Source organism: Geomonas diazotrophica, from assembly GCF_018919385.1.
Classification (GTDB): domain Bacteria; phylum Desulfobacterota; class Desulfuromonadia; order Geobacterales; family Geobacteraceae; genus Geomonas; species Geomonas diazotrophica.
In genome coordinates this window covers 1-92,828 of sequence record NZ_JAHLMF010000018.1, presented here as the reverse complement: position 1 = coordinate 92,828, position 92,828 = coordinate 1, and the positions used below count along the sequence as shown (strand labels likewise).

76 protein-coding genes, 1 rRNA gene, 2 pseudogenes and 1 riboswitch are annotated in these 92,828 nt (G+C 61.5%); of the genes and pseudogenes, 51 read left to right on the top strand and 28 right to left on the bottom strand.

Annotated features, from left to right (window positions below; all coding sequences use genetic code 11):
* The 5 genes from rrf to KOM00_RS18410 form a co-directional block, all read left to right on the top strand.
* Positions 1 to 114 (top strand): 5S ribosomal RNA (gene rrf, locus KOM00_RS18430); the annotation flags it as partial.
* Positions 115 to 410: 296 nt separating this feature from the next.
* Entirely contained in the window at positions 411 to 2,102 is a 1,692-nt protein-coding gene (locus KOM00_RS18425; RefSeq protein WP_216500467.1) for a methyl-accepting chemotaxis protein, read from the top strand.
* A 217-nt stretch (positions 2,103 to 2,319) separates the two neighbouring features.
* Positions 2,320 to 3,813, top strand: coding sequence for a DUF3943 domain-containing protein (locus KOM00_RS18420; protein WP_236027062.1), 1,494 nt, complete (start codon positions 2,320 to 2,322; stop codon positions 3,811 to 3,813).
* Between the two features lie 42 nt (positions 3,814 to 3,855).
* Complete coding sequence (locus tag KOM00_RS18415) at positions 3,856 to 4,662, top strand: M48 family metallopeptidase (RefSeq protein WP_216500461.1); 807 nt, start codon at positions 3,856 to 3,858, stop codon at positions 4,660 to 4,662.
* An 84-nt stretch (positions 4,663 to 4,746) separates the two neighbouring features.
* Positions 4,747 to 6,201, top strand: coding sequence for an aminoacyl-histidine dipeptidase (locus tag KOM00_RS18410; RefSeq protein ID WP_216500459.1), 1,455 nt, complete (start codon positions 4,747 to 4,749; stop codon positions 6,199 to 6,201).
* A 3-nt stretch (positions 6,202 to 6,204) separates the two neighbouring features.
* Here the strand turns inward: KOM00_RS18410 and KOM00_RS18405 are convergent, their stop codons facing one another.
* Positions 6,205 to 6,447, bottom strand: coding sequence for a hypothetical protein (locus KOM00_RS18405; protein WP_216500457.1), 243 nt, complete (start codon positions 6,445 to 6,447; stop codon positions 6,205 to 6,207).
* Positions 6,448 to 6,553: 106 nt separating this feature from the next.
* Positions 6,554 to 8,230, bottom strand: a complete 1,677-nt coding sequence (locus KOM00_RS18400; protein WP_216500454.1) for a B12-binding domain-containing radical SAM protein — start codon at positions 8,228 to 8,230, stop codon at positions 6,554 to 6,556.
* 332 nt (positions 8,231 to 8,562) lie between these two features.
* On the opposite strand from KOM00_RS18400, the gene KOM00_RS18395 reads away from it, so the two are divergent.
* On the top strand, positions 8,563 to 9,903 hold the full coding sequence (locus KOM00_RS18395) for a radical SAM protein (RefSeq protein WP_216500452.1): 1,341 nt from the start codon (positions 8,563 to 8,565) through the stop codon (positions 9,901 to 9,903).
* Positions 9,904 to 10,178: 275 nt separating this feature from the next.
* Here KOM00_RS18395 and KOM00_RS18390 read toward each other — a convergent pair whose 3' ends face one another.
* Genes KOM00_RS18390 through proC form a run of 3 tightly spaced genes read right to left on the bottom strand, consistent with a single transcriptional unit; the run spans position 10,179 to position 11,760 of the window.
* Positions 10,179 to 10,682, bottom strand: a complete 504-nt coding sequence (locus KOM00_RS18390) for a thioredoxin fold domain-containing protein (protein ID WP_216500451.1) — start codon at positions 10,680 to 10,682, stop codon at positions 10,179 to 10,181.
* A 2-nt stretch (positions 10,683 to 10,684) separates the two neighbouring features.
* The gene (locus KOM00_RS18385) at positions 10,685 to 10,960 is read right to left on the bottom strand and encodes an acylphosphatase (RefSeq protein ID WP_216500449.1); all 276 of its coding nucleotides are present in this window, start codon (positions 10,958 to 10,960) and stop codon (positions 10,685 to 10,687) included.
* On the bottom strand, positions 10,957 to 11,760 hold the full coding sequence (gene proC / locus KOM00_RS18380) for a pyrroline-5-carboxylate reductase (RefSeq protein ID WP_216500448.1): 804 nt from the start codon (positions 11,758 to 11,760) through the stop codon (positions 10,957 to 10,959). Before proC ends, KOM00_RS18385 begins: the two co-directional genes overlap by 4 nt.
* Positions 11,761 to 11,920: 160 nt before the next feature.
* Between proC and KOM00_RS18375 the strand changes: the two genes are divergently transcribed.
* The 10 genes from KOM00_RS18375 to KOM00_RS18330 all read left to right on the top strand — a co-directional run bounded on the left by KOM00_RS18375 (position 11,921) and on the right by KOM00_RS18330 (position 25,984).
* Positions 11,921 to 13,096: an MFS transporter gene (locus tag KOM00_RS18375; RefSeq protein WP_216500447.1), complete on the top strand. Its 1,176-nt coding sequence runs from the start codon at positions 11,921 to 11,923 to the stop codon at positions 13,094 to 13,096.
* A gap of 903 nt (positions 13,097 to 13,999) precedes the next feature.
* On the top strand, positions 14,000 to 15,328 hold the full coding sequence (locus KOM00_RS18370) for a hypothetical protein (protein WP_216500446.1): 1,329 nt from the start codon (positions 14,000 to 14,002) through the stop codon (positions 15,326 to 15,328).
* On the top strand, positions 15,318 to 15,755 hold the full coding sequence (locus KOM00_RS18365) for a cytochrome C (protein ID WP_216500444.1): 438 nt from the start codon (positions 15,318 to 15,320) through the stop codon (positions 15,753 to 15,755). Before KOM00_RS18370 ends, KOM00_RS18365 begins: the two co-directional genes overlap by 11 nt.
* Positions 15,743 to 16,447: a hypothetical protein gene (locus KOM00_RS18360; protein ID WP_216500442.1), complete on the top strand. Its 705-nt coding sequence runs from the start codon at positions 15,743 to 15,745 to the stop codon at positions 16,445 to 16,447. The genes KOM00_RS18365 and KOM00_RS18360 overlap by 13 nt, the downstream gene beginning before the upstream one ends.
* A 51-nt stretch (positions 16,448 to 16,498) precedes the next feature.
* Positions 16,499 to 17,989: a fibronectin type III domain-containing protein gene (locus KOM00_RS18355; protein WP_216500441.1), complete on the top strand. Its 1,491-nt coding sequence runs from the start codon at positions 16,499 to 16,501 to the stop codon at positions 17,987 to 17,989.
* Between the two features lie 91 nt (positions 17,990 to 18,080).
* Positions 18,081 to 21,161 (top strand): OmcA/MtrC family decaheme c-type cytochrome, encoded by a 3,081-nt coding sequence (locus tag KOM00_RS18350; protein ID WP_216500439.1) that lies wholly within the window; start codon positions 18,081 to 18,083, stop codon positions 21,159 to 21,161.
* Positions 21,162 to 21,291: 130 nt separating this feature from the next.
* A complete protein-coding gene (locus tag KOM00_RS18345) occupies positions 21,292 to 21,912 on the top strand; it encodes a hypothetical protein (RefSeq protein WP_216500437.1) in 621 nt (206 codons plus the stop codon).
* 146 nt (positions 21,913 to 22,058) lie between these two features.
* Entirely contained in the window at positions 22,059 to 22,667 is a 609-nt protein-coding gene (locus KOM00_RS18340) for a hypothetical protein (protein ID WP_216500435.1), read from the top strand.
* Between the two features lie 15 nt (positions 22,668 to 22,682).
* Complete coding sequence (glpK, locus tag KOM00_RS18335) at positions 22,683 to 24,164, top strand: glycerol kinase GlpK (RefSeq protein ID WP_216500433.1); 1,482 nt, start codon at positions 22,683 to 22,685, stop codon at positions 24,162 to 24,164.
* Between the two features lie 206 nt (positions 24,165 to 24,370).
* Positions 24,371 to 25,984, top strand: coding sequence for a glycerol-3-phosphate dehydrogenase/oxidase (locus tag KOM00_RS18330; RefSeq protein ID WP_216500431.1), 1,614 nt, complete (start codon positions 24,371 to 24,373; stop codon positions 25,982 to 25,984).
* A 186-nt stretch (positions 25,985 to 26,170) separates the two neighbouring features.
* Here KOM00_RS18330 and KOM00_RS18325 read toward each other — a convergent pair whose 3' ends face one another.
* The 4 genes from KOM00_RS18325 to KOM00_RS18310 all read right to left on the bottom strand — a co-directional run bounded on the left by KOM00_RS18325 (position 26,171) and on the right by KOM00_RS18310 (position 31,583).
* The gene (locus tag KOM00_RS18325) at positions 26,171 to 27,016 is read right to left on the bottom strand and encodes a cytochrome C (RefSeq protein ID WP_216500430.1); all 846 of its coding nucleotides are present in this window, start codon (positions 27,014 to 27,016) and stop codon (positions 26,171 to 26,173) included.
* Positions 27,004 to 27,438, bottom strand: coding sequence for a cytochrome C (locus KOM00_RS18320; protein ID WP_216500428.1), 435 nt, complete (start codon positions 27,436 to 27,438; stop codon positions 27,004 to 27,006). Before KOM00_RS18320 ends, KOM00_RS18325 begins: the two co-directional genes overlap by 13 nt.
* Positions 27,438 to 28,739, bottom strand: a complete 1,302-nt coding sequence (locus KOM00_RS18315) for a porin family protein (protein WP_216500427.1) — start codon at positions 28,737 to 28,739, stop codon at positions 27,438 to 27,440. The genes KOM00_RS18320 and KOM00_RS18315 overlap by 1 nt, the downstream gene beginning before the upstream one ends.
* Before the next feature lie 102 nt (positions 28,740 to 28,841).
* Entirely contained in the window at positions 28,842 to 31,583 is a 2,742-nt protein-coding gene (locus KOM00_RS18310; RefSeq protein ID WP_216500426.1) for an OmcA/MtrC family decaheme c-type cytochrome, read from the bottom strand.
* 443 nt (positions 31,584 to 32,026) lie between these two features.
* Here KOM00_RS18310 and KOM00_RS18305 point away from each other — a divergent pair, with 443 nt between their 5' ends.
* The gene (locus KOM00_RS18305) at positions 32,027 to 32,242 is read left to right on the top strand and encodes a GSU3473 family protein (protein WP_216500425.1); all 216 of its coding nucleotides are present in this window, start codon (positions 32,027 to 32,029) and stop codon (positions 32,240 to 32,242) included.
* 7 nt (positions 32,243 to 32,249) lie between these two features.
* On the opposite strand, the gene KOM00_RS18300 is transcribed toward KOM00_RS18305, so the two are convergent.
* Complete coding sequence (locus tag KOM00_RS18300; protein WP_216500424.1) at positions 32,250 to 34,529, bottom strand: coiled-coil domain-containing protein; 2,280 nt, start codon at positions 34,527 to 34,529, stop codon at positions 32,250 to 32,252.
* Between the two features lie 63 nt (positions 34,530 to 34,592).
* Positions 34,593 to 34,669, bottom strand: a riboswitch (cyclic di-GMP riboswitch).
* Positions 34,670 to 35,030: 361 nt separating this feature from the next.
* Between KOM00_RS18300 and KOM00_RS18295 the strand changes: the two genes are divergently transcribed.
* Positions 35,031 to 35,237 (top strand): hypothetical protein, encoded by a 207-nt coding sequence (locus KOM00_RS18295; protein WP_216500423.1) that lies wholly within the window; start codon positions 35,031 to 35,033, stop codon positions 35,235 to 35,237.
* A 305-nt stretch (positions 35,238 to 35,542) separates the two neighbouring features.
* Positions 35,543 to 36,235 (top strand): C40 family peptidase, encoded by a 693-nt coding sequence (locus KOM00_RS18290; RefSeq protein ID WP_239027605.1) that lies wholly within the window; start codon positions 35,543 to 35,545, stop codon positions 36,233 to 36,235.
* Between the two features lie 81 nt (positions 36,236 to 36,316).
* On the opposite strand, the gene KOM00_RS18285 is transcribed toward KOM00_RS18290, so the two are convergent.
* The 3 genes from KOM00_RS18285 to KOM00_RS18275 form a co-directional block, all read right to left on the bottom strand.
* Positions 36,317 to 36,871, bottom strand: coding sequence for an NADPH-dependent FMN reductase (locus KOM00_RS18285; protein WP_216500419.1), 555 nt, complete (start codon positions 36,869 to 36,871; stop codon positions 36,317 to 36,319).
* Positions 36,872 to 37,011: 140 nt separating this feature from the next.
* Complete coding sequence (locus KOM00_RS20940; protein WP_216500417.1) at positions 37,012 to 38,133, bottom strand: sensor histidine kinase; 1,122 nt, start codon at positions 38,131 to 38,133, stop codon at positions 37,012 to 37,014.
* Positions 38,134 to 38,305: 172 nt separating this feature from the next.
* Positions 38,306 to 38,647, bottom strand: coding sequence for an MGMT family protein (locus tag KOM00_RS18275; protein WP_216500415.1), 342 nt, complete (start codon positions 38,645 to 38,647; stop codon positions 38,306 to 38,308).
* A gap of 322 nt (positions 38,648 to 38,969) precedes the next feature.
* On the opposite strand from KOM00_RS18275, the gene KOM00_RS18270 reads away from it, so the two are divergent.
* The 6 genes from KOM00_RS18270 to KOM00_RS18245 all read left to right on the top strand — a co-directional run bounded on the left by KOM00_RS18270 (position 38,970) and on the right by KOM00_RS18245 (position 42,285).
* Positions 38,970 to 39,308 carry an ArsR/SmtB family transcription factor gene (locus KOM00_RS18270; RefSeq protein ID WP_216500413.1) on the top strand — a complete coding sequence of 113 codons (339 nt, stop codon included), beginning with the start codon at positions 38,970 to 38,972 and terminating at the stop codon, positions 39,306 to 39,308.
* A gap of 158 nt (positions 39,309 to 39,466) precedes the next feature.
* Positions 39,467 to 40,414 carry a permease gene (locus KOM00_RS18265; protein ID WP_216500411.1) on the top strand — a complete coding sequence of 316 codons (948 nt, stop codon included), beginning with the start codon at positions 39,467 to 39,469 and terminating at the stop codon, positions 40,412 to 40,414.
* A 14-nt stretch (positions 40,415 to 40,428) separates the two neighbouring features.
* The gene (locus KOM00_RS18260) at positions 40,429 to 40,659 is read left to right on the top strand and encodes a thioredoxin family protein (RefSeq protein ID WP_216500410.1); all 231 of its coding nucleotides are present in this window, start codon (positions 40,429 to 40,431) and stop codon (positions 40,657 to 40,659) included.
* A complete protein-coding gene (locus KOM00_RS18255) occupies positions 40,656 to 41,033 on the top strand; it encodes a thioredoxin family protein (RefSeq protein ID WP_216500409.1) in 378 nt (125 codons plus the stop codon). Before KOM00_RS18260 ends, KOM00_RS18255 begins: the two co-directional genes overlap by 4 nt.
* On the top strand, positions 41,030 to 41,716 hold the full coding sequence (locus tag KOM00_RS18250) for a cytochrome c biogenesis CcdA family protein (RefSeq protein ID WP_216500408.1): 687 nt from the start codon (positions 41,030 to 41,032) through the stop codon (positions 41,714 to 41,716). The genes KOM00_RS18255 and KOM00_RS18250 overlap by 4 nt, the downstream gene beginning before the upstream one ends.
* A 158-nt stretch (positions 41,717 to 41,874) precedes the next feature.
* Positions 41,875 to 42,285 (top strand): hypothetical protein, encoded by a 411-nt coding sequence (locus KOM00_RS18245; protein WP_216500407.1) that lies wholly within the window; start codon positions 41,875 to 41,877, stop codon positions 42,283 to 42,285.
* Between the two features lie 334 nt (positions 42,286 to 42,619).
* Here KOM00_RS18245 and KOM00_RS18240 read toward each other — a convergent pair whose 3' ends face one another.
* The 4 genes and pseudogenes from KOM00_RS18240 to KOM00_RS20735 form a co-directional block, all read right to left on the bottom strand.
* Positions 42,620 to 42,871, bottom strand: coding sequence for a hypothetical protein (locus tag KOM00_RS18240; RefSeq protein WP_216500406.1), 252 nt, complete (start codon positions 42,869 to 42,871; stop codon positions 42,620 to 42,622).
* Positions 42,872 to 42,925: 54 nt separating this feature from the next.
* The gene (locus KOM00_RS21155) at positions 42,926 to 43,192 is read right to left on the bottom strand and encodes a ParE family toxin-like protein (RefSeq protein ID WP_456264255.1); all 267 of its coding nucleotides are present in this window, start codon (positions 43,190 to 43,192) and stop codon (positions 42,926 to 42,928) included.
* Positions 43,177 to 43,377 (bottom strand): hypothetical protein, encoded by a 201-nt coding sequence (locus KOM00_RS18235; RefSeq protein WP_216500404.1) that lies wholly within the window; start codon positions 43,375 to 43,377, stop codon positions 43,177 to 43,179. Before KOM00_RS18235 ends, KOM00_RS21155 begins: the two co-directional genes overlap by 16 nt.
* Before the next feature lie 227 nt (positions 43,378 to 43,604).
* Positions 43,605 to 43,895: pseudogene (locus KOM00_RS20735) on the bottom strand (hypothetical protein); the annotation flags it as partial.
* A 586-nt stretch (positions 43,896 to 44,481) separates the two neighbouring features.
* Between KOM00_RS20735 and KOM00_RS18230 the strand changes: the two are divergent.
* A complete protein-coding gene (locus tag KOM00_RS18230) occupies positions 44,482 to 47,385 on the top strand; it encodes a spermine/spermidine synthase domain-containing protein (RefSeq protein WP_216500403.1) in 2,904 nt (967 codons plus the stop codon).
* Between the two features lie 202 nt (positions 47,386 to 47,587).
* A pseudogene (locus KOM00_RS18225) lies at positions 47,588 to 48,226 on the top strand (IS3 family transposase); the annotation flags it as partial.
* A gap of 61 nt (positions 48,227 to 48,287) precedes the next feature.
* Here KOM00_RS18225 and pdxR read toward each other — a convergent pair.
* Positions 48,288 to 49,679, bottom strand: a complete 1,392-nt coding sequence (gene pdxR, locus KOM00_RS18220) for a MocR-like pyridoxine biosynthesis transcription factor PdxR (RefSeq protein ID WP_216500401.1) — start codon at positions 49,677 to 49,679, stop codon at positions 48,288 to 48,290.
* Positions 49,680 to 49,904: 225 nt separating this feature from the next.
* Between pdxR and KOM00_RS18215 the strand changes: the two genes are divergently transcribed.
* Entirely contained in the window at positions 49,905 to 51,086 is a 1,182-nt protein-coding gene (locus tag KOM00_RS18215) for a hypothetical protein (RefSeq protein WP_216500400.1), read from the top strand.
* A 135-nt stretch (positions 51,087 to 51,221) separates the two neighbouring features.
* Here the strand turns inward: KOM00_RS18215 and hpnH are convergent, their stop codons facing one another.
* The 4 genes from hpnH to shc form a co-directional block, all read right to left on the bottom strand.
* Positions 51,222 to 52,220, bottom strand: a complete 999-nt coding sequence (gene hpnH, locus KOM00_RS18210) for an adenosyl-hopene transferase HpnH (protein WP_216500399.1) — start codon at positions 52,218 to 52,220, stop codon at positions 51,222 to 51,224.
* 123 nt (positions 52,221 to 52,343) lie between these two features.
* Complete coding sequence (dxs, locus tag KOM00_RS18205) at positions 52,344 to 54,251, bottom strand: 1-deoxy-D-xylulose-5-phosphate synthase (protein WP_216500398.1); 1,908 nt, start codon at positions 54,249 to 54,251, stop codon at positions 52,344 to 52,346.
* 59 nt (positions 54,252 to 54,310) lie between these two features.
* Entirely contained in the window at positions 54,311 to 55,303 is a 993-nt protein-coding gene (gene hpnA, locus KOM00_RS18200) for a hopanoid-associated sugar epimerase (RefSeq protein ID WP_216500397.1), read from the bottom strand.
* A 9-nt stretch (positions 55,304 to 55,312) separates the two neighbouring features.
* On the bottom strand, positions 55,313 to 57,355 hold the full coding sequence (gene shc, locus KOM00_RS18195) for a squalene--hopene cyclase (RefSeq protein WP_216500396.1): 2,043 nt from the start codon (positions 57,353 to 57,355) through the stop codon (positions 55,313 to 55,315).
* A gap of 232 nt (positions 57,356 to 57,587) precedes the next feature.
* Here shc and KOM00_RS18190 point away from each other — a divergent pair, with 232 nt between their 5' ends.
* The 3 genes from KOM00_RS18190 to hpnI all read left to right on the top strand — a co-directional run bounded on the left by KOM00_RS18190 (position 57,588) and on the right by hpnI (position 62,119).
* Positions 57,588 to 60,236 carry an MMPL family transporter gene (locus KOM00_RS18190; RefSeq protein ID WP_216500395.1) on the top strand — a complete coding sequence of 883 codons (2,649 nt, stop codon included), beginning with the start codon at positions 57,588 to 57,590 and terminating at the stop codon, positions 60,234 to 60,236.
* A gap of 144 nt (positions 60,237 to 60,380) precedes the next feature.
* Entirely contained in the window at positions 60,381 to 60,968 is a 588-nt protein-coding gene (locus KOM00_RS18185) for a class I SAM-dependent methyltransferase (RefSeq protein ID WP_328758764.1), read from the top strand.
* Entirely contained in the window at positions 60,968 to 62,119 is a 1,152-nt protein-coding gene (hpnI, locus tag KOM00_RS18180; RefSeq protein ID WP_216500392.1) for a bacteriohopanetetrol glucosamine biosynthesis glycosyltransferase HpnI, read from the top strand. The genes KOM00_RS18185 and hpnI overlap by 1 nt, the downstream gene beginning before the upstream one ends.
* A 91-nt stretch (positions 62,120 to 62,210) precedes the next feature.
* Here the strand turns inward: hpnI and KOM00_RS18175 are convergent, their stop codons facing one another.
* The 3 genes from KOM00_RS18175 to KOM00_RS18165 form a co-directional block, all read right to left on the bottom strand.
* Positions 62,211 to 62,423 (bottom strand): DUF2905 domain-containing protein, encoded by a 213-nt coding sequence (locus tag KOM00_RS18175; RefSeq protein ID WP_216500391.1) that lies wholly within the window; start codon positions 62,421 to 62,423, stop codon positions 62,211 to 62,213.
* A 238-nt stretch (positions 62,424 to 62,661) separates the two neighbouring features.
* The gene (locus KOM00_RS18170; protein ID WP_216500389.1) at positions 62,662 to 63,192 is read right to left on the bottom strand and encodes an epoxyqueuosine reductase QueH; all 531 of its coding nucleotides are present in this window, start codon (positions 63,190 to 63,192) and stop codon (positions 62,662 to 62,664) included.
* An 8-nt stretch (positions 63,193 to 63,200) separates the two neighbouring features.
* A complete protein-coding gene (locus KOM00_RS18165) occupies positions 63,201 to 65,039 on the bottom strand; it encodes a cytochrome C (protein WP_216500387.1) in 1,839 nt (612 codons plus the stop codon).
* A 244-nt stretch (positions 65,040 to 65,283) separates the two neighbouring features.
* On the opposite strand from KOM00_RS18165, the gene KOM00_RS18160 reads away from it, so the two are divergent.
* From KOM00_RS18160 to KOM00_RS18080, 17 genes are all read left to right on the top strand, one after another.
* A complete protein-coding gene (locus KOM00_RS18160; protein WP_216500385.1) occupies positions 65,284 to 66,588 on the top strand; it encodes a cytochrome C in 1,305 nt (434 codons plus the stop codon).
* A gap of 66 nt (positions 66,589 to 66,654) precedes the next feature.
* Positions 66,655 to 67,014, top strand: a complete 360-nt coding sequence (locus KOM00_RS18155) for a cytochrome C (protein WP_216500383.1) — start codon at positions 66,655 to 66,657, stop codon at positions 67,012 to 67,014.
* A gap of 5 nt (positions 67,015 to 67,019) precedes the next feature.
* Positions 67,020 to 69,224, top strand: a complete 2,205-nt coding sequence (locus tag KOM00_RS18150) for a methyl-accepting chemotaxis protein (RefSeq protein ID WP_216500381.1) — start codon at positions 67,020 to 67,022, stop codon at positions 69,222 to 69,224.
* 187 nt (positions 69,225 to 69,411) lie between these two features.
* Positions 69,412 to 70,218 (top strand): tryptophan synthase subunit alpha, encoded by an 807-nt coding sequence (gene trpA, locus KOM00_RS18145; RefSeq protein WP_216500380.1) that lies wholly within the window; start codon positions 69,412 to 69,414, stop codon positions 70,216 to 70,218.
* Between the two features lie 133 nt (positions 70,219 to 70,351).
* Complete coding sequence (accD, locus tag KOM00_RS18140) at positions 70,352 to 71,203, top strand: acetyl-CoA carboxylase, carboxyltransferase subunit beta (RefSeq protein ID WP_216500378.1); 852 nt, start codon at positions 70,352 to 70,354, stop codon at positions 71,201 to 71,203.
* 196 nt (positions 71,204 to 71,399) lie between these two features.
* Positions 71,400 to 72,026 (top strand): LysE family translocator, encoded by a 627-nt coding sequence (locus tag KOM00_RS18135; RefSeq protein WP_216500376.1) that lies wholly within the window; start codon positions 71,400 to 71,402, stop codon positions 72,024 to 72,026.
* Positions 72,027 to 72,089: 63 nt separating this feature from the next.
* The gene (locus KOM00_RS18130) at positions 72,090 to 73,364 is read left to right on the top strand and encodes a bifunctional folylpolyglutamate synthase/dihydrofolate synthase (protein ID WP_216500374.1); all 1,275 of its coding nucleotides are present in this window, start codon (positions 72,090 to 72,092) and stop codon (positions 73,362 to 73,364) included.
* Between the two features lie 140 nt (positions 73,365 to 73,504).
* Positions 73,505 to 75,634, top strand: coding sequence for an LPS-assembly protein LptD (locus KOM00_RS18125; RefSeq protein ID WP_216500373.1), 2,130 nt, complete (start codon positions 73,505 to 73,507; stop codon positions 75,632 to 75,634).
* 135 nt (positions 75,635 to 75,769) lie between these two features.
* Positions 75,770 to 76,837 carry a dTDP-glucose 4,6-dehydratase gene (rfbB, locus tag KOM00_RS18120; RefSeq protein ID WP_216500372.1) on the top strand — a complete coding sequence of 356 codons (1,068 nt, stop codon included), beginning with the start codon at positions 75,770 to 75,772 and terminating at the stop codon, positions 76,835 to 76,837.
* A 162-nt stretch (positions 76,838 to 76,999) separates the two neighbouring features.
* The gene (gene rfbD, locus KOM00_RS18115) at positions 77,000 to 77,833 is read left to right on the top strand and encodes a dTDP-4-dehydrorhamnose reductase (protein ID WP_216500371.1); all 834 of its coding nucleotides are present in this window, start codon (positions 77,000 to 77,002) and stop codon (positions 77,831 to 77,833) included.
* A gap of 93 nt (positions 77,834 to 77,926) precedes the next feature.
* Positions 77,927 to 78,319, top strand: a complete 393-nt coding sequence (locus KOM00_RS18110) for a phosphomannose isomerase type II C-terminal cupin domain (protein WP_216500370.1) — start codon at positions 77,927 to 77,929, stop codon at positions 78,317 to 78,319.
* Complete coding sequence (locus tag KOM00_RS18105; protein ID WP_216500369.1) at positions 78,320 to 79,471, top strand: Na+/H+ antiporter NhaA; 1,152 nt, start codon at positions 78,320 to 78,322, stop codon at positions 79,469 to 79,471.
* A 62-nt stretch (positions 79,472 to 79,533) separates the two neighbouring features.
* The gene (locus KOM00_RS18100; protein ID WP_216500368.1) at positions 79,534 to 80,607 is read left to right on the top strand and encodes a mannose-1-phosphate guanylyltransferase; all 1,074 of its coding nucleotides are present in this window, start codon (positions 79,534 to 79,536) and stop codon (positions 80,605 to 80,607) included.
* 137 nt (positions 80,608 to 80,744) lie between these two features.
* Positions 80,745 to 82,484, top strand: a complete 1,740-nt coding sequence (locus KOM00_RS18095) for an aldehyde ferredoxin oxidoreductase family protein (RefSeq protein WP_216500367.1) — start codon at positions 80,745 to 80,747, stop codon at positions 82,482 to 82,484.
* Positions 82,485 to 82,547: 63 nt separating this feature from the next.
* Complete coding sequence (locus KOM00_RS18090; RefSeq protein ID WP_216500366.1) at positions 82,548 to 83,726, top strand: class II aldolase/adducin family protein; 1,179 nt, start codon at positions 82,548 to 82,550, stop codon at positions 83,724 to 83,726.
* Between the two features lie 135 nt (positions 83,727 to 83,861).
* On the top strand, positions 83,862 to 85,430 hold the full coding sequence (gene murJ / locus KOM00_RS18085) for a murein biosynthesis integral membrane protein MurJ (protein ID WP_216500364.1): 1,569 nt from the start codon (positions 83,862 to 83,864) through the stop codon (positions 85,428 to 85,430).
* A 123-nt stretch (positions 85,431 to 85,553) separates the two neighbouring features.
* Entirely contained in the window at positions 85,554 to 86,117 is a 564-nt protein-coding gene (locus tag KOM00_RS18080; RefSeq protein ID WP_216500363.1) for a methylated-DNA--[protein]-cysteine S-methyltransferase, read from the top strand.
* Between the two features lie 256 nt (positions 86,118 to 86,373).
* On the opposite strand, the gene mazG is transcribed toward KOM00_RS18080, so the two are convergent.
* The 3 genes from mazG to tgt all read right to left on the bottom strand — a co-directional run bounded on the left by mazG (position 86,374) and on the right by tgt (position 88,849).
* Positions 86,374 to 87,168 carry a nucleoside triphosphate pyrophosphohydrolase gene (gene mazG / locus KOM00_RS18075; RefSeq protein ID WP_216500362.1) on the bottom strand — a complete coding sequence of 265 codons (795 nt, stop codon included), beginning with the start codon at positions 87,166 to 87,168 and terminating at the stop codon, positions 86,374 to 86,376.
* 218 nt (positions 87,169 to 87,386) lie between these two features.
* Entirely contained in the window at positions 87,387 to 87,743 is a 357-nt protein-coding gene (locus KOM00_RS18070; protein WP_239027607.1) for a c-type cytochrome, read from the bottom strand.
* Complete coding sequence (tgt, locus tag KOM00_RS18065; protein ID WP_216500361.1) at positions 87,743 to 88,849, bottom strand: tRNA guanosine(34) transglycosylase Tgt; 1,107 nt, start codon at positions 88,847 to 88,849, stop codon at positions 87,743 to 87,745. Before tgt ends, KOM00_RS18070 begins: the two co-directional genes overlap by 1 nt.
* A 437-nt stretch (positions 88,850 to 89,286) precedes the next feature.
* Between tgt and KOM00_RS18060 the strand changes: the two genes are divergently transcribed.
* Genes KOM00_RS18060 through KOM00_RS18050 form a run of 3 tightly spaced genes read left to right on the top strand, consistent with a single transcriptional unit; the run spans position 89,287 to position 92,615 of the window.
* On the top strand, positions 89,287 to 89,952 hold the full coding sequence (locus KOM00_RS18060; RefSeq protein ID WP_216500360.1) for a succinate dehydrogenase cytochrome b subunit: 666 nt from the start codon (positions 89,287 to 89,289) through the stop codon (positions 89,950 to 89,952).
* Between the two features lie 9 nt (positions 89,953 to 89,961).
* Positions 89,962 to 91,875 (top strand): fumarate reductase/succinate dehydrogenase flavoprotein subunit, encoded by a 1,914-nt coding sequence (locus KOM00_RS18055; protein WP_216500359.1) that lies wholly within the window; start codon positions 89,962 to 89,964, stop codon positions 91,873 to 91,875.
* A complete protein-coding gene (locus KOM00_RS18050) occupies positions 91,875 to 92,615 on the top strand; it encodes a succinate dehydrogenase/fumarate reductase iron-sulfur subunit (protein WP_216500358.1) in 741 nt (246 codons plus the stop codon). The genes KOM00_RS18055 and KOM00_RS18050 overlap by 1 nt, the downstream gene beginning before the upstream one ends.
* The last annotated feature ends 213 nt before the right edge of the window (positions 92,616 to 92,828 follow it).

Sequence of the window (92,828 nt, the reverse complement as noted above, 5' to 3'; positions counted from 1 at the left end):
TGTGGCTATGCCGAGAGGGTCACACCCGTTCCCATCCCGAACACGGAAGTTAAGCCTCTCAGGGCCGATGGTACTGCATTGGAAACGATGTGGGAGAGTAGGTCGCCGCAGGGAATTTAATAGAGAAAGCCCCGTCTGGAAACAGACGGGGCTTTTTCGCGTCCTGAGGCTGGCTTCTACTCTCGCAAGCTCACCCCCCGGCACCGTCCCTCACCCGAACACCCTCTCCCCCTGGTCGCAGTTTGGAATTCCTTTCCCCCTTTTGACGCCACGCTGCACGCGTCCGCAGATATCGGCGTCGCTGCGCAACAGTCATAGATCGGCTCCGTTTGGGGTGATATACCTATTGGATTGACAGTATGTCTATTTTAATGTAGTAATTGGAATATTTATATGCGATCGGGGTCCCTATGTTTTTCAAGAAATACCTTTCTTCACTCCGCAGCACGTACATATTCATGGTCTGCTTCGGCCTGCTTATGGGGCTTGTCTTTCCTTTTTATTCATGGCTATTTTTTGGAGCCAAGGCCTTTGCCCCACTGTACGCCATCGGCTGTCTGGCGGCAGGCTTCATCGTCGGCACTTTCTGCTACCACATCATCAAGGAAGCCCTCAGGCTTTACGTTGAGCAGCAACTGAAGATGCTCGGAAAAATAACCGGTGAAACATCCATCCGGTCGGTGTCTGGAAAGGGCGATGAGCTGCAGCAAGTGATGGAGTGCAACGAGGCCCTGATGAACCGGGTCCTGGTGATGGTGGAAAACGTATCGAAGCTTGCCGCAGACATCTCCAGCCGGCACGGCCGTCTGACCGCCGACTTCAGCAAGACCGTTCACAACAACGAGAAACAGGCTGCCAGGGAACAGGAAACGATCGGCGCTGTGGATGACATGAATGCCTTCTTCAGGGACCTCTTGAAAGAGATCGAGGACATAGCGGTGCGCACCGATGAGCGCGCCTCCATCTCCACTGAAATGAGCGCCGCCACCGACGCCATCGCTCTCAGCATCCAGGAATATTCGGCATCAGTCATGGAAACCTCCGCTTCCATCGAGGAAATGGCCGTCAGCATCAAGGGGACCGCCTCGAATATCGAGGCCCTCACCAATTCTACTGAACAGACCTACAACTCCATCCTCGCCATAGGCAGCTCCACCGTCGACATCCGCGATAACGCACGCCGCACCTCCGACTGCTCGGACAAGGTCCGCGTCCAGGCCGCCGAGGGGATGGAGGCCATGTCGGCTACCATTGCGGCCATGACCGCTATCGAAGAGCACAGCGACCGCTCGGTTGATGCCATCAACAGGTTGTCGCAGCATTCCCTGCGCGTCGGCGAGTTTCTTGATGTCATCAAGGAGGTGGTCGCGCAGACCAACCTTCTCTCCCTCAACGCGTCCATCATCGCTGCCCAGGCGGGAGAGCGGGGCAAGGCCTTTGCCGTGGTTGCCGAAGAGGTTCGCGCCCTCGCCAAGAGAACCTCGGCTTCCACCAACGAGATCGAGGAGCTGGTTGCCAACATCCAGAAGGAGACCGCCGCTGCGGAGACGGCCGCCCGCCTTGGCAAAGACAAGGTTGCCGAAGGTGTAGCGGTTTCCGAGAAGGCCGATGAAGCCCTGCACAGGATCGAGGACAGCGCCGCCGAGGCATCACGCATGGTGCAGCAGATCGCCGCCGCCACGGACGAGCAGGCATCGGGGAGCCAGCTGATAACCGAGGAGGCGGAGAAAAATCTGGCCCGCGTCAAACAGTTCAGCCGCGCCATCCAGGAAGAGGAGACCGGTGCTCAACTCATCGTCCGCAGCCTGGAGCGCATGCGCGCCCTTTCTGCGAAAATAACGAACTCCACCGAGGAGCAGGTCCGCGGCAACCGCCTGTACATGCAGAGCGTGCAGGAAGACAACGACAAGGTGAAGCGGTTGAAGGATACCTGCATGGAGCAGATTGCCATCGGTGACGTGCTGCGCAGCGACGTGGCCGAGGTCGATCGCCTGATCCAAGGGACCGCAGAGGATGCCAAGAAGATGCTCGGGGAAATCGAGACCATCAACGAACTGATAGGATCGATGCACCGGGAGATGGAAACCTTCCGCAAGATGTAACCTGCTCCTTCACCTTACTCTCAAGCCCCGTCGGCGCCACCGGCGGGGTTTTTTGCATTCCGGGGATGGGGTGGGAGAGAGGGAGGCGAGACCTTGACAAAGAAAGGGGGGGGGGTAAATTATAGCCTGTTGATTTGACCGACATTCTGCCTACACCGGTCGGCCAGACATCCCCCAGGTTGGGCGACAAGCGGATGGTTTCCAAGTGGGAGGCGGTATGAGAAGCTTACCGAGGTCCGTTGCCTCCTTCCTGCTTGCGGTGGGCGTCTTGTGCCTTGTTCTGGGCGTGCCCAAACGTTCCCGGGCTGACACTGTTCCCCAGCTTACCGCGGGGAGCGAATCGGCCCAGGTCCTCTCCTGGGAGACGGGCGCGGGGAAAAGCTACCTCGTCCCCGCGGCCGAGATTCCCGCCTTTATCATCCTCTTAAACGGCTTCGACAGGGTCGTGCTGCACGACAAGATGACCGAGGATGGGAAGAGGACCTATGCGACCAACCCCTCCACCTTTTGGCGCCAGCTTACCCAGCAGGACTGGTCCTTCGACCAGGACACCTTCAAGGTCAACCAGTTCGGGCATCCGTACGAAGGGGCCACCATGTACGGCCTGGCCCGGTCCTCGGGGCTGAATTTCTGGCAATCCCTGGTGTACAGCAATGCCGGGAGTTTCCTGTGGGAAATGGCCGGCGAGAATTCGCGTCCCTCGACCAACGACCTGATCACCACAGGCAACGCCGGAACCCTGCTGGGAGAGGCACTGTTCCGGATGGCCGACCTGGTGCTGGAAGAGGGTGGGAAGAAGCCGCCTGTCGGGTACGAAATCGCCGCGGCCGCGATTTCCCCGCCGACGGCGGTGAACCGGGCGCTCTTCGGAAAGCGGTTCGATACGGTGTTTCCGAACCACAGCCCGGCCACACTATGGATGTGCAGGGGCGGCTTCAGCCTCGACGTTCATTCCAAGAACCTCAGCGCACCGGTCAAGGAGCCGAGCAAGGAGGGCATAGGCATCGCCGAATTTTCGATGGAGTACGGGCTCCCCGGGAAACCGGACTACAGCTACCACCGCCCCCTTGACTACTTCAACTTCGAGATTTCGACCAGGGCCAGGAAACACAACCTGGTGGACACCCTCACGGTACGGGGGCTGTTGAAGGGGACCTCGTACCAAGTGGGGAGAGACTATCGCGGCATATGGGGACTCTACGGCAGCTACGACTACATCTCACCCTACCTGTTCAGGGTCTCGAGCACGGCCCTTTCCCTGGGAACCACCGGGCAGTACTGGCTTGCGCCCGGCGTGGCCGCCCAGGGCTCGCTGCTCGGTGGGGTAGGTTTCGGCGCAACGGGTCTCGAATCGGAGGTTGCCGAGGAGCGGGGCTATCATTACGGTGCGACGCCGCAGGTGCTGTTGGCGATGAAATTGCTCTTCGGAGACCGGACAATGGTGGACCTGACCGGACGCTGGTACTATGTAAGCAGCTGGGGGCCTGATCATGACGGCTCGGAGAGTGTATTCAGAGGGCATGGCGGTTTGACTGTTAGAGTTTACGGCAGGCACGCTATAGGCCTGCGATATTCTGAGTCGATACGCGATACGAACTATGCTAACATAGCCAGCAAACATCGGTCGGAAGGTACGATAAGTCTCGTCTATACCTTTGTAAGTGACAGGTACTTTGGCGCAGTTGAATGGAGAGATCCCGCCGGACGTTGATTCCTCCCGTACTGAACGATACGCTGTTTCGGAGGTTCCCTGATGAACTGCCTAAAAAGGCTATTTCTCCCCGTCCTGCTGGGCCTTTCCCTCATCTGCGGCTGTGCCGTCAACAAGTCCTCGGTGGGCGGTTTCAACATGATCTCGGTCTCCGAGGAGAAGGACTTGGGCGACAAGTTCGCGGTGGAGGTGGAGAAGCAGCACAAGGTGGTGCGGGACCCGGAGGTGCAGGCCTACATCGACGGAGTGGGGAGGAAGCTCCTGACCGGGGTGCGCAAGCAGGATTTCCCTTTTACCTTCCAGGTCGTCCAGGATGACAGCGTCAACGCCTTCGCCATCCCGGGAGGCCACACCTACGTCAACACCGGTCTGCTCAAGGCGGCGGCCAGCGAGGCGGAACTCGCGGCGGTCATGGCGCACGAGATGAACCACGTGGTGGCCAGGCATTCGACCCGGCAGATGACGCAGCAGTACGGGTACGGCCTCATCGTCAGCCTGCTGCTGGGGGGGCAGGGGGGCGAGCTTTCCAAGATCGCGGCCGACCTCTTCGGCAAGGCCGGCGGCATGTACTACAGCCGGGAGATGGAGAGCCAGGCCGATTACCTCGGCGTGGAGACCATGTACAAGGCGGGCTACAACCCTCAGGGAATGGTCAGCTTTTTCAGAAAACTCGATGCCGTGGAGGAGAGGCAGCCGGGCAGTATCGCCAAGTATTTCTCGTCTCACCCGGAGACGGTGGACAGGATCAAGGATATCCAGCAGGAAATCTCCAAGCTGCCACCCAAGAGTTGGCTGCCTGACTCGACCCAGGAGTTCGCCAGGGTGAAGGCCAAGGTGAAGAACCTCTAGCCCCTCGCCTGTACCAAGATCATCGAGATACACCTTCATCCCCTGCAAGGACGTTGCAGGGGAATTCTTTATTCGGGAGCCGACATGACTGACGCGATTCGTGGCATGGAACCTCACATCTTTTGGAACTGCTTCGCTGCTATTTCGGCACTGCCCAGGCCGTCGGGACACGAGGAGCGCATCGGCGCGTATATCCTGGAGCGTGCCGGACAACTGGGGCTGGAGCGGGCCAAGGATGACTGCGGCAACATCGTGGTGAAGCTCCCGGCAACGCCGGGGAAGGAGCGGGTGCGCAGCATCTGCCTGCAGTCTCACCTGGACATGGTCTGCGAGAAGAACGCGGACAAGGTGCACGATTTTCTCAAAGACCCCATCGAGCTGGTACGCCAGGGAGAGGTGCTGACCGCAAACGGGACCACCCTCGGCGCCGACAACGGCATCGGCGTGGCCACCTCTCTGGCCGTCATGGAGGACAAGAGCGTGGAGCACGGTCCGCTGGAGCTCCTCTTCACGGTGGAGGAGGAGACCGGGCTGCGCGGGGCGAAGAACCTCAGTCCTCAACTGGTGGCAAGCCGAACCCTCTTGAACCTCGACTCCGAGGAGGAGGGGGCGCTCTATATCGGCTGCGCCGGCGGCAAGGATACCGTGGCGCGGTGGGGCGTGGCCAGGGAAGCCGCTCCTGCCGGTTGGAGCGCGCTCCGACTCGCCGTAAAGGGGCTGAAGGGGGGGCACTCCGGTCTCGAGATCGACAAGGGGCTGGGCAACGCCATCAAGCTCCTGAACAGGGCGCTCGTGCCGCTGGCTGAGCTGGGGGCGAGGCTGGCCACCATCGACGGCGGCAACATGAGAAATGCCATTCCGAGGGAGTGCGGCGCCATCATCTACCTGGCGCCGGAGCAGGCGGCAAGGGCGCAGGCGGTGGTGACGGAGCTCGCGGCGACCTTTCTTGCCGAACTGCCGACGGTCGATCCCGGGGTGAAGCTGGTCCTGGAACGCGCCGAGGAGGGGCCGGCAACGGTAATGGATCTGCAGCTGCAGCGGCAGGTGATGAAGACGATAGCCGCCCTCCCCAGTGGCGTGCAGCGCATGAGCGCCGAGATTGCCGGGCTGGTCGAGACATCCACCAACGTGTCGGTGATCGGCACGGAAAAGGACGCGTTGGTCCTGGTAACGAGCCAGCGCAGCTCCAGCGCTTCGCGGTTGAACGAGGTGGTGGAGACGGTCCAGTCCATCCTGGAGCTGGGTGGCGCCGTGGTCGAGGTGAGCGAGGGGTACCCGGGGTGGCAGCCGAACATCGACTCGCCGATACTGAAGCTGGCGCAAAGGTGCTACCGGGATCTTTACCAGAAGGAACCGGAGGTGAAGGCGATCCACGCCGGGCTGGAATGCGGCATCATCGGAGAGCGCATTCCCGGCATGGACATGGTGTCGTTCGGGCCGAACATGGAGAAGGTGCATTCGCCTGACGAACGGGTCTATATCGAGAGCGTGGCCAGGTACTGGAGGTTCGTGCAAGAGATACTGAAAACCGCGCAGTAGCCGCTACTGCTGCAGGTCGCAGAAGAAACGGACCACCAGGGGGACGATGGCGTTGGTGCCACAGATGGTAACCCTCTGGGTCATCTCCCTGCATTTCTGACCCACGCGGCACCGCAGCGAAATGTCGTGCAGTCCGGCGTTGCACCGGAACACCCGGGGCGTGTCGCCGTCCTTGTTCTCGCCCTGGTAGGCCCCATCCAGCGAGACGCTTCCCCTGCGCTGGCAGCAAACCGTGAAGTATTCCATGGTCTCTCCGCTGCGGCATGGCTTGATTGGAAAACGCTAAGCGTTTAGTATCGCCTGCTGCGCCGAGAGTGCAAGCGGGGGGAGTGCGGCGGAAAGGGAGGCGGGCCTAGAGTACCTGCACCCGGAGTCCGGCACCCAGGGCGGAGCGGTAGACGAAGGTGATCGTGGCGGGCCCTTCGCACCAGGGAGTGCAGCGGTAATCCCTGGCGAAGGTACGGCGGTAATAGCGGACGCGTTCGCCCGGCTTCGACTCCAGGCGCAAGGGCACGCCGGGTTCGCCCTGCTCCTGCCCGCCGGCGAAGAAACTGGGCAGGTTGCCCCCGGGGTAGCCGGTCAGGCAGAAATCGAAGCAGAGCGCGTCGCGCAGGCGCTCCCGTTGTTCCCCGTCGCTCCACTCGGCCACGAAACGCCAAAGGGCATCGAAGAGCGAGGCAAGGGAGAGGGTGTTGGTCAAGAACCCGGCCGAGTCGAAGAACTGCGCCGCCTCGTTGAAGAGCCGTGACAAAGGGCGGTCGGTGGCGAATACCTGCAGCGTCGCAGCGAACCTGCCGCTGTTGTAGACCAGGTCCAGGAGCCGGCTGATGCCTTCGATGCGCCTGATCTCCTCGAAGCTGAGCCAGGGTGTGCGCAGAATCTTGTAGGGGGCGGCCTCCGAGTAGGCGTACCCTTCCTTGCGCGCGATGCCCCGCATGGCCGTCCCCTTCAGGACCTTCAACGGCTCGACCTGGATGTGGTCGGCGTTGAGCGCGAAGAGCCCCTGCACCGAAGCCAGAAATCCTTCAAGGGATTCACCCGGCAGCCCGGCCACCAGGTCGAGATGCACGGTAACCCCCGTCGCAGATTTGAGTCGTTCCACGTTGGCGTACAGCTTTTCGAGACTCGATGTCCTTTCCACCTTGGCCAGCGTCTCCTCACCGCCCGACTGAACCCCTATCTCGAAACGGAACATCCCCGCCGGCACCTGCGCGAGCAGGGCCAGGTTGTCCTCGGTCAGCAGTTCCGCCGCTATCTCGAAATGAAACTTGCTGCCGCGGTTGTGCTCGAGGATGAAGCGCCAGATCTCGTCCGCCCTCCTGGCGTCGTAGTTGAAGGTGCGGTCGGCGAGCTTCACGGTCTGCACCCCGGCTTCCATGAGCAGCAGGAGATCCCCCTTGGTCCTCTCCAGGGAAAAGGAGCGGACGCCGCTCTCGATGGAAGACATGCAAAAGGCGCAGGAGAATGGACAGCCGCGCGAGGTCTCGTAATAGACCAGCGGCTTTCCCAGATCGACGAGCCCGGCCGCAAAGGGGGAGGGGATCCGGTCCAGCTCGGCGAGCGCGAGGCGTTCGGGGTTGGCGATCACCTCCTCGCCCTCGCGGTAGGTGATCCCGGCGATGTCGTCCAGCGGCATGCCCCCGTCCAGGGCCTGGAGCAGTTCGCGGCAGCTTTGCTCCCCCTCGCCGCGCACGATGCAGTCGATGGCGCCGTTGCGCACCATCATGTCGAAGGAGCCGAAGGAGACTTCCGGGCCGCCCAGGACGATGAAGGTGTCGGGTGCAAGCTGCTTCAGATCAGAGGCCAGCTTCAGCGTCAGTTCGGTGTTCCAGATGTAGCAGGAGAACATGACCACGTCTGCACGCTCGGCGTAAAGCTTCGCCAGCAACTGGTCCGGCTGTTCGTTGATCGTCAGCTCCAGGATGCCGCACTCAAGGCCGGGGAGGGTAGCAGATGCCGAGGCGAGATAGGGGAGGGCCAGGGAGGCGTGGACGTACTTGGCATGCAGGGTGGCGAGCAGGATCTTCATGGGCGGGGATTGTAGCCGATTAGAGGAGGCGTTGCCAGAAAAATGGTGGCAGCGGTGCAGCGGCGCCCAGAGCGGTACGGGATGCATCCCTTGCCCGCGCCACGGTTTTTTGTTACTGTAGGCGGCCGCGGAAATAAAACCCAAACCATTGGCCACGGAGAAAATCTGAGGACTTCTGAGAAAGGCACAACCCCGGAGGCTTTTGTTAGTTCAAAGTCTTTGGCTAGTTTCTAACCCTGCTTTTTGCAGTTCTCGGATTGTCTCAGAAGTTCTCGAGCCTCCGCGACGCTACGTCCCGCAAGCTCGTGGCTAACGGTTTTCACAGGATAAACATGAAAGCAAAGAAACTACCGAAACTGCTCTACGCCGACAGCCAGGGCAACATCTACGACCATCCCTATCTCACCATGGCGGGGATGAGCGCCGACGAGGCTGTGTTGCCGGAATCGGTCGAACTGATCCCGCTGCCGGACGACAGCCGCCTGTTCACCATACCCGACACCCCACCCATCGCCTGGGACGAGGACCAGGGAAGCTTCGTGACGCTGAGCCAGGTCAGGGAGGGGCGGCGCAGCATGAAGATCCAGGCCGTTTCCGCCTTCATGGCCCCGGGATACATGCGCACCCTGCTCCCCGCCTGCGACTACAGCAAGAAGAAGGTGCATCTCCCGCTTTGGTCCTACACCGCCGTGGGGTGGGACGAGGAGAGGGAGTGCTTCGTGGTGGCCGCAACCCGCGTGGACGACAACGAGAACTGGCTCCCCAAGAACTACGACGACAGAAAGCTCGATCCGCTGGTGCGGAGCATGCTGGCCGAGTTCCCCAAGAACCGGCTCATAGAGCAGCTGTCCCGCTGCGCCGTCGACTACCACTGCTTTGCCGCCAAGAACCTCTTCTTCCGCAGGTGGGAGGCGCCCATTCCGACCTCGCCGGTCTGCAACTCGCGTTGCCTTGGGTGCATCAGCCTGCAGCCTTCCGACTGCTGCCCGTCCAACCACGAGCGCATCCCCTTCGTCCCGACGCCGGAGGAGATCGTCGAGCTCATGCTGCCGCACCTTTTGCAGGCGCCGGAGCCGATCGTCTCCTACGGGCAGGGGTGCGAGGGGGACCCGATCATGCAGGCGGACACCATCGCCGAGGCGACCCGGAGGCTCAAGGCCGGGACCTCGCGCGGCACGGTCAACTTCAACTCCAACGGCTCCATCCCCGACCGGGTCCGCATGCTCTGCGATGCCGGCATGGACTCCATGCGCTTCTCGATGAATTCGGTGCAGGAAGGGTTCTACAACAGCTACTACCGGCCCAAGGGGTACCGTTTCGCCGACGTGGTCGAATCGGTCCAGGCGGCGAAGCAGAAGGGGCTTTTCACGATGATCAACTACCTGGTCTCCCCGGGGGTCACCGACAGCCCCTCCGAGCTCGAGGCGCTTTTGAAGTTCATCGAGAAGACCGGGGTGGACATGCTGCAGATGAGGAACCTTTCCATCGATCCCGCCTTCTACAACGAGAGAATGGGTGTGCAAAAGCGCGGGGTCGGCATGTACCGGATGTTGCAGGAGGTGAAGAAGGCCTTCCCGCGGATCCAGTACGGCTACTTCAACCGCACCAGGGAGCGGTTCTTCCCGGACGGGTTCGAGAAGGGGTGGCCTATTAAAGGCAAAGGCAAAGGTTGAGGTTGAGGTTGAGGTTGAGGTTGAGGTTGAGGTTGAGGTTGAGGTTGAGGCTGAGGTTGAGGCTGAGGTTGAGGCTGAGGTTGAGGCTGAGGGTTGAGGCTGAGGGTTGAGGCTGAGACTGAGACTGAGACTGAGACTGAGACTGAGACTGAGACTGAGACTGAGACTGAGACTGAGACTGAGACTGAGACTGAGACTGAGACTGAGGCTGAGGCTGGACAGGCTGGAACTGGGGACGGGGCTTTACTTAGCCCCCAGTCCCTAGCCCCAGCCTTTTATTTCAATAGCGGCACCAGCTTGTTCAGGTCGAAGCCCCTGACGACGCTGCCGTAGACCATGAAGATGGGGGTCGCGTTCATGCCGTGCTCTTTCGCGATCTGCTCGTGCTCCTGTTGCAGCGCGACTCCCTCGGGAGTGACCTCCGACAATTTCCACCTGTCGGCCGTGCCGGCCGCCACCTCCAGGTAGGCCTTCTCCTTGTCCTTCGCGGAGAGGATGTACTGCACCTTCCCCTTGGAGGCTGGATGGCTTTTCAGGGGAATAAAGAAGATGTATCGGGTGACATCGCTGCGCTTTTGGAAATAGGCCTCGGCCTTCCTGCAGAAGGGGCAGTCCGGGTCGGTGAACTCTATCACCATGATCTTGCCGTTTCCTACCTTCACCGCCTTGCTGAGGTCGAGGTCCCTGGCGGAGGCTGCCGAGACAAGGACCATCAAAAGGAGGGGCGCGACGAGCCAAAGGCCCAGGCGCCTGAACAAACCGCTGCTTGCTTTACGCATCACTATCCCCTTACCTGAAAACCGGTGAACTCCCCGGTGTATTCTCCCAGCTTTTCATTCAATTCGTCCACCCTGGCCAATTCCGGCCCTCTGCGACACCACTGCACCATCGCCAGTACGTCTGCTTCCTCGCCTTCCAAGCACGCCTCGACGGAGCCGTCGGGGAGGTTGCGGACCCAACCGGTCACGCCGTGCTGCTGTGCGGTGCGGGCGGTGTGGTGACGGAAAGCCACCCCCTGTACCCTTCCCCGCACGATAAGCGTGGCTCTTATTTTCATCTCTCCCCCAGTTCCTTGGAGCGAGCCACGCAGACGTCGACGGCGTTGATAGTGGCGGCGCGGAAGCCGTCGCGATCCAGGGAGTGCATGGCGGCGATGGTGGTTCCCCCCGGGGAGGCCACGTTGCTTTTCAGGACCGCCGGGTGCTCGTGGCTTTCCAAAAGGAGCTTCGCGGTGCCGTAGACGGTCTGGGCGGCCAGGGCGGTGGCGATGTCCCGGGTGAGGCCGTGTTTGACCCCGGCGTCGCTGAGCGCCTCGATGAAGGTGAGCACGTAGGCCGGGCCGCTTCCGGAAACGCCGGTGACGGCGTCGAGCAGTTTCTCGTCCACCACGCAGGTGGTGCCGACCAGGTCGAATATCCTGCGGGCCAGGACCTGGTCGTCTTCGGTTGCGTGGTAACCGCGGGAGATGGCGGAAGCTCCCTGGAGGACCAGGGCCGGCGTGTTGGGCATCACCCGGATCACGCGGGCGCCGGAGCCGAGCATACCCTCGATGGCGGCGCTTTTGACCCCCGCCATGATCGAGATGAAGAGCTTGTCGGTGAGACCGGCGCCGAGCGCGCCGAGCACCTGGGGCGCAACCTGGGGCTTCACCGCGAGGATGATGGTGTCGCTCATGCGGCACAGCTCCGCGTTGTCGGCCAGGACCTGCACGCCGTAGCGCTCGGCAAGCAGGTTGCGGCGCGCCTCGGACGGCTCGGACACGGCGAGTTCCGCCGCCGGCACGCCCCCGGCCAGAAGCCCCTTGATGATCGCCTCCGCCATGTTGCCGCCGCCGATGAAACCAGTTTTCTTGTCCATGTCTTTGCCTCCGTTCCTAAAGGTTTTTGGTTCAAAGATAGGTAATAAATCCGGCCACAAATGTCAATAGAATTGATTTGTTTTAATTATGATTGCATCGGCTGCCGGCCTGTTGTTTCATGCTCCCGTTGGGGTTAGACTGAAACCCTGGAGGTGCGACGTGTTCACAGGCATAACGGGCAACGTGTTCATACTGGGGCTGGTCAGCTTCTTCACCGACGTCTCCAGTGAGATGATATACCCGCTGCTGCCCCTGTTTCTCACCGGCATGCTCGGGGCAGGTCCTGCCTTTCTCGGTGTCATCGAAGGTGTCGCCGAATCAACCGCCTCCCTGCTGAAACTTTTTTCCGGGATAGCTTCGGACCGGGTGCGTCGCAGGAAGCGCCTGGTATTGATGGGGTACTCCCTGTCGGCGCTGATGCGCCCCCTGATAGGGAGCGCGGCCTCACCTCTGGCGGTATTGCTGATACGCACCGGCGATCGGGTCGGCAAGGGTATCCGCACTTCTCCGCGCGACGCGCTCATCGCCGACTCGGTGGACCCGTCGCTGCGCGGCAAGGCCTACGGCTTCCACCGCTCCATGGACCACGCCGGGGCCCTGGTGGGGCCGCTTCTGGCCACCTTCCTGCTCGCCTTTTTCGTGAAGGACCTGCGCCAGCTGTTCTGGCTGGCGGGGATACCCGGGGTGGTGGCCATCCTCCTGATCGCCTGGAAGGTGACCGAGACCGAGCGCACGCCGGAGCCGAAGGCGCGGCTGCAGCTGGCAATGCTGCCGCCGGGGGGGCTCAGGAGATACCTCGTCATCCTGTTCCTCTTCACCCTGGGCAACTCCTCCGATGCCTTTTTGCTGCTCAAGGCCGGCGCCGTCGGCACCCCTTCCTATCGCCTCCCGCTTTTGTGGGCCTTCTTTCATCTGGTCAAGATGCTATCCAACATGCCTTTCGGCGCCCTTTCCGACCGGATCGGCAGGAGGTCGGTGATCGTTGCGGGGTGGTGCGTCTATGCACTCTCCTACCTCGGCTTCGGCGTGGCCCGGAGCGAATGGCAGATCTGGCTCCTCTTCGGCGTGTATGGCCTCTTCTTCGGGCTCACGGAAGGGGTGGAGAAGGCGTTTCTGGTGGACATGGCGCAACCGACGCAGCGGGGGGCCGCCTTTGGCTGGTACAACTTCGCGATCGGCGCGGGCGCCTTGCCCGCGAGCCTCATCTTCGGCGGCATCTGGCAGTACGAGGGGAACGTCGCGCCTTTTCTCTTTGGAGCATCGCTCGCCGGTGTGGCTGCACTCCTGCTTATCATGCTGGTGAGGCCTCAGAAAGACATAGACGATGCTGTATGAAGGACATGAAGCGTGTCACGTCGCGTCATCATTCGTTCTCCTGGTACTGTTCTGCCTTTACCGGACTCACACAAGTTTTCTTCGAACTGTCACTGTCTTAGGAAGATTTACCCTCCAATAGCCATTTTCTCCTAAAGTCTCTTTTCCCCTCGCCGATTAGGCTCAAGTATGTCGCAGTAAAAGTTATCGTTTTGTCAAAAACCCTAATACCTGTGTCAAGGTTTTGAATTTAAGTGGCAAGGCACTCTACGTTGTGAGCTTAGATACGACGCTGCTTCAGTGGTTTATACAGTTGGTAGGGATCCTGCAGAAGCCACAGCCTGCTGCAGTGAGTGAAGTTCTTTCTGCTGCCCCTTTATTGAGGAAACCGTGCCCTCGGTTTTGTAAGCTGCCGTTTAATCGTAGCCGACTCCAGGACCGATGCCGGCCCTGCTGTTCAGATTGAACTTGTCGCTGACGAATATCTGACGTTGCAGTCTCCAGCCATTGAAGTTGTGCCACAGTATCTGTTTTATATTAGCATGTGTTAATTTTTATGGCCGCGGGATGTCACTGAGGCACAGTCACTAGTTAAATATGCTTTGCTGAAATAATTTTTTTTGGGGGCAACTTGCACTGCTGCAAAACTGTTGTAAGTTTAGCGAAGATTCCAACAGTCGAGCACATCCGTACAGACTCTCTGTTAAGTTAAAATTTTCTTAATATAGAATGGCGGCTGATGTGTAAGCACGTCTAAGAAGCATTCCCAGTTTTTCTTTTCGATAATAGACCGGCGGTAAATACAGAATAGATGGTTTCAGGCCTGACACCGCTGGTCCATGTCCGGCCCGGCCCCAGATTACAGTCAACGCAGCAGCGGATTCCTGGATAACGATTCACACTACTGTAAAAGGAGGGGATGTCTTGATAAGCCACGAGAAACGATCAGGACGCGAACAAAGTAGTCTCCTGAAGATTGCGTGGGTGATGCTTGCCGCGTCGTCGGTGACGCTGGCCCAGCCGGTTATGGCTGCGGACTACACCATCACCGGCAGCTCCAACACCTACCTGCGCATGACCCGGACCATCAACAAGGACGATCTCTATCCGCTGTACGAGTACCTGCACTTCTCGGTCACCGCTGCGGAGAAGGATGGCAGCGCCACGTCCCTGCACCTGGGTGCCTGGGGACGCGTCGACCTCGTCGACAAGTCGACCGACCACTACACCGACGGGGACGTCCAGTACGGCTACCTGAGCTACCAGGCGGCGAAGAACAACCTGGTGGTTAACGCCGGGCGCCAGTTCATCACCGAAGGTGTCGCCACCGAGCGGGTGGACGGCCTCTATGCGCGCAGCGACTTCGCTGCAGGCATCACAGCGGCGGCCTTCGTCGGTTCGCCGGTGGTGACGACCCCCAACTACAAGGGGGGGGACTTCATCTACGGCGGGCGGGTGGCCCAGGGCAAGCCCGGCCTCTACTCGGTCGGCGTGAGCGCCCTCAGAAACGAGAGCGACGTTGCGCGCGACCGCGAAGAAGAGGGGATCGACCTTTGGGTGCATCCGGTGAAGCAGGTTGATCTCACCGGTCGTTCCTCCTACAACTCGATCACCGACGGCTGGATGGAGCATGCCTACACCCTTTCCGTCGCCCCCATCGATGCAGTGACCGTCAGTGCGGACTTCTCGAGGATCAACTATCAGGACTACTTCTACAACGTGACCACCACGGCCTTTGCCCTGCAAAACAACGGCGGGCTGCTCGATCCCAGGGAAAAGGTGACTGCGGCCGGCGTCAGCGCCGCCTGGACCCCGGTGAAGAACCTGACCCTCGCGGCCGAGTACAAAAACTACGGTTACGAGATCCTGGGCTCTGCCGATTACGTGGGGGGCAAGGTCGCGTACACCACCGCCGACGCCCTCTCGCTGGGGGCCTCCGGACACCGGATGGATGGTTCCACCGACCGCACCCGCTATTACGACTACCGGCTCTATGCGCTTAAGAAGACGGGCCACACCGAGTTCGGCGTCGACTTCTACAACGTCCTCTTCGATCGCCCCATCGATGGCGTGAAGAGCAGCTACGCACTCACCGGTATCGCGGGTTACGAGGTCACCGAAAAGCTCAAGGTAGGTGGAGACATCGAGTACTCACAGAGCCCTGATTTCGAAAAGGAGTGGAGAGCGCTCGTGAAAGTTGCCTACGCTTTCGATATGAAGTGTGGCGAAAAGGGGGGCAAGAGTGAAAAGTAAAATACTGATTCTGTTGATGATGCCGCTCATGGCCTGCCTGCTCTTTGCCTGTGCCAACACCAAGAGCGGTGCGCTGATCCACCCGGAGGCGGTGACCGGGACGCCCAACTGTACCGAGTGCCACACCGATGCCTACGCGGCCATGAACCACCAAGCCGTCGACTTCTTCAAAAAGCACAGCGTCTTCGCCAGCAACGCCAGAAGGGCCTGTGCTTCCTGCCACGCCGAATCCTTCTGCTCCGACTGCCATGCGCACAAAGAAGAGCTGAAGCCGAACGTGAAGTTCTCCGAGGCGGTGGAAAGGAACCTGCCGCATAGGGGCGACTACATGAGCCAGCACAGGATCGACGGCAAGATCAATCCCGCGTCGTGCGCCAAGTGTCACGGGCGTACCAACAACGAGAGGTGCCTGACATGCCACAAATAACGACAAAAGTTCTGTCTTTTGCGGTACTTGGTGCGCTGGCGCTGGCCCTGTCGGGATGCGGGGACGCGAATCCGCAGGCCACTTTTGACCCTGCCGCCGGCAAGCACCCGGCCAACTGGCTCCCGAGCGCTCACAGCGTGGCGGCCGAGGAAGACATCAACGGCTGCGCCGAGTGTCATGGCGAGGACCTCACCGGTGGCATAGCCAAGGTCTCCTGCATGAAAAACCTGCAGGATCCGCAAAGCGCGGGGTGCCATGCCGGCAGCGCCACGTCCGTGCACCCGGTCCTGTGGGGGCAGGTCGCCTATGCCCTGCACCCGGGCTACATCCAGCAGCAGAAAGCGCTCGACCCGGTCAATAATCCCTTCGGCAGCAAGTCCTGCGCCGTTGCCGAGTGCCACGGCACCGACCTCCTTGGCGGCGCCACCGCCCCGTCCTGCGGCATCAACTGCCACCTGGGCGGGACCGCGACCGCGCCCCAGATCCATGCCTGGGGGGGCATCAGCGCGACCACGCCGGCAGATATTACCGGGCATATCCAGTGGATGGCCAACACGGCGCACCAGATCAACGGTCATTTCAGCTACGCGACCTGCCGCAACGACGTCTGCCATGGCGCCACGCTGCAGGGCGTCTGGTTGAGCGGGCCGGCCTGCACCAAGTGTCACAATGGCGGCCCTCCATTGGAGTAAGTGGCCGGAACCCGTCTTCATAACCTGATCAAAGCAGAAGGAGAACATAACATGTGTATTCCCTGGAAGAGACACATAGCCGCGGCTTTGCTGCTCCTTGTCCTGCCGTTGTTGCTCATCGGTTGCGGTGGGGGCGGTGGCGGTGCCACTAGGATAGTCTCAGGAGTCGCAACCAAGGGGCCGATCGTCGGCGGCCTGGTTTCGGTCTACCGGCTGGCGCTTACCGGCGCCCGCGGCGGCCTGCTCGGGACCGGCGTGACCGGTACCGACGGCAGCTACGCCGTCAGGATCCCCGCCTCGGTTACCGGCCCGATCGTTGTCACCGTTACCGGCCAGCCCGGCGCTACCTACCTGAGCGAGACCACGGGACTGCAAAGGCCTTTCACGGCTGCTGATTCCTTCAGCGCTGCCGTGGACACCGCCAACCCTGCATCGGTCACGGTAAGCCCGCTCACGGAAGCCGCCTTCCAAAAGCTTCCGTCGATTCTGGCCCAGAAGCCGGTGCCCATCACGACCGCACTGCTGCAAAGCGCGGTCCTTGCCGCCAACGCACGCGTGGGCGTCCTTTTCAACGTGACCGACATCCTGGCCCCGCCGGCCGGCAACCCGGCCTACGTGGCGGCACTCACGGTCATAGACCAGATGATCGTTGACTCGCAGGTAATCGGGGCGGTTACCGACACCACCGCCGTGACGACCATAATAAACCAGGCCGTCCTGGACGTGGCCAGCCCGGCCTACGCGACCTTCAAAACCTTGTTCATCAGCGCAGCCAACAGAGTCCTGTCCACGAAGCCGGAGCTGACCAACCTGGTGAACAGCCTGATCCAGACCATCAGCAATCCGCCGGCCGAACCCAACTACAGCGACGTCACGGCGCCCTCGGTGGTCACCGGCCTTACCGCCGTCACCTATGCGCTCGACGCCACCACCAGCGCCGTAGTCCTCAGTTGGAACCCCTCCACCGACAACATCGCCGTGGCCGGGTACAACATCTACCGTGACGGCGTCAAGGTCGGGACCTCTACCACGACGAGCTTCACCGACACCCCGGTGACCTCGAACGTGACCTACTCCTACACCGTCGTGGCCTTCGATGCGGCCGGCAACTTCGCCGCCCCGAGCGCGGCCCTGTCGGTGAAACCGAACCAGGCCTCGTTGAACGTGACCGTGAGCGGCACGCTCTCCGGCGACCTGCTGTCGCATCTCGATATCGCGGCGCCTACCGCTCCGACCAGCCTCACCGCGGTTGCCACTGCAATCACCGGCACCATCAGCTCCGTCGCCCTGAGCTGGACCGCCGCCACCGACAACGTCGGCGTCACCGGCTACGATGTGTACCGCGATGGCGTGAAACTGGCGACCGTGGCCTCGACCACCTACACCGATCCGGCGGTCACGTCGGCAACCACTTATTCCTACACCGTGAAGGCGTTCGATGCGGCAGGCAACCGCTCCGCTTTCAGCACGGCACTTTCGGTAACCCCCAGCCGTCCGTCACTCGGGGTCACCGTCAGCGGCCAGGTGAATACCGGTCCGTAACGGAACAACTATCGGCAAACAAGGGGGGACATCTGAAGTCAGCATTAGAGAAAGAACTCTCGGAGCAGGACACAAACAACAGGAGGAAACTATGATTGGCAGAAACTTAAGGTACCTCGTAGCACTCGTAGTATGCGTGCTGTTGCCTCTCGCAGGCTGCAGCGGAGGGGGATCCACCACCAAGCTCACCAGCAAGGGCACCGAAGTGACCGTCGGCGGTAAAGTCGACGTTGCCAAGGCCGCCGCCAAGACCGCGTTCCTGTCATCTACCTCGGCCAGCGCAGTGAACCACGTCTTCGTCTACAACGCCCAGGATGGCGCCCAGCTCGGGACCGCTACCATCGGCAGCGATGGCAGCTTCTCCGGCCTCACCTTCACCCTGCCGGCCGCCAAGACCGTGCTGGTGTTCAAAGCCGTCGTGGCCCAGGGGACCTTCCGCTCCCTGGTACCGGTCGACTTGAGCAATCCCCCGACTGCCGGCGGGATCAGCGCAAGCAACCCGATCAGCATCGTGATCAGCCAGCAGAGCACCGACATCACGGCCGCGGTATCGGCCATGCTCGGCCTCTCCGGCGTGCTCGGCGACGCCAACCAGACCCTTGCTTCCGTCAACAAGACCTACACCGACTGTGCGACCCAGGTCGTGAACGCAGGCGGCCAGGTTCTCGCTTACACCAGCACCGGTCTTGCGCTCTCCGGTACCGTTTCCAACGCCAACATGCTTCCTGCTGCAGACGCTTCCACCCTGACCGTGGATGACCTGAACAACATCGCGCTTTCCGGCGGCATCACCAGCGCCTTCATCCCCGGCAAGAAACCGATCGTCAACTTCACCGTGACCAACAAGGCCACCGGCAAGGGGATCAAGGGTCTCAGGACCTTCGCCCTGCACGTCGCCAAGCTGGTTCCGGCCAATGCAACCACCGGCGCCAACTCCTACTGGCAGAACTACATCAGCTCCGGCCTGCCGCTGGCCTCCATCCCGGCCTTCGTAAACAGGGGCAGCTCCACCCCGGTGGCACCGACCGTTCCGAGCACCGACGCATCCGACCTGTATGTCAACGGCGTGAAGATCGCCGACGGCTACAAGGTCATCGACCACGGCGACGGCAGCTACACCGTCACCTTCGGCGCCGACATCACCGCCAACACCAACGTCGCCTACGACGCCACCGCCACCCACCGCATCGGCATCTCCGTGCGTTCCGTCGCGGTCCCGGGCGGTTACGCCGGTCCGATCAACCCGGCCACCAACGCAGTGCAGGCAGTGTTCACCACCCCGAACACCACCAACATGTTCTACGACTTCACCCCGAGCACCGCGGTCGCTCTTACCAGCTACGCACGCGACATCGTCGCCACCAGCACCTGCGACAGCTGCCACTACAAGCTCGGCCTTGCCGCCGGCAACATGCTCTCCGGCCACACCGGCTCCAGGGTTGACACCAAGCTCTGCGTCATGTGCCACACCGACCAGTTCGACAGCGGTGAAGGCGAGTTCGTGACCTTCATCCACCGCATCCACATGGGCGAGACCTTCAATGACACCAACTCCTCCTGGACCGTGCCGGCTGAAGGGCTTGTGACCTACGGCGAGCAGACCTACCCGCAGGACATCAGAAACTGCAGGTTCTGCCACAAAGGAACCGACGTCAACGCATGGATGTCCAACCCGAGCCGCAAGGCCTGCGGTTCCTGCCACAACGCCATGACCTGGAGCTCCCACGCGGGCGGCCAGATCGACGATTCCTCCTGCAAGGGCTGCCATGCCAGCGGCAACACCACTATCGAGATTTCCAACGCTCACCTCCCGGTGCAGGCTCCGGATCCGAACGCTCCGGAACTGGGCGGTACCAACACCCACACCTACGCAGGCTACCTCCCGGCCGCTGGCGTCGCTGTACCGGGCGCACCGGTCATCACCTGGGATGTGAAGAGCGTGGCACGCGACACCAACAAGCACCCGACCATCACCTTCCGCTTCAAGAAGGACGGCAACCCGGTTGTCTTCAACACCTACCAGGCCGGCGTCGTGACCGAACTCATGAACGGCTACACCGGTTCCCCGAGCGTCTACTTCGCCTTCGCGGTACCGCAGGACGGCGTCACCGCTCCGGCTGACTTCAACGCCAGCGCAAGCGCCTGGGTCAAGAACGTCTGGAACGGCACCACCGCCACCTCGAGCATGACCGGTCCGGACACCAACGGCTACTACACCATCACCATCAACAACGCCATCGTTCCGGATACGGCGACGATGCTGACCGGTGGTATCGGCTACACCTACGGCCAGAGCACTCCTCCGCTCACCCTGACCGACCTGAGCAGCCTGACCGTTCCGTCCCAGTTCAAGACCGACTGGGCCTTCAACGCGACCACCAAAGTCGGCGGCCTCATCGTGGTAACCCCGAACGTTTGGAAGGTCGGCACCAGCTACACCGGCCGCCGCACCATCGTCAGCAACGCGAAGTGCAACGCCTGCCACGCGGCCCTTGGCATCGCGCCGACCTTCCACTCCGGTCAGAGAAACGATGCACCGACCTGCGTCTTCTGCCACAACGTGAACAAGGTCAACACCCTCGGCTGGTCCGTCAATACCAAGGATTTCGTCCACGCCATCCACGCGGCCGCCAAGCGCAACGTCAAGTTCTCCTGGGAAGTGGCCGCAGGCGATACCTACTGGAAAACCACTTATCCTGGCTACCTGCAGGATTGCGAGCAGTGCCACGTTGCCGGCACCTACGACTTCAGCGCCACCGCTTCTGCCAACGCCGTCACCAGCCTGCTCGCGAGCACCTCGGCGACCGGCACCATGCCGGCTAGCGTACCGGCTATCGTCACCGGCAACGAGACCGTACCGGGTACCTACTACTCCCCGTATGTCACCGCCAACGCCGCCTACGGCTCCGGCTTCAGCTTCACCGCTTCCAGCGGCGCCTATACCGATGCGGCCGGCACCACCCTGGTGGTCTCGCCGATCACCGCGGCCTGCTTCTCCTGCCACGACACCGCCCAGGCGCAGGCGCACATGAAGCAGTTTGGCGGCCTGATCAACCAGGCACGCAGCAACCTGGCAACCACCTCCGAGACCTGCCTGGTCTGCCACGGCACCGCATCGAGCCAGTTGAACGAGCGTGTACCGACCATCAAGGCCGTACACCGCTGGTGGTAAACTGACGCACACCCGAAGGGGGAAGGGAAACCTTCCCCCGACGGATCTTGACAAGCAAAAGGCAACATGATAACCCGGGGGAGGCTCCTCCCCCGGGCTGTTTTCTATCCACTTCCATCCAGGAGATGCTATGAGAGATGTGATTCGGCTGGCTTTATTGACTGTTCTTGTTGCCGCGATCGCGGCATGCAATGGCAAACCGGCGGACCAGCCGGCCCCGAAGGGCCAGGTGGAGCAGAAGGCCGCCAAGGACCCGGCCGGCGACCAAAAGATCGCCGCGGCCTTTATGGAAGGGGTGAAAAGCGGCGACAAGAAGAAGATGTACCAGGCCGCCAACCTGACCCCGGAGCAGGTCAAGTCCTGCCTGGACAAGCTGGTCCATATCAAGCAGAACAAGATGGACGAGGGGCAGCGCAAGGCCTGCGAGGGCGCCCTGAAGGTCTCCGGCGACATCGATTTCTTCGCCGCCAAGATGCAAAAGCTCATCCCCCCCTCCGCCATCGTGAAGGTGGTGCAAACCCAGTCCGTTGCCGCACCGGCGCAGCATCTAGTGCACACCGTGTCGATCACCTACACGGATCACGCCGCCGCGGTCTCGGACAAGACCGGGAAAGCGGTCAAGGAGCTGAGGCTCCCGCTGCAGCAGTTTGACCACCAGCTCGACAAGACGCTGGTGCACGAATTCGCCTTTACCAGTCAGGACTTCGAGAAGATCGCCAGCAGGGACTTCGAAGTGGTTTCCTACTTCTGAAACTGCCCTTCTCGCAACTGGCAAAGGAACAGATCAAACAGACAGAAAGGCCCCGACTCCATCGGGGCCTTTCTTTTTGGCGATGACAAAAAGGGGTGACGTTAAACAAAGAGAAAGTAGTCTCCTTTTTTGCTACACTGTCGCACATGAAAGCTTTGTTGCTGCTCATAGCGCTTTTGTGCATGGATACTGCCGTTGCCGGTGCCGGGGGGCTGGGCGCGCCCACCCTGTCCGATCCCATTGGCACACCGACGCTCTCCGAGCCGGCGGCGACCGCCCGCTTCTTCGACACGGACCGCTTCCTCACCAACGCCGGGCTCAGCTACAGCCCCAGTTACCAGTTGACGCTGGAGCCCGAACTGGGCGTAGGCTACCGGGGGACCGGGCAGGAGCTGCACGGCGGCATCGAGCAGTCGACACATCGCCTGCACGCCCAGGCCGGATGGCGCGTGTCCCTCGCGCAGACCTTCTACCTGTCGGCTGCGGCCAAATTCTCCATGGTTACCGTTGAGAACAGGGGGGTCACGGCGGGAGCAGAGCTCGGGACGCGTCCGGAGGCGGGGTGGCGCACCGGCTACGACTTCATCAACCCTTCGCACGCCCCGCTCAGGTGGACCGGTGAGCTCGGGGTGCATCTCACGCCGCGCACCGACTTCATGCTCTACTACGACCAGGACCCGGTCACGGGGTGGTCCTACGGCGGACAGCACCAGGAGGAGCGGGTCGGCACCAGGTTCATCTTCAGGTTCAAATAAGACAAGGGAGGATGCGTGAGCTACCTGCTATCCATCGACCAGGGGACCACCAGCAGCCGGGCCACCCTGTACGGCAGCGACGGCACCGCGGTTACCACTTTTTCTCAGCCGTTCACCCAGCACTACCCAAACCCCGGTTGGGTGGAGCACGACCCGGAGGAGATCTGGCAGGGGCAGTTGGAGTGCATCCGCAATGCGCTGGCGGCGGCCCCGAGGCTGGCTGCGGTCGCAGGCATCGGGATCACCAACCAGCGCGAGACCACGGTGGTTTGGGAGCGCGCCACCGGAAGGCCCCTGCACCGTGCCATCGTCTGGCAGGACCGGCGCACCGCGGAGTTCACCGAGTCCCTGAAGCGCCAGGGGGGAGAGACGCTGGTCAGGGAGCGGACGGGGCTGTTGCTCGATCCCTACTTCTCTGCCAGCAAGATCGCCTGGATACTCGAGCACGTGGACGGGGCGCGGGGGCGGGCCGAGCGGGGGGAGCTCTGTTTCGGAACCATCGATTCCTGGCTCATCTTCCGGCTGACCGGAGGCAAAAGCCACGTCACCGATGTCTCCAACGCGAGCCGCACCATGCTCTTCAACATCCAGACCCTGGAGTGGGACGAGGAGCTCTTGCGGCTTTTCGAGGTTCCGCGCGCCATGCTTCCCGAGGTGCGCGGAAGCGCGGCTCGCTTCGGGCACACCTCCCCCGAGATCGTCGGCGCTGAGATCCCCATCACCGGCGTCGCGGGCGACCAGCAGGCGGCGCTGTTCGGGCAGGGTTGCTTCGCGCCGGGGATGGCCAAGGCCACCTTCGGCACCGGCGCCTTCGTGGTCATGAACTGCGGCCCCTGCACCGGGAGCGGCGAGGGGGTGCTCTCCACCATCGCCTGGCAGCTCCCGGGAGAGCCGGTGCAGTACGCCCTGGAGGGCTCCATCTTCATCGCCGGCGCCGCGGTGCAGTGGCTGGAGGAGGGGCTCGGGCTGATCGGAGGCCCCGGTGAGGTCGAGGCGCTCGCCCGCAGCGTGGCCGATACCGGCGGGGTCTACTTCGTGCCGGCGCTCTCCGGGCTGGGCACCCCCTACTGGGACCCCTATGCCAGGGGGGTCATCGCCGGTCTCACCCGCGGCAGCGGCAGGGGGCACCTGGCGCGCGCCGCCCTGGAGGCGATCGCCTTCCAGACCGTGGACGCCATCCGCGCCATGGAAAGCGCGAGCGGCATCGACCTGAGGGAACTGCGGGTGGACGGCGGCGCGACGCGCAACGACCTCCTGCTGGAGATCCAGGCCGACCTTCTGGGCGCCCCGGTGCTCAGGCCGCGCTGTACGGAGAGCACCTCGCTGGGGGCCGCGTTCCTGGCCGGGATCGGTGCGGGGGTGCTGGATACGGAGCGGATAGGGAGGCTGTGGGCGCTGGACCGGCGCTTCGACCCGAAGCTTACCCCCGAGCGCCGCGAGGAAATGTGCCGCGGCTGGAAAAAATGCGTGCAACTCGCGCTTGGTTGGGCTAAGTAAGAAAGGCGCATAAGCAAAGGCGTTAAAGACAAAGGCCTTAACGCAAAGACGCCAAGACGCAAAGACGCAGAGTGAAACAGAGACAGGGGAACACCTGGCTCAGACGGTGACATCTCACCAGCAAGAGCCGGACAATGAAGTGATACACCTTGCGACTTTGCGCCTTTGCGGCTTTGCGTGAGCGATTTTGGGTTTGGGAGGCACAAGTGACGGACCGCAACACCAACCTGGAGATACTGAAAAGCGGGCGCACCTTCGACATGCTGGTGATCGGGGGGGGCGCGACGGGGTGCGGCATCGCGGTCGACGCCGCCAGCCGCGGCCTGTCGGTGGCGCTGGTGGAGCGCGGCGACTTCGCCTGCGGCACCAGCAGCAAGAGCACCAAGCTGATCCACGGCGGGGTGCGCTACCTGGAGTCGGCGGTGCTGCACATGGACCGGGTGCAGTTCAACCTGGTGCGCGACGGGCTGCGCGAGCGCAACATCCTCTTGAAGATCGCCCCGCACCTCTGCCACCGGCTCACCCTGGTCACCCCCCTCTACGGGCTGGCCCAGGTCCCCTACGTCTGGGCGGGGCTCAAGCTCTACGACCTCCTGGCGGGGGAGGCGGGGCTCGGCCACAGCCGCTTCGTCGGGCGCGGGGAGATGCTGCGCCGCTTCCCCATGATCCGGGGGGAGGGGTTGAAGGGGGGGGTGCAGTACTACGACGGGCAGTTCAACGACGTGCGCATGAACGTGGCCTTGGCCCAGACCGCCGCCAGGGAAGGCGCGGTTGTCGGCAACTACGTGGAAGTGGTGGCGCTGATGCGGGAGAAGGGAAGGGTGGCCGGAGCCCTGGTGCGGGACCCGCTGGTGGGGGCGTCCTGGCAGATCCGGGCCCGCTGCGTGGTGAACGCCTGCGGTTCCTCCGCGGATATCGTGCGTCGCCTGGACGACCCGACCGCCGCCTCGCTGCTTCGGGTGAGCCGCGGCATCCACATCATCCTGCCGGGTAGCTTCGCTCCGGCGGGGGCAGGCATCATGGTTCCCAAGACCGATGACGGCCGCGTGCTCTTCATCCTCCCCTGGGAGGGGGCCTGCCTGGTGGGGACCACCGATGAGCCGGCCGAGGCGGGCGAGGTGCCGGTCGCTCCGGAGAAGGAGGTCGACTACCTGCTGCGCCACCTGCGGCGCTACTTCAACCTGGGCGCCAAGCCCGCCGACATCACCTCTTCCTGGGCGGGGCTGAGGCCGCTGGTGCATGACCCCTTCACCGCCGACACAGCCGAGCTCGCCCGCGACCATGTCGTCAGCTGTTCCCCGACCGGGCTCATCACCATCGTCGGCGGCAAGTGGACCACCTACCGCAAGATGGCCCTCGACGCGGTGGATTTCGCGGTGAACAACGCGGGGCTGGCCCCGCGGCAACCCTGCCGCACCGACCGGATCGTGCTGCAAGGCGGGGAGCACTTCGGAGAGGAACTGCTCAAGGAACTGGAGCGTAAATACGGCTTCCCTCCCGACGTCACCAAGCACCTGCACCGCTCCTACGGGGACCGCTCCCTGCTCGTGGCCGGGTACTGCCACGGCGCCCTGGGGGGGAGGCTCGTCCAGGGGCACCCCTACCTCAAGGGAGAGGTGCTCTACGCGGTGCAGCACGAGATGGCGCTGCGTGCGCTCGACTTCCTGGAGCGGCGCATCCCCCTGGTCCTGCTGGACCGCAAGGCGGCGCGTGCCGCGGCACCGGAGGTGGTCGAGCTGATGACTGCGGAACTGGGGTGGAACCCCGAGCGGCAGACGCGCGAGCTCGAGGAGGTGGCGGACGCCCTGGCCGTGGCATGACGCCCCGCTTGCATAGGGGGACGGGCGGGGGGGACGCCGCACTTCAGGAAATGACGGCGCCTTCCTCCGGCCCCTGAAGGGACGGTGGGCACCGTTGCCGGCATATGCCGGATGGACCGAAAAAAGAGGGGCTCCTGGCTGTCGTCAGGGGCCCCTCTTTGTCGTTTCTTCCGGCAGCGGAACGTTTTAGAAATGGCAGGCCGCGCAGAGGCGTCCGGTGTTGGTCACCGTGACCTGCGTCCTGCCGGTGGTGAACCCGGTGAAGCCGTTGTAGCCGAACGCCTGGTAGTCGGGCGTGGTCGGCGTCGTGCCCGTGATCCTGGTGCTCCCCACCCCGACGTCGATGGTCGGGGGCGAGCCGTTGCCGTGACAGACGGGGATGATGCACTCGGCCGCGCCGTAGGTCTGAACGTAGGGGGCGTGGGCGGGAAGGATGGTCGGCGCGATGCCGGCCCTCACGGTCAGCCTGGCCGGGAACCAGTCCAGGGGGTGGACGGAGAAGGGGTTCCCCGCGTGGCAGCTCGAGTCGACGACGCCGGGCCGGTCGTCGAAGCAGGACGGTCCCGAGTTGCGCACGCCGCGGTAGTCGGTGCCGTGGCAGACGTCGGTGGCGCAGCTTTGCGTCGCCGCGCGGGCCTGGTCCGGGAAGGTGGTGGCCAGGGCTCCCGTGGTGAGGGAGGCGGGAGCGACGCCGGTGGCGATCACCCTCTGCCTGATCCAGTTGCCGTGCAGCGCATAGTCGCGCCCGTCCCATTCCAACGGGTGCACGTCGACCTCGTTGCCCAGGTGGCAATCGGTGCAGGCGACCTTGGAGATGCCGCCGCTGAAATCCGCGCCGTGGCACGGCCTGCAGTCGTCGAGGTGCCCTATCGCGGCTACCGCATGCCGAGCCGGGAGCCAGTCGCCCGGGTGGGCTCCCTGGTCGGGATCGAAGTTGGCGTGGTTGTTGTTATCCCCGCAGCCGACAAGCGACAGGACCAAAAGGCACCAAAGCATGGCAAGAGCTTGAGCTGGTCTGGTTACTTGTGACATGTTTTGCACCTCTCATTGTTTTGCCGCCCGTGGCATTTCAGGCAGGAAGCGGGGTTGATCCTCCCCTCAACCCTGTGACGGCTGAGGTAGTCGCCCCGGTGAGGCAGCGACAGTTCGGGCCTCTCCTTGTACTTGTCGCTGGGCTTGATCTCTTCCTTGTGCGCGTGGCACCGGACACAGAAGGATTCTTTGTGGCAGGTGCTGCAGGCGTCGCGCTGCTGGGCGGCGTAGATTTTATGCTTCAGGTAGAAGTCCTGGGTCTGGTGGCTGAGCGCCGTCCACTGGTCGGTGTGGCATTCCGCGCACCTGGGAAGCCCCTTGACCTCTTCGGGGTGCACCCGGGCGACGCTGGTGGTGTTGGCGCAGGCGTAAAGGAAGGAGAGCATCACTCCCATCACCGTTAGATAAACTGTCTTTTTCACTATTTCCCCTCCTTTCCAACGCCGAAGGCATAGCTTACCTTGATCAGGCCGCGCAGCTCGTTGTCGAAGTCGGCACTGCGGATGTAGTCGACGTCGGCTGCGACCCTGAGGTTTCGGCTGAAATCATACCCGGCCGCCGCCGCCAGGGAAAAGGTGTTCTCCCGCCCGCCGATGCTCCCGTCGAAGTCGACGTCGAAGAAGTCGAGGGTCAGGTCGGCGGGACCGAGCTTCTGCGTGGCCCAGGCGCGGTACTGGTTGTAGCGCAGGCGGTCGTTGGACCCGTCCATGCGGTGGAAGGAGGCGCCGGCGGCAAGGCCGGTGGTCGTGCTGAACGTGCCGTTGACACCGTAGTAGTCGGCTCCGCCGGCCAGGTCGTACTCGTAGTGGTTGTACTCGGCGGAGAGGGCGATGTTCTTGGTGGCGCTGTAGCCGACGCTCCCTCCTACGTTCCACATCTCCTCCCCGGGGACGATGATGCCGTTGGTGAGGCTGAGAGCGCTGGTGGTGACCTGGTAGAAGTAGTCGTCGTAATGAACGTTCTGCAGCGAGGCGGAGAACCTGAGCGCCTCGGTGGGGGTGACGCTGGCCGTGTAGGCGTGCTCCATCCAGCCGTTACTGAGCGAGTTGTAGGTGGAGCGGCCGGTGATGTCGACCATGCTGATCGGATGCAGCCACAGGTCGATCCCCTCCTCTTCACGGATGCCGTCGCCGCTGACCTCGGTCCGCAGGGCGCTCAAACCGACGGAGTAATACTTGGGGACGGAATGGGCCAGGCGGCCGCCGTAGATGAGGTCGCCGCCGTCGAAGTCGGGCTGGGTGACGGCGGGGTTGCCGACGTAGGCTGCGGCGGTCAGGCCCGCGATCAGGTCGCTTCTCAGGTAGAGGCCATCGATCCGTTCGGTCCCCACCCCCTCGACCACCCACTGCCGCCCAGCGCTGACCGTGAAGTTGCTGCGGTTGGCGCGATAGCTCAGGTAGCCGTACTGGATGTCCCCCTCGGTGCGGTGCTCGAAGCTCCTGTCTCCCAGGTCGACGCGACCCCAGCCGCCGATCTCCAGTGAGATCGCGCCGGGACCTGCGGCGTCGCTGGCCGAGATGTTCAGGTATTCGTAGAGCGGGAACAGGTGATCGCCAAAGACCCCCTCCCTCATGCGCAGGATGGTGGTCGAGTCTCCGTTTATGGCAGTGGCGTTGGCCGTCTGCTGGCTGAAGACGAGCAGCGAAAAGGCCAACAGGAAGCTCCCCACCGTCTTGACTGCGCCGGGGGGCGCTGGTGCCGTTATTTTTTCTTTGATTTTCAAGACATTTCCTCCTTTCTTGGTTCGATCTGGTTACCGGTGGGGAAATGCAGTCGCAAATGAAACCGGGGGCGCTGAGGCCCCCGGCGGGTCAGAAGCTGAATATCACCAGTTCAGGAGCAACTTCACCATGCGCGCAGCCGAGCTCCCCGTGTTGACGCTGGTCGGCACCAGTGCCGGGCGGTTCTGGCCGTGCATGATGATCACATCGGCCACCCTCCCCTGGCCGTGGCACAGCGTGCACTGTTCCGTAGCCGACGGCAGGGTGGAGCGGGCAACCCCCATGTTGGTGTAGGAGGGGCCGGCGAGTGCCGCGCCCAGTTGGGCGCCGTTGGCGTTCATGTGCGCCTTGGCGAGCGGGGTGTCGTGGCAGGCGACGCAGGCCGCGGTTACCGGGGCTACCACCAGGTCCTCGGGGTTGGGCACGGTGGTACGTGCCGCGGTGAGGGTGGCGGTGGTCGGGGTGGCGACCGAAGCGGCGCTCCTGGTCACCTCGGTCGAGGGAAGCACTCTCGGGCGCAGCGCCTCGACCACGTCCGGGGTGTAGCTCTGCTGGGTGATGTGGCAGGCGTCGCAGTTCCCCAGCATGTTCGGGAAGGCGATCTCTTCGCCGGCGATCAGGGTGATGCCGGTGCCCGGGCCGTTACGCACGTCGCGGATCGGGTTGGTGCGGGTATCGCCGGCGTGGATGCCGTGGATCAGGTCCTTGAAGTTGTTCGAGAACTCCGGGAAGGTGAGGGCGTAACCCGGGGTTGCCTTGTTGAAGGCGGGATCCCAGGTGGTCAGGATGCCGAGCTGGATCGGGGTGAAGGCGAAGCCGGCGAGCTTTGCGTCGCTGATGGTGCGGCCCGAGGTGGTCAGGTTCGGGTTGTGGCAGGTCACGCAGACCTGGGTCTGGTAGACGCGCTGGCCGCCGTGGGCCTCGAAGAACTCATGGCAGTTCCTGCACTTGTCCGGGTCGACCACGGTGCGGCGTACCGCGTCGCCGGTCACCGGGATGATGACCGCCTTCGTGTGGCGGCCGGCGATGGAGGGGTCGAAGCCGGTCTGGGTGAAGTAGCTTTGCATGGCCACGGCTCGCATCTGTGCCCCCGCGGGGAACGCCGAGGCGGAGTTGATGGTGGCGGTGTAGACGCCGCTGCTGTCGGGGCCGGTGATGGCGCCGATGGCCGCGTTGTTGGTGTTGAGGAGCGTGGTGATGGAGACGGTGTCAGGCTGTGCCGCCACCTTGCCAAGGTTGTTGTAGTCGGCGGGGACTGCCGTGCCGGTCTCAAACTGCGGCTTGGCGTAGGCCAGGATGAAGCTCGGGCTGCCGGTGAAGCCCGGGAGCGCCGTGGTGAGCCCCGGGGCCGGGGTCGCCAGGGTGATCGGCGTGCCGTTGCCGAGGATGCGGAACTTGATGGTCAGGTTGTTGCTCGAGTCCACGGTGGCGCTGGAGAGCTGGTATTCGAAGCTGGTAAGGCCTGCGGGCGCCGCCGGGTTGAGCGGGCTCACCAGGGCCTGGGCGTGCGATTCGGTGATGGCCGTCGGGGTATGGCACGCGTTGCAGCTCGCGTCGTTCAGGTAGACCGGGTGCGCGGCCCCCGTGGTGTTGGTGCCGGTGGCGAAGTTGATATTGTCGTGGCAGCTGCCGCACGCCTTGCGGTTGGGCATGGTGCGCCAGTTGTCACCCTGCGGGGTGACCGCCAGCTGCTGCGGGGTCTCGGCGCGGTGGCACTTGCGGCACAGTCCGGCGCTTTGCGGGTAGCCGGTCTCGTTGAAGTGGATGCCGGCGTAGTTGTAGCCGGTCTCGGTGAGGTTGCTCCCCATGTGGATCTTGTGGATCAGGGTGACGAACTCGCCCAGGATCTGCACCTCGTCGGTGGAGGGGTCAGCCGTGGTGGTGGCGGCTGTGACGTAGGTGTTCCCGGTGAAGGCGCCGGCGGTCGGTGTCGAGATCGCCCTGCCGTAGGCGCGCTGGCTGGTGTGGCAGAGCACGCAGTAGCGGGTGTCGACTCGGCCGGCATGCGGCGTGGTGATGCCAAGTCCCCACCCCTGCTGGTTCAGGTCGCTGGGGTCGCCAGGGTTGCCGTGGCACTCGTTGCAGTACTTGGTGAGCACGATGTTGCGCTCGGCGGCGCCCGTGGTCGACGAAGTCACCCTGGCGCCGGTGGCCGGGATGAAGTCGTAGACGATGTTGATCGAGTTCTTGTAGATGAGGCTCGGGGTGGTGTTGGGGATGGTGCCGCCGTACTCGACCACCAGGCGGTGGGTGAGGTTCGGGTCGTAGGTGAGGTCGCCCAGGTCGTTTCTGCGGTTGTTGCCGGTGAAGGTCATTGCATTCACCTGGCTCTGGATCAGCTTGATGTCACGGGCGAAGGTGTAGCGGTACTGGCCGTTGCCCAGGTACACCAGGGTCCCTTCCCTGTCCCTGGTCGGCCTGGTGGCGGCGGGTGCCGAGCCGTCGGTGGGGAAGGTGGTCACGATGTAGCTGACCCAGTGGGACGGGGTGCCGTTGCTCGCCGGGACCAGTTTGGCGAGGGTAAAGGCCAGGTTGTTCAACTGCCCCGAGGCGTTTCTCCTGCCGATCCCCTCCACCGGCTGCCCGCTCGCGGTCTTCAGGGTGAAGGTGACCACCGGCGGACTCTGGATGGTGACGCTGTTCACCGCGCTGTTTTGCTGGTCGAAGGTGATGTTGGCCTGCTGATCGGCAGTGGAGGAGCTGAGGTTGGTGAAGACACCGGTGCCTGCAGGGCCCTGTGCGCCTCTGGGGCCCCGGTCCCCTTCGCAGCCGCCCAGCAACAGAGCGGCGGCCGCGGTCGATGCAATCAAGAAGCCGGAAAACCTTTTTAAAAGCTTGTCTTGCATAAATCCTCCTTGTCTCTGGTTGTCGCATGAAGGCTGCTTCTGGATCCGGAATGAAGCCACGGCAGATATGCCCTACAGGGGACTTCGGGGTCGGCGCGATTTATGAGCTGTCGTAGTCCGTCACAATCATGTGAACACCTCCTGATTATTATTAAAGATTTCAAACACAAGGTAGAAACTTAGCAGTTGTTCATGAAATAGCAAGGGCGCTACGCGTTTTTTGACGACGGTTCTTGCTCGGGCACAGGGGACGGTGACGGGCACGCCGCGAGCGGGTCGCCTGCGGCGCTACCGGCGCTCTCTCCCGCCAATAAGCCCTTGAATCGGTGGGGCCCGTGGGATAGAATGCTTTAGGTGGCTGGCATGATTTATGAAGAAAGGGGGTGGGTGTCGAATTCGACGATTCAGGTCAGAAAGGGGAGTACTACCAAACGGAGAACCGCATGGGCGTCACGGTGATTTTTCACAACGGGGAAGAGAAGAAGGTCCCTTCATATATGCTTGATTACCTGATCCGGGAAAAGAAGATCATCGCCTTTCAGAGGTCTTCCGGGTGGGTACAGATCGGGCGTGACCCGATACGGAAGTCGCAGCAGCCTCTCACCAGGGCAGGGGAGAGGTGGAGCGACTTCCTTTTCAAGAGAAAGCAGCAGGCTTGAAGCCGCGTCATTTCGTTTCGGCTAACCTCAAGGCCGGGCACCGCTTGAGGCGATCCCGTCGTTTCGGTCCGGTCGCCTCGAGCGGAACCCGCTCCATCATCAGCCCTACCTCCTCAGCGAAGCTTATGGCACCGCGTACCGTCCTGGCGTAGGAATCGTCGTCCTGGGGCTGACTCTCCGGCAGGTAGACCCTGGTCCGGTGGCTCTTCGTGCCGTAGATGGCGGCGAAAACCCGTTTCCCCTCCCCTTTGCTCAGACAGCAGATGTACCCCTGGCAGCTTTCCTGGCCTCCCGTTCCCTCCGGCGAGAGGTAGGCGTTGTTGATGGACTGGTGCAGTTCCAGGACGTTTTCTGCGGCCGGGCATTCGATGGCGTCGAGGCCGGTTTCCAGCAGGAAGCGGACCGGCGCCGCATCGTCGCCCGCCGAGAAGAAGCCGTCCTGCAGCTCCCCCAGGGGAACGAACGAGGTTTCCTGTCCTCCGAAGGAGTAGTCTCCCGCCGTTTCGGTAGCCGCGGGGATCTCGTCAGCGTCTGCCGCCGTGTCCCACGGATGACCGAGGAGAGGCGGCGCCTGCAAGTCGGCGAACGGAGGGAGAGTGCTTTCCGTGAACGCCGGAAGCGGCTCCAAGGCATCCTGGAGTCCCGGCAGGATCCGGCCCGTGAAGAGTTCCTCGCCCTGGCGGGGCCTGGCGGGCTCATCACCGCGCCCCGGGGGGGGCGCCGACGTGGTCTCCTCCATTGGTTCGGGGGGGGACTGCCGGGCACGCATCCATTCCGGTTCGTGCCCCGACTTTTCGACCCGTGCAGCCTCCTGCCCCTCTTCCAACACGGCGACTCGCTGCAGGGCTGCATCCCTTTCGGCCCCCATCCGCTCAAGCTCCTGTCGCAACCGCGCCGACTCGCCATCGGCTGCGGACAGCTGCAGCTCTTCGCTGGCGGCCAACCGCGCCAGGGCCGCGTCCCTTTCGTCGCCGGCGCGCTCCAGTTCCTGGCGCAGCCGTTCCAGGTCGGCCTCTGCACTCCCCTTCGAACCGTCCTCAGAAGCAAGCCGCTGCAGTGCCGCATCCCTTTCCGACATCACGCCTGCCAGTTCCTTCCGCAGGGAAGCCAGCTCCCCTTCCTGCTTTCTTACGGACGCTTCCAGTGCCTCGATCCGCTGCAGGGCCCGCGCGGCCTCGTCGGAGGTCCTCCCGAGTTCCTGCCTGGTCTCGTCGAGTTGGGTCGCCGCTTCCCGGTGTTGCTGCGTCACCGATCCCACGCCTGCCAACGCCGCGTCACGTTCGGCGCAGAGCTTGGCGATGTCCTGCCGGGCTTGGGCAAGATTTTCCACCATCGCGTCGCGCTCGCGCGATATTTCGGCGTTTCGGTTCGCCGCTGTCTCCAGCTCCAGGGCAAAGCCGTCGGCCTGCTTCTGCAGTTCAGAGATCTCGGTGTCTTTTGCCGCCATGAGCTCGTCGGCCTGCCGCTGCCGGGAAAGGAGCGCGTCCCTTTCCCCGGCAAGTTCCTCCAAGCTCTTCCGCGCGGCCGCAAGTTGGTTTGCCGCCTCGCTCTGTTGCGCCGCGAGCTGTTGCAGCTGCTTCGTCAGGACATCCCGCTCCGTCGCCAGGGTCCGCTGCTCGTGTTGCAACCGCGCCAGGGCGATCCCGAGCTCCGCAGTTTCGGTTCCTTCAGCCGCACGAGCGGCGGCCGGAGAGCCGACCGGGGCATCAGTCGGAGCTTTGGAGGGAGCGGCAGTCGGAGGAGTGGACGGAGCGATGGCGGAAACATGGACGGGAATAGGGACGGGAATAGGGACGGGAACGGCAACGGGAGATGTGATTGCGGCAGGCGCTTCAGGAGCCTCGAGCTCGCTCTTGTGAAGGATGGGGAGGACCGGGGCGCCGGCGAGACCGTGCTTCAGGTTGCCGGTCCCCTTGGTTCCGGGAAGGCGCAGGACCTTGGTGTTGCGTACCACCACCTCGCGCATTGCCGGGCTGTAGCTGAGATCGACCCGCTCCGGCGCGAAACCCATGGCCCTGGCGTAGCTGAGGGCTTTCTCGACTTCCCTGGGATACTCCTGCTCGCTCCTGCCCTTGCCGGGGGTGGTGTAGACGTAGATCCTGTGGTCGTTCACCACCAGCGAGAGGTACACCTTCACCAGGGTCTTCCTTCTGATCGCGCAGAGGTAGGCTTCCATGGTCTCGGAGCGTTTGTCGGAGCTCCGGGTGATGGGGGAAGAGCGGTAGATATCGACGACTTCTGATTCGGATACTTCGATACAGCCGATGGTGCTATCGAGTGCCAGCATGAGACCTCCAGTATCCGCTACTCGGTTACCGAACAAGAAAAGCCGCGTTGCCTAATATGATATTTCGGCAACCCGGCTGTCTTCGTGAGACCCAATGGGCTTTCCGTCCCACCCTCGCGGGTGGTTTAGTATTATCGTGTATCGATCTGTATGAGAGGGCGGCCGGGGTGGACCGGTCGCTATGTCTATGACGTTGAATACATTACACTATTACGGGGGGGTAAAGCAACCGGCATTTGACTGAGAGCAACCTGCCGGCGTCACTCTGGGTGACGGCCTCCCGATAAATAGCAAAGGGACGATTTGCAATTCGCTCGTACGGGGAAGTTGACTTTCATGTGAAGCTGCATAGAATCGTATACAGAAAAAACGGCGGCCGTTTTAATGGGGCCGACGGCAGGTTCTTCGTGCTAAGATAGTTGATATAACGGAGAAAAACCTGCGAACTGGATTTGAAGCTGGAATCTTCATTATTTTGTTGTGGCAGGGCAGGGGGACTTCATGGCGAATATAGAGCACGACAAGAACGGGTTTACCTGTGAGTGCGGCTTGCGTAACGAATACCCCGGTTACGTGCAGGCCCACTGGAGCGTCAGGCTGTCCTATTCCTGCGCTTGTCAAAGACAATACATCCTTTACCGCGGCACGGTGGTGAAGACTTCGCGGGAGTCGTCAGAGATTTCCGACAGCGAAGCCTTCGGCGACTGAACCTTCACCTCCCGTCATCAGCCAAGCCTCTGCATCCATCTCCCTTCCAGCGTGTCACCCTTTCCATCTTGGCTGCCTAATTGCAAGTCACACCACGGCCGTTCCATCTTCGCTGAAAATGCCGCCAAAACCGGCGCTGCTCCGCGCTTGGGGGGCAACGGCAGTGACGGAGCGTTGACTCGCGTCAAAAACGCGCCAGCTGCGGCACCCCTATCTGCCGGGGCTACACCACCGAACCGAGTGAGAAAATGACCATAAATCCTTTGCAGGTAACATCCACCTTGGCGTCGCTCCGTGACGCGTGCGTGGAAAAGAAGATCCCTGCCGCATCCTCAGGGTTCGAGTCGCTGCTGCAGTCAGTCAGTGCAGCGGCCGGCAGGGAGGCGGTTTCTCCCCAGGTTGCAGCCGAAATGCTTCGGATCCAGATGATGCAAAGCACCCTGGCCCTGTCCGTTTCCGGCTCCGGTTCCAACGCCTCTTCCTTCCAGTCGACGCAGTCGTTGCCCGGCGCCCTCGAATTCGGGCTTGGACTCCCCACCGCCTACCGCGGAACCGCGGCCCTGGAGACGGCAGAGGTGGAGGGCGAACCGGTGCCCGCACCCCTTCCACCCATGAGGCCCGCGGCGGCAGCCGAGGTAGAGCAGATCGAGGAAACCGCGGCGCAGTACCTTGGCACCCCTTACCGGTTCGGCGGCGAGGGGGCGGACGGTATCGACTGCTCGAGCTTCGTGCAGCAGGTATTCCACGCCAACCAGATCGACCTGCCGCGAACGGCCCGGGAGCAGATCAACGTCGGCAGCGACGTCCCCCCGGGCGAGTTGCGCAAGGGGGACCTGGTGTTCTTCCAGACCTACGCGGAGTACCCGTCCCACGTCGGGATCTATCTTGGCGACGGCAAGATGATACACGCCTCATCCGGGAAAGGGGAGGTGACCATCTCCGACATGAACAGCGACTATTATCGACCGCGTTATCTCGGCGCCAAGCGCATCATCTGATGGCCTGCTGTGCCGCCTGACGAAAAAGCCCACCGGGGTCTGAGCCGGTGGGCTTTTTTTGTGTAGGTTGCCTGCGGGGTATCATTCGGCGTGGCGCTTCACCCACTGAACGTAGCGGTCCATCCACCCCTGCAGGAATTTGATCGTTTCGGGACTGGTGATGGCGCCTGCCGCATCGAAGAAGCCTTCCTTGACCTGGATGAAGACCTCCGGCTGCCCCATGGTCGGGACGTCGAGGTAGGCCAGGGTGTTGCGCAGGTGCTGCTGGGCCAGTGCGGTGCCGATCTGCCCGATGGAAGCCCCGAGGACCCCGGCGGGTTTCCCGGCCCAGGCGCTGGTGCCGTAGGGGCGCGAGGCATTGTCGAGGGCATTCTTGAGCACCCCGGGCATGGAACGGTTGTACTCGGGCGTGACGAAGATGAGCCCCGTTGCCGCCTTGACCTCGCTTTTCAGGCGCACGACCGACTGTGCCTGGTTGTCATCCTCGTCCTGGTTGTAAAGCGGCAGGTCTCCTATCTCCAGCATCTTGAAAGAGAAGTCGGCAGGCCCGAGCTTTACCAGCGCGTTGGCCAGCTTGCGGTTGATCGAATCGCGGCGCAGGCTCCCCACGATAACGGCTATCTGATACTGACTCATACGCCTCTCCTCCCTTGATAGCGAAATAATCACAGCTATGACTATAGCACTCGATCATTGCTTTGCTATCAGGAGCGGCAATAAGGCCCGAATCAGGCACGATTAGGGGATTCTCGGCGGTTTGAAGGGGGGACGTTCGGTCAGCTTGCAGGTATCAGGAACTTGAACAGGGTTCCCTGCTGTGTGGAGGAGGAGAAGCTGACCTTGCCACCCAGCATCTTCTCGCCGATCAGTTGCATGGAGAAGGTTCCCACGCCGCGGCCCGCCCCTTCCTTGGTACTGAAGCTGCGCTGGAAGATCCGGCACTGGATCTCCTGCGGGATGGCCTTTTCATTCCAGACGCAGAATTGCAAGGCGTCCTGCTCCTGCTCGAACCAAAGCTTCACCTCGCCATGCTCCTCCGTTGCCTCCAGGGCGTTCATGACCATGTTCGACATCACCCGCAATGCTAGTGACTTGTCGGTCTTCACGGTAAGCGACGGGAGCGAGTCGGGGAGCTGCATCGACTTGTCGGCTGCGGCATCGTGCTTGACGAATATCCCTTTGAGCTCGGCCAGCAGTTCGGCAGCGGTCGTGTCATCGTGCGATGGGCGGTACTCGAGGAAATCGTTCTTGAAGAGGCACCTCTGGATCTCCATTTCCTTGTACAGTCTCTGGGCGGCACGATAGATCATGGCGGCCAGCTCGGACTGATTTTCCCGGACCAGGTACTGGCTCGCCCCCAGCAGCCCGGTGAACATGTTGCCCATGTCATGGAAGAAGGTTCTCTCCAGCGCCGCGCGCAGATGCTCCAGGGTTACGTCGTGCAGGAAGAGCAGGATGAAGGTCTGTTCCTCCAGCTTCAAGGCACTGGCACGGACCATTATCGCGTAGTCCGCGACCGCCTCCCCCTTCCGGGTGGTAAGCGAGCAGAGTTCCTCCACCGGCTTACCGTCGGCCAGCACGGAAACCATGGCGATAACGGCCCCGCAGGTGCTGCAGTGCCGCGTAGTCCCGCAGCCGTGCGGCTCGTCAGCGCAGTGGATGCACCCGAGCGCTTCGCCAAGGCGGAGCCCCAGTACCGAACCGGGGTCGTCGACGCCGAGGGTTTTCAGGAAGGAGACGTTGAGGCCGACGACCTGTCGGTGCTCGTCCAGTACCGCTATCAATCCGCCTATCGAGTTCAGCAGTTCGTGGATAATCGGGTTAGTTGCGACTTTGGCGATTTCTTCTTTGAGCTGTTCTTCGGTAGCGTGTTCGGCGGGAGCAAAATAGGTGTCCACAACAGCCTCCAAGGGAAATCCGATAAGAACAAGCTGTCTATGCCAAAGCGATGGTCGGGGGGGAAGGGAAGTTCAATGCGGACTAATTTAATCTTTTTCTACTTCTCATGTCAATTGGTTATTACAAAGGGTTCATGGTCGTTCGTCAGGAAGACGTGTTATCGCGCCACGCTCATACCGATACCGTGTCAAGGAAGGCTTCTTGGGGGCGCCAGCGGTAGAGGTGAAGCGGGATGCGCCCGTGGGAGTCGAAGCGGATTCCCTCGTCCTCCAGCCGCAAGCGCTGCAGTTCATCCGCCTCGCTGCCGCCGGAACGTGGGCTGATCTCTCCCTTGGCGTTGATGACGCGATGCCAGGGGACCGACGGATCGTTGAGGGCGCTCAGCGCGTAGCCCACCTGGCGAGCCCGTCCGGGCAGTCCCGCCAATAGGGCTATCTGCCCGTAGGTCGCGACCTGACCTCGGGGGATCCGGGAGACGGCAGCATAGATGTTTCTATAGGTGGATGAGTTCATCGCATGTCGGCAACGGAGTTTCATAGTCAACCAGAGGGTGAGAAAATGCGCAGGCGGACCGAAAACAGGGTTTCGAGTCGTTCTGAGCGACCGATCAAACGCTGCAGGGGCGTATCTGGCGCAATCGGGCAAGCAGGACGGACTTTACCACGAATCGATGCTGCGGAGCAAAGCGGTTATTGCGGAGCGTGAAGCCGGGCGGACGGCGCCTCTTCCTGGCCATCTTCCCCGACCCGGCTCCCTCCAGGCGCGTTTTCTCAACCAGTAACGCGCCGGCGAGCTTTTATCTTGACATATTCGCCTATCCGGATATATTGCCGGCATGAAAAACACAGTTCAATATTTCAGAGCCTTGGCGGATGAAACCCGCCTCCGCATATTGGCACTCCTTCTGAACTCGGGAGAACTCTGCGTCTGCGACCTCACAGCAACGCTGCAACTTCCGCAATCGACGGTATCCAGGCATCTGTCCTATCTAAAGAACGCAGGATGGGTGAACGACCGCAGGGAAGGGGTCTGGATCTTTTACATGGTCTCCGCGGATAACGACCTTAAGCGGCAACTCGCCGAGGTGCTCAAAGAGCGTTTGGCCGACATCGCCGTCGTAGAGGAAGATATCAGGCGACTCGCCTCCTTTGCCGAAGGCGCTCACTGCGCCTGATTTTTTTTGTCATAGACATCCGTCCATTCGGATGAAAAGAAACGTTCATGGAGTCCCTGCGACGCGATGCGATGAGGGGCCGGGTGGCGAACTGGGTCCCTTCGGCTGCACCGTGGTGCGCCGCCGAACTGATGGACCCGTAGAGAAAGGAAAGCGGGATGCTGAAGGCGTTGGCTGATTATCTGGTTTTCGGGGTTTTCGGGATGGCCCCCGGGAGCCGCCTGGGTGAGGCGCTGGATTTCTTCGTCTACGACACGATGAAGATATTCCTGCTGCTGACCACTATCGTCTATGTCGTGGCGGTGATCCGCTCCTACTTCTCCCCGGAGCGTACCCGGCGCATCCTGTCCCACAAACGCGAGCACGTCGGCAACGTCCTTGCGGCCCTTTTGGGCATAGTCACCCCCTTTTGTTCCTGTTCGGCCGTGCCCCTGTTCATCGGCTTCGTCGAATCCGGCATACCGCTCGGTGTCACCTTTTCCTTTCTCGTCTCCTCTCCGATGGTGAACGAGGTGGCGCTCATCATGCTCTGGGGGCTGTTCGGCTGGAAGATCGCGCTCATCTACATCGGCTCCGGCGTCGCGGTGGCGGTTGTCGCCGGAATGGTTATCGGCAGGCTCCGCATGGAGCGGCACGTCCAGGACTATGTCTGGGAGATCAAGGTCGGGTCGGCGGAGCTTCTGGAACAGACCTTTCGGGAAAAGCTCGAGTACGCCAGCGGCTACACGGTAGGGCTGCTGAAGAAGATCTGGCCCTACGTGATCGTCGGCATCGGCCTTGGAGCCTTCATTCACGGCTACGCCCCTGAGGATCTTCTGGTCCGGTACGCAGGTCGAGACAACCCCCTGGCTGTGCCGATGGCGGTACTCATCGGCGTTCCGCTGTACAGCAACGCGGCGGGGATCATACCTGTGGTCCAAGCCTTGATGGAGAAGGGGCTCCCCATGGGGACGGTGCTTGCTTTCATGATGGCGGTTACGGCCCTTTCCCTTCCTGAGGCCGTCATCTTGAAGAACGTCTTGAAGACAAGGCTTCTCTGCACGTTTTTCGGAATCGTCGCTGCTGCGATCGTGGTCGTAGGTTATATGTTCAACGCAATTTTATAGAAAGGAGAAAGAGCATGAAAATCGAAGTCCTGGGGACCGGATGCGCCAAATGCAAGACCCTGTACGAGAACACCAAGAAGGCGGTAGAGGAGACCGGCACCGCTGCGGAAGTGCTGAAGGTTGAGGATATCCCCACGATCATGAGATACGGGGTCATGAGCACTCCGGCACTGGTCATCGATGGCCAGGTGAAGTTCTCCGGCAAGGTGGCGTCAGTAGTGGAAATCATGGGGATGCTGGCATGAGGCGCCTGCTCTTCGCGGCCACGCTGCTGATCGCCGTTCCTGCCCATGCCGAGCTCCCCTCCGCCTCAGGCGCCGATATCCGCCATGCCCTCGCCTCCGGTAAGCCCACGGTCATCGACCTCGGGGCGCGCACCTGCATCCCCTGCAAAAAGATGGCACCGATCCTGGAGGATCTGGCGGCAAAATACCGCGGGAAGGCCTCGGTGCTGTTCATCGACGTACATGCCGACAACGCCGCCGCCGAAAGGTTCAAGGTCCAGATGATTCCGACGCAGGTATTCTTCGACGCCAAAGGGCGCGAGGTGAAAAGGCATGTCGGTGCACTCGAAAAAGCGGATCTCGTCAGGGAACTGAACGCGCTGGGGGGGCGGTGAGTTTCCTCGACAACGCCGAACAGATCATCGCCGCCTACCCTCTGATCGCCTTCGGGGCGGTCTTTCTGGCCGGTGTGCTGTCCTCGGCCTCGCCGTGCGTGCTGGCGACCATCCCCTTGGTGGTCGGTTTCGTCGGCGGGTACGCCGATGGTGACCGGGGGCGTGCCTTCAGGTACTCTTTGGCTTTTGTGCTGGGGCTGTCGCTGACGTTCACCGCCTTCGGCGCGGCTGCGGGTCTCTTCGGCACCATGTTCGGCACGCTGGGGGGATGGTGGTACGTGGCCGCAGCAGCGGTGGCCGTCACCATGGGGGGGCAGCTCCTCGGGCTGTACGAGTTGAGCTGGTTTTCCGGCCTCGATTACAGGCCGCGTCGGGGAGGGATGCCGGGAGCGTTTATCCTGGGTCTATTCTTCGGTGTGGTTTCATCGCCCTGTGCGACACCGGTCCTGGTGATCCTTCTGACCGTGGTGGCCGCCAAGGGAGAGCTCCTCTATGGCATGGCGCTGCTGTTCACGTATGCCGTCGGTCACTGCCTCCTTATGCTCGTAGCAGGGACTTTCACGGGGTTCGTCGACTCGTTCATAAAGGCGAAGGGGGTTGTCGCTTTTTCCACGTGGACCAAACGTGGAGCGGGGGCGCTGGTTACCGCTGTGGGCATCTTCCTGCTTTTGCAGGCCTTCTAGACCGCCGTTTTCATTGTCGCGACCAAGGATGCTTTATTTTTTTCTCCACCCGGGTTGCGCAGCTTTGTGCGACGCTGTATATATTTGTGCGTGGCGGATAGGTTGGTGGTTGTTAACTTAGCGTGACCCCTTCGCAGACGCGAAGGAAGGAGGTTAAGGTGGCATATCACCGAATATTGCGAAACTATCGGACCATAGGGCCAACGAAGTTTCATGGCCTGAACCAGAGATTCAAAAACTCTCTCTTGGATATAAACAAAATTCCGGCGTGGTTCTGGGCGGCGTATCCCAAACTGCGAGAGGAGTATCTCGAGGCGTCGGACAAATATGCCGTGATTTACCACGAGTCGATGCTGGGGGGCAAACTGGCTATTGCTGAGCGCGAGCGCCTCCAGGAAGAACTCGTCGGGTATCTTGATGAGATCGCCTCTCTGCTGGAAATGGCAGCGGTGCGCAATCCTGAACTCCTTATCCTTTCTGGGTTCGATCTCGCCAAAGAAAGAAGGAGCCGCTCCAGGGCCAAGAAAGCTGCTGCAGCGCACGACGACCAGGACAGTGTCCCTGCTTGATCCCCTCCAAGTTCCGCCACAAGAGCCGCAGTGCAGAAAAGGATGGGGGGACTAAGGTCCCCCCTGACTTTGTTTCCTTCAGACCCTCCGCCTCGAAAGCAGGGTAGTTCGCCCCTGCACATTCCCGTTGCCTGCCTCTGATAGATCACCGAACACGTCGCGTAAGCCACCGGACGCGTCGAGCGAGTCACCGAACGCGTCGAGTGAGTCACCGAACCCGTCGAGCGAGTCACCGAACGCGTCGAGTAAGTCACCGGACGCGTCGAGTGAGTCACCGAACGCGTCGAACGAGTCACCGAACGCGTCGAGTAAGTCACCGAACGCGTCGAGCGAGTCACCGGAACGCGTCGAACGAGTCACCGAACGCGTCGAGTGAGTCACCGAACGCGTCGAGTAAGTCACCGAACGCGTCGAGCGAGTCACCGAACGCGTCGAACGAGTCACCCAACGCGTCGAACGAGTCACCGAACGCGTCGAACGAGTCACCGAACGCATCGAGTGAGTCACCGAACGCGTCGAGTGAGTCACCGGACGCGTCGGGCGAGTTACCGGACGCGTCGAGTAAGTCACCGGACGCATCGAACATCCCACGAGCCTCCCCCCATCGCTCTTCCGTAGATGGACTTACGCGTTTAGGGGCTTAGGAGAGCAGACGGTCGTAATCCTTGTGGGTGCCAATCCAAAACCAGAGCACGCCATCGGCAGTTGAGACTCCCAGGGCTCGGTACCGCAATCCGACGCGGACGGACCAAAAGCGACCAATTTGCTTGAAATGTAAAGAAGGGTGACGGGGGGTGCGCTTTAAAAGAGAGAAGTTTTCATCGGCGAGTTCCCGAACCTCGGACGGCAACTTGGCGTAGCCATCCCAGAAGCCGGGAGAGGTGTGCTGCGTTATAGCGGTTTGCATTTGCCGGAGGCAAATTGAGCTAGTGCTTCATCGGCAAGATGATCAAGTTTTCCCGAAGAAATGTCTGCCTGCAAAGCCCGATCCCACCGTTCGGCCTCGTATTGTGCGAACCATTGGCTGAACTTGCGCAATTCCTTATCCGGAAGGGAGGCAACCTCAGCTTCGAGTTTTTTTAGAGAGAGCATGGCAAGCCTCCTAAAATGATTACTGGCGGTTTCATAGCAGTCAGAGGTTACCATATACTTTCGCAAACCGTCAAACGCCAGGGGGGGACGTTCTTGAGATTTTGAGATTTGATCTGGCGATAGTGCAAATGTCTAAAAATCAGGAATGTCCACCTCTCCCCCCTGCGTCAAAAGATTCAAGAATGCCGACCGACCGGCGGCGCGTGTCAAGGTAGTTGTCGCCTGAATTATGCAACGTTGAGAGTGTTATTTGCTTCGATAGCGGTGTTGGTGACGACCGCCTCGCGTTCTGGAGTGAGCGTCACTGCGGCCACTGGCTCCCAGTCGCGGGTAGAGCGTGACCACCGCCGTGGATTCGCTGCTCTCGTCTGCGTATAGAGCTCATGGCGAGCTCTGAGGATCTCAGCGTCCTCCCCGGCATGGCGCTGAGCTGGCGTTACATGCTTGATCCCACTGTGGTGGTGTTCAAAGTTGTACCAGTAGGTGAATCGCGCTCCCCAGAGCCGCGCTTCCTCCAGATCATTGATGCCGAGCCAATGAAGCATGGCAAGGACTGTGGTAGCCTTCACTGTTGCACCGTTGTCGCCGGGGGGGGGTGCCGGAGGTGGGGTATAGTTGGAGGCTGATCGACATTATGGAATTAAACATTATTTAACTTTAATTTTATTCTTCTGTAATGTCAGTAGTGGTGCAAATTAAAATGTTTTTAAATTTTTGTGGCCTTTAATGGATAGAAAATTATTTTTATATAGTATACGTTTCTTTTTGGAACTGCCCTCCCGATTCGAGGCACTCATGAAGGGCGGTGCGGGAATGCCTCTGGTTTGGCTTCGTAGGGTGAGAGAATGAATTTCTATAGCATAGACTGCAAGTAAAGGCGCTTCCGCTGTAGGCGCCAGAACAAGCTTTCAAGAATGCATTTGATTTAATGAGGGTTCGAATGTGCCTGGCTTGCAAGCCGTCGGAAAATAAATTTTAATATATACAGTATGCTCTTCTGGGAGGCGCATTATTTTAAAATTCAACCTTAGATCAATTTATTTCCTAGTATTTTCATTGTCTGGTTTCTCAGGACTCATTTATGAATCAATCTGGACTCATTATTTGAAGCTGTTTTTGGGGCATGCAGCATATGCTCAGACCTTAGTACTCGCCATCTTCATGGGAGGCATGGCCATTGGCTCGTGGGCCTGCAGTAGATATTCGACAAAATGGAAAAATCTCTTGTTAGGGTATGCTCTTACTGAGGGCATTATAGGTTTTTGCGCATTTATTTTTCATGGTCTATTCACCCGCTCAATAGACATCTCTTACATTCAAATTATTCCGCAGATAGGAACTCCTGCTTTTATAAATGTCTTCAAATGGGGGCTTTCAGCGTTGATGATTCTCCCTCAGTCAGTGTTGCTTGGAATGACTTTTCCCCTGATGAGTTCTGGCATTCTCAGACTTTTTCCAAACAGGCCCGGCAAGACCATAGCCATGCTTTATTTTGCAAACAGTATTGGTGCAGCGGTTGGAGTTTTGGTAAGTGGTTTCATACTAATTAGAGTTGTAGGCTTGCCATGGACTATGGGTATTGCAGGCTTTATCAATATTTCCCTGGCCATAATTGTATGGACTCTTATTTGTAAAATGCCATCAGTTGAGTGTCGCGACAAAGAAGAAATATTAGTTGAGTCCTCACTAAATCAAAACACAAAATTGTATAATTTTTTTCTTGTAGCATCATTTGTGACCGGTGCAGCTTCATTCATATATGAAATTGGTTGGATTAGAATGTTGAGTCTAGTACTTGGGACATCGACCCATGCCTTTGAGCTTATGCTGAGTGCTTTTATTCTCGGCCTGGCATTTGGAGGATTATGGATTCAGAGGTGCATTGATAAAGTTGTAAATCCTGTTATGTATCTCTCTAAAGTACAAGTTGTAATGGGCTTACTTGCTCTTTCAACACTTCTGTTTTACGGAAACACCTTCGAGGTTATGCAGTGGATCGTCAAAACAATTCCCAAGTCTGATAACGGCTATTTACTCTTTAATCTCTCCAGTAGCGTCATTGCTATGGCAATCATGCTTCCTACCACTTTCTGCGCTGGGATGACACTCCCACTTATTACATATGTTTTGATTAAACAGGGATGTGGCGAAAAAAGTATTGGTGCAGTTTATGCCACCAACACGATCGGTGCAATTACTGGAGTCTTTTTCGCAATCCACTTAGGACTACCATTGCTGGGACTTAAGGGGCTGATCACTTGCGGAGCAGGCCTTGACATTGTGTTAGGAATTGCACTGTTCTGGAGTATCGCTAAAGAACTTAAGAACTATCGGCAACCGGCGGTTGTTTCGGTACTCGGCATTAGTGCGATAGCGGCAACTCTATTGTTTGTTCATCTTAATGACTTAAATATGGCGTCAGGTGTTTATCGTTTTGGACAACTACTGAGCAAAGCAGATCATAAAATAATCTATCACAAAGATGGAAAGACCGCTACGGTCAGCATGTTGAGTAGCGGTGATGGTTCATTTGCATTAACAACAAATGGTAAGGCCGATGCGTCAATCATGATGTATAAAGGTCTTGAAGCTACACCTGACGAAACAACGATGATTTTAACTGCAGTCATACCTATGTCATTAAATCCTCAAATCAAAACCGCTGCTTGTATTGGCCTTGGATCAGGACTTACTAGTCAAACACTTCTCTATAATCCAGGGATAATTCAACTCGATACAGTGGAAATCGAAAGAGGGATAATTGATGCTTCAAAACATTTCAGGCCGAGGGTCGAGTTGGTTTACACAGACCCTCGTAGCAAAATTTTTGTGGATGATGCCAAGACTTTCTTCTCAACCTACAACAAAAAATATGACTTAATAGTTTCAGAACCGTCTAATCCTTGGGTAAGTGGCATAGCAGGACTTTTTTCTGAAGAATTCTATCACATAATTAAAAATTACATGAACAAAGATGGATTATTTGTTCAGTGGATACAATTGTATGAAATTAATACTGATCTAATTGCTACTGTCTTGAAGGCTGTCTCAGCCAACTTTTCCGATTTCGCAATTTACTTAACTGATGATCAAAATATGATAATCGTTTCCAAAAAGAATGGGGCGTTACCAGAAATAGACTCAAGTATTTTTAAAATTCCTGCAATAAGTTCGGTTTTACAGAGAGTACATGTAAATGGCGTTCAGGATATAGCCATCAGAAAGATCGGTACAAAAAAGGTCCTTGCCAAAATGCTCGGAACTTACCCCAATCGCCCAAATTCTGATTATTACCCAATACTTGATCAAAATGCTGCACGAACCCGTTTTTTGGGGTTAACTGCCAAGGATTTTACTAGCACCTCTCATATGTGGCTTCCTGTTCTGGAGATGCTCGATGGGCAAAACTTAAAATGGGGAAATACTAATGTAAGCAAATCACCTTACCTATTGGAAAGTAAGTCTGCTGTTACTGCAATGGCTATTAGAGACTTTTTTTTAAAAGGAAGTTTCGATCCAAAATATGGTGAAATTCCAGATGACTTCGTGCGGCAAGCTAAACTAGTGAAAGAACTTTTCAATAATTGTATAGATGAGCAAAATCAGTACATATATGCAGGTAGTCTTTTTGTTACTTCGATAGCGATGATTCCTTATCTAACTCAGAATGAACTGGATTCGATTTGGAAATCTCTCGAAAAAGGTACCTGTACTGCTTCAATTTCACCATCCATTAACAAACTTGTTCATTTATTCAAAGCAATAGGTAAACGTGATTCACTGGCAATGGTAACAACTGCAAAAAAATTGCTTGAAAGTGGCAATTCAATGACCCCAAGTGCTATGAAGTATGTTTTGGCCTCTGCTATGTTGGGATCGGTTTCACGGGGTGATTATGCTACTTCTTCTCAATTCTGGACCAAATACAATAAACAAATTTACGGCAACGCTGAGCCAGACGTGCTGTTCCGATTGCTTAACACTCAGTGTGCAACTAATGATTTATAACATTCGTTTACATGGCCGAAAGTTGCTAATCCTTGACTAGCCAACTGGGACTAGCGTTCGGGGTAGAGAGCAGGAGCGTATTAGGTCTCGTGATGTTCTTGCTGAGAAAGAAGACCATTGGCACATCTGTTGTACTAGTGGGTAGAGGGGTAGAGATGATTCCCCGAAGCGTAGCCAGACCATCATCTAGAACCGATCAAGGCTACGCCGTACGGGCCACAGATGGAACCACAAGCGCGTCTACCGGGTCTATTGTGACCTTAAACTGAACCTGAAGCGCAGGGCGAAGAAACGGCTGCCGAAGCGGATCAAGCAACCTCTTTGGGTACCTCAACAGCCGAACCAGGTATGGTCGGCAGATTTTATGAGCGACACGCTCTACTGCGGGAAAACGTTTCGTACCTTCAATGTCATTGACGATTTCAACCGCGAGTGCCTCAGCGTAGAGATTGACACCTCAATTACCGGAAGGCGACTAATTCGGGTCTTCGAGCGGTTGAGGCAGGAGCGGGGGCTTCCTCACGTTCTACGAACTGACAACGGCCCAGAGTTTTTGAGCGGTGACTTTGTTGCCTGGGCAGAGGCTGCTGGAATGATGATCCACTATATCCAGCCAGGAGAACCGAACCAGAACGCCTACATCGAAAGGTGCAATCGCACCTACCGGGTGGAGATCCTGAGCCTGTACGTTTTCCAGAGCCTCAGCGAGGTCCGGGAGATTACCTACTGGTGGATGAACGACTACAACGAGCTACGCCCGCACGATGCCCTCGGGGATCTGACACCCGTTGATTACATGAATCGCTACACCAGAAACTCTACTTATGAAATGTCTACTTGACGGGGAAGCTTACGCTTTTACTCCAGACTGCTGGAGATGGAAAAGTAGTCTGCCCCCTTTTTCAGCAGATATGGGAGAGCAAGGCAATGCCTCGCTCGATCTCGCTGCCGACCAGTCCACCAAAGCCGAGCACCAGTGTCACCGCTTCCGGATGGCCGGTGGCGTGGAAATCCGAAAACCGGAGCAGCCGAATACCCTTTTGCGCCGCCTTGTCTATGATCTCCGCTTCACTGTAGGGCGTTTCGGGGAGCCTTATGACGACGTGCAGCCCGGCGCCCTGGCCGATGACGACGGCCCGTCTGCCAAAATGGGTCTCGACCGACCGCAGCAGCATGTCGTGCTTCTTTTTATAGACCGTGCGCATGCGCCTGATATGCCGCTCCCAGTGCCCCTGCTCCATGAAACATTCCATGGCTCTCTGCTCAACCAGCGACACCGAGGAGTTGTAGTCCCTGTAGAGCTGGCGGTACCTCGCCAGCAAAGAGTAGGGAAGTACCAGGTAGCTCAAACGGAGTTCGGGGGAGAGTATCTTGGAGAAGGTCCCCGAATAGATGATGTTCCCGGTCGGGCGCAGGCCCTGCAAGGAGGGGATGGGGTTGCCCTGGTAGCGAAGCTCGCTGTCATAGTCGTCTTCAATGATGAACCTGCCACCGGATTCCGCCCATTCTATCAATGCCAGCCGGTTGGCCACCGGCATCACGTAACCCAAGGGGAGCTGGTGCGAAGGGGTGACGTAGGCGATGGTGGCGCTGCCGGCCTTGAGCTGGTCCAATTCGATCCCGCCAATACCGACGGGAACAGGACAGATGGTATAGCCATGGTTCTGGAAGACGGTACGGGGCAGGTGGTAGCCCGGATTCTCAACCGCTACCGTCGTATGCTGCCCTTGCAGCAGGTGCGCGATGATCTCGAGGCCCTGGTGCAGACCGGCGCTGACGATGATCTGGTCCGGGTCACAGGTCACGCCGCGCGATTTCTCCAGATAACTGTGGATGGAGCAGCGTAATCCCCAGCTTCCCTGGAGGTCGCCATAGTGACTGAACTCCCGGCTGTTGCGGCGCAACCCCTCTGTCAGGCATTTTCGCCAGAGTTCGGTGGGAAAACTTTCCGGATCGAGGTGGGCAGGATGGAAATCATAGGCAAAGTGGGACTGGTAGGGCTGAACTAAGTTGTTTTCGCCTTTTTTGCCGGACAGGGAGTGCGGTGCAACCTCATGGTCGAGGGGCGACACGAAATAGCCGCTGCGCGGCCTGCTGTAGATGTATCCCTCGGCATAAAGCTCCTGGTAGGCTCCATCGACCGTGTTGCAACTGGCAGAAAGCTCTACGGCCATCTGCCTCACCGACGGAAGCCTGGTATTTGCAGGCAGCTTGCCTGACAGGATGTGCTCTCTGAGCTGGGTGTAGAGCTGTTTGTACAGCGGCACCGGATCACTGCTATTCAGGATGAACATGCTGCCCCCGTCTCCTCCAAGGTTTGGCTGCGCGTTAAGCAGGATCTGCCCCTCAACGCGACTCGCAGGCCGTCTCTGCATACTCGCATACTATCCAATCTGCTCCCATAAAAAAAACAAAAACTGCAGCTGTGAATGGTTGCACGTTGGGTCTATGCTCCCCTCACTGATATCAGTCCGGAAAGCGCAGCCGGGAAAAACACACAAGCATCGAGAGGGTAACCTATGAAAAGAAGTTTGAGGCTTATGGGCACGGTGTTCACTATGCTTATGTCAATCTCAACCATCGCTCTTGCGGAACCGGTCACCTTTCCCAAGGGGGCTGCAACCCCGTCGGAGACCTGCGGAGAGTGTCACCAGGTGCTCTTTAAGGAATACGCCCTGGGCGTCGGCAGCGATAATCATTCCGCGAATCACTCGATACCCGCGACGGTTTCTCCCGCGGCGACCGCCCATGCCACCTCGAAATTTACGCCGCTTGCCTCCGGCGGATCAGTCGAATGGTGCCGTTCCTGCCATTTTGCCGGGTCTTTCAACATCCCCGGCAAGAATGAGGTCGGGAAACAGATGCCGAACGTGGTGAATGCGGGAGAGATCTCGATCACCTGTGCCACCTGCCACCTAACGCCCGAGGGGAAGGTACGAAGCGTCCGCAATTCGAAAAATGCACCCCATGCCTCGGTTGTCGAGCCTGCTCTGCAAACCTCGGCGGTATGCGCTCACTGTCACGTCGATACAACGAACACCAGGATCGTAGGGGGACAGTACCAGACCTATCTGGAGTGGCGTGACGACTTCCACAAGCCTGGCCTCGGCGCACAAGAGTGCCAGGATTGCCACATGCCTCGTACCTTGCGTAAAGTTGCCGAGGACTCGGATGGTGCTCCTGTCGCAGTCGGGCGGCACCTCTGGACCGGTGGTCACTCCGCGCAGCGCCTGGGCGGTTCGTTGAGCCTCTCGATCATCCAGCGCGACCAGGACAAAGCCATCCTTTCTTTCAGCGTGACGAACATCGGCGCCGGACATTCGGTCCCGACCGGCCCCAATGCCCGCGGCGTGTATCTTTCGGTGGATGTGCTGGATCGTCAGGGAGTGAGTAGGGCCCGGAAAGAATGGCTCTTTGCGCCCAATTTCAGTGGCCGTCCCGACGACAAGGCGTTCCTGGAAGAGGATAAGAAGCTTTCCGGTTATGAGGCGTATGCGCAGACACGAGCTGACGCACAGGGGATGCATGAACCTCCGGTTCGGGCCGGCGAAGAGCGTCTGCTGGACTGGAACCCGTCTTTGGCCCCTGGTTTGTACACCGTCAAGGCCAGGCTGAGGTACACGACCGATCGCTTCAGAACACCCGCAGCCGACGACGAGAAGGAGATGGGAAATGCGGCACTGCTCATAACCAACAAGTAACCGTAGGGCAGGGAACAGACACGCGGGGCGTTCTTCAGATTTCAAGATTTGATGCGCCGTCTGTCGCAAACGTAGAAGGGGCAGCCGTGAGGCTGCCCCTTCCTGTGTTTTACGGGCTGGTTAAAGCTGCTGATCTCAGGTCAGGTTCCACAGGAACATTTCCCACATCTCTTTCCAGCTCTTGCCGATCTCCTCGACGACGCTCGGCTCGAAGCCGCAGTGCATCATGCATTGGGCGCAGCGCGGGTCCTTGCCCACGCCGTACTTGTCCCACTGGGTCTTCTCCATCATCTCGGCGAAACTGCCGTAGTGCTCGTCGGTGATGAGGTAGCAGGGGGCCTTCCAGCCGCGCGGGTTCCGGGTCGGGTTGCCCCACGGGGTGCATTCCAGTTCCTTCTCCCCCTTCAAAAACCTCAGGTACATGGGGGTGGAGAAGAAGCGGTACCGCTTGCTCATCTCGTAAACCGCCTCGAACTTCTTCTGGATCTCGCGCCGCTCCAGGAACAGCTTCTCCCCGACCGCCTCGTAGCCGAATCCGGGGGCTACCAGGAAGCCGTCGACGCCCAGGTCCTTCAGATGCGAGAAGAGCATCTCGATCTCGATCAGGTCGGTTTCCTTGAATATGGTGGTGTTGGTGCAGAGCCGGAAGCCGAGCTGCTTCGCCTTCTTGATGGCGGACATGGCGATCTTGAAGGTGCCGGGGCGCTCCAGGATGCGGTCGTGGGTCTCTTCCATGCCGTCCAGGTGCACGTTGATCACGAAGTTCGGGTGCGGCTTCAGGGTGTCCAGCGCCTTCTCAAGGAGCAGGGCGTTGGTGCAGAGATAGATGTGCTTCCCCCTCTTCAGCACTTCATCGATCAGTTCGAAGATGTGGGGATACAGGAACGGTTCGCCGCCGGTGATGGTGACGACCGGTGCCGGGCACTCGTCCACTGAGTCGAGGCACTCCTTGAGGCTCATCATCTCCTGTATGGTGTCGGCGTACTCCCTGATCCGGCCGCAGCCGGAGCAGGCGAGGTTGCAGAGGTGGGTCGGCTCCAGCATGAGGACCAGGGGGTACTTCTCCTGCTTCTTCATCTTGTTGCCCATGATGTAACGGGTGAGGTCGTAATTCAATCGCATCGGAAAACGCATTGTAGAGGTATCCTTCCGGCTGTTCTTGGGTTGAGGCTGATAAACATGGCTGCGGGACAGGCCGAGGAGATGAAGCCTTCAGCCTGTCCCGCGTCTAGCTGCCTGACTGAAACGAAAATGCTGCTACTTGACTACGGTTAGTTGCGGATGAACGCTGCCGGCACCCTTCAGGAAGGCCTGGCAGGCGGCGGCGATCCCGGCGCCGTCGAGGCCGAGGTCGGTGCGCAGTTGGGCCTGGCTTCCCTGTTCGATGAAGCTGTCGGGGATGCCGATCCGCTTCACCCGTATCCCGGTAAGCCCCGCATCGGCGACCGCTTCCAGGACGGCGCTGCCGAACCCGCCCAGAAGGGCGTTCTCCTCCACGGTGACGACGCAGCCGGTGCGCCCGGCCTCGGAGAGGATCAGCTCGCGGTCCAAAGGCTTCACGAAGCGCGCGTTCACCACGGAGGCGAAGATCCCCTTCTGCTTCAGGAGCGCAGCGGCTTCCAGCGCAGGGTAGACGGTGGAGCCGACGGCGACCAGGGTCAGGTCGGTGCCCTGGACCAGCAGTTCCCCCTTGCCGATCTCGAGCGATTTGAGCTCCTTGTCCATCTCGACTCCGTATCCGGCACCGCGCGGGTAGCGCAGCGAAACGGGGCGGCCGTGATAGATGGCGGTCTTCAGCATGTGCTGCAGCTCGTTCTCGTCCTTGGGGGCCATCACGGTGAGCTCCGGGAGGTGGCGCAGGTACGAGATGTCGAAGGCACCGTGATGGGTCGGGCCGTCGTCGCCTACCAGGCCGGCGCGGTCCAGGGCCAGGGTCACCGGCAGCTTCTGCAGGCAGATGTCGTGGAAGACCTGGTCGTAGGCGCGCTGGGTGAAGGTGGAGTAGATGGCGGCGACCGGGCGGAACCCTTCCACGGCGAGCCCGGCCGCGAAGGTCAGGGCGTGCTGCTCGGCGATGCCGACGTCGAAGAAGCGCTCCGGGAACCGTTCCGCGAACGGGGTGAGGCCGGTGCCGTCGGGCATGGCCGCAGTGATGGCCAGGATCTTCTCGTCCTTCTCCCCGAGCTTCACCAGGGTGTTGCCGAAGACGCTGGTGTAGGAGGGGGGACCCTGCTTGCTCGCGGTGGTGCTGGCGGGCTTGGTGGGGGCCACGCCGTGGAACTTGTCGGGCATGTCCTCGGCCGGTCCGTACCCTTTCCCCTTCTTGGTCATCACGTGCAGCAGGATCGGTCCCTCCAGCCGCTTCACGTTCTCCAGGACGCCCAGGAGGGTGGGGATGTCGTGCCCGGCGATGGGGCCCACGTACTCGAAGCCGAGCGCCTCGAAGAGGGTCCCCGGGGTGAGAAACCCCTTGAGCGAGTTCTCCGCCTTCTTGGCGAAGTGCAGGATGTTGCCGCCGATGGCGGGGATCCCGGCCAGAAGGCCTTCCATTTCCTTTTTCAGGCTGCGGTAGTAGGTGCCGGTCATCTTCCTGGAGATGAAGGAGGAGAGGGCGCCCACGTTCTTCGAGATGGACATCTCGTTGTCGTTTAGGACCACGATCAGGTTCTTCTTCAGGTGCCCGGCCTGGTTGAGCGCCTCCAGCGCCATGCCGCCGGTGAGGGAGCCGTCCCCGATCACCGAGATGACCCGGGCGTTGTCCCCCTTGAGCGCGTGGGCCACGGCGAGGCCGAGCCCCGCCGAGATCGAGGTGGAGGAGTGACCGGCACCGAAGGCGTCGTGGGGGGACTCGGAGCGCTTGGGAAAGCCGCTGATCCCCTTGTAGCAGCGCTGGGTGTGGAAGCTGTCGCGCCGCCCGGTGAGGATCTTGTGGGTGTAGGCCTGGTGGCCGACGTCCCAGACGATGTTGTCCTTTGGGGAGTCGAAACAGTAATGCAGCGCGATGCTGAGCTCGACCACACCCAGGTTGGAGGCCAGGTGTCCGCCGGTCTTCGCCACCGTATCCATGAGGAAGCCGCGCACCTCGTCAGCGAGCAGCACCAGCTCCTCGGCATCCAGCTTCTTCAGGTCGTCGGGACCGTTTATCTTGCTGAGCAATGTGTACATGGATCTCCTTGAGAACCCGTAACGATTAAAGAACAGGGGGCTGCTGGGAAAACGTTGGGCTAACGGTTTTGGGCATAGCCGTTGTCCTTGAACCACTTCACCGCGCGCTCCAGTGCGTCTTCCACGGGAGTCTGCGGCAGCCCGAGCTCGGCCTGGGCCTTGCCGGAATCGAAATACATGAACTTCTTCGCCATCTGCACCCCCGCCAGCGGGATGAGCGGCTCGCGACCGGTGACGACGGAGAGCGCGTGGTTCGCGTAGGCCGCCATGAGAACCGGGTAGTAGGGGAGCTTCACCCGCGGCGCCTTGAGCCCTGTGAGCGCCGAGAGCATCTCGAAGATCTGCGCCATGGTCAGGTTGCGGTTCCCGAGGATGTACTTCTCCCCGACCCTTCCCTTTTGGGCCGCCAGCAGGTGCCCGCGCGCGCACGCCTCGACGTCGATCAGGTTCAAACCGGTGTCGAGATAGGCGGGCATCTTGCCGTTCAAGAAGTCGACGATGATCTTCCCGGTCGGGGTCGGCTTCACGTCCATCGGTCCGACCGGGGTCGACGGGTTCACGATCACCAGCGGCAGCCCCTTGTCCAGGTACGACTCGGCGGCACGCTCGGCCAGGAACTTGCTCTTCTTGTAATCCCCGACCATGTCGCCGAAGTCGACCGGAGTCTCCTCGTTGCCGGGTGTGCCGTCGCCCGGGTTCCCCAGTGTTCCCACGCTGCTTGTGTAGACCACCTTGCCGACGCCGGCGGCGAGGGCCGCCGAAAGCATGTTGCGGGTACCGAGCACGTTGGCGTCGTACATCGCCTGGGGCGTCCGGGTCCAGAGCCGGTAGTCCGCCGCGGCGTGGAACAGGGCATCGCACCCCGACAGCGCCCTGACCAGCGGCTGGCGCTCGGAGAGATCACCCTCGTGGAGCTCCAGGTCGAGACCCGCCAGGTTGCGCCGGTCCGAGCCGGGACGCACCAGCACGCGCACCCGCCAACCTTCCTTCAATAGCTCGCGTACGATGCTCGCGCCTATGAAACCGGTAGCCCCGGTGACGAACGCCTTCATACCCGCCCGCTACTCCGCGCCGCCGGTGAGGGTGCGGTAGGTCCCCAGCGCCATGAGCGGGAAACAGTTGCGGTAGATGTGGTACTTGATCATGAAATACTTCGGGAACCCGGTCCCCGTGTACTGGGTCTCGTCCCAGGTCCCGTCCTGCCTCTGCGTGGAGATCAGGTACTGGATGCCGCGCACCACGGTGGAGGAGTCCGCCTCGCCGGCCGCCATGAGCCCGAGGAGCGCCCAGCCGGTCTGCGATGCCGTGCTCTCCCCCATCCCGGCCAGGGTGGCGTCGTGGTAGGATTCGCAGGTCTCACCCCAGCCGCCGTCGATGTTCTGGCGCGACTTGATCCAGTTCACCGCCTTCTTGATGTACGGCTGCTCCATGTCCTCGCCGATGGCGGCAAGCCCGCAGAGCACGCTCCAGGTGCCGTAGAGGTAGTTCACCCCCCAGCGTCCCCACCAGGGACCTTCCGGTTCCTGGTTCTTCTTGAGGAACTCCAGGGCGCGCTGCGCCGCCGGGAAGGTCTTGGCGTAGCCGAAGGTCCCCATCAGCTCCAGCATCCTGCCGGTGAGATCGGCGGTGGGCGGGTCGATGAGCGCCTCCAGGTCGGCGAACGGGATCTTGTTCAGGATGTGCCTGGTGTTGTCCTTGTCGAAGGCGCCCCAGCCGCCGTTTTTGCTCTGCATCCCCAGGCACCAGTTGATGCCCCTTTTCACCGCGTCGTTCATCGACCTGCGGTCCTTCACCTCGATCCCCTTCAGGGCGATCATGACGAAGCCGGAGTCGTCGACGTCCGGGTACCAGTCGTTCAGGAACTCGAAGGCCCAGCCGCCAGGCTCGAGCTCCGGCGACTTTATCTTCCAGTCCCCCGGCTTTCTCACCTCGCGCTCCAGGAGCCACTGCGCACCCTTCACCAGGGAGGGATGGTCCGACGGCACCCCGGCGTCGATGAGTGCCTTGAGGGCGAGCGCCGTGTCCCACACCGGCGAGACGCAGGACTGCAGCACGAGATGGTCGTCGGTCTCGATGCAGAAGTGCTCCAGCGCCTTGAGCCCCTGGGACACCGCCGGGTGTTCGTTTTCGTAGCCGAGCACGCTCAGCGCCAGTACCGCGTTCAGCATGGCGGGCTGGATCCCGCCCCAGTCCCCAGACTCCTCCTGGTGCTCAAGCACCCACTCCTCGGCCTTGGCCATGGCCCGCTTCCTGAAGGGGCGGAGGGGGCTCCGCTCGTAGACCTTCAGCATGTGGTCCAGGCCGATGAAGAAGTTCTTCCAGGTGAAGATCCCTTCTTCCTTGGTGAAGGTGTAGTCGATGGCGCGCGGCGGCCGGACGAAAAGTTCCTGCACCCTCTGCGCGGGGGGGAGCTTGTGCACCGGCCGTTTGAACATCACGATGGAGAGCGGGATGATGGTGGCCCTGGCCCAGCTGGAGAACTCGTAGATGTTGATGTAGGCCCAGTTCGGGAGCAGGTTCAGCTCGACCGGCATGCTGGGGACCCCGAGCCAGTCGAACTCGCCGAAAAGCGCCAGGAAGATCTTGGTGAAGACGCGCGACTTGATCACGCCCCCCTTCCCCAGGATGAAGGCCCGCGCCTTCACGAGCGCCGGGTGCTCGGCCGGGTACCCCGCGAGCTTCAAGGCGAAGTAGGCCTCGACGGTGGTGGAAAGGTCGCCCGGGCCGCCGTAATAGATGGTCCAGAATCCCTCCTCGGTCTGCTTGGAGAGGAGGTAGTTGCTCATCTTGCGCTCGCGCTCGTGATCGACCAGCCCAAGGAAGTGGAGCAGCATTATATATTCTGCGGTTATGGTGACATTGGATTCGAGCTCGGCCCACCAATAACCTTTGGGGAGCTGTTCGCGGAAGAAGAAGTCGCGGCTACCTTCAATGGCGAGGTCGAGGGGGCTCTTTGCCTTGCCCGGCTTACTCTTCCAGAGAGCGGGGGGGAACTGGTGGACCGTTGCCCCTGCCTTGTGTTCGACGTTCAATTCCGGCTCACTAGCGATGCCGTTGAATGAGGTGAGTGCATGTGATATGGGGTGTTTGAAGGGGGAGGTCACCACATACTCCTTTCTGCCGGATTGGGACGATTTAACCCAGTGTAGCTGGATTGTACATAGTTACAAGGGTGGAAATCTACCATGTATTTGTGAAAAGGTACACTGTTTTTTCCTAGGTTGAGTTTTTTTTCTTAATGAAAACAATGATTTGCTCTGGTGCTGTTGATTGTGCGCCCGGGGTGTGCTAGGTTGCATGCGCTTAATTTATTGTGCGGAAAAGGCCAATGATCTTATGAATGAAGCTCCGAAAACAAGTCTGCTGTTCTCCCTGGCGGCGCGCCGCCCCTGGCTGGTGCTGGCCCTGGCGCTGCTCCTGTCCGTGCTCTCCATCTGGCTCACCGCCCAGCGCATGGAGTTTCTCACCGGTCGCGACGACCTGATGCCGCAGAACACCTCCTTCAACCGCGACTATCGCGCCTTCCGTGCCGAGTTCGGCAGCATGGAGGACATCGTGGTGGTGATCGAGGGGGGCGATGCCGATAAGGTGGGGAGTTTCGGCAACCGCCTGCACGACGCGCTCGCCAGGGACAAGGCACACTTCTCCGACGTCTTCTACCCTTACGCGCTCCCCTATTTCCGGGACAACGGCCTGCTGTTCATGCCCCTGGAGGACATCAGGGAGCTGCGCCGCAACCTGACCCTGGCGGCGCCGGCACTGCGGGCGCTCTCCGCGTCACCCTCGGTGCAGACGCTCTTCACCCACATGACCGGCAGCATAGAGCGCTACCTCGCCGGCGACCGGAAGGAGCTGCCGGGGATACTGTTCATGCTGGACAAGCTGGGAGCCGGCTTCACCAGCTTCGGGACCGGGAAGGGGAGCGTCCCCTCCATGGAGAGCGTCTTCATGAACCCGAATTCCGCCTTCGCGCGAGCGGGGCGCCAGCAGATACTGACCGCGCTCCCGGTGCGGGACATGGCGGGCTTCGTCCCGGCCCAGGCGGCGATAGCCGTGGTCCGTGCCGAGGTGGCCCGCCTGAAGGCCCTCCCCGAGTTCAAGGGGGTGAGCGTGGGGCTCACCGGGACCCCGGTCCTGGAGCACGAGGAGATGACCACCAGCGAAAAGGACATCACCCTGGCGACGGTGGTCTCCCTGGTGCTGACCGTTGTCCTGCTCCTCTTCGCCTTCCGCGGCGTGCTGAACGTGGCGGCGGCCATGGTGTCGCTGCTCGTCGCCATCTCGCTCTCCTTCGGGTTCGCCACTGTCGCGGTGGGGCACCTGAACATACTTTCCATGGTGTTCGCCGTGATGCTGATCGGCATCGGCATCGAGTACGGCATCCAGGTGGTGCTGCGCTACCAGGAGGAGCTGAAGCTGGGGGCGGGGGAGATGGTCGCCCTGGAAACGGGGATGACCAGGAACGTCTGGGCCATCGTGATGGCCGCCGCAACCGTCGCCGCCGCCTTTTTGACCTTCGTCTTCACCGACTTCCGCGGCATCGCCGAACTGGGCGTCATAGCGGCAGGTGGGGTGGTCATCTGCGTCCTGGTCACCTTCACCGTGCTCCCCGCCCTGCTGGTGCTCCTTGCCCGGTACCGCGGGTCGCGTACCCGCGCAGCGGCGGTCCGCCTAAGCGAGCACGGCGTGCTGTCCCGGCTCCTCTTCGGCCGCCCCAGGCTGGTGATCGGCCTCACCCTCGCCCTTTGCGCGGCCTCCTTCTACCCCCTGTCCCGGGTCTCCTTCGATTACAACCTCATGAACCTGCAGGCCAAGGGGCTGGAGTCGGTCACCTACGCCTACAAGCTGATGAGAAGCAAGGAGAACAGCGGCTACTTCGCCGTGGTGACGGCCAATAGCCCCGCGGAAGCGCAGGCGAAGACGGCAAGGCTGGAGCGGCTGCCAAGCGTTGACCACGTGGTGAGCCTGAGCACCCTGGTGCCGGATCATCAGCAGGAGAAGCTCGCGGAGCTGGCCGCGCTGCGCAGGGAGCTTGCCGATGTGAAGCCGGTCCCCTACGAGGAGAGCCTCTCGCTGATGGAGCTCCCCAAGGTTTTCGAGGCCTTCCGGAACGCCGCGGTGGCGCTCAAGGCGCGGCTGGAGCAGGAGCGGCTCCCGGAGGCGAAAGAGGCCGCCGCGTTCGTGGCGACCCTCGACAGGTTCTTCGCGGGACTGGAGAAGGAGAGGGACAAGAACGCGGTGGGGATGCTCCAGGATTTCCAGGGGGGGATGTTCAAGGAACTCCCCGGGAAGATCGAACTGTTGAAGCAGAGCCTGGCCGCCAAGCCGGTCACCGAGGCGGACGTGCCCAAGGAGCTCCGTTCCCGTTTTGTGGGTAAGAGCGGGAAGTTGATGCTGCAGGTGGCTCCCAAGGGGGAGATCTTCAACCGCGAGCCGCTCAAGGCCTTCGTGGACGAGGTGAGGAGCGTCGATCCGCACGCGACCGGGGAGCCGGTGATGGTCTACGAGTCGATGACCATCATGCGCGACTCCTACCGCCTTGCCTTCATCTACGCCTTCGTCGCCATCGTGGGCATTCTCCTTGTTGCTTTCAGGAGCGTCAAGTACGCACTGATCGGCCTGGTGCCGCTGCTGGTGGGGCTGCTCTTCATGGTGAGCGGCATGTGGCTCTTCGGTATCAGCTTCAACTCGGCGAACATCATCGTCATGCCGCTGGTCCTCGGGATAGCGGTCGATTCCGGGATCTACATCATCAACCGGTACCGGCGCGAGGAGGGGAGCGCGGCGGGCGTGGTCCTTAGTTCCACCGGGGTCGGGGTCCTTCTGAACACGCTGACCATCATGGCCAGTTTCGGCGCGCTCATGGTGGCACGGCACCAGGGGGTGTTCAGCATCGGCGCCGTCATGTCGCTCGGGATGGTCGCCTGCCAGATAGCGTTCATGGTCACCCTCCCGGCGGTGCTGACGCTGGCTGCCAAAAAATAAGATCCGTAGGGGCGAATAATCATTCGCCCGTCCGCTCTTGATGTGAGGGATTGTCTTGGCCACAAGGGGCGGCCTTCGCGGCCGTGCCCTCACCCCTGCCCCTCTCCCGGAGGGCGAGGGGATATGTGGTCGTTTGGGGGACATGTGGGGAAGGCTGGCAACAAGGCTGAATCTTTGCGCGGGGCGGTGCCGCTTTCGCACTACTTCCTGAAAGAGCGGGTGCGCCCGGGAGACCTGGTGCTGGACGCCACCTGCGGCAACGGCCTCGATACCCTGCTGCTCGCGGAACTGGTCGGTGAGGGGGGGACGGTCTGGGCCTTCGACGTTCAGCCGCGCGCCATCGCGGCCACGCGCGAACTGCTTGAGCGGGAAGGACGGCTGGCGCAGGTGCGGCTGATAGAGGCCGGACACGAGCGGCTCGCCGACTTCGTGCCGCAAGGAATAACGGCGGTCGCCTTCAACCTCGGCTACCTTCCGGGAGGTGACACCGGTCTCGTCACCGACCCGGCCAATACCGTGGCCGCGCTGAGGCAGGCGGCGGAACTGCTGGTACCCGGCGGCATCGTCACCATCGCACTCTACACCGGTCACGCCGGCGGCCCGCAGGAAGCGGCCGCGGTCGAAGGGTGGGCCGCCTCCCTGCACCCGGGGCGGTTCAACGTCTGGCGCCACCGGCAACTTAACCGCCCAGACACCGCACCGTACCTGGTGCTGGTGGAAAGGATCCGCTGATGCTGCGCGAAGCCCTCCCGTTCCTTGCCGTCACCCCTTCCCTCGCCTACGCCGCGATCACGCTCCACTGCGGCCGCAGCTTCTTCGCAAACCCCGTGGCTCTCCCCGACCACGCGCCGCCGGTCTCCATCCTGAAGCCGGTGCGCGGCGTGGACGGCGACAGCTTCGAAAACTTCTCGTCCTTCTGCAGACAGGACTACCCCCGTTACCAGATCGTCTTCGCCGTGGCCTCTCACGAGGATCCGGTGCTCCCCATCATCGAACGGCTGATGCAGGCCTACCCGGAAACGGACATCGAGCTGGTGGTCGACCCCGGCATCCACGGGGCCAACTACAAGGTCTGCAACCTGATGCACGCCTACGCCAAGGCGAAACACCCGCTGCTGGTGGTCTGCGACAGCGACATCAGGGTAGGGGAAGGGTACCTGCGCCAGGTCTGCGCCCCCTTCGCCGATCCGGAGGTGGGGCTGGTAACCTCGCTGTACCGCAGTTCGCAGGTTCGGGGCACCGGCTGCGCCATCGAGGCGCTTGGCTTTTGCTGCGAGATGATTCCGAACGTCATGGCCGCGTTGAAGCTGGAGGGGCTTTCCTTCGCGCTGGGGGCGTCGATGGCGGTGCGCAGGGAGGCGCTGGAGCGGATAGGGGGCTTCGAGGCGCTGGTCGATTACCTCGCCGACGACTACCAGTTGGGTAACATGATCCATCGGGCCGGCTACCGGTTGGAGCTCTCGCCGTACTTCGTGGAAAGCGTGATGCGGGGTGACGAGAAGCTTAGCGAGCTCCTGTCGCGGCAACTGCGCTGGGGGCGCACCATGCGGATCTCCCGCCCGGGAGGGTACCTCGCTTCGGGGATCACGCTCCCCTTTCCGGGGGCGGTGCTCGCCCTGCTGCTTTCGGGGGGAGGCGCCGCCGGCTGGCTGGCCGCGGCGCTGCTCTACCTGGTGCGTTCGGTGGTGTCGACGATCTACAGCCGCCAGTTGGTGCGGGACCGGCTGTTGCCGCGCTGGCTCTGGCTCCTGCCGCTGCGGGACGCGCTTTCTTTCGGCGTCTGGGGGCTGTCGCTCATCGGCAACCGGGTGCGTTGGCGCGGCGATCTATTCCGCCTGGAGAAAGGTGGCAAGATCGTTGCGATGGGCGGGGCATCCGATTAACAGCGCATCTTGAGCCTGCAACCCCGTTCGTGGTCCCGCCCCCGGAGGGGGAGAGCGGGCGGAGCGGAGGAGTTGAGGGAGCGCAAGAGGGCTATCTGCGGAACAGCCAGAGGATGAAGGAGAGCACCAGCGAGATGATGATGCTGGTGGCCAGCGGGAAGTAGAAGGTGAAGTTTTCCTTCTTCACGTAGATGTCGCCGGGAAGCCGCCCAAGCCACGGGATCCGGCCGGCGAGGGTAAAGAGCGCGCCGATGGCGGCGATGATCAGCCCCAGGATGATGAGGGATTTGCCGAAGGAAGGCATGAGAGAGTCCTCGTGCGGTGTCGTGAAGACGAGGCGGGTGGCGCGAACCTGTAGGGGCGAATAATCATTCGCCCCGGTGCCGCAGCGCCCAGGTCGCCACAGCGGCAATAAGGGCATGAGCGGCTGGGCAAATGATTGTTTGCCCCTACAACCTGTGACCGCCTTCCGCTGTCGCGTTGGTGGTAAAAAGGGGACTGGCACCTGCTGAGCCGGTCCCCTTGTAATTTCGCCTGGCTCGCTACTTCCTTACGTAGCGTTCCTTTTCGCTGTAGATGCAGCCGCAGTATTTCTGGCGGTACAGCCCCATCTCCTTGGAGAGGTTGATCCCTTCCTGCCAGCCGGTACGGAAGTCCTGGTAGTGGAACTCGACGCCGTAACGCTCGCCAAGTTTGACGCCGAATTCGCGGATCATCTCCTGGTTTTGGTAGCGGCTGTAGAGCAGGGTGGAGGTGAACCTTTTGAAGCCGAGCTCGGCCGCGCTCCTGGCCGCTTCCTCCAGCCGGGAGCGGTAGCAGTAGGCGCAGCGCCCGTCCGGCTCCCCGGCCACGTTGGAGAGAAACTCCTCCAGCAGGTATTCCTCCCGGTAGTGCACCTCCAACTCCACCAGCTTCGCGTAGGTTTTCAGCGCTTCCATGCGCAGCCTGTACTCGGTGTACGGGTGGATGTTGTGGTTGAAGAAGAACCCCGTGACATCGAGCCCGGCGGATCTCAGTTCCTTCACCGGGTAGATGGCACAGGGCGCGCAGCAGATGTGCAGCAGTATCTTCATGCTTTCCCTTACGGGCGTCCCCCACCGGGGCCGCCCAACAGCCAGTTAATGGCGTCCGCTTTCACCTTGGCGAAGGCCGCTGCGTATGCGACACCGGGAGCCTGTGCCGCAATGTAATTTCCTCCCATGATGGGATTGCTGAGCGAGACTTTTCCGGTGCTGCTGTTCACGGCCAGCGTCGCGTTGTTGATGGCAGCTTCGACGTCATTGTCAAGCACACCGTTGTTCAGCCAGTCGATGGAGTCGTAGATGAGCCGCTTGGTGTACTGGGGGGTGTGCGCGAACGCGCAGGGCTCGTTTTGCAGCAGGCTCGCGTTGAAGAAGGCACCCATGGTGTTGGCACCGCCGCCGGGGAAGGCCGCGTTGTAGTCGGAGTTCTTGTTGGCCAAGGGACGCACCTTCGAACGCGAGGGGTTGAGCGGGTTGGCCGGCAGCGTCGAATCCGTCTTGAGGACGTTCAGCATGGCTATTGCCGCGGCGTAACCTTCCTTCTTGGTTTGCAGGACGGCCGGAGTAAGTTGCAGCGGGTCGCCGGTGTGGCAATGGGCACACGCCGTGCTGGCGATGGAGGTAATGGTACCGGTGCTGTCCTTCACCACCGGTTGGAAATCGTGCGGCGTGGGTGTCTTCATGTGGCAGGTCGCGCACGGTCCGGCGTTGCCGGTGCCATGCTCGTTGGCCACGCCGATCTTGCCGTGGAGGAACCTCGCCGGAACATAGTTCCTGCCGATGAACTCGTACCCTCCGGTACGGAAGATAAGGGTTGCTGCGGCGCGGTCGTGGGCCCCCGGCGTGGAGGTGTTGCTAAAGTCCATCCCCGCGGCCTGCGCGTCATAGATCATCGAGCCGAGGCCGCGGCCGGAATGGCAGGGGATGCAGACGTTGGAGTCGCTGAGGTCGGGATAGACGGTCACCTTGTTGTTGAGTTTCACCGTCGGGGAGCTGTTGGAGGACGAGAAGTTGTAGTAGCCGCGGTAAGCCGGTACCGCGCGGGTGGCCCAGTTGTAGGCACGGCCGGCGCCGTTGTCATGGCAGACGTTGCAGGCGGTGACTTCCTTGGTCTTGTCCGGCGAGGGGGCGTCTGCCGGCTGCGCGGCGCCGGGTGCGACTTTGACCGGATAGTTCTGCACCACCGCATAGCCGGGGCCTGCGAAGGGTTTCAGGTCGGAGAAGCCGCTGGTCACGAACTGGATGTAGCCGGTAGAGGTGTGGCAACGGACGCAGTAGTACTGGAAGGTCAAGTTGACCGGCTCGTAGCTGCCGCGGGTCTTGAATTCGTAGCGGGTTCTCGCGCCGGAGAGCACGTTGCCGTGCCCGGACTCGGCCCACTCCGCGTTGGCCGACATCGCCGTGGTCGGATCGTGCGGGTTGTGGCACTTGCGGCAGTTGCCCACGTAATTGGAGCTAAGGTAGGAGGCGCGGTAGGTGCTGTTGTTGATGCTCGCGGTCATGTTGCCGAAGTGCTGCGGCGCGAGCCTCACCTGGATGTCGTTGGGGTGCGAGAGCCCGTGGCACTTGTCGCACTTGCGGCTCGCGTCGGGATTCTGCGTCGCCACGCCGCTTCCTCCGCCGTGACATTTGGCACAGGACTCCGGGTGGCCGGGGTGGGGTTCGTGACAGTCGGCGCATCCCGCACCGTTGTTCGTGTTGTGCGTGGAATTGAGCCACTCCTGGACGATCAGGGCGCCCGTTCCCGGCGAGACGGAGCCGGCGTGGCAGCTTGCGTCCATGCACTTTTGGGACTGGGCAAGCTTCGAGACTCCAGTGGCGTTGTCGGCGGAACCACCTCCGCACCCCGCCACCAAGAGCGTAGTGAGAACGAGGAAAACAAGGCTTTTTAGCAGCATAGCAGGCCCTCCCAAAGATTTAAGACGCTACCTTATAGCATTTTCTACAGCAAAAAAGTAGAGAAAAATGAGTGTTAGCTCACTGCCGGCCAATTCCCTTTTTGTTAAGTTGACTTCACTTCTGCAATATTGTATTAATCATCAGTCCGATTGCGTCAAGTACGCATTTGGCGAGGGATTGAGCCGCTCTAGTAGTGTTAATGTAATCTAATTTAAACGCTGGTTGCAGTGTAGGAGACCAACTATGTTTCTGAAAAAGCATACTGTAGCGGTCATGTTCCTTCTTGGCATCTCCTGTGCCCCCTTGTTGGCCCCGGGCACGGCCAACGCCATCCCGGCTTTCAGCCGGCAGCACAAGACCGAATGTTCCACCTGTCACACCATTTACCCGGAACTCAACGAGTTCGGCGACGCCTTCCTGAAAAACGGCTACGTTTACCCCCACAAGAAGGAGGGGGCAAAAGCGGCGGCCAAAGCCACCGAGCCGGGCAACGAGTGGTCGATCATCTCGGGTTTGCCCCAGCAGATACCGCTCTCGCTTACCGCGAGCGCCGACCTCGCCTATGACGAAGATGCGGCGGATGGCAACAAGCTCGATCTTTCCACCAGGTCGATCACGCTGCAGGCCGGGGGCTCCTTCCGCGACCTGTTCGGGTTCTTCGCCACCTACAACCTCTACTCCCAAGGGATGCAGCGCGCCTCCTCGCTCTCCAATCCCGCCAACAACACCAACGTTCCCCCGGGCAACGACCCCGACCTGGACGAGTTGTTCCTGGTCTGGCGTCAGGCCCTGGGCTCCCCGGTCAACGTGAAGGTGGGGCGCTTCGAGCCGAAACTTTCGCTGTGGAAGAAGAGTAACCGCATCCTTCCGGTCCCTTCCTACGCGTCGACCACCTACCGTGTCGGTCTCTCCCCTTTCAGCAGCGATGCCACCGAGGATGGCGTGGAGCTGAACGCCCTGCTGGGTAACCGTATCTTCGTCGCCGGCGGGGTCGTGGACCGCAACGGCCAGGACCGGGAAGACGGCTACGGGCACATCTCCTTGAAGATCGGCGGCACCGACCTGAAGGGACAGGAGCCCGAAGTCGACCTGGAGAAGGATAGCCTGTGGGACTACCTGAGTGTCACCCTCGGGTCCTTTGGCTACTGGGGACAAAACGGCGAGTTCAACGCCAACGGCGTCGCGCAGAACCTGAACAGCTTCAGAAGGATCGGCGCCGAGGCGGACATCCTTTACCAACGGCTGCACTTAAAGGGAAGCGGCAGCTTCGGTCGTGATTCCAATCCTGAGTTCGCAGTTGTGAAGTCGGTCATCAACAGCAAGGTCTATACCCTCGAGGGCGAGTACTACCTGGGCGCGCCGGTGAACCTCGTCCCGATCTTCCGCTACGAGTACCTGAACGCCGGCGACGGCACCATCAAGCGCCTGACCCCGGCCATCGCCTACACGCCGCTGCAGAACGTGCGCATGTCGATTGAATACACCCACAGCATTGCCCCGGAAGGAATCGGCAACATCGCCTTTGCTTCCATCGCCTTCAGCATGTAGCTGACGGTCCGGACATGCCAAACGGCGGCGGCCGCCGCCGAAAAAATTTGGAGGATTCATCGTATTATGAAAAAGCTCCTCGTTACCATGCTCCTTGTTGCAGCAACCGCAACCAGCGCCCACGCCGGACTCAAAGTCGTCGGCAGAGGCGACGCCATGCGTCTCGACCCGTCCGGCTTCCCGCCGGCCATGAAGGCCAACTACGAGATCGTCCGCGTGAAGTGCGTGAAGTGCCACACCCTGGAGCGCACCATCGTCGCCATCCAGACCGGCGTGGCCCCCATCTCCGGGCAGCCCTTCGACCGTAACGCAACCAAGGCCTACGGCATCAAGATGCTCAGAAAGCCGGACTCCAACATGAACAAGGCCGAAGTGAAGGCCTCCGTCGACCTGATGAACTACCTCCTCTCTGAAGCGGAGAAGTAATCATAATGAAAGACCTGACCTTGCGTACCCGCCTGATCGGGTCCTTCCTGATCATGGCCTTGTTGGTCGCCTTCACCGGCGGTTTCGGTGCCCTCAACATCAAGAGGGTCGGCGGCCAGATCCAGAACATCCTCGAACAGCTCTCGAAGCAGCAAAAACTGGTGCTCCTCATGGGGGTCACCCAGAAGTACTGCCACGTGAGCCTGATGCAGGCGGCCCTGGTTCCCAACGATCCGGAAAAGCTCCAGGAGTACATCGACGACTACCAGATGAAACGGGACACCCTCTTGAGCCAGGCCCAGATCATCCTGGAGGGGAACAAGAAGCTGGGAGTGCTCCCGGCGACCAAGGGGAGCGTGGTCGAGAAGCGGACCCGCCAGTTCCTGGTGAGTTGGGCCGAGTTCGAGAAGGTCGCCGACGAGCTGATCGCGCGCAAGCAGACGCTCATGAAGGGGGTTCCCCCCGGTGCGGTGAGCCAGGCGGCCAAGGATGCGCTGGCGGACCAGCGGCTGAACCAGCTGGCCAACGAGGAGATCGCCACCGCCAACGATAAGGCCAAGGAGGATCTGGACGACATACTGGTCGAGGTCGGCAACCGGATGACGGCGGCGAACAAGCAGGTCAGCGACATCCAGCAGTCCGCGGGGATCACCTTCACCGCCGTGATCGTGGTCGCGGCGGCGCTGGCGGTCGCGCTCGGCCTTTTGATCACGCGCAACATCGTCTCCCGGGTCAGGGTCATGGCCGAGGCGGTCAACAGCGGCGCCGAGGGAGACCTGACCGCCACGGTCGAGATGGCGAGCCACGACGAGATCGGCAAGCTGGGGATCGACTTCAACGAGATGGTCGGCAAACTCTCCGGGATGATCGGCAAGGTTTCCCGCTCCTCCAACGAGTTGGCGGGGATCTCGGACACCATGGCCAAGGCGTCCCACTCGGTGGTCGGCTCCGCCAGGACCCAGGCCGAGAGCGTCTCCAAGACCTCCGCTGCCATCGTGCAGATCAACACCTCGGTGAAGGGGGTGGCCCAGGGGGTCGACTCCCTCTCCATTTCCGCCTCCGAAAGCTCCTCCTCCATCCTTGAGATGGCCTCCAGCGTCGAGGAGGTGGTGCAGAACATGGAGAACCTCGCCCTGTCGGTGAACGAGGTGAGCTCCTCCATCGTCGAGATGGGGGCATCCATCAAGCAGGTCGGCAACGGCGTCGTGAGCCTCATGGAGGTCTCCACCGCCACCGCCTCCTCGGTCATGGAGATGGACAGCTCCATCAAGCAGGTGGAAAGAAACGCAAACGAAACCGCGGCGATCTCCAAGGCGGTGCGCATCGACGCCGAAACCGGCCGCGAGGCGGTGGACGCCGTGATCAACGGCATGCACGAGATCAAGCGCGCCTCCCAGATCACCAGCGAGGTCATCGCCACCCTCTCCGAGCGTGCCGCCGACATCGGCGACATCCTCTCCGTCATCGACGAGGTGGCCGAGCAGACCAACCTCCTGGCGCTCAACGCCGCCATCATCGCCGCCCAGGCCGGCGAGCACGGCAAGGGATTCGCCGTGGTGGCCGACGAGATCAAGGAACTCTCCGAGCGCACCTCCAGTTCCACGCGCGAGATATCACTGGTGATCCGGGGTGTACAGGAGGAGACCCAGCGTGCCGTCGACGCCATCGACCAGGCCGAGCGCTCCATCGCCGACGGGGAGCTGTTGTCGCAGAAGTCGGGCGAGGCGCTCAACAAGATCGTGGTGGGCGTCACCGAGGCGACCGCCCAGGTGACCGAGATCGCCCGCACCACGGTCGAGCAGGCCAAGGGGAGCCAGATGATCCGCGAGGCCATGGAGCAGGTCTCCGAGATGGTTGCCCAGATCGCCAAGGCGACCCGGGAACAGGGGCAGGGGAGCGAGCTGATCATGGCCGCCGTCGAGAACATGAAGAGCCTCACCTCCCAGGTGCTCTCCTCCACCCGCGAGCAGAACAAGGTGGGGAACCTGATCGCCCAGTCCACCGAGAGCATCACCGAGATGATCCGCCACATAAAGCGCGCCTGCGACGAGCAGACCCGCGGTTCGGAGCAGATCGTCATGTCGGTCGAGGACATCCAGCAGGCCACCGATGCCAACCTGGAGGCGACCCGGGTCATGGACGAGGCGGTCTACAAGCTGTTCCGCCAGACCGAGATGCTGAAGCAGGAGATGGAAGCGTTCAAGATCTAGGACGCCCGAAGCGCACTTTTTTGCAGTACCGACCAATCCCCCTCTCCCCGAGGGGGACTTTTTTTGTTATAAGGGGAGACCGGCCGCACGCCGGAAACGACCCAAAAGCTCGGAGCTGACGTTTGCACTCTCACGTTCAACGTAGAACGTAGAACGTAGAACGTTGAACGGGTGTTAAGGAGTGACTATGAGCAGGATTGCAGATAGATTCGCAGCATTGAAGGCGCGCGGGGAAAAAGGGCTGGTGACCTTCGTCACCGCCGGCGACCCGGACCTTGCCGGCACCGAGCAGGTCGTGCTGGAACTGGAAAAGGCGGGCGCCGACCTGATCGAACTGGGGGTTCCCTTCTCCGACCCGATGGCCGACGGGCCGACCATCCAGCTCTCCTCCGACCGAGCCCTGGCGGCGGGTACCACCCTGCCCGGGATCCTGGAGATGGTGGCCCGGCTGAGAACCCGGACCCAGATCCCCATCGTCCTCATGGGGTACTTCAACCCGATCTTCGCCTACGGGCCCGAGCGCTTCGCTCGCGACGCGGCCCAGTCTGGCGTGGACGCGCTCCTCGTGGTCGACCTCCCCCCCGAGGAGGCGGCGGAGCTCAAGGAGCATACCGACCGCTGCGGGCTCGACCTGATCTTCCTGCTGACCCCCACCTCCGACGCCTCCCGCGTCGATTCCGTCGCCCGCCAGGGGTCCGGTTTCATCTACTACGTCTCCGTGACCGGCGTGACCGGCGCGCGGACCGCGGTCGCCGATACGCTGGCCGACCGCGTCACCGAGGTGCGCAACGCGCTGGACCTCCCCCTCGTGGTGGGCTTCGGCATCTCCACCCCGGAGCAGGCGGGCCAGGTCGCCCGCGTCGCCGACGGCGTGGTGGTGGGTAGCGCCCTGGTGAAGTTTTTCGAGAAGTACCAGGGGGAGGAGCTGCTGCGCGAGCTATCTTCCTTCGTCTCCGCTTTAAAACAAGGGGTGCTGCAGGGCACCCAGAAATAATAGATATTTTTTCAATGGTTTAGCGGCGAGCCTGCACCGTTTTGTTTGACATAGCAGGTGCGATCTGCTAAGAATCAGCGCTGATTTACGACTTAATAAAACAGCTTGGGGCTTTCCCCAAAAGAGGGCACATATGGCTTGGTTCAAAAGGGATAATCCGCCGATGGCGAGAGGGGCGGAGCACAAGGTAAAGGTTCCGGAAGGGCTCTGGACGAAGTGCGTCAGCTGTAACGAGACCATCTATACCAAGGACATCGAGAGCAACCTGAACGTCTGTCCGAAGTGCGGCCATCACTACCGCATCTCCACCAAGAAGAGGATCGAGCTGCTCATCGACGAGGGGACCTTCACCGAGTTCGACGCCGGCATGGTCTCGGTCGACTTCCTCGAGTTCAAGGACAGCAAGAGCTACCAGGACCGCATCGACCAGGCCCTCGCCAAGGGTGGCAGCAAGGACGCCATCGTGTGCGGCTCCGGCAAGATCGACGGGACCCCGGTGCAGCTGTGCGTCTTCGACTTTTCCTTCATGGGCGGTTCCATGGGTAGCGTCGTCGGCGAGAAGATCACCCGCGGTATCGAGCGCGCCCTGGAGCAGGGCACCCCGTGCATCATCGTCTCCGCCTCCGGCGGTGCCAGGATGCAGGAGAGCATCCTGTCGCTGATGCAGATGGCCAAGACCTCGGCGGCGCTGGCGAAGCTGCGCGAAGCGGGGCTTCCCTTCGTCTCCATCCTGACCGACCCGACCACCGGTGGGGTCACCGCGAGCTTCGCGATGCTGGGCGACGTCAACATGGCCGAGCCCAAGGCGCTGATCGGCTTCGCGGGTCCCCGCGTCATCGAGCAGACCATCCGCCAGAAGCTGCCCCAGGGGTTCCAGCGTTCCGAGTATCTCCTCGACCACGGCATGGTGGACGTCATCGTGGAGCGCTCCAAGATGAAGGCGCAGCTTTCCAGCATCCTTAAGATGCTTTACAAAGCAGCTTAAGACTAAGATTAAGATTAAGATTAAGACTTTTGGTGCCGGCGTGATGTCGGATCAACTATGAAAGGTTAAGGCAGCGAAAGGAATCTCTTTCAACGTTTTAACCTTTCTTTTTATCGACTTTTGATTTCAATCTTTACCTTTACCTTTATCTTTATCTTTATCTTTATCTTTATCTTTATCTTTATCCGGAGTTGCCATGGTCTCCCTTTCCCAATTGGCCCTGTTCGCCGTCGCCTCAACCGTGCTCATCTTCACCCCCGGCCCCGACATCATCTACGTGATGACCCGCGGTGTCGCGCAGGGGAGAAAGGCGGCCTTGGCCGCGGCGGCAGGCTTTGCCCTGGGGAACTTCGCGCACACCTTCTTCGCCATCGTCGGCCTCTCCGCCCTGATCACCTCCTCGGCGACCGCGTTCGCCTGCGTCAGGTATGCCGGCGCCGCCTACCTCATGTACATCGGCTACAAGATGCTGAGAATCCGGGCGTCCCTGGTGCCCGACGGCGCGGCCGGGCAACTGCAGAGCCGGGTCATCTTCCGGCAGAGCATCCTGGCCAACATCATGAACCCCAAGGTGGCGCTCTTCTTCCTCGCCTTCTTCCCGCAGTTCGTGGACCGGGGGCGCGGCGGGGTGCCGTTGCAGATGCTCATCCTGGGGAGCACCTTTGTCGTCCTCACCATGCTCGGTTTCGGCGTGGTCGCGCTGCTGTCCGGCGAGATCGGGCGCTGGCTGGACCGCAGCGCAGGCGCCGGCAACCGGATCGGCCAGGCCGCCGGCTGCATCCTCATCGGCCTCGGACTGCGCCTCGCCTGGCCGGAGCGCTAGCCCCCCAGGCTCCGGGATTAATATGGACTTTTTCACCTTCTTTACCTATAATCCCGGCCTGTCATGACCTATGCCGAAACGCTTGCGCACATCTATGCCCTCGGTCGGTTCGGCATAAAGCCCGGACTGGAAAGGATCACACGTCTCCTTGCCAACCTGGGCAACCCGCAGGACGCCTTCAAGGCGGTCCACGTAGTCGGCACCAACGGCAAGGGGTCGACGGCCTCCTTCCTCTGCTCCATTCTCAAAGCCGGCGGTTACCGGACGGGACTCTTCACCTCACCTCACCTGATCTCCTTCACCGAGCGCATCCAGATCAACGGTGCCGAAATCGGGGAGGAGGACGTGGTGCGTCTCACCGAGGCGGTGATGGCCGCCGCGCCCGACGAAACCACCTTCTTCGAGATCGTCACCGCCCTCGCCATCCTCTATTTCGCGGAAGCCGGGGTGGAGATCGCCGTGTTCGAGGCGGGGATGGGGGGGCGGTTCGACGCCACCAACGTTTTGCAGGGGGTGCTCTGCGCCATTGCGCCGATCACGCTGGAACATACCGACTATCTTGGTAAAACTATCGAGGATATCGCCGCCGAGAAGGCAGGGATCTGCAAGCCCGGAGCGCCGGTCCTGTCCGCGCGCCAGGACCGCGACGCGCAGTTCATCATCGAGCACCGGTCCGCCCAGCTCGACGCGCCGCTTTACCGCCAGGGGGAATCCTTCGACGCATTCTGGCTGGACGGCCTGCTCAACTACCGAGGCGTCGGCGTCACGCTGGACGCGCTTTCCTGCGGCCTTTTCGGCCGTTACCAAAGCGGCAACGCGGCCTTGGCCCTCGCCTCGGCCGAACTGCTGCGGGCGGTGGGATTCCCGGTGACTCCCCAGGCGATGATCGCCGGCGTGGCCAACGCCCGCTGGCCCGGGAGGATGGAGTTCTTCCCCGGGCCGCCCCGATTGCTGCTCGACGGCGCCCACAACCCGGCGGGGGCCGCCGCCCTGGCCGAGGCGCTCGCCGATGTCCCGCGCCGGCAGCTCTTCCTGGTGGCCGGCGTCATGGCCGACAAGGAGCTCGCCGGGATACTGGCGCCGCTCTTGCCGCTGGTCGACCGCGTATTCGCCGTCGCTCCCGCCCTGGAGCGTGCCCTTCCCGCCGGCGAGATTGCCGCCTACTGCTTCGGCGTCGGGGTGGAGGCGATGGAGGCGGGGAGCGTGGCCCAGGGGATCGAGCTGGCACGGAACCTGGCCCAGGACGACGACCTGATCCTGGTCTGCGGTTCGCTGTTCACCGTGGGTGAGGCGCGCAGCCACCTGAAGTCCCGAAGCTTCGAGCCGTTCAGAGGGTGAAAAGGGGTGACGGCCGAACGGCGCCGAGTCCGGCGTATCGCCCAAGCCGAGGGCTGCATCGAGGGACGCAGGCCGAGAAGAGCAGTTAACGTAGAACTTGGAACGTAGAACTTAGAACGATTTTGGTTTTCTGGAGTGCGATGAAACCTGCAAGAGCCTTGTGGCTCCTTACCTACCTGCTGTTCTCGGCGGCGCTTGCCCATGGCAAGGAGAAGGCGATCTTTTCCAGCAAGCCGGTCTCCCCTGTCAGCGCGACTCCTGCCGACAAGGCCGCCTCCCCCGAGAAGGTGACCTTGCCCGACAAGGAGGCTACCCTCAAGGCAGACTCCCTGTTCGTGGACAGCCCCACCGATAGCTACCGTGCCGAAGGGAACGTTCAGATCCTGCAGGGGGGGGGCTCCCTGCTCGCGGACAGCGTCATCTACCGCCGCCTCACCGGCGACACCCTTGCCGAGGGTGACGTGCTGCTGGAGCGCGGCGGCGACACCATGAAGGGCGATCGGCTCTCTCTTAACCTGCTCACCCAGAACGGCGAGCTCACCAACGGGGAGCTGTTCATCAAGAAATCGAACTTCAGGCTGCGCGCCCCGCGGCTTTTGAAGACCGGCGAAGACGACTACCGTGTCGAGCAGGGGACCTTCACCACCTGTGACGGCGAGCACCCGAGCTGGCGCTTCGAGGCGAAGAAGGTCGACGTCACCCTCAACGAGTACGCCACGGCGAGAAACGCCGTCTTCTACGTGGACGACTTCCCCATCTTTTACACGCCGTACCTGGTCTTCCCGGCCAATACCGACCGGCAGTCCGGCCTCATGATACCCAAACTCGGTTTCTCCTCCAAGAAGGGGTTCTACCTGGACCAGCCTTACTACTGGGCCATCGACCCGAGCCAGGAGGCGACCTTCGACCTCGACCTGGAGAGCTCGCGCGGCGTGGGCGCGGGTGTCGACTACCGCTACCTGAGGCCGAACGACAGCCAGGGGCGCCTGCGCGCCTTCGGCATCTACGACACCAACGAGTCCAAATTCCGCGGCGAGTTGCAGCAGAAGCACCTGGAGCTGCTGACGCCGGAACTGACGCTGGCCTCCACCGTCCACCTGGTCTCCGACCGCAGGTACTATCTCGACTACGGCGAGTTCTCCGGCGAATACAACCGCCAGCTCCTGGAGTCGTCGGTCTCCTTCGACCGCCGCTGGGAGCGCTACGGCCTGAGCGGCGCGCTGCGCTACGACCAGGACCTCGAGGCGGCCAACAACCGCGCCACGCTGCAGCGCTTGCCGACCTTCGGCTTCATCGCCGCCGGCGAAAAGGTGGGCCCGCTCTTCCTCTCCATGGATTCGAGCCTTACCAACTTCGAGCACGCCGTGGGTCCGACCGGGCAGCGGCTCGTCCTGCACCCGCGCGTCAGCTACTATGCCAAGCCGGCGGGGATCCTGGACTTCTCGCTCTTCGGGGCGTTCCAGCAGCGCCTGTACAACGCGGGGGGCGACACCCCCGAGACCGGTTGGCGCCAGATCGGTCAGGCCGACGGCGGCGGATCTCTTTCGCTGCCGCTGGAGCGGATCTACGACGGGACCCTGCGGCACCTGCTGGTTCCCTCCCTGCAATACAACTACGTGCAGCGGCGCAGCGACGAGGACCTGCCTTTCTACGACTACGGCGACCGGGTGCTGGGGCAGAGCATCGCCTACTGGTCCGTCGCCAACACCTTCACCCGCAAGTACGCCCGGGAAGGGATGCCGGACGAGTACCGTGACATCCTCTACCTGAAGCTTTCCCAGGGGTACCAGTTCTCCGGGCAGCGTCGCGATCTGCTGACCCTGGTGGACGAAGGGAACCGTCTCACCGACCTGATGCTGGAGAGCGTGGTGAGCCCGCTGCAGGAACTTTCCCTGCTGGTCGACGGCCGCTACAACACGACCGACAACCAGCTCTCCACGGCGAACCTGGGCGTGCAGTTCAAGGGGGAGGGGCGCAACCAGGCCACCGTAACCTACCGGCACAGCCGGGACCAGCTGGACTACCTCGGAGCCGGCGTTACCTTCCCGCTCACCAGCCAGCTCACGGCGGATCTATTGGGGCGTTACTCCTTCGACAAGGGGGGCTTCCTCGAATCGCGCTACGCGGTGGAGTACCGCCAGCAGTGCTGGAGCGTGGTGCTCGCCTACTCGGACCGCGTGAGCAGTCACCAGGTAAGCGGCGAGAAGCAGTTCACCATCAACTTCTCCCTTGCCGGGCTGGGATCGCTGGGGCCGCTTCAGACCTTCTAACGAGGGGTTAAGCCCACGCGCCAAAGTTGCTAAGGAGTTGACACTTTTGCTTTTCCCGGTGTATCTACAATAGTCGGCTGAAAAGAGGGCACCGCCTGGTCGAGGGGCCCGGACCAAAAGCCGACCGGAGGCCTTATGCAGGATACGTTCACCCCTACCTCTTTACTTGTTACGGGAGGGGCGGGGTTCATCGGTTCCAATTTCATCAACCACTTCCTGGCGGGGAACCCGCGGTGCCGGGTAATCAACCTGGACCTGCTGACCTATGCCGGGAACCTGAAGAACCTGACGGCGGTGGAGGCGAACGCCAACTACCGCTTCGTGAAGGGTGACATCTGCGACGCCGAGCTGGTGGCGCGCCTGCTGGCCGAGGAGAAGGTGGATGCCGTCGCGCATTTCGCCGCCGAATCGCACGTCGACCGCTCCATCACCGGCCCCGACATCTTCGTGAGAACCAACGTGATGGGGACCCAGACCCTCCTGGAGGCGAGCCGTCTGCACGCCGAGACGCTCCCCGACTTCCGTTTCCTGCAGGTCTCCACCGACGAGGTGTACGGCAGCCTAGGGCCCGAAGGGTACTTCACCGAGGAGACGCCGCTGGCGCCCAACTCCCCGTATTCCGCGAGCAAGGCCGGTGCCGACCTTTTGGTGCGCGCCTATTTCGAGACCTTCGGCCTCCCCACCCTGAACACCCGCTGCTCCAACAACTACGGTCCCTATCACTTCCCCGAGAAGCTGATCCCGCTCATGATCCACAACATCCTCAAGAAGCGTTCCCTGCCGGTCTACGGCGACGGGCTGAACGTGCGCGACTGGCTGCACGTGAAGGACCACTCCGCAGCCATCGAGCGCGTGCTCAAGAGCGGCAAACCGGGGGAAATCTTCAACGTGGGCGGCAACAACGAGTGGAAGAACATCGACATCGTGAATCTGGTCTGCGACCTGATGGACGAGCGGCTGGGGCGCGCCCCGGGGGAGAGCCGCGAGCTGATCACCTTCGTGAAGGACCGCAAGGGGCACGACAGGCGTTACGCCATCGACGCCTCCAAGCTCAAGCGCGAGCTCTCCTGGGAGCCGAGCTACACCTTCGAGCGCGGCATTGCCGAGACCATCGACTGGTACCTGGCCAACCAGGGGTGGGTCGAGGAGGTGGTGAGCGGCGCCTACCGGGAGTACTACGAGATGCAGTACGGAGCGGCGTAAGGAAAAAACAAGTTCTACGTTCTATGTTCTACGTTCTAAGTTAAAATCTTTGCTTGTCTCTGGTCGCCCCAAGGCTGGGGTGTCGGTGCCACAAGCGCACGAGCTCGATGTTTGGTGTCAACGTAGAACCTAGAACGTAGAACAGGTTTTAAGGGGTTTGAGATGATTCTGGTAGTTGGCAGCAAAGGGATGCTGGGGCAGGAGTTGATGGCGCTCTATGGCGACGCCGCACGCGGGGTGGACGTAGACGACATCGACATCACCGACCTCGAGTCGGTGCAGCGGGTGCTCCTCACCTTGAAGCCCTCCGTGGTGATCAACGCCGCCGCCTATACCGACGTGGACGGCTGCCAGTCCAACACGGAGCTGGCCATGCAGGTCAACGGCGAAGGGGTCGCCTTCCTGGCCATGATCAGCAAGGAGATCGGCGCCAAGCTGGTCCAGGTGAGCACGGACTACATCTTCGACGGCAAAAAGGGCTCCCCCTACCTGGAGGACGACCTGGCGGCCCCCCTCAGCGTCTACGGTGAGTCCAAGCTCGCCGGCGAGATGAACACCTGGTTCAACCCGGACCACCTGGTCGTGCGCACCCAGTGGCTCTACGGCCATGGCGGGAAGAACTTCGTGGAGACCATGCTGAAGCTGGGCGCGGAGAAAAAGGAGCTGACCGTGGTGGACGATCAGATCGGCTCCCCCACCTGGACCCGCGACCTTGCCTTGGCCATCAAGGCGCTGCTGGACAAGGGATGCCAGGGGACCTACCACGCGGCCAACTCGGGGTTCGTGTCCTGGAACGGTTTCGCGAAGGAGATCTTTCGGCTGGCCGGACTCGACGTCGCGGTCCTGCCGATGACCACGGAGCAGTTGAATCGCCCGGCGCCGCGGCCGCTTTATTCCACCCTGGACTGCGGCAAGCTGCAGCAGGACACGGGCTTCGTGCCCCAGCCCTGGCAGGACGCGCTCAAGCGCTACCTGGAGCTGAGGCCGGCACGATAAGCCCCGAAGCTGGGCGAATGATTATTCGCCCCTACAGACCTGAATGCACCGGGAGAGGTTGCACAACCACCACCGAAAGACATGGAGGCAATCATGGAACGCGGAGAGCGTCCCTGGGGAACATATACCGTCCTGGACGAGCACAACGGCTATAAGATCAAGCGCATCGAGGTGTTTCCGGGGCAGAGACTTTCGCTGCAGATGCACCACCATCGCAGCGAGCACTGGATCGTGGTATCCGGTACGGCCAAGGTTACCTGCGGGGATACGGTGAAGATCGTCAACATCAACGAGTCGACCTTCATCCCGATCGGCTCGACGCATCGACTGGAGAACCCCGGCGTGATCCCGCTGGTGATCATCGAGGTGCAAAGCGGCGAGTACCTGGGCGAGGACGACATCGTCCGGTTCCAGGACGACTACCACCGTGTGGAAGCTCCTGCCGCGGAGAGCGCCGACGATACCGCCGTGGAGCCGATCGTATAGATGAACAAACAACTGAACCTGCTCAGGGAATTCTCTGTTCCCCTGGCGGCCGGCGTGATCGCCGCGCTGTTTTGGGCGAACCTGGCCCCGGAGCAGTACCACCACTTCCTGCACGACCCGCTTCTTGCGGGTCTTTCTGTTCACTTCGTCACCAACGACCTGTTCATGGCGTTCTTCTTCGGCATCGCCGCCGTCGAGATCACCCAGAGCTGTCTGCCGGGGGGCGATCTGCACCCCCTACGGCGCGCCGTCAACCCGCTTCTTGCCACCGTCGGCGGGATACTGGGGCCGGTCGCGCTCTACCTGTTCCTGAACGGGCTCTTCGGGGAGCCCTCCCTGTACCGGGGGTGGGGCATCCCGACCGCGACCGACATCGCGCTCGCCTGGCTCGCGGCACGTTTCATTTTCGGCAGGGGGCATCCGGCCATCTCCTTCCTGCTGCTGCTGGCCATAACCGATGACGCGGTAGGGCTATTGATCATAGCGCTTTTTTACGGCGACCCCCTTGCCCCGGTGCAACCCGCATGGCTGGTTCTGTGCGGCGCCGCGGTCGCCCTTTGTTACCTGCTGCGCCGCTTGAGGGTCAATAGTTACTGGCCGTACCTCGTCTTCGGGGGGGCGCTCAGCTGGTTCGGTCTGCACGAGGCGCACCTGCACCCGGCCCTGGCGCTGACCCTCGTGGTACCCTTTCTGCCGCACCCGCCGGTGGAGAAGCGCCACATGTTCGACATGGACCCCAACGACCTGACGCCGCTCTCCCGCTTCGAGCATGACTGGAAGCTCTTCGTGGACCTGGGGCTCTTCGTCTTCGGGCTGGTCAATGCCGGCGTCGCTTTCAGTTCCGTCGGCCCCGCCACGTGGCTGGTGCTTCTTTCCCTGATCTGTGGCAAGACGACCGGCATCGTGGGGTTTGCGCTCTTGGGGAGCAAGCTCGGCTTTCCGCTTCCCATCGGCGTGGGGTTGAGGGAGCTGTTCGCGACCGGCCTGATCGCGGGGATCGGTTTCACCGTTGCGCTCTTCGTAGCCGGGGAGGCCTTTTCCGACCCCGCAGCGAGCTCTGCCGCCAAGATGGGAGCGATGCTGAGCCTGTTCGCCTTCTTCCCCGCGGCGCTCGTCATGAAGCTGCGCAGGCCCATGCAGGGAACAAGCTGATTTTGCAGTTCCTCCCCCTCCTTTGCGGAGGGGCATCTATCCGTCGCTTTGGAGGAATAACCATGTACATCGTCATCCTGGCAGGAGGCTCCGGCACCAGGTTCTGGCCGCTGTCCCGCAAAAGCACGCCCAAGCAGCTGATGTCCGTCTTCGGCGGCAAGTCGATGCTGCAAAGGACGGTGGAACGCGTCCTGCCGCTCTATCCCAAGCGGGTAATGGTGATCACCAACGCGCTGCAGGCGGCCGAGACCAGGAGCCAGCTGGCATATATCGAGGGGGTCCCGGTCGACGTGATCGAGGAACCGGTGGGGCGCAACACGGCACCAGCCATCGGCCTGGCCGCCTCCATCATCGCCCGCTTCGACCCGGACGGGATCATGGTGGTGCTGCCGGCCGACCACTACATCGTCGACGAGGAGACCTTCCGCGCCACCCTTGCTGCTGCACGCTCGGTAGCGGTGAGCGGCGCGCTGGTGACCCTGGGGATCACCCCGACCAGGCCCGAGACCGGTTACGGCTACATCGAGGCTTCAGATCCTGCCGGTTCCGGCGCCGCCCCGGTCAAACGCTTCGTGGAAAAGCCCAACCTGGAGCGCGCCCTGGAGTTCCTCGCCTCCGGGCGCTTCTACTGGAACAGCGGCATGTTCGTCTGGGGCGCCTGCGCCATACTGGACCAGATCGCGCAGCACATGCCCGAGCTCTCCCAGGCCTTGGCCAAGCTCACCTTCGAGACCGACGTGTGGGAAATTTCCGATCTGAAGCCCCAGATAGCCGACATCTACGGCGGTATCAAGGGGGAGTCGATCGACTTCGGGGTCATGGAGAAGGCGCAGGACGTGCAGGTTATTCCGGCCTCCTTCGGGTGGAGCGACGTGGGCTCCTGGAGCGCGCTCCCCGAGGTGATGGAGGCGGACGCTGCGGGGCATGTGGTGATCAACTCGAGCGGAGCGGTGTCCGTCGGGGCCAAGGAGTGTCTTGCCTATGGCAACGGTAAAATGGTAGCCTTTGTCGGCGTCAGCGACCTGATCGTGGTGGACACCCCCGATGCGCTGCTGGTCTGCTCCAAGGGGGCCGCGCAGGATGTGAAGAAGGTGGTCGAAGAGCTGGAGCGGCAGGGGAAGCAGGAACTGCTTTAGAAACCGTTCTGAGTTCTACGTTCCAGGTCAAGCGTTGACGGCTCTAACCACCGTGTTGGGTGCTGAGTCGAAGACGGGGAGACTTACCACGTAGAACGTAGAACATAGAACGTAGAACAGTTTTTTCGGGGTTTCGTATGTTTGGCTGGACCGGAAAGTTGCTGCATGTCGATCTCACCCGCGGCACCTGCGAGCGCAGGGAGATCCCCACCGAGATTCTGCACGCCTACCTGGGGGGGCGCGGGCTGGGGGTCAGGCTGATGCGGGACTACTTCCGCCTCGGCCCCTTCGAGCCGGACCTGCCGCTCATCTTTGCCGTCGGCCCCCTGTGCGGTACCAATTCCCCCACCGCGGCGCGCCTTGCCTGTGTCTCCCGGTCGCCGCTCACCGGCACTATCTACGACTGCTCGGCTGGCGGGCGCTTCGCCTGGCGGCTCAAGGCGGCCGGGCTGGACGCACTCTTCATCACGGGCAAGAGCCCCCAACCGGTCTTTCTCTGCGTCGAGGGGGAGCGTGCCGAACTGCATCCGGCCCAGTCGCTGTGGGGCAAGGGGGTGAAGGAGACGGTCGCTGCGCTCAAGGTACACGGCTCGGTGACCGCCATCGGCCCCGCCGGCGAGAACGGTGTCCTCTTTGCCAACATCATGATGGGGGAGGGGAACTCGATCGGGCGCGGCGGCCTCGGTGCCGTCATGGGGGCCAAGGGGTTGAAGGCGATCACGGTGCAGGGCGACGGCGTGACCGGGGTTGCCGACCAGGAGCGCTTCGACGCCGCCCGCGCCGACGTCATGCGCCTGTTCCGGGCCTCACCGGTCATCTTCGGCGAGCTGGGCATCGCCGAGTACGGCACCCCGGCGCTGGTCGACCTGATGGCGCAGCGGCGCATGGCTCCCACCGAGAATTTCCGCTCCACCTTCTTCGCGGAGTCCGGCAACTACTCCGGGCCGGCCATCCGCGAGGAGTGCGGAGCCAGGAAGGAAGGGTGCTACGGCTGCCCCATCCAGTGCAAGAAGGCGAGCGCTGCCGGGGAGCCGCTGCCGGAATACGAAACGGTGAACCACTTCGGCGCCCTGAACGGCATCTCCGACCTGCACGCCATCGTGAAGGCCAACTCGCTGTGCAACGAGCTCGGCCTCGACACCATCTCCGCCGCGGCCACCCTGTCGGCGTTCGGCGAGGCGCGCGGGCGTTTCCCGGATGCCGCGGAAGTGGCGGGCCTCCTCGCCGACATCGCCTACCGCCACGGCCAGGGGGAGCTCCTGAGCCTCGGTTCCCGGCGCGTAGCCGAGATTTTGGGGAAGCCCGAACTCTCCATGAGCGTGAAGTCCCTGGAGCTGCCCGCCTACGACCCGCGCGGCGCCTACGGGATGGCGCTCGCGTACGTGACCTCCAACCGCGGCGGCTGCCATCTGCGCGCCTATCCCATCTCGCACGAGATCCTGAGAAAGCCGGTCCCCACCGACCGCTTCTCCTTCTCCGGCAAGGCCAGGATCATCAAGATCGCCGAGGACGTCAACGCTGCGGTCGACTCCCTGGTCGCCTGCAAGTTCGCCTTCTTCGGCGCGACCCTGGAGGAGTACGGTGAACTCCTCTCCGCGGTGACCGGCGTGGAGTACGGCCCGGAGTCGCTCAAGGCGATCGGCGAGCGGATCTACCTCACCGAGCGCTTCTACAACTGCGCCAACGGGTTCGGCCGCGCCAACGACATGCTGCCGCAGCGCTTCTTCGAGGAGGCCGGGAGCGCCGGCGAGGGGATCGACGTTCCCCCCATCGACCGGGCCCGCTTCGAGGAGGAGCTGCAGAAGTACTACCGCATCCGCGGTCTCGACGAGCGGGGATGCTTCGGCGGCCGGGACCTCCTTGCGGAACTGCCCTGATCGGGTGCGGGGGACGAAGACCCGGGCCTCCCCTTTACTGAAACCAACATGAAACTGTGAGAGATGCGAGACCAAATCGATAAATACACGGGAAAACTCGTTGCCGACCGCTCCGCCTGTGCCGACGGCATCGCCTTCGCGGCGCAGGACGACGTGCTCATCACGGCGGGGGCGCCCGAACTGGCGGCCCTGGCCGGGAACACGCTGTCGCGACTCAACTCCCTGGCGCTCGTGGCCGCGCGTCCGTCCCTCCCCTTTGCCGACTTCCTGATCGCCCGGGCCGGTGCTGGGGAGGAGTGCATCGTGCCGCAGGACACCGAGACCCGGACCTTCCTGCACGACATACCCTTCCTGCGCCGCCGGGACCTTGCCGGGGACCCCGCCCCCATCCTTGCCAAGCTCCTCGGCAACAGGAAAGGGGTCATCGTCGAGGGGGTCGGGATCGTGGCCGTCGGTGCCATAACGGTGGAGCAGGCCTTCATCAACTACTCCTCCGTGTTCCATTCCACCTTCGTCAAGTACCTGCAGGACGTCCTCGCCGACGGCTTCAGCCTGGCCGGGGAGCGGGAGGCCTTCGATGCCTTCCGCCAGCAATGGCTGAGGCCGCTGTCGGCCGCGGGGCTTGACTTCGTCGGCGCCCTTTCCCTGGAGAAGGAGGAGATCCTCGCCGAGATCGAGCGGGTGGGGCGCTACACCGTGGAGCGGGGGCTGGTCGATTCCTTCTTCGGCAACATCTCCGCATCGGCGGGGGAGCTGATCTACATCTCGCAGACCGCCGCGAGCCTGGATGAACTTAAGGGGTGCATCGACCCGGTCCCCGCCGACAACTCGTCCACCACCGGGATCACCGCCTCCAGCGAGCTGTTGGCGCACCGGAAGGTCTACGAGCAGACCGGCGCCCGCGTCATCCTGCACGGGCATCCGAAGTTTTCCGTGGTGATGAGCATGATCTGCGACCGGAAGAAGGAGTGTGCCATCAAGGACTGCTGGAAGGACTGCCCCCACGTGCGGGAGCTGGGGGGGACGCCGGTGGTCGCGGGAGAGATCGGGGCGGGTGGGCTGGCCAGGCGGGTCCCGCCGGTGATAGGCGCCAGCGGTTCCGCCATCGTCTACGGGCACGGCGTGTTCACCCTGGGGCGGGAGGGGTTCGGCGAGGCCTTCGCCGCCATGGTCGACGTCGAGAATTTCTGCCGGGAGGAGTATTTCCGGCAGGTGGACAGGAAACAGGGTCAAAAGCCTTAACGCCAAGGCGCTAAGGCGCTAAGGCGCGGAGGAGCTTCAGGTTTTTGCTTTTCACCCTTTGGGTGTTTCCGGTTTTCTTTGCGACTCTGCGGCTTTGCGCCTTTGCGTTGAAGCTTTTAGATTTTAGGAGGTTGTTTGTCTGAAAAGAAGAACATAGCCCGCGCCGCCGGCGTCTTGGGCGCGGCCACCATGCTCTCCCGCATCATGGGCATGGTCCGGGACATGGTGGTCTCCCGCCTGTTCGGCGCAGGCCTCTACACGGACGCCTTCTTTGCCGCATTCCAGATCCCCAACATGCTGCGCCGCTTCTTCGCCGAGGGCGCTCTCACCTCCGCCTTCGTCCCCACCTTCTCCGAGTGGCACACCAACAAGGGGGAAGAGGAGACCCGCGCGCTGGCCAACGTCTGCTTCACCGCGCTCACCATGGTGATGGCCGCCATCACCGTCCTCGGCATCATCTTCTCGCCGCAGCTTGTGCACCTGATGTTCCCCGGCTTCTCGTCCAATCCGGAGAAGCTGTCGGTGACCATCCTCCTGAACCGGCTCATGTTCCCCTACATCTTCTTCGTGAGCCTCGTTGCCCTGTGCATGGGGATACTGAACACGCTGCGCCACTTCTTCACCCCGGCGATCTCCACGGTGTTCCTCAACATCTCCATGATCCTGTCCGCCTTGCTGCTGCACGACCGTTTCCAGGTCCCCATCGTCTCGCTGGCCGTCGGCGTGCTGATCGGCGGGGTGCTGCAACTGCTCCTGCAGTTGCCGGTGCTCTACCGGATGGGCTTCCCGCTCAAGCCGGACTTCAACCTGGACCATCCGGCCCTGAAGAGGATCACGCTGCTCATGGGCCCCTCGGTGTTCGGGGTGGGGGTCTACTACCTCAACATAACCGTCGGCTCCATCCTGGCGTCCATGCTCCCCGAGGGGAGCGTTTCCTACCTCTACTACGCGCAGCGGCTCTTCGAGTTCCCCCAGGGGATCTTCACCGTGTCGGTCGCGCAGGCGGTGCTTCCGTCCATGAGCCGGCAGGCCGCCGCGGGGGACATGGACGCGCTCAAGGAATCCCTCTCCTACGGCGTCCGGCTCACCCTGTTCATCACCATCCCCGCCATGGTCGGACTCATCTTCTGCGCCACCCCCATCTTCTCCCTCTTGTTCATGGGGGGCGCCTTCGACTACGCCAAGGCGACCAACTGCGGCATCGCCCTCCTGTACTACTCCCTGGGGCTCTCCTTCGTGGCGCTGGTGCGCGTGCTGGTCCCCGCCTTCTACGCCCTCAAGGATACCAGGACCCCGGTGCTCACCGCCTTCGCCGCTTTCGTGCTCAACCTGCTGTTCAGCCTCATCCTGATGGGGCCCATGAAGCATGGCGGCTTGGCGCTCGCCTCGTCGCTCTCCGCGCTGGGCAACATGCTGCTCCTGCTCTGGTTCCTGAGAAAGAAGATCGGACCCTTCGGCGGTCGGGCCATTTCCATTGCCGGGGTGAAGGGGATCATCGCCTCTGTCCCGATGGCGCTGGTGGTGTATTGGATCATGCGTCTCATCGACTGGTCGCCGGCCGGGAAACGGCTGCTCAAGGGGGGCGTGCTGGGCGGAGCGGTGCTGGCGGGAATGGCCATCTTCCTGGTGTCGGCGCACCTGCTGCGCTGCGAGGAGGCCGGGGACGTGATCGCCCTGGCGAAGAGAAAGCTGCTTAAAAAATAGACGGAGGCAAAACCGCGCAGGGTTGCAGAATCCGCTGGAAAGGCACAGGAACAACATGGTATCGTTTCTGCTGCGTTCATCGGATATCGGCAATCTTGCGCGGTTTTTTTATAGGAGAAAGGTATGAGCGATCGGGCGGCAGTTACTGCGTGGACCATATATGAGACCTCCGTCGGGTACGGGGTGCTTGCGGCGAGCGGGAAGGGGGTGGTGGCCCATCATCTCCCCTACGGCACGGCGTCCGCCGGCGACGCGCTGGAACTTGCGGCGACCCTGTACCCGCAGGCAAGCGGCGAGAGCGCGCTGACCGCGCAGGGGGCGGCCTTGCTGCAGCGCTACTTCGCGGGCGAGCGTGTGGTCTTCGACCTTCCCTTGGACCTGGATGGCTGCACCCCGTTCCAGAAAGAGGTCTACCGCGTGGTGGCCTCCATCCCTTACGGCAGCGTGTTCAGCTACCAGGAGGTGGCCGACGCCTGCGGATCGCCCAGGGGGGCGAGGGCGATCGGAGGGGCCATGGCGAGGAACCTCTTGCCGATCATCATCCCCTGCCATAGGGTGGTCGGGGCCAGCGGCGTCATGACCGGTTTCACCGCTCCGGGAGGGACGGATTCGAAGCGGGGGCTGTTGTTGATGGAAGGGGTGAATTTTGATGCCAAGGGAGGGGTGGCGCGGGCGAAAATCAGGTAGTTATGCACAGGATTTCCACCGGCCCCGTCGACTAATTAGGCTGGGTTAACTTATCGTGGGGTCGATAGACCCCGAATGTATACAATCCGCTGTAAGTTGTTGATTTTTCGTTCGAATATCGTCGTGGCGAATATTTATGCAGAACGCGGAAAGTGCTTAAAAGCCGCAGGTTTCTCAGTTTGTCAACATCGTTATCCACATCTTATCCACACAAAATGTGGATAAGCCGCTGGTCTCCCAAAAAAATTAATTAGATTCAACGTTTCTCTAATTTCTTGGCTTCTTCCCAGAGCAGATCCATCTCCTCCAGGGTGGCATCCTGCAGCTTCCGCCCGGCTCCGTGCAGGGTCTCCTCAATGTGGGTGAAGCGCCGGGTGAAACGTTTGATCGTCTTCCTGAGGGCCTCCTCCGGGTCGAGCGACAGGAAGCGCCCTAGGTTCACGATGGCGAAGAGGAGATCCCCAAGCTCCGACTCCATCTCCTGCTGGTCCTCGGCGGCCATCGCCTCCTGGAACTCGTGCAGCTCCTCCATCACCTTGGCGAACACCTGGTCGGTGTGTTCCCAGTCGAAGCCTACCCGGGCCGCCTTTTCGGTGATCTTCTGCGCCTTCATGAGGGCAGGGAGGTGCGGCGGGATGCCGGAAAGCGCCGACTTCCGCTCGTCACCCTTCTCCCCCTTCTTGATCTTCTCCCAGTTCTCCACCTGCGCCGCGCTGTTCTCGATCACCTGGTCCCCGAAGACGTGGGGGTGACGACGCACCAGCTTGTCGTTGATGGCGTCGAGCACCTGGTCCATGGTGAAGGCCCCGCGCTCCTCGGCTACCGCCGCATGAAAGACCGGCTGCAGGATGAGGTCGCCTAGTTCTTCCTTCAGGAGCGCGTCGTCCTTGGCGTCGATCGCCTCGATCACCTCGTAAGACTCCTCCAGCAGGTATCGCTTGAGCGACTCGTGGCTCTGTTCGGCGTCCCAGGGGCACCCTCCCGGCGCGCGCAGTCTGCGCATGGTCTCCATGAGGCGGTCGAAGCGGTTTTGCGTGGTTTCAGTGGTCATGGCTGGGTTCTCCGGGAAGAGTGGATTGTGATCATGTGGTCCAGTGCCCCCTCTCCCCCTCGGGAGAGGGGCGGAGGGAGGGAGTCGCCACGTGCACCAGTCGCTGCGTGCAACAACCCCTCACCCCCCCTTCGGATCCCCTCTCCCGGGGGGGGAGAGGGAGTGGACTGGGCAGGGGAGCAAGGGACGTGGTGACGAGCTGTGAAGGATTAAAAATATTACTTGAGCCCGCTCAGGTAGTCGACCAGTGAGTCGATCTGCTTCTTCGAGAAGGTGTCGTAGGGAGGCATGGCTGTTCCGGGGTAGACCTTGGCCGGTTCCCGTATCACCTGCTCGAGGAAACGGCGGTCCCGCTTGCTTCCGACGTGGGACAGCTCGGGGCCGACCACGCCCCCCTTGTCGTTCACGATGTGGCAGTCCCGGCAGCGTTCGTTGAAAAGGGCCTCGCCGGTCAGCTCCATCTGTGCCGGGGGGCGCTTGGCCTCGGGGGGGTGTTGCTGATCTTTCTTGGAGCAGCCGGCAAGGAGCGCCAGCGCCAGCGTCGCAATGAGATATGGGCGTTGCACGAGGTTCACTATTTCCCCTTCAGGTACGCGGCGAGGAAGTTCTGCTTGTATTCGAGGAACCGCCCCTCCTCGATGGAGGTCCGGATCTCGGCCATCATGTTCAGGTAGAAGTGCACGTTGTGGATGCTGGCCAGGATCGCCGAGAGCACCTCGTTCGAGGTGAACAGGTGGTGCAGGTAGGCCCTGGTGAAGTTGCGGCAGGTGTAGCAGCTGCAGTTGGGCTCCACCGGGTAGAAGTCGCGCCGGTAGTTCTTGTTGGTGAGCCGGATCCGGCCGCGGTTGGTGAAGAGCGTGGCGCTTCTCGCGTAGCGGGTCGGGATGACGCAGTCGAACATGTCGATGCCGCGCTCGACGCTCTCCAGGATGTCCTCGGGGAGCCCCACCCCCATCAGGTAGCGCGGCTTGTCCTCGGGGAGGTGCGGCGCGGTATACCCCACCACCTGCTTCAAAAGCTCAAGCCCCTCGCCCACGGATACCCCGCCGATGGCGTAGCCGGGGAAATCCATCTTCACCAGCGCCTTGGCGCAGCGCTTTCGCAAGTCCTCGAACACGCTCCCCTGCACGATGCCGAACAGGTACTGGTTCTCGCGCGAGTGCGCCTCTATGCACTGCTTCGCCCAGCGGATGGTCTTCGCGGTGGAGCGCTCCGCGTACGCCTTGTCGCAGGGGTAGGGGATGCACTCGTCGAAGTTCATGATGATGTCGGCCCCGAGGGCCTCCTGGATGGCGACGGCCTTGGCCGGGTCGAGGAAGATCTCCTCGCCGGTGTCCTCGTGGCGGAAGAAGACCCCTTCCTCGGTGATCCGCTTCTTCGGGAGCGAGAAAACCTGGAACCCGCCGGAGTCGGTGAGGATCGGGCCGTCCCAGCACATGAACTTGTGCAGGCCGCCCGCTTTCTGCACCAGGGCTTCGCCGGGGTGCAGGTGCAGGTGGTAGGTGTTGGAGAGGATGATCTGGGCGCCGGTCTCCTTGACCTGCGCCGGGGTCATCGCCTTCATGGCGGCGTGGGTAGCCACCGGCATGAATATGGGAGTCTGGATCTCGCCGTGAGCGGTGGTCACCACGCCGCGGCGCGCCCCGGACTTGGGGTCCTTCTTGAGCAGTTTATAAATCATGAACCTTCCTGGCTTCCTAATGTTTTATTGAGGGTCGCTATCCTAATTAGCAGAGCGGGGTAAAAAATGCAACATAACGCCCGCGTAAGCATTATTTCAAAACATGGTTACTGCAGTTTAGAAGGGGCTAAGGTCGCTGAACCATTAATTGTATGCTGTATACAAAAAACTGTTGCATTTTCGTATAACGGCATTTAATATGCGCGTCTATCAACCCGCCGATTTTTATGCTATACATACCATCCACTGTTGCTAATGTGAGATTAATAAAGGAGAGATCGAATGCAGACACTGAGCCCGTGGCGTGGTCCCCCATCCTCCCCAAGCGGAAGCCGCGAGTCCGCCCCGTGATCGGGTCTTCGGGACTTGTACTCCTCCGGTGTACGCAGGCAATCCAACCCAACTGATTAATCGAAAAAAGGCAAAGGGACAAAAACATGCGAATCTTATCTAGCTCTGTGGGAAGAAAGATCCTGATGTCCATCACGGGTCAGCTCCTGATCATCTTCATCCTGATACACCTGATCGGAAACTCCACCATTTTCTTCGGCCCCAACGGCATCAACGCCTATGCCGAGCACCTGCATAGCCTGCCGCCGCTGGTCTGGGCCTTCCGCCTGTTCATGCTGGCAGCCATCGCCGTTCACATCTGCTACGGCGTCACGCTGACCCTGGAGAACAAGGCGGCCAACCCCGGCGCTTATGCGGTGAAAAGGAACCTGAAGGCGAGCTTCGCCTCGGAGAACATGATCTGGACCGGCCTGCTGGTCGCTCTGTTCATCGTGTACCACCTGGCCCAGTTCACCATTCATGGTACCCCCGACGTTGTGGTCGGCCTCGACTCCGCCAACCGTCCGGACGTGTTCAGGATGGTGGTGACCAGCTTCGGCAACGGCCTGATCGCCCTGGCCTACATGTTCGCCATGCTGATGCTGTTCCTGCACCTCTCCCACGGTATCCCGAGCTTCCTGCAGACCATGGGGTGGAACAACGAGAAGACCATCCCGGCCTTCGGTACCGGTGGCAAGGTTATCTCCGCCATCCTCATGCTCGCATACATCTCGATTCCTGCCGTCATCCTGGCCGGCTTATTGAAACTTTAGGGGGTTCAAGTGATACTCGACGGAAAATGTCCGAAAGGACCGATTCAGACCTCGTGGGACAGACACCGCTTCGACCTGAAGCTGGTTAACCCCGCAAACAAGCGTAAGTACAAAGTTCTCGTTGTAGGCACCGGCCTGGCCGGTGGCGCAGCCGCGGCTACCCTGGGCGAACTCGGCTACAACGTCGAAGCCTTCTGCTACCAGGACAGCGCGCGCCGCGCCCACTCCATCGCAGCGCAGGGCGGCATCAACGCCGCGAAGAACTACCCGAACGACGGCGACAGCATCTACCGCCTGTTCTACGACACCATCAAGGGTGGCGACTTCCGTGCCCGCGAGGCGGACGTCTGGCGTCTGGCCCAGGTGTCCAACAACATCATCGACCAGTGTGTCGCCCAGGGCGTTCCGTTTGCCCGCGACTACGCAGGCTACCTGGACAACCGCTCCTTCGGTGGCGCCCAGGTCTCCCGTACCTTCTACGCCCGCGGCCAAACGGGTCAGCAGCTCCTTCTGGGCGCCTACTCGGCTCTTTCCCGCCAGGTGAAGGCCGGCACCGTGAAGCTCTTCGCACGCACCGAGATGCTCGACCTAGTCGTGGTTGACGGCGAGGCGAAAGGGATCACCATCCGCGACCTCATCACCGGCGAGATCCGTACCCACGTGGGCGACGCGGTCGTACTCGCCACCGGCGGCTACGTCAACGTGTTCTATCTCTCCACCAACGCGATGGGTTGCTCGGTCACCGCGAACTGGCGTGCCCACAAGAAGGGCGCCTTCTTCGCCAACCCCTGCTACACCCAGATTCACCCGACCTGCATCCCGCAGCACGGTGAGCACCAGTCGAAACTGACCCTCATGTCCGAGTCGCTCAGAAACGACGGCCGCTGCTGGGCTCCGAAGAAGAAGGGGGACAACCGTCACCCCAACGACATCCCGGAAGACGAGCGTGACTACTACCTGGAGAGGAAATACCCCTCCTTCGGTAACCTCGCCCCCCGCGACATCGCCTCGCGCGCCGCTAAAGAGCAGTGCGACGACGGGCGCGGCGTCGGCCCCGGCGGCCGCGGCGTGAACCTCGACTTCTCCGACGCGATCAAGCGCGTGGGCGAGCACACCATCCGCGAGCGCTACGGCAACCTCTTCGAGATGTACGAGAAGATCACCGACGAGAACGCATACAAGCAGCCGATGCGCATGTACCCGGCACCGCACTACTCCATGGGCGGCCTCTGGGTCGACTACAACTGCGAGAGCAACGTTCCCGGCCTCTTCGTGCTTGGCGAGGCGAACTTCTCGGTCCACGGCGCGAACCGCCTGGGTGCTTCCGCGCTCATGCAGGGCCTCGCCGACGGCTACTTCGTCATCCCTTACACCATCGCGAACTACCTCGCGAAGACCAAGCCGGGCGCGGTCAAGGCGGACCACCCCGAGTGCAAGAAATCGGTCGAGGACGTGAAGTCTTACAACAACCGCCTCCTCAACATCAACGGCAAGAAGACCGTCTCCGAGTTCCACCGCGAGCTGGGCAAGATCATGTGGGAGAACGTCGGCATGGCGAGGAGCGAAGAGAGCCTCAAGGACGCCATCAAGCGGATCCCGGCCCTGCGCGAGGAATTCTGGAAGAACGTCAAGGTCACCGGCAAGGGAGAGGAGCTGAACCAGCAGCTGGAGAACGCCGGCCGCGTGGCGGACTTCCTCGAGTTTGGCGAGCTGATGGCGAAGGACGCGCTGCACAGGAACGAGTCCTGCGGCGGTCACTTCCGCGTCGAGCACCAGATGCCCGACGGCGAGGCGAAGCGTGACGACGAGAACTACTGCTACGTTGGAGCCTGGGAGTTCAAAGGTGTCGACAAAGAGCCCGAACTGCACAAGGAGCCGTTGACGTTCGAGAACGTTCATCTGGCGGTAAGGAGTTATAAATAATGAACCTCACACTACACGTATGGCGCCAAAGTGGTCCCAATCAGCCGGGCAAGCTCGAGCAGTACGATGCCAAAAATGTAAGTCCGGATCAGTCTTTTCTGGAGATGCTTGACGAAGTGAACGAGCAGCTGATCAAGGAAGGGAAGGACCCGATCGTATTCGACCACGACTGCCGCGAGGGTATCTGCGGCATGTGCTCCCAGGTCATCAACGGCGTGCCCCACGGCGGCCAGGAGCGTACCACCGTCTGCCAGTTGCACATGAGGAACTTCAGCGACGGCGACACCATCTACATCGAGCCGTGGCGCGCACTTGCCTTCCCGATCCTCAAGGACCTGATCGTCGACAGAAGTGGCCTCGAGAAGATCATGCAGGCCGGTGGTTACACCTCCTGCCACACCGGCGGTGTCGCGGACGGTAACGCCATCCTCGTCCCCAAAGTGGACGCCGACTACGCCATGGACGCCGCCGAGTGCATCGGCTGCGGCGCCTGCGTCGCCGCCTGCCCCAACGGTTCGGCGATGCTCTACACCTCGGCCAAGGTCGCCCAGCTGGCCGCCCTGCCGCAGGGCAAGGCAGAGGCAGCTGAGCGCGTCTGCGCCATGACCGAAGCGATGCAGGAAGCGGGCTTTGGCAACTGCTCGAACCACTACGAGTGCCAGGCCGCCTGCCCGAAAGGGATCAACGTCAAGTTCATCGCAAGGCTTAACCGCGAGTACCAGAAGGCCCTCTTCAAGTAAGAATGGGCGCAAAGCTGCAAACGGGGCGGAGGGGAAACCTTCCGCCCTTTTCTTATGTGGCCATTAGTCAAGTTTCTTTTCAAAGATCAAGAGGTGATAACCTTCTCGTAGGGCATCTTTCAACGGAGGATGCCTTTTCTTATTCGCGCCAGACTCACGCCGAGTACCGATCCGGTACCTAGAGAAGGTTCGCCATTTTTCGTCCGCCACCTC

What these genes read in the sequence shown, in the direction of transcription:
- KOM00_RS18425 (WP_216500467.1), top strand. Translation starts at nt 411, where the DNA reads ATGTTTTTCAAGAAATACCTTTCTTCACTCCGCAGCACGTACATATTC.
- KOM00_RS18420 (WP_236027062.1), top strand. Translation starts at nt 2,320, where the DNA reads ATGAGAAGCTTACCGAGGTCCGTTGCCTCCTTCCTGCTTGCGGTGGGC.
- KOM00_RS18415 (WP_216500461.1), top strand. Translation starts at nt 3,856, where the DNA reads ATGAACTGCCTAAAAAGGCTATTTCTCCCCGTCCTGCTGGGCCTTTCC.
- KOM00_RS18410 (WP_216500459.1), top strand. Translation starts at nt 4,747, where the DNA reads ATGACTGACGCGATTCGTGGCATGGAACCTCACATCTTTTGGAACTGC.
- KOM00_RS18405 (WP_216500457.1), bottom strand. Translation starts at nt 6,447, where the DNA reads ATGGAATACTTCACGGTTTGCTGCCAGCGCAGGGGAAGCGTCTCGCTG.
- KOM00_RS18400 (WP_216500454.1), bottom strand. Translation starts at nt 8,230, where the DNA reads ATGAAGATCCTGCTCGCCACCCTGCATGCCAAGTACGTCCACGCCTCC.
- KOM00_RS18395 (WP_216500452.1), top strand. Translation starts at nt 8,563, where the DNA reads ATGAAAGCAAAGAAACTACCGAAACTGCTCTACGCCGACAGCCAGGGC.
- KOM00_RS18390 (WP_216500451.1), bottom strand. Translation starts at nt 10,682, where the DNA reads ATGCGTAAAGCAAGCAGCGGTTTGTTCAGGCGCCTGGGCCTTTGGCTC.
- KOM00_RS18385 (WP_216500449.1), bottom strand. Translation starts at nt 10,960, where the DNA reads ATGAAAATAAGAGCCACGCTTATCGTGCGGGGAAGGGTACAGGGGGTG.
- proC (WP_216500448.1), bottom strand. Translation starts at nt 11,760, where the DNA reads ATGGACAAGAAAACTGGTTTCATCGGCGGCGGCAACATGGCGGAGGCG.
- KOM00_RS18360 (WP_216500442.1), top strand. Translation starts at nt 15,743, where the DNA reads ATGCCACAAATAACGACAAAAGTTCTGTCTTTTGCGGTACTTGGTGCG.
- KOM00_RS18355 (WP_216500441.1), top strand. Translation starts at nt 16,499, where the DNA reads ATGTGTATTCCCTGGAAGAGACACATAGCCGCGGCTTTGCTGCTCCTT.
- KOM00_RS18350 (WP_216500439.1), top strand. Translation starts at nt 18,081, where the DNA reads ATGATTGGCAGAAACTTAAGGTACCTCGTAGCACTCGTAGTATGCGTG.
- KOM00_RS18345 (WP_216500437.1), top strand. Translation starts at nt 21,292, where the DNA reads ATGAGAGATGTGATTCGGCTGGCTTTATTGACTGTTCTTGTTGCCGCG.
- KOM00_RS18340 (WP_216500435.1), top strand. Translation starts at nt 22,059, where the DNA reads ATGAAAGCTTTGTTGCTGCTCATAGCGCTTTTGTGCATGGATACTGCC.
- KOM00_RS18325 (WP_216500430.1), bottom strand. Translation starts at nt 27,016, where the DNA reads ATGTCACAAGTAACCAGACCAGCTCAAGCTCTTGCCATGCTTTGGTGC.
- KOM00_RS18310 (WP_216500426.1), bottom strand. Translation starts at nt 31,583, where the DNA reads ATGCAAGACAAGCTTTTAAAAAGGTTTTCCGGCTTCTTGATTGCATCG.
- KOM00_RS18305 (WP_216500425.1), top strand. Translation starts at nt 32,027, where the DNA reads ATGGGCGTCACGGTGATTTTTCACAACGGGGAAGAGAAGAAGGTCCCT.
- KOM00_RS18300 (WP_216500424.1), bottom strand. Translation starts at nt 34,529, where the DNA reads ATGCTGGCACTCGATAGCACCATCGGCTGTATCGAAGTATCCGAATCA.
- KOM00_RS18295 (WP_216500423.1), top strand. Translation starts at nt 35,031, where the DNA reads ATGGCGAATATAGAGCACGACAAGAACGGGTTTACCTGTGAGTGCGGC.
- KOM00_RS18285 (WP_216500419.1), bottom strand. Translation starts at nt 36,871, where the DNA reads ATGAGTCAGTATCAGATAGCCGTTATCGTGGGGAGCCTGCGCCGCGAT.
- KOM00_RS18275 (WP_216500415.1), bottom strand. Translation starts at nt 38,647, where the DNA reads ATGAACTCATCCACCTATAGAAACATCTATGCTGCCGTCTCCCGGATC.
- KOM00_RS18270 (WP_216500413.1), top strand. Translation starts at nt 38,970, where the DNA reads ATGAAAAACACAGTTCAATATTTCAGAGCCTTGGCGGATGAAACCCGC.
- KOM00_RS18265 (WP_216500411.1), top strand. Translation starts at nt 39,467, where the DNA reads ATGCTGAAGGCGTTGGCTGATTATCTGGTTTTCGGGGTTTTCGGGATG.
- KOM00_RS18260 (WP_216500410.1), top strand. Translation starts at nt 40,429, where the DNA reads ATGAAAATCGAAGTCCTGGGGACCGGATGCGCCAAATGCAAGACCCTG.
- KOM00_RS18255 (WP_216500409.1), top strand. Translation starts at nt 40,656, where the DNA reads ATGAGGCGCCTGCTCTTCGCGGCCACGCTGCTGATCGCCGTTCCTGCC.
- KOM00_RS18240 (WP_216500406.1), bottom strand. Translation starts at nt 42,871, where the DNA reads ATGTTCGATGCGTCCGGTGACTTACTCGACGCGTCCGGTAACTCGCCC.
- KOM00_RS21155 (WP_456264255.1), bottom strand. Translation starts at nt 43,192, where the DNA reads ATGCAAACCGCTATAACGCAGCACACCTCTCCCGGCTTCTGGGATGGC.
- KOM00_RS18235 (WP_216500404.1), bottom strand. Translation starts at nt 43,377, where the DNA reads ATGCTCTCTCTAAAAAAACTCGAAGCTGAGGTTGCCTCCCTTCCGGAT.
- pdxR (WP_216500401.1), bottom strand. Translation starts at nt 49,679, where the DNA reads ATGTTCATCCTGAATAGCAGTGATCCGGTGCCGCTGTACAAACAGCTC.
- KOM00_RS18215 (WP_216500400.1), top strand. Translation starts at nt 49,905, where the DNA reads ATGAAAAGAAGTTTGAGGCTTATGGGCACGGTGTTCACTATGCTTATG.
- hpnH (WP_216500399.1), bottom strand. Translation starts at nt 52,220, where the DNA reads ATGCGTTTTCCGATGCGATTGAATTACGACCTCACCCGTTACATCATG.
- dxs (WP_216500398.1), bottom strand. Translation starts at nt 54,251, where the DNA reads ATGTACACATTGCTCAGCAAGATAAACGGTCCCGACGACCTGAAGAAG.
- hpnA (WP_216500397.1), bottom strand. Translation starts at nt 55,303, where the DNA reads ATGAAGGCGTTCGTCACCGGGGCTACCGGTTTCATAGGCGCGAGCATC.
- KOM00_RS18190 (WP_216500395.1), top strand. Translation starts at nt 57,588, where the DNA reads ATGAATGAAGCTCCGAAAACAAGTCTGCTGTTCTCCCTGGCGGCGCGC.
- hpnI (WP_216500392.1), top strand. Translation starts at nt 60,968, where the DNA reads ATGCTGCGCGAAGCCCTCCCGTTCCTTGCCGTCACCCCTTCCCTCGCC.
- KOM00_RS18175 (WP_216500391.1), bottom strand. Translation starts at nt 62,423, where the DNA reads ATGCCTTCCTTCGGCAAATCCCTCATCATCCTGGGGCTGATCATCGCC.
- KOM00_RS18170 (WP_216500389.1), bottom strand. Translation starts at nt 63,192, where the DNA reads ATGAAGATACTGCTGCACATCTGCTGCGCGCCCTGTGCCATCTACCCG.
- KOM00_RS18165 (WP_216500387.1), bottom strand. Translation starts at nt 65,039, where the DNA reads ATGCTGCTAAAAAGCCTTGTTTTCCTCGTTCTCACTACGCTCTTGGTG.
- KOM00_RS18160 (WP_216500385.1), top strand. Translation starts at nt 65,284, where the DNA reads ATGTTTCTGAAAAAGCATACTGTAGCGGTCATGTTCCTTCTTGGCATC.
- KOM00_RS18155 (WP_216500383.1), top strand. Translation starts at nt 66,655, where the DNA reads ATGAAAAAGCTCCTCGTTACCATGCTCCTTGTTGCAGCAACCGCAACC.
- KOM00_RS18150 (WP_216500381.1), top strand. Translation starts at nt 67,020, where the DNA reads ATGAAAGACCTGACCTTGCGTACCCGCCTGATCGGGTCCTTCCTGATC.
- trpA (WP_216500380.1), top strand. Translation starts at nt 69,412, where the DNA reads ATGAGCAGGATTGCAGATAGATTCGCAGCATTGAAGGCGCGCGGGGAA.
- accD (WP_216500378.1), top strand. Translation starts at nt 70,352, where the DNA reads ATGGCTTGGTTCAAAAGGGATAATCCGCCGATGGCGAGAGGGGCGGAG.
- KOM00_RS18135 (WP_216500376.1), top strand. Translation starts at nt 71,400, where the DNA reads ATGGTCTCCCTTTCCCAATTGGCCCTGTTCGCCGTCGCCTCAACCGTG.
- KOM00_RS18130 (WP_216500374.1), top strand. Translation starts at nt 72,090, where the DNA reads ATGACCTATGCCGAAACGCTTGCGCACATCTATGCCCTCGGTCGGTTC.
- KOM00_RS18125 (WP_216500373.1), top strand. Translation starts at nt 73,505, where the DNA reads ATGAAACCTGCAAGAGCCTTGTGGCTCCTTACCTACCTGCTGTTCTCG.
- rfbB (WP_216500372.1), top strand. Translation starts at nt 75,770, where the DNA reads ATGCAGGATACGTTCACCCCTACCTCTTTACTTGTTACGGGAGGGGCG.
- rfbD (WP_216500371.1), top strand. Translation starts at nt 77,000, where the DNA reads ATGATTCTGGTAGTTGGCAGCAAAGGGATGCTGGGGCAGGAGTTGATG.
- KOM00_RS18110 (WP_216500370.1), top strand. Translation starts at nt 77,927, where the DNA reads ATGGAACGCGGAGAGCGTCCCTGGGGAACATATACCGTCCTGGACGAG.
- KOM00_RS18105 (WP_216500369.1), top strand. Translation starts at nt 78,320, where the DNA reads ATGAACAAACAACTGAACCTGCTCAGGGAATTCTCTGTTCCCCTGGCG.
- KOM00_RS18100 (WP_216500368.1), top strand. Translation starts at nt 79,534, where the DNA reads ATGTACATCGTCATCCTGGCAGGAGGCTCCGGCACCAGGTTCTGGCCG.
- KOM00_RS18095 (WP_216500367.1), top strand. Translation starts at nt 80,745, where the DNA reads ATGTTTGGCTGGACCGGAAAGTTGCTGCATGTCGATCTCACCCGCGGC.
- KOM00_RS18090 (WP_216500366.1), top strand. Translation starts at nt 82,548, where the DNA reads ATGCGAGACCAAATCGATAAATACACGGGAAAACTCGTTGCCGACCGC.
- KOM00_RS18080 (WP_216500363.1), top strand. Translation starts at nt 85,554, where the DNA reads ATGAGCGATCGGGCGGCAGTTACTGCGTGGACCATATATGAGACCTCC.
- mazG (WP_216500362.1), bottom strand. Translation starts at nt 87,168, where the DNA reads ATGACCACTGAAACCACGCAAAACCGCTTCGACCGCCTCATGGAGACC.
- tgt (WP_216500361.1), bottom strand. Translation starts at nt 88,849, where the DNA reads ATGATTTATAAACTGCTCAAGAAGGACCCCAAGTCCGGGGCGCGCCGC.
- KOM00_RS18060 (WP_216500360.1), top strand. Translation starts at nt 89,287, where the DNA reads ATGCGAATCTTATCTAGCTCTGTGGGAAGAAAGATCCTGATGTCCATC.
- KOM00_RS18050 (WP_216500358.1), top strand. Translation starts at nt 91,875, where the DNA reads ATGAACCTCACACTACACGTATGGCGCCAAAGTGGTCCCAATCAGCCG.